Consider the following 115,343-nt stretch of genomic DNA (forward strand, 5'->3'; position numbering starts at 1 on the left):
TTGTCATATTCAGGCGCGATCTGTTGCTATGGCTGTTTCTTCCGGATCTTTTGCCGGGGCTTCGATTAATAGAGAACTGATTGATGAATCATTTTTAGGTTAAATCGGATAACGATTCCATGTGATTAAAATAGCTGCAAAACCTTGAATTGAAGTTAGATTAAAGTTTTTTGCGTCAGGAACACTATTTGTCAAATTTAATTTTTAGTTTTGTCTAAATTTAATTTTATAATAATGAAAAAACTATTTTTGATGCTGCTTTTCTTTTGTTTGCAGTTTTCATTTGCTCAGGAAACCAATTCTGTTTCCGGAATTATTTCAGGTGATGGCCATCAATTGCAGTTGGCAAACGTACATTTAGTGGGAACAAAATACAGATCGGTTACGGATAGTTTAGGATATTATAACTTCGAAAATGTACCGGTTGGAAATTATACGCTTCAGGTTTCACTAGTAGGTTTTCAGACTTCAAAAAAGAAAATCGACGTAAGGAAGGATGCTATTCAAACGTATGATTTTGAATTGGACGATACAGACAATCAATTGAATGAAGTAGTGGTTTCGGGAACTTTAAAAGCAGTTAAACGTTTGGAAAGTGCTGTTCCGGTTGAGGTTTATTCCCCTGTTTTTTTTAAGAAGAATCCAACACCGAGTATTTACGATGCGCTTCAAAACATAAATGGCGTTCGGCCACAGTTAAATTGCGGTGTTTGTAATACGGGAGACATTCATATAAACGGTCTCGAAGGACCCTATACTTTGGTTTTGATTGATGGAATGCCAATTGTCAGCAGCCTTTCAACGGTTTATGGCTTGTCCGGAATTCCGAATTCTCTGGTAGAAAGAATAGAAATTGTAAAAGGTCCGGCTTCTTCCCTTTACGGAAGTGAGGCTGTTGGGGGATTAATCAATATTATAACCAAGAATCCAACAAACGCTCCGGTTTTTTCGGCAGATTATTTTACCACAACGTATTTAGAAAATAATCTCGATCTGGGAATGAAATTTAATGCCGGAAAAAAGGCGACTTCACTTTTAGGAGTTAACTATTTCAATTACGATCAGGTTATCGATAAAGACAACGATAATTTCACCGATGTGACGCTTTCTAAAAGGATTTCGGTTTTTAATAAATGGAGTTTTCATCGAAACGACAACCGTCTTTTTACCATAGCAGCACGTGGTATGTATGAAGATCGTTGGGGAGGAGATGTTCGTTGGGAAAGAAAATATCGTGGAGGTGATGAAATTTACGGTGAAAGTATTTATACGAAAAGAGGAGAATTAATTGGAAGTTACCAACTGCCTTTTGAAGAAAAACTGATGTTATCGTTCTCGGGGAATGTACATTATCAGGACAGCCGTTACGGAACGACGTCGTATATTGCGAATCAAAAAATAGGCTTCCTGCAGTTAACCTGGGATAAAAAAATAGGAAGTAATGATTTCCTTACCGGAATAGCAAGCCGATATTCCTACTACGATGACAATACGCCGGCAACAAAAAATGCCGAAAAAACCTGGTTGCCGGGAATTTTTGTTCAGGACGAAATAACGTTTTCTCCAAAGAGTCAGGTTTTGTTAGGGGCGCGATACGATTATAATTCTATTCATGGTTCTATTTTTACACCCCGATTCGCGTATCGTTTTAAGGCAAATGAAAATACGATTTTCAGGTTAAATGCCGGAACAGGATTCAGAGTGGTGAATTTGTTTACCGAAGATCATGCAGCGCTTACGGGATCACGAGATGTTGTGCTTAAAAGTGATTTAAAACCGGAAAAATCAGTAAACGTTAATTTGAACTATATTCAGAAAATAAACTTTGACAGCGGAGTTTTTGTCGGAATAGAAACAACGGCTTTTTATACACGTTTCAGTAATAAAATCATTTCAGACTACGAAACCGATCCTAATAAGATCATTTACGACAATATCGATGGTTATGCTCTCAGTCAGGGAATCAGTACCAATATTGATGTCAATTTCACCAATGGTTTAAAGTTCATTTTAGGAGCAACCGTTTTAGATAATAAAAATGTTCAGGACAAAATTTCACAGCGACCGTTCTTAACCGAAAGATTTACCGGAACCTGGAGTGTCTCGTATAAAATAAACCCTTGGAATTTAGTGCTTGATTACACCGGAAATGTTTACAGTCCGATGAAATTGCCATTGTTGAATGAGTACGATCCGAGAAATCCAAATTCACCTTGGTACAGCATTCAGAATATTCAGTTTACGTTTACAGGCTGGAAGAATTTTGAACTTTACGGGGGAATCAAAAATTTGCTGAATTTTACTCCAAAACAGAATAATCCATTTTTGATTTCGAGAACCAATGACCCTTTTGACAAAAATGTACAGTACGATTCGGCGGGAAAAGTATTGGTTACACCGGATAATCCATACGGTTTAACTTTTGATACTACTTATGTTTACGGACAAAACCAGACCATTCGAGGATTCTTAGGATTGCGATACAATTTTAGGTAAATTTATAAGCCACAGATTGATAAAGGTTTTTTATGAGCCACAGATTCAAATGATTATTAGGATTTTTTCTGCTCTATGAGTTTTACGAATTGAATAGTTAAGTTCTATAAAAAAAAGCAAGACACTTAAAAAAATAATCCTTTTAATCTGTGAAATCTGTGGCAAAAAAAATCTTTGACTCAAAAAAGACAATGAAAAAACTATTTCTACTTATTTTCTTTTTCGGAATAACTTCAACAGGTTTCTGCCAGTTAAAAAGCAGAACTTTTGAGGAAGTAGCTGCTTTACAACAAACTCAAAAACGAAAAATCATTGTTTTCATTCATACCGATTGGTGTCAGTATTGCCAGAGAATGAAAAATGCGACGTTTAAAAATCAGGAAGTGAGTGAAAAACTCAATTCAGACTTCTACTTCATCGATTTGAATGCCGAAGAAAAGAGAGCGATTACCTTTAACAAACATACCTTTAAATACAAACCTTCAGGAAACAATGTTGGGGTTCATGAACTGGCTTTGCAGCTTGGCACCGTAAACGGACAGCTTGTGTATCCGGTTTTATGTGTTTTGAATGAAGAGTATGAAATTATTGCTCAGTATAACAGTTACTTGAAACCTGTCGATTTTAACCTGCTCTTAGAAAAGCTGCAAAAATAAAATTCCTTATTTTTGAAGATGCAATCCTCACAAATCAAACACTTCGATTACATTTTTACCGGAACGGGTTTAGCTGCTTTGATGACCGTTTACAAAATGGTACTGTCGGGAAACTTTGCCCATAAATCGGTTTTGTTGTTGGATCAGGATGTAAAAAAGACCAATGACCGAACCTGGTGCTTTTGGGAGAAAGAAGATTCGGTCTGGAGTCCAATTGTTCTTAAAAAATGGGATTCGGCCTTGTTTGCTAACGAAAATTTCAAACGTGATTTAAACCTGATACCCTATCAGTACCATCAAATTCGGGGATTGGATTTTTATGATTTTGTTTTTGAAGAGCTTTCCAAACATCCGAATATTACTTTTTTAAACGAGAAAGTAACGAATATCAACGAACTCGAAACCCATGTTTTTGTAGGTTCAGAAGAGAATAGGTACACTTGTAATTATTTACTGAATAGTATTTATACCTCATCAACCGCATTAAGTCAAATGAAATATCCCGTTCTGCAACAGCATTTTGTGGGATGGTATGTGAAAACCGAAAAGGAAGTCTTCAATCCGGAACAGGCTACTTTCATGGATTTTTCGGTAGTACAAAAAGGGAATACTAGATTTATGTATGTATTGCCGGTTTCTAAAACCGAAGCTTTGGTTGAATATACCTTATTTTCGGAGAAATTGCTTTCAACGGCGGAGTATGAAAACGAGATTCAGATCTATTTAGAAAAACGAGGTATTGAGCAGTATGAAATTGTAGAGAAGGAGCAGGGAAGCATCCCGATGACTTGTTATCCGTTCTGGAAGAAGAATACCAAAAGAGTTTTGAACATTGGAACTGCCGGAGGGTGGACCAAAGCCAGTACAGGTTATACTTTTAAAAGTGCCGATAAAAAATCAACTGATTTGGTGGAGTTTCTCTATTCTTCCTCATCAATTAAGATGACATCATTTCATAAAAGAAGCCGATTCTGGTTTTACGATTTACTGCTTTTGGACATTCTGTATCGTCATAATGAATTGGGAAGCGGTATTTTTTCGTCCTTGTTCAAAAAAGGAGATCCACAATTAATTTTTAAGTTTTTAGACGAGGAAACTAGTTTGATCGAGGATGTTAAAGTTATTTTAAAGTGTCCTAAAGTGCCATTTATAAAAGCGTTATTTAGAGTGATTTTTCTGCTAAATAAATTTAACTTAAACCAATAACCTTTGAAAAACATTATTTTAGGATTCAGTTTCTTTTTTTCGATTACCACTTTTGCACAAGTATCTGCAAACAAAGTACATGATGCAATTGTTGAAGAGTTTTTAACCAATTGTGCGGAAAAACACAATTATGTTTTTGAAATGGCTGAATGGCAGGAATGTCTTGATCAGGGACTAAAAAAAGACAGTACTGTTGCTTATCTCTGGCAGCAAAAAGCAATGCCCTATTTTAAATGCAAGAAATACGAAGTCGGAATGCCTTTTCTGGATAAAGCCGTTCGTTATAATAAACAAGAATGGCTTCCGTACCGGGCTTTTATAAAATGTATTTTTGCGAAAACGTATAAAAGTGCGATTGTTGATTTTGAAGAATGCATTAAACTTTACGGAAACAGTTATGTTATGGATCATACCTATAGTTTTTATATGGGGCTTTGTTATTTGCAATTGAATGAATATGACAAAGCCGAAAAGCTGTTTGACGATTATGTAAATGATATTTACAAAAACAGACAACAATTAGAACATCCTACTGCGTATTTTTATCAGGGAATTGCCAAATACGAGCTCAAAAAATGGGACGAAGCACTTGTTATTTTTGATAAAGCGCTCAAAGTATATCCTGAATTTTCGGATGTGAAATATTATAAAGCGGTTTGCTGGTTAAAGCAGGGTAAACCAAGAGAAGAAGTCGTCGCTTTGGTTGGCATTGCGAGAGATGATGCTGCTAAGGGGTTTTCTCTTAATGAAGACAATACGATTTATGAGACTTATCCATATCAGAAGAAATTCACCAAACAATAGATTGTTTTAAGTGTTTGTTTTTTATGACTTTACAGCTTTCGATTAAATCAATTGAACTATAACAAAACTTTATACCACAAATTAAGTAGTTGCGGGTAAACTTCGTAACTTTGCAAATCAAAAGTAAAATTTAAAAATAAGAAATATGTATCCACAAGAAATGGTAAAACCTATGGAGGCTGAATTAACAGCTGCTGGTTTTCAAGATTTACATAGTGCAGAAGCAGTTGATAATGCTATCAAAGCTGAAGGTACCACTTTAGTTGTTGTAAACTCTGTTTGTGGTTGTGCTGCAAGAAATGCACGTCCGGGAGCAAAAATGAGTTTAGAAGGAGCTAAAAAACCAGATCACTTAATTACAGTTTTCGCTGGTGTTGACAAAGAAGCTGTTGATGCTGCAAGACAACATATGTTCCCTTTCCCTCCATCATCGCCATCTATGGCTTTGTTCAAAAACGGAGAATTAGTTCACATGTTAGAGCGTCACCACATCGAAGGTCGTCCGGCTGAATTAATCGCTGAGAATTTGAAAGACGCTTTTAACGAGTTTTGTTAATTTAGGGACTAAGGTTCTGAGTTGCTGAGATTCTAAGGTTTTAGGTACAAAGCGACAGAGGTACAAAGAGTTATAACAAAAAGCACTATGAAAATAGTGCTTTTTGTTGTTTTATCCCCTTTTAAAACCTTAGTACCTTAGAATCTCAGCAGCTTAGAACCTTTACGGACTCCATCCCCCGCCAAGGGCTTTGTACAATTGAACCATTGAACTTAATTGTCTTTCAGATAATTGTGATAGACTTAATTGCGCCTGAAACAAGTTGCTTTCGACATCTAAAACTTCCAGATACGAAACATAACCGCTGTCATATCTTTCGTAGGATAGTTTATAGTTTATTAAAGCCGCCTTAACCTGTCGGTTTCGGGCGCTCCATTCTTCTTTGTAGGTTTTGATGTTCTGAATAGATTGTTCTACTTCATTAACAGCAGAAATATATGTTTTTTGATAGGTAAATTTGAGTTCTTCAGCCTGTTGTCTGTATATTTCTACCCTGCGTTTGTTTCTTCCAAAAGCAAATATGGGGCCGGTGACTCCTGCAGAGGCATTTTGTGAATAAGAACTTCCTAAAAACAAATTGCTTAAGTCGGCGCTGGCGAATCCTGCAATAGCTGCGAGATTAAAAGAAGGAAAGCGCATCGCCTGAGCGGTTCCGATTCTTTCATTGGAGGCTTTGTATTTTAATTCTGCCGCTTTCACATCAGGTCTGTTTTCTAATAGAGCAGACGGAATTGACAAGGGGATTTCGCTTACTATTCGCAATTCGGTGTTGGATTTTCCTCTGGGAATTTGCGATGGAAGCTGACCGGTAAGTAGAGAAATAATATTTTCCTGAACCGTTATCTGTCTTTTAATGTTTGGAATAGTTGCTTCGGCGATCGCAACCTGTTGTTCGATTTGTGCTTTGTCTACCTCAGAGATATAACCGCTTTTGAATCTTTGGTTTATAATTTCATAATATTTTTCGCGGGTAGAGAGGGTATGTTGTGCGATCTCTAACTGATCGTCGAAATTTCGCAGCTGAAAATAAGCCGTAGCAATATCACTCACAATATTTGAAAGTACAACTTTACGGGCTTCCTCAGTAGCCAGAAGTTCATTTTGTACTGCTTTATTTTCATGACGGTATCTTCCCCAAAAATCAATTTCCCAGGACATGTTTGCACCGACATTTGACGGCGTCAGATTCTTTTCGTTGCTGTTTATAGTTGCTCCATATTGAAAAGAGGGCAATAGATTTGTTTTAGAGTATCCTAGTTGAGCCCTAAGCTGATCGATTCTGGTAACTGCAATTTTTAAATCATAATTATTCTGAAGCCCCTTTGTAATCAGGTCTTTTAAAACATCATCATTAAATAAATCAAACCATTTTAAGTTGACGACCGAGGCGAGACTGTCTAAATTTCGCTCGTGTTGATAAGAATCAGACTTTAGCTGTTCTGGCTTTTTATACTTAGGCCCCACCATACAGCCTACAGGCAATAAGGAGAGTAGAAGGATAATGGCTATTATTTTATATTTCTTAATCATCATGGCCAGTGGTATTAGAGTCCTTATTATTTTCCGTCGTTGCGATAGTATCTTTTTTCTTTTTTCCGATGTTTTCAATCATGACAAACAAGCCGGGTACAATTAATACACCCAAAACAGTGGCGATTAACATACCGCTAAATACCGCCATTCCCATTACAATACGTGCCTGAGAGCCCGCACCCGTAGCCGTTAAGAGCGGAACAACACCAAGAATAAAAGCAAAGGCCGTCATGAGAATTGGACGGAAACGAAGTTTTGCTGCCACCATAGCCGATTCGTACAGCGGTTTTCCTTTTTCGTATTCTTCTTTGGCAAATTCCACAATAAGGATCGCATTTTTCGCGACCAATCCGATTAAGAGCACTAACCCAATTTGAGCAAAAACATTGTTAACGTAAGCATCGCTACCGATTCTGGCTAATAGCAGTCCCAAAAAGGCTCCAAAAACAGCAAAAGGCGCACCAAGTAATACACTGAAAGGCAATTTCCAGCTTTCATATTGTGCGGCAAGTATGAGGAACACAAATACGAGCGCCATGATAAACACGGAACTTCCGCCAGGTGAATGTTTTTCCTGATACGAAAGGTTGATGTAATCGTAACCCATATCTGCCGGCAGGGTTTGTTGGGCTACTTCTTCTAAAGCTTCCAAAGCTTGTGCGCTACTGTAACCGTCATTCGGACTTCCGCCAATTTCGGCAGATCGGAACAGATTGAGACGATTGGTAAAATCGGGACCCATAACTTTTGTAGCGGTTACCAACGTGGAAATAGGAAGCATATCACCATCATTATTTCTGATATAAATCAGGTTTAAATCTTCGGGTTTTACCCTATTAACGGCTTCACCTTGTATGAAAACCTTGTATTGACGTCCAAAACGATTAAAGTCATTTACATAACTTCCCCCTAAAAAGGCACCTAAAGCTTCGGTAACTTTCGAGACCGGAACACCGAGTTTCATGGCTTTGTCGTTATCAATATCCAATTTGATTTGTGGAGAACCGGCATTAAAAGTGGTATAGATTCGTTTTATTTCCGGACGTTGTTGAGCGGCGGCTATAAAAGCCTGAGTCTGTTCCGCCAGGTACTGTGGAGTATTGCCACCTTTGTCCTGCAGCATTAAACTAAAACCTGCGGAAGCACCCAGACCCTGAATGGCTGGAGGACCAAATCCGAATACGGAGGCAGTAGTGATTTGAGTCGCAAATTTTTTGTTTAAGCGGTCTACAAATTGCTTAGAAGTTTCGTCTCTTTCTTCCCAGGGTTTTAATGAGATGAAAATAAAGGCACTGTTCGGCTGGTAAGAATTGGTAAGCATACTAAACCCGTTGATGGTGGTATACGATAATATGGATTTTTCTTCTTTTAAAAAACGGTCCACTTTTCGCGATATTTCATCTGTACGCTGTAAGGAAGAGGCTGGAGGTAGTGACATATTGACCAATACATAACCCTGATCTTCTTCGGGAATAAAGCCTAACGGAATTTTTTTGCCTAATACTACAACGGCAGCCATAATAACGGCCAGTAAGACTACAATTCGCATTGATTTTTTGGCAAAGAAAGTAGCTCCTGTTAGGTATCTTCCGGTAACTTTTTCGAAAATTCGGTTAAAACCGGCGAAAAATTTGGCCAGCCATCCGGTTTGTTCTTCGATTGGTTTGGTGGGTTTTAATAACATGGCACATAAAGCAGGACTTAGAGACAATGCACTAATGGCTGAGAACGCTACCGATACCGCAATGGTGATGGCAAACTGCTGATAAAAGCGACCCGTGATTCCCGGAGTCATGGCAACCGGTACAAAAACAGCAATCAAAATTAAGGCAATGGCAATTACCGGACCTGATACTTCTTTCATTGCCTGAATGGTGGCTTCCCGCGGACTTTTGCCTTTTTCGATATGATGGATAACGGCTTCTACCACAACAATAGCATCATCGACTACAATACCAATGGCCAATACCAATCCTAAGAGTGAAAGTGTGTTTATCGAAAATCCTAATAATGGAAAAACGGCAATGGTTCCCACTAAGGAAACAGGAACCGTTATTAGAGGAATTAAGGTAGCACGCCAGTTTTGCAGAAAGATAAACACCACCAGAATTACCAGTATGACCGCTTCAAAGAGGGTGTGAACAATATCTTCGACTCCGGCAGTAATAGCAAGCGTTGTATCGAGTGATTCCTGATATTCGATATCTTTTGGGAATTTTCCAGAAAGGTCTTTCATGGCTTTTTTAGCCAGTTCAGCTACTTCAAGCGCATTACTTCCGGGCATTTGATAAACCGCCATTACCGCACTTGGTGAACTGTTTCGGCGTGCAGACGAACTGTAGTTTTCAGTTCCCAGTTCAATTCGGGAAATATCGCTGAGTAAAACCTGTGCACCGTCTTTTTTACTTCGAACAACGATTTCTCCAAATTGTTTTTCCGTTACCAGACGATCCTGAAGCGTAACACCATAAGTAAACTCAGTACCCGGAGGGGCGGGTTCTGCCCCGAATTTTCCTCCGGGACTAATCATGTTTTGGGCGTTCAGGGCATTTTTTACATCATCAACCGTAACACCCAGTTTGCTCATGACATCGGCCTTTAACCAGATACGCATTGAATAGTCACTGCCTCCAAAAAGAGCAACCTCTCCAACACCTTTTATACGAGCCAGCTGATCAACAATATTGATACTGGCATAATTGTTTAGAAATTTAGCGTCGTATTTCGGATTGTTTGAGGTAACAGTAAACAGCATCATCGGGAAGGACAAGGATTTTTTTACCACAACCCCTTGCTGTTTTACACTGGAAGGCATAAAAGGGGAAGATTGATTTTGCCTGTTTTGAGTGAGCATATTGGCATTATCCAAATTAGTACCCACATCAAAAGTTACCTCAATGGTACAGGCACCATCAGAAGTATTGGTAGATTTCATGTACAGCATATTTTCCACACCATTTACTTTTTGTTCAATAGGTGTAGCAACTGCTTGTTCAACATTCAGCGAATTGGCACCTGTAAAACTCGTATTGATTTTAACAACAGGCGGGTTAATGTCGGGATATTGCGAAATAGGTGTTTTTTGTAATGCCAGCAATCCGAGTATCACAATAATAATACTCATTACAATAGCAACAATTGGTCTTCGAACGAAAAATTCTCCCATGATACGTGGTGTATAAGTTATTTAGTTGCCGCAGCTTGTGTCTGACCCAATTGCCATTGAATTACTTTTGGTGTAATAGGACTTCCATTTTTTAATAATGAAGTACCTCCCATAGCTATTTTGTCTCCGGGTTTTAAGCCATCTTCTATTACGTAACCATCTTTTACAGCCGGACCGGGTTTTACGATTTGCATGTTGACTTTATTGTCTTTGCCTAATACATAAACCTGATAAATACCCTGTACTTCAATAACAGCACGTTGCGGAATTACGATCGCATCTTTACGAATGTCTGTAAGCAATCCGATTTTTACATATTGTCCCGGTCGTAATAATTTATCAGGATTTGAAAATGCCGCTTCAAATGTTATCGCGCCCGTAGAAGGATCAATCTGTCTGTCGGCGAAACTGACTTTACCCGTTTCAGGATAAGTCGAACCGTCGGATAATTTTAGAGAAACCACAGCGCCGGAACCTTTTAAAGAAGAATTAGGTTTGTTGAATTCTCTAAACAAACGAAGAAATTCCTGTTCGCTCATGGTAAATCGAACCCTGACATCGCCTAAATCGGAGATTGTGTTTAGAACTGATGCCGCACCAGGTCTCACATAATCGCCTACTCTTACTTTTGATATTCCGATTAAACCTGAAATTGGTGCGATAATACGGCAATAACCCAGTTCGATTTTTGAATTTTCCAGAGAAGCCTGAGACGCTTTAATTTTAGCCTGAGATGCACTGTAGGCTGATTTAGCCGAAATTAACTCTCTTTGACTAACAGCATTTATCTTTGCTAATGGCGCTATCATGTCTAAATCGGCTTTGGTTTTTGCCAAACCGGCTTGCGATTCTGCCAGTGCCCCTGCAGCTTCGTCCATTTTGGTTTTATAAGGAAGTGGGTCAATAGTGTACAATAATTGTCCTTTGGTAACAAAACCACCTTCTTTAAAATTTTGACTCATAATAATACCGTCAACACGAGGATTTATCTGAATGTCTGACTGACCATAGGTCTGGCCGGTGTATTCCGATTCTACATTTACATCCTGATTTAAAACAGTAAGAACTGAAATTTCAAGTGGTTTGGGTGGTGGCGGAGTTTCTTTTTTACAGGCTGAAAGAAAGAAAAGGAGTAGGATTGCAGAAGGATAAAATTTGTTCATTTTTAATTTATATTAAGATATATTAATATTCAACTAACTAGAAACCAAATATGTGCATCGCTAAGTTAACATTTTTTTGGCAAAAAGTAAAAAAAGAATTTCCGCAACTGTTCTGCTTAGTTACAACGGTATTTGAATTAACCTTTTGCAGAAACAGGACGGACTTTTGAATGATAAAATAACAAGCATCTATAAATTTGGGGCTTTTTTCTGAGATGAAAAAATGAGATGAAATGTTAATAGAATTTTTAATCTGAAAATAAATGGTACTTTTGCACCAGATTTTAAAAAATCAAACTTATTCTTAACTTAAAACTGTTTATAGCATGCAACTGTATAACACTTTGAGCGCAGAAGAAAGAGCCATCATGATCGATGATGCCGGTAAACAACGACTAACGTTGTCTTTCTATGCGTATGCCAAAATTGAAGATCCCAAAAAATTTCGCGACGATTTATTTATTGCCTGGAACAAGCTTGATGCTTTAGGCCGAATTTATGTGGCTAACGAAGGTATTAATGCTCAAATGAGTATTCCTGCCGAAAATTTGGAGGCTTTTAGAGAAACTCTGGAAGTATATGATTTCATGAAAGGCATTCGTTTGAATGAAGCCGTAGAACATGATGACCATTCCTTTTTAAAACTAACGATCAAAGTTCGTCACAAAATTGTTGCCGACGGTTTGAATGACGAAACTTTTGATGTAACCAATATTGGCGTTCACCTGAAAGCCAAAGAATTTAATGCCATTCTTGACGATCCTGATACAATTGTGGTTGATTTTAGAAATCACTACGAGAGTGAAGTAGGGCACTTTAAAAATGCAATTACTCCCGATGTTGAAACTTTTAGAGAAAGTTTACCAATCATCAACGAACAGCTTCAAAATCATAAAGAAGATAAAAACCTTGTGATGTATTGCACCGGAGGAATTCGTTGCGAAAAAGCAAGTGCCTATTTTAAGCACCAGGGTTTTAAAAATGTCTATCAATTAGAAGGCGGTATCATTAATTACGCCAAACAAATTGAGGAAGAAGGACTGGAAAGCAAATTCATCGGAAAAAACTTTGTGTTTGATAATCGTTTAGGGGAAAGAATTACAGAAGATATTATTTCGCAATGTCACCAATGCGGAAAACCTTGTGACAATCATACCAATTGTGAAAACGATGGCTGTCATTTATTATTTATTCAGTGTGATGAATGTAAATCGGCAATGGAAAACTGTTGTTCAACAGAATGTCTGGAAATTATCCACCTGCCTTTAGTAGATCAGGTTCGATTGAGAACCGGAAAACAAGTTGGAAACAAAGTTTTCAGAAAAGGAAAATCGGAAAATTTGAAATTCAAACATTCAGGCGATTTACCCAATACAGCTTTGGCCGCAGCAGAAAAACCTGTTGATATTCGTCAGAAAGTAAAAGTAAAAAAAGTACTTCTTGGAAAAGCAGAACATTATTATGTAAAAGCACAGGTGGCACAGTTTACCATTGAAAACCAAGAGTTAAACAGTGGTGACAAAATCTTAATTTCAGGACCAACAACCGGTAATCAGGAAATGGTTTTAGAAAGACTGATTGTGAACGGAGCCGAAACTTCAACCGCTAAAATTGGTGATAAAGTTACTTTTGAAGTTCCTTTCAGAGTTAGATTGTCTGATAAATTATATAAAATTATAAACTAGCTGTAAATAAATATCTGTAAAATTAAAGCAGATTTAAATTATCGTTTTTTAGAATAACAAAACCCTATTTTGTGTAATAAACAAAATAGGGTTTTTAAATTTTGATTAATCGGTGTCTACAAGTTTAATATAATAAGATATCAATTTAGCAAGTTTTCCAAATTCGTATATTCCTCAATAGCGTGTAGTTGTTGTGATTTTCTTTTTTTTAGGGAGAACAAAGAATGGCCAACAGCCCAATCAATGATTAAATTTAAAAATTTAATACTATAGCCAATCTCTAAATAATGATGAACAATAGTCTTGTTTTGAGAAATGCTTTCTAAGGCTATAGTAAGATAGATAGGATAGAAATACAAAGCTTTCATTTTTATCAACTTATTTTCAGTTAGTTCAATTATACGCCATTTGTAATTTACTGTTGTTTCATCAACAATTTCTTTGAAATAAAGAATACTTCCAAGTTCTTTCTCTGTTCTTTTAATCACTGCAAATTCCTTGTGTGCCGGGTGCCATTGGCAATATTTTTCCTTGTCAAGATTAAGAAGGAATTCATAAATAAGAGCCTTATTCTTTTTTACCTCTATATCTGTTAACAGGTGAATCATTAGATGCTTTTTTATGGTTTAAAAATTAAATGATTTTACTTCTATTGTAATTTTATTCATTGGAAAATGAGTTCTGATAACATCGTTTTCTTGTCCTTGTATTTATCGGTAAAGAGTAAAATGACCACGAAGTCTTCTATTGTCTTTTGGGGTATTTAGAATTATTTCGTACCAATAATCACCGGAAGGCAGTTCAGCACCATTGTATCTTCCGTCCCATTTTTGATCGTAATTATTGGTTGTAATGGTGCGCCCGTATCGGTCAAAAATAGTATAGGTTAGGTTTTTGTTGTTGCCTAAGCAGCCCGGAGCCCATTCGTCGTTTATGCCGTCACCGTTTGGGGTGAAATAATTGAGGATGCAAATGTCGTTTTTGATAGCGTATTCAAAATATTTCGAAGTGGAGGCAGTGCATCCATTTTCATCAGTAACGGTAACGGTATAGAGGCCGGATTCGGTAATGATAAATCTGTTGGATTGACCACTGAGACTTCCATTTAAAGAATATTCATATTTTGAAGTTCCTCCACTTGCTATAGCTACAATTTCATTTTGTTCGCCTTCTGTTAAGGTTAAAGTTAATGGATTTGTCAGGTTACTTATTTTTACTTCAACATTCAGAAAGTCGCTTTCTGTATTAGAAACACTATCCTTTTGCTTAAGCTTATAAGTTGTGTCAGCGGTCAGGACAGGAGTTGTGAATACAGAACCTTCATAAAGTAGATTTGTCCCGGTAGCATCGTACCAGTAAAAAGTTGCATTAGGAACTCCTGTAGCGGTAAGGGTAGCGGTTGTTTTATAACATATTGTCGTGCCAGGTGCAACTGGAATTGCAATGTCTTTTTTAGGAATGTATTCAAAATACTTTGTAACGGTCGTACTGCATCCATTTGCATCTGTAACCGTAGCCGTATACGTGCCGGATTTATCAATGGTGAATTTGTTGGAGGGTCCACTAGAGCCTCCGTTTATGGAATATTGATATGCTGGTTTTCCTCCGCTTGCGTTTGCTGTGATCTCGTTTTGGTCATTTCCTGTTAGCGTTAAAGTTAGTGGATTTGCCAGATTGTCTATTTTGACAGTAACATTTACAAAATTGCTTTCACAATTAGAAATAGTATCTTTTACTTTCAGCTTATAACTTGTATCAGTTGTCAGGATAGGAGTTGTAAATATCGGTCCTTCATAAAGCAGATTTGTTCCTGTAGTATCATACCAGGAGAAAATTGCATTAGGAATTCCAGTTGCTGTAAGTGTGGTAGCTGTTCCATTACATATTGTTTGGTCAGTTGCTGAGGGAGGAGCAATAGAGGCGGTAAAATTTACAGCATCCAGAAAATTACCAACTGTTGGGTCTCCGGTTGAGGTTGATATCGCTTCGAAAATAAAACGGATTTTGGTGAGACCTTTTGGAATCTGATAAGTGCCGGTGTATAATTTCCATGCCGTACCTGTTGAGGCTGTCATAATAGTAGTATAAGGACCTCCGGGAGGGCCTGCTTTTAGTGCCATTTTATCAACACCGCGTCTACCCATGTGAGCAAACGAGTAATTAAAATAAGTTGTGGTTGAGGTATCATAGTCTTGATACAAACCTGAAAACTGATAGGCGTTAAGTTCTACAAATTGTCTTCCACTGTATGCGTATTTCCCCTCATTGCCATTAGCCCAAAACTCTATGATGTCATCAGTAGCTGTTGTTCTCCAACCAAGCAAAGAAGCTGGAAGTTGGTTTTGGTTGATAAATTCAAGACCTTGAGCGAAAGCAGGGTATTCAAAATCTGCGTTTATGGTTTCAACCGTACATTGACCATTTGCTAAAGAAGACAGCATAATTAGAGTAAAGACTACAAACGTTTTTGTGAAATTAACCTTCTTCTTTGAATCCGTTTTTTGGTTTAGTATATGGAATCCGCTGATAGCTGTATAAAAAGACATTTTTACCATAAGAGTGAATTGGAAGGGAGTAAAATGTTCTTTTTTTGCTTATTGCTAAAGCTTTATAACAAAGCGAAAAAGGTTTACAGATTCTGGAGTACAAACGGTTACGTTTTACTATCCCTGCATTTTTAAGATTGAACGACTAGTGAAAATCTATTCAAAATTATTAAGACTCAAGCGTAGATTTGGTGTACAATCAATACTTGGTAAACTCGAAGTAATAGGTGGAAGAGTTCAATGAAACTTTGGATGTTCCGAATGCTACAGCAGTCAATTTTAGAAATGACTACGGGAGTGAAGTAGGATATTTTAAAAATCTAAATACTCTCAGGTATAATATTTTAGGGAAAGTTTTTCAGCAGGAAGGGGAGAGCTGTAATGATATCAAACAAACCTCTGAAGTTCTTCTTTGTATTCGTTTGTCTGATGAAATAAATAAAATTGTAAAAAATTAAAGAGGCTTAAAGCCAACATTAAAAAAGTTCTGTTACTTACATTGGTAATAACAGAACTTTTTAATGCGTTAAAGTGACTAATGGTATATATAATCTGAAACTTCATCGACAATTTGCCATTTTCCTTTGACTTTCTGCATGATTATAGTTTTGTTTTCATGAATTAGACCTTCTATATCACCAGTTGATCCACGCGAAAAGTGAAACAAAACATATTTTTTGTTTTTATAAAAAACAGGGTCAGATATTGAGAACACAAGTCCTGGTTTATTTTCATATTTATCCAGAAATTTTGTGTTCCACATTCCCAATCTATTTTCAAAAATAAAATCAAATCCAGGAAAATCTTTTGGTTTCCAGTATTTTTTAATTGTGTCATTGGAATAAGTTTCAAGCATAATGTCATAACTTTTTTGATCAAATAACGAACTTCTGTAGTTTTCCTGGACTTCAGCAGTTTTGTCCCCACCATAAAATATGCGTAAAGCATTGCGAAGATCTGCTTTTTCTTTTATGATAATTATGCTTTCATTATTTGTAATTTTTGTTTTAAGGAAAGTATTAATTGATTCGTACCTGTTATGGTTAATAGAGGAGCATGAAAGTAGTAATGCCTGAAATACTATTAAAATTAAGATCTTTCTTTTCATAATTGTTTTCTAATTACATGGTTTTCCTTGGGGATTTTGGTTTCCTCTGGATTTGTTTCTGGCTTCTACCGTTTTACGTTGCGCAATTCTGTCCTTATCAGCAGCTGATAGTTTAGCGTTATAAATTGGAGTGCCTTGCAAGCTACTCCATGCTAAGTCTTTGTACATTTGTTGAGCTGCACCTGAGGCAACAGGTGTTCCTGTGTTAAATTCCTGTAAGGCAGAAGCCATTATGTCAACATAGCGATTTGCAATTTCAGCATGATGTGCATCAGCCATGTCATTTGACGGAGATCCGGGATTAGTGCTTCGTACATAAGCTTCAAATAAAGTTGGAAAATCGGATAACGAAGAATTTCCGGTTGATTTTTGTTGATCGATAATACTTAAAAAATAAGCATGTATTATTTCGTGAATTAGTGTTGTTGCTACCGATAAATCTGTTGGAGGTGAGTTTGGTTCTGAATCTATAACTCCATTTAGATAATCCTGATTAATTGTAATTTGATAATTGTTGTCAGACAATTTGATGGTTTGCCCAAAAACAGATGGGCCTCCTAATACCGGTCCTTTTTGCATAGTAACATCATAAGGAGAGATTGGACCTCCAAAACGTTGTAACATCTTGGTAATGTCATTTTGTTTTAAATTTTTTAGTTTTTCAAGAGCTGATTTTCCGCAAGGATCCAGATTGTTGTCTTTAATTTGTTCCACTCTATTCCAATTTGCCGATCCGCCACTAGAACCGCCACCAATTGGTACTATTGGAGGATTCACAGGATTTGTAATAGGATTAGGCCAAGGATTACCGCCAGGACCAGTTACAACTACTTCGTTTAGTTTAATAGCACCTTCATCTCCATGGCAGTTATTGCAAACACCCGCTCCACTTGATTTCGAAAAAAGATTATTACCATTGGCTATCCCTTGTTTATAACTATCCTTTCTCGTTTCCATGGTCTCTAAGTTAGTAATTCTTACTTCACCGGTAAACGATTCCAATATTTTGTGTGTGGCTATTTTTTGCAGATCCTCTATTTCTTGAGAGTCTTTAAAATCAAAGCTCCATAATTTCCCCGTAATATTATAATCATTGATTTCCAGAATAATTTTTTGCAAAAGAAAAGAGTTGGAAGATTTTACTGGAATTATAGCAACAAAAGAAGTTTCGGTGCTTTGCTGATAAAGGGTAGCGGAGTTCCAAAGTACATCTTTTTCACTGATAATGTGTTTTGAGCTTAACCATTCTTTTGAGCGGATAAGTAATGCTGATTCCTGTTTTTCAATACTGGTGTAATCATTTTCAGGAGAACAGCTGAAGATTAGTAAGCATAATAGAACAATCGTTAACAGATCGTAAAGGTGTTTTTTCATGAGGTTATTTTTATTAAAACTGAATAAATTTAGAGCAAAAATATTTAGAAGATTTTTTATAAGAAAAAATATATGATTTGATATTTAAAGAATAAAATTGTACGGAAAAGCCTCTAAAAACGACACAGGATGAGTTAGAAAAGATGGATTTAAGAGACTAAAAAATGCGTTTTTGATTAAAAATGAGACATTTGTTCATTTAACATCCCTTTAGTTTTAATGGATAAAAAGCAAACTAAAAAAAATACTATCTTTACCGATCAAACGTTTATGAACTTAAGTCGCGTTTTTGCGACACTACATATATAATTATGGCATGTACAAGTTGTTCAACCTCAGATGGTGGCGCACCAAAAGGTTGTAAAAATAATGGGACTTGCGGCACCGATAGCTGCAATAAATTGACGGTTTTTGATTGGCTCGCAAACATGAGTCCGTCCAATGGAGAGGCGATTTTTGATTGTGTTGAGGTTCGTTTTAAAAACGGACGCAAAGAATTCTTTAGAAATTCAGAAAAATTAACATTAAGTATTGGTGATATTGTAGCAACTGTTGCTTCACCGGGACATGATATTGGAATTGTTACTCTGACAGGTGAATTGGTAAAAATTCAAATGAAGAAAAAAGGAGTAAATCCTGAAAGTAATGAAGTTCCTAAAATTTACAGAAAAGCTTCACAGAAAGATATTGATATCTGGTCTGTAGCACGTGATCGTGAAGAACCAATGAAAGTTCGTGCACGTGAATTGGCCATTCAGCATAAACTGGAAATGAAAATTTCTGACATTGAATTTCAGGGAGACGGGTCGAAAGCTACATTTTATTACACCGCAAATGACAGAGTCGATTTCAGACTTTTAATTAAAGATTTTGCTAAAGAATTCAGTACCAGAGTCGAAATGAAACAGGTTGGTTTCCGTCAGGAGGCAGCCCGTTTGGGAGGAATTGGTTCTTGCGGACGTGAACTCTGCTGTTCAACCTGGTTAACCGATTTTAGAAGTGTGAATACTTCGGCAGCACGTTACCAACAGCTTTCACTGAATCCTCAAAAGTTGGCCGGACAATGCGGAAAACTAAAATGCTGTTTGAACTATGAATTAGATACTTACATGGATGCGCTAAAAGACTTTCCGGATTACGATACCAAATTGGCAACCGAAAAAGGAGATGCTATTTGCCAGAAACAAGATATTTTTAAAGGCCTGATGTGGTTCGCCTATACCAATAATTTTGCGAACTGGCATGTTTTAAAAATCGATCAGGTAAAAGAAATTATTGCCGAAAACAAACAAAAAAACAAAGTTTCTTCACTGGAAGATTTTGCTATTGAAGTAACTTCTGAACCTGAGAAAGATTTTAACAATGCAATGGGGCAGGAGAGTTTAACCCGTTTCGATCAGCCAAAAAGAAAGAAAAAGCCAAGTCGTAAACGCAAACCAAATGCTGAGAATGCAGTTGTGGCCGCTCCCAACAAACCGCAGCAAGCCAATAATAATACAAACAAGCCGGCTGGTGGTAATCCGAATAAATCGAATAAACCACACAACAAACAGAATCAATCGAACAAGCCCAAAAATTCGAACGATAAAAAGCCAGCCGAGCCAAGAAAACCTATAATTATTACTAAAAATGAGAATAAAAAGTAGTGGAATTCTTCTTTTGTCAGCAATACTCCTTTTTTCCTGCGATAAAAAAAGAGTATTTGACGAATACAAATCTGTTGGAAGTGCCTGGAACAAAGACAGTATTGTAACCTTTGATCTGCCGGTTTTAGATTCTACCAAAAGATACAACCTGTTTGTAAATTTGAGAGACAACAACAATTATCCGTTCAATAATTTGTTTTTGATTGTAGCTATCGAAACACCAAGCGGTTTTACCAAAGTGGATACTTTAGAATATCAAATGGCAAATCCTGACGGTAGCCTGATGGGGAATGGCTTTACAGACATTAAAGAAAGTAAACTGTTTTACAAAGAAAACGTAAAGTTTAGAGGAAAATACAAAGTACATATCAAACAAGCAGTCAGAGAATCAGGTAAAATTCCGGGAGTTCAGACTTTAGAAGGTATTACAGATGTTGGTTTTAGAATAGAACAAAAAGATTAGAAAAATAGTTATGGCTGCTAAGAAAAACAATCAATCCAATAGCGTTAAAGATATTAATTACTACAAAAAGAAGTTCTGGAGAATTTTTGCCTATAGTTTATTAGGAGTTCTTGCCTTCTTTTTATTTGCCTCATGGGGATTATTCGGTTCAATGCCTTCTTTTGAAGATTTGGAGAATCCGGATTCTAATTTGGCCACCGAAATCATTTCGTCTGACGGAGTGGTAATCGGTAAATATTTCAAAACCAACAGGTCGCAGCTTAAATATTCTGACTTGCCAAAAAATCTGGTAGATGCTTTGGTGGCAACTGAAGATGCTCGTTTTTATGAGCATTCCGGAATTGACGGACGTGGGACTTTACGTGCTGCTTTTTCTTTGGGGACAAATGGAGGAGCCAGTACCATAACACAGCAATTGGCCAAACAGTTATTTCATCGTGGTGGATCTAGCTTTTTGCCCTTTAGGATAGTGCAAAAAATAAAAGAATGGATTATTGCCATTCGTCTGGAAAGACAATATACCAAAAATGAGATTTTAGCGATGTACTGCAACGTTTATGATTTCGGAAATTATGCTGTTGGGGTAAGTTCGGCAGCTCAGACCTATTTTTCCAAAGATCCTAAAGACTTAACTATTGACGAATCGGCAATTTTAGTTGGAATGTTTAACAATTCATCTCTTTATAATCCTTTGCGTAACCCTGTTGGGGTAAAAAACCGTCGTGATGTTGTACTGGGACAAATGGTAAAAGCCAAGATGATAACCAAATCTGAAAAAGAGAAATATCAGGCATTGCCAATCGCTTTAAAATTCAAATTGGAAAGTCACCGTGAAGGAACCGCTACTTATTTCAGAGAATACCTGCGTGATTATATGAAAAAATGGGTGGCAGAAAATAAAAAACCGGACGGTTCAGATTATGATATCTACAAAGATGGTTTGAAAATTTACACCACTATCGATTCAAGAATGCAATTGCATGCAGAAGAAGCGGTTTCGGAACACATGAAAAACTTGCAACAGCAATTTTTTATTGAAATGAAAACCAATAAAAATGCGCCGTTTGTAAACATTACGCAAGCAGAAACAGACCGTATCATCATGCAGGCGATGAAGAATTCGACGCGTTGGGCTCTTATGAAAGAAATGGATAAAAGTGATGAAGACATTATTGCGTCATTTAAAGTGAAGACCAAAATGCGTGTATTCACCTGGAAAGGAGAACGTGATACTGTGATGACACCACTTGATTCTATTCGTTATTTCAAGCACTTCCTGCAATCTGGTTTAATGGCGATGGAACCTCAAACCGGAAACATTAAAGCATGGGTAGGTGGAATTAATTATAAATATTTCCAATACGACCACGTAGGGCAGGGAGCAAGACAGGTAGGATCTACATTCAAACCGTTTGTGTATGCCACCGCTATTGAGCAATTAAACATGTCTCCTTGCGATTCTATCTTGGACGGACCTTTTATGATTCACAAAGGACGTCACAATGTTACTGCTGACTGGGAACCAAGAAACTCTGATAACAGATACCGCGGAATGGTAACTCTAAAACAAGGTCTTGCCAATTCGATCAATACCGTATCAGCTAAGTTAATCGACAGAACAGGTCCTGAAGCTGTAGTAGAGTTAACACACAAATTAGGTGTAAAAACTGAAATCCCTGCTCAGCCTTCTATTGCACTTGGTGCTGTAGATATTACAGTTGAAGATATGGTGGCTGCCTACAGTACATTTGCCAATCAGGGTGTATATGTAAAACCGCAGTTTTTAAGCCGTATAGAGAACAAAAGCGGAGAGGTGATCTATGAGCCTATTCCGGAATCTCATGACGTTTTAAACAAAGATATTGCCTTTGCAGTAATTAAATTATTAGAAGGAGTTACCGAAACAGGTTCAGGTGCACGTTTGCGTACAGAGGGCGGAGGAAGCGGTGACAATCGTTGGACAGGATACCCGTACATGTTCAGAAACCCGATTGCTGGTAAAACCGGAACCACTCAAAATCAATCAGACGGTTGGTTTATGGGGATGGTACCAAATCTGGTAACCGGAGTCTGGGTAGGTTGTGAAGACCGTTCAGCACGTTTTAAAAGTTTGACTTACGGACAAGGAGCTACAGCGGCTTTACCAATTTGGGGGTATTTCATGAAATTATGTTATGCCGACCCGGGATTACAGGTTTCAAAATCCGAGTTCGAGCGTCCGGCAAACCTTTCTATAAAGGTAGATTGCTACAGCAGACCGGCAGTGGTAAAAGATACGACACAGACTGACCAAAATACAGACGAATTCGAACTTTAGGTTTGATTCTCATAGAATAATAAATCCTTTTGTGATCTTCTACAGGAAGAATACAAAAGGATTTCTTTTTATAATGATGTAGTCTGTCACTCAACAGGAATGCGAGCAATTCGTTTTCAAAGAATAAAATCAGTCATTTTATTTTTTACGAAATCGTTATAATTTAATCTAAAAATCTTATTTTTATCAAAAATATACAGTAATAAAGACAGTTTGTTATGATTACAAAAAAAGTAAATAACGTTCAGGAAGCTATCGAAGGAATTGAAAGTGGAATGACTATAATGTTCGGAGGTTTCGGTTTATGCGGAATACCTGAAAATACAATTGCAGCACTGGTAAATACTTCCATTTCAGATTTAACCTGTATTTCGAATAATGCGGGAGTGGATGATTTTGGTTTGGGATTGCTTTTGCAAAAGAAGCAAATTAAAAAAATGATTTCCTCTTATGTGGGGGAGAATGCCGAGTTTGAACGTCAGATGCTTTCAGGAGAACTGGAAGTCGAATTGACTCCGCAAGGTACTTTAGCCGAACGCTGTCGTGCAGCTCAAGCCGGAATTCCCGCGTTCTTTACACCTGCAGGTTACGGAACTGAAGTTGCCGAAGGCAAAGAAGTACGCGAGTTCAATGGAAAGATGCACATCATGGAACAAGCTTTTAAAGCGGAGTTTGCTATTGTTAAAGCCTGGAAAGGTGACGAAGCAGGAAACCTGATTTTTAAAGGAACAGCCAGAAATTTCAACGCCTGTATGGCAGGTGCGGGTAAAATTACCATCGCCGAAGTGGAAGAATTAGTTCCGGTAGGAACATTAGATCCAAATCAAATACACATTCCGGGAATTATGGTGCAGCGTATCTTTCAGGGAGAAAAGTTTGAGAAAAGAATCGAGCAGAGAACGGTAAGACAACGAGCATAATTAGAGAATTAGAAAATATGATAATTAGATAATTATTTGGATTGCGTAAATTTTTTACATTATCTAATTATCTAATTTCCAAATTGACACATTAGAACTATGTTGACAAAAGAAGATATTGCAAGACGTATTGCAAAAGAAGTAAAAGACCGCTATTTTGTGAACCTTGGAATTGGTATTCCAACTCTGGTAGCAAATTATGTGAGAGAAGATATTGCTGTGGAGTTTCAAAGTGAGAACGGTGTTCTTGGCATGGGGCCTTTCCCTTTCGCCGGAGAAGAAGATGCAGATATTATCAATGCCGGAAAGCAAACCATTACAACACTTCCGGGAGCCAGTTTCTTTGATTCGGCTTTTAGTTTTGGGATGATTCGAAGCCAAAAGGTAGATTTGACTATTTTAGGTGCCATGGAGGTTTCTGAAAATGGTGATATTGCTAATTGGAAAATTCCGGGTAAGATGGTAAAAGGAATGGGCGGAGCGATGGATTTGGTAGCTTCTGCCGAAAACATTATTGTTGCCATGATGCACGTTAATAAAGCAGGTGAATCGAAAATACTGAAAAAATGCTCTTTACCCTTAACTGGCGTAGGCTGCGTTAAAAAAATAGTCACCGAGCTTGCGGTTCTGGAAGTGACTGATAAAGGTTTTAAGCTACTAGAAAGAGCACCGGGTGTTTCTGTTGAGCACATCATCGCATCAACCGAAGCTGATTTAATCATTGAAGGTGAAATTCCGGAAATGGATATAAGATAATTCTGTAATTAAGATAAATTCACATGAAGGCTAGCTTTTAAAAGGGCTAGCCTTTTTTGTAGGAAAAAATTAAAGAAAAGTCACCCTGTTTGTTTTTTTCTAAAAGCCTTGTATTTACTGACTTTTTGAGGTTAACGTATTAATTATCAATAGAATAATTATTTTTTGGCCCTGTTTTTTGTGAATTCATCACAGTTTGTTAAATAAAAGTAAATTTAAAGTAAAAAAGATTGTATTTAATCGATTAACGGCAAATTTCATCGATTATATAACATAAATAAAATACTTTTATGTTAAAATAGAGTATTTACTTACGTTTAGTATTTTATTTGTAATCCATTTAACCAAACTAAATACCACATTATTATGGACAGAAAATTACCAAAAATCATGGCATCAGCCGTTGTTATTCTTACATTTTCAGTATCAGGATTTGCCCAAAACACAGATAAACGGGTAAGTCAGAAAAATGTATCCGAAAATGGACAACCAAGCTTAATCACTTTTAGTGATAAATCTACTTACAGAGGAACAGATTACAACACTGTTTTTAAAGAACAATTGGGTTTAAAAGACAACCAGTCCTTTTCTAAAATTAAGATCGAATCTGATAGAGAAGGTTTTACACATGAAAAATTTCAATTGTACGAACAAGGTATTAAAGTAGAATTTGCCAATTATACCCTACATTCCAAAGAAGGAAAATTAGTTTCCATGAACGGAGAGTTTTATGCCCTTCAAAATGTAAAAACAACCCCAAAATTATCCAGTAAAGCGGCTTTCGACAGAGCGGTTGCTTATACAGGAGCAAAACAATATCTGTGGGAAAACCCGCAAGATGCTGCAGCAATGAACTATGAGAAGCCAAAAGGCGAATTGGTTTTATTGCCGGCAATGGAAGAACAGGGTGAAACCAGAAAGTCAGATAAGGTGAGACTGGCTTATAAATTTGACATTTATGCCACCAACCCGGTAAGCCGCGGAGATCTTTATATCGATGCAGAAACCGGAAAAGTCCTGTTTTATAACGCTACCATAAAACACCTTGGTGAATACAGCCACGGAAATAAAGTAAAAACCGCCAAAGCAATACATCAAAAAGAGGACGCAAATACTAAAAAAGCTTTTGTTGCAGCCAATGCCGCGACACGTTACAGCGGAACGCAGGTAATACAAACTACCTTAAGCGGAGCGTCCTATATACTTGCTGATGCGACAAGAGGTTTGGGAATCAACACCTACAATATGAAAAAGGGAACCAGTTATACAGCAGCCGTAAATTTTACGGATGCCGATAATAACTGGACCGCTGCTGAGTATAACAATGCGAACAAAGACAATGGAGCTTTGGATGCACATTGGGGAGCTGAAAAAACATACGATTATTGGTCAACAGTGCATGGCAGAAACAGCTTTGATAACGCAGGAGCAATTATAAAAAGCTACGTACATTACAGCAATGCCTATGATAACGCTTACTGGAACGGTAGTGTAATGACTTACGGTGACGGAAGCGGAACTTATTTCGATATCCTGACCGCTATTGATGTTGCAGGACACGAAATTGGACATGCTGTTTGTACTTATACAGCGAATCTAGCGTATCAAAAAGAATCCGGAGCGATGAACGAGGCGTTCTCTGATATTTGGGGAGCCTGTATTGAATATGCAGCAGCACCAACAAAATCGATCTGGTTAATTGGTGAAGATATCGAAAGAAGATCAGGGCACCTTTCTTTGCGCTCAATGAGTGATCCAAATTCTGAAGGTCAGCCGGACACTTATGGCGGAACCTATTGGATCAATCCAAATTGTACACCAACAAGCGGTAACGATTATTGCGGTGTGCATACCAACTCCGGTGTATTGAACCACTGGTTTTACATTTTGTCTGTGGGGAAATCAGGTACAAATGATATCGGAAATGCCTATAACGTAACAGGGATTACAATTGATAAAGCGGCAAAAATTGCGTACCGTCTGGAAAGCGTGTATTTAACAGCAAATTCTACTTTTGCCAATGCACGAACTTCAGGAATACAATCGGCTATTGATTTGTATGGTGCCGGTTCACCGGAAGTTATTGCTACCACCAATGCATTTTATGCTGTAGGTGTTGGAGCTGCGTATGTGGACTCAAATGATACAACTGCGCCAACAGCGCCAACAAATCTTGCTGCTTCCGGAACAACGGGGTCAACAACTAATTTAACATGGACTGCTTCAACAGATAATGTAGGGGTTACGGGGTATGATATTTACCAGGGAACAACTCTAAAAGGTTCGTCTACTACAACCAATTATACCGTAACAGGTTTAACAGCATTGACAGCGTATAGCTTTAGCGTAAAAGCCAAAGACGGAGCAGGAAATGTTTCAACAGCAAGTAATGTTGTAAATGTTACGACTACAGCGGCATCTTTAAACTATTGTAACTCTCAGGGGAACAGTACTGTGGACGAGAGAATTGGAAAAGTGGTATTCGGTACCATCAACAACACTTCAACAGGAACAACCGGTTATGAAAACTATACCGCTATCTCTACAAATGCTGCAAGAGGAACAGCTTATACGATAACAATTACTCCGGTTTGGACTTCTACTATTTACAGCGAAGGATATGCAGTTTTTATCGATTACAATCAAGATGGGGATTTTACAGATGCAGGTGAAACAGTTTGGACGAAAGCAACCTCTACAGCGGCTACAGCTACAGGAACTATTACAATTCCGGCTACAGCAACACTGGGTACAACAAGACTTAGAGTTTCTATGAAATACAACGGAATACCAACTTCTTGTGAGTCATTTTCTTATGGACAAGTAGAAGATTATTCGATCAATATCACAGCTTCAGGAGCTATTGTAAATCAGGAAATTGCAGCAGGATTAGTTGAAACTAATGAAACGGCAAGATTTGCATTGTATCCAAATCCGGTTGTTGATGAATTAAATGTTTCATTAGCAGATAACACAGGATATACTTTCAGAATTACAAATACATTAGGTCAACAAGTGAGTTCAGGAGCCCTTTCAGGAAATTCTATTGATGTGAGAACTTTAAAAACAGGACTTTATGTTATCGAGTTGAATAATGGTGCTAAAAGAATCGTTAAGAAATTCGCCAAAAAATAAAAATGTTAGTTTAAAAAACGAAAAGCCTCGCAATTTGCGGGGTTTTTTTATGGAGTTCCCCAATGTAATTTTTGTATGTCACGGTTAGACCGCTTTTTGTAAGTTTGTTTGTTTAGTAATCCTAAAAAAGATCATGATGAAATTGTACTTATTGCTTTTTTTGTATGCCATTAGTTTTAGTAGCTTTTCTCAGAATAATGTATTGGTTTTTCAATCTGATTTTGGGTTGAAAGATGGAGCCGTATCAGCAATGAAAGGAGTGGCAATGGGAGTTTCAACAGATTTGAAGATATTTGATCTGACGCATGAAATTCCGGCGTTTAATATTTGGGAGGCTGCTTATCGTTTGTCGCAAACCGCACAGTACTATCCCGCAGGAACTGTATTTGTATCCGTTTGTGATCCGGGAGTGGGAACCGCGAGACATTCTGTAGTTTTACTTACCAAATCAGGACATTATTTTGTGACTCCCGACAACGGAACTTTAACTTTAATTGCAGAACAATTAGGAATTCAGGAAATTCGCGAAATTGATGAAGTAAAAAACCGTCGCCAAAATTCAAATGAATCCTATACCTTTCATGGACGCGATGTATATGCTTTTACAGGAGCACGTTTAGCCTCAAAAACGATTGCATTTGAAGAAGTAGGGTCTAAGTTGCCTAATGAAGTGGTGAAAATTGATTATCAGAAACCGGTTTTAGAAAATGGAGTTATTAAAGGAGGTATTCCGGTTTTGGATATTCAGTATGGCAATGTATGGACAAATATCGATAAAAAGACCGCTGAAAAATTAGGCTTGAAAGCGGGAGATGTAGTGAAAGTTCAGGTTTTTGATGGTGCTAAAAAAGTATACCAAGGGAAACTGAAATTAGTAAATACATTTGGTGAGGCTGAAATAGGGACTGATGTTTGTTACTTCAACAGTCTTTTAAATTTCTCGCTTGCAGTCAATCAGGGGAATTTTTCAGAAAAGTATAAAGTGTATAGCGGAGCCCATTGGAGTATTTTGCTAAGCAGATAAAATAAAAAACCGCCCAGCTAGGCGGTTTTTTGACTTTATAAATTTTGCTGTCGGACAATTTCAGAGGAAATACGGTTTTAAATAAAACTTATATTTTCTTATCCGTTGCGCTTATTGTAAATTGAATGAGGCTCCTAAACTAAAAGTTGCCTGATTGTTTAAATGATCAAATACATCGTTGTTGTTTCCGTATTTTGCAATTGGAAATCCAATCTCTGTGAAAACACCAAATCCATCCGTAAAGAAATAACGTCCGCCAACATGACCTCCAAAGTTACGCAACCCTAAACTTAAACCAGGATAAACATCCAATTGTTTAACCCCAATAACACTGCTTAGGTTAGCATTAATTCTGGCTTTAGCATCAAAACGATCACTAAACTTCGGTTTTAAATCAGTGTATGGCGTTGGATTGTTATGATAGAAACCATTAAAGTTGTCTACTCCTAATAAATAATTGGCTACAAATCCAAAAGAGAAATTTTCTCCAAGACCAAAATCTACCGAACCCTGAATTCCGGAACCACCATTTTGTATGTTAGCACCAACATTCACTCTAGTGTCTCCTTTTCCTTTAAAAGCCTCTTGTGCTTGTGTGAATCCAAATGATACTAAAAACAAAAGTGTAATTACCTTTTTCATAAATATAAATTTTAATTATTTTTTTAAGTGCAAAAATAGCCATTTTAGGAGTTAATTCCTGCCTTTTTCAGAAGAATACAGTTCATTTAATGGTTCGCTCTGCCAGAATTCCTTAGTGTCGACGTTTAAAATAGTCAACGGGCCTTTAAAAGCGGCACCAGTATCAACGTTCCATATATTTGCTTTTTGTACAGGTGTTGTTTCGCCAATTCGGGTCACAGGAGTATGTCCGATATAGATTTCTTTATACAACGTAAAACGCTTAGGATAAAGTGCATCACCGATTTTTAAATTAGGATCTAGCGAAAGAGCTGTCTCCCAAAGCGTTCTGTCCCAGTAGAATAATTTTGGAAAATATTCATATTTGACGCCATTCAGATTGGTAAAACCTGCGTGAACAAATAATCGGTTTTGATCGTCAAGGTAATAATCCTCCAATGATTCGAGGAAAGCGATATGTGCCTGTTTTTCTTCCTCACTCAGTTTTTCGTAAGCCAGAACAGTCGCCTCACCACCATGTTTGAACCATAAAGTTTCGTCAACATCTTCTGTTTTGCTTTTAAACCAGGACAAAAGCAGTTCATCATGATTTCCTCTGATGCAAATGCAATTTTGCTTACTTTTTAAGTCCATTAAATATTCAATTACTTGTGGAGATTGGCTCCATCCGTCAACATAATCGCCTAAAAAAATAAGAGTATCTTGTGTAGTAACTTTGGCTTTTTTCATCACTTGTTCAAGCGCGAGTAATCCGCCGTGTATGTCGCCTATAACAAATGTTCGCATTTTAATTCTTTAATGTAGAAATACAAAAATAACGAAAAGGATTCGTTTGAGACTAGTAACTTGAGAATCTTTACAAATGGTGTGATTTGAATTGTTATATGTAAAATGTAAAAGGTGAAATTTGGAATTTGGAATTTGAGATTTGAAATTTGGAATGAACTTGGGGTGATTGGAGAGATTATTTTTATGATTATTTTCGATACTTTTTGTGCCTTTCCTCTTTAAATTTGTAGTATGTCCGAAACCCCAACATATCGAAAAATCATTCATATTGATATGGATGCTTTTTATGCTTCGGTAGAGCAGATGGATAATCCCGCTTTGCGTGGAAAACCTGTTGCTGTTGGCGGATCAGAGAATAGAGGCGTAGTCTCGGCTGCAAGTTACGAAGCGCGAAAATTTGGTGTACGAAGTGCCATAAGTGGTGTTCTGGCCAAAAAATATTGTCCGGAAATTATTTTCGTTCGTCCGCGATTTGACCGTTACAAAGAGATCTCGAATAAAATTCATAAAATATTTCATGAGTACACCGATCAGGTTGAGCCTCTTTCGCTGGACGAAGCTTATCTTGATGTGACACAAAATAAAAAAGGCAACCCAAGCGCAAGTTTGCTTGCACAGGAAATCAGACTCCGAATTCTGAATGAAGTTGGACTCACGGCTTCTGCGGGAATTTCGATTAATAAGTTTGTAGCGAAAATTGCATCGGATGTTAACAAACCAAATGGACAGAAAACGGTTAATCCGGACGAGGTTTTAAACTTTTTGGAAGAATTGCCCATTCGGAAGTTTTACGGTGTTGGAAAAGTGACCACCGAAAAAATGTACCAATTGGGAATTTTCACAGGAGCAGATCTTAAGAGCAAAGACGTAGCGTTTTTGGAGAAACATTTCGGAAAATCGGGGGCCTTTTATTACAATGTGGTTCGCGGGGTTCATAATAGTGAAGTAAAAGCGTCTCGTGTAACGAAATCAGTTGCGGCAGAGCACACCTTCGATGTCAACTTATCCTCTGAAATTTTTATGCTCGAACAGCTTGAAAAGATTGCGGTATCTTTAGAAAAAAGATTAAAAAAATATAACATCTCGGGCAAGACCGTGACACTTAAAATCAAATACAGCGATTTTACGCAACAAACGCGTAGTAAAACGTTGCCATACTTTATTTCTGATAAAAGTTTAATTTTAGAGACTGTAGAGGAGCTTCTGTATCAGGAACGGATGAAAGATTCAGTTCGATTGCTTGGCATTTCGCTGAACAATCTAAATACAGAAGAAAAAAAGGCAGTAGTAGTACAGCTTAAATTTTCCTTCTAATTGCATTAAGGAATAATTAAATTGTATAATTTATCCTTTTGTGATGAATTTTCTCTCTATCTTTGAGTGAAAGAGTCCATTAACATTGAATCATTCGCAATGAAAACGAATAAATTTGAAGAAGTTTCTCATCGTAATTCAGTCCCTATTATGGCCTGGGATTTTCATTGTGAACATTTAAAAGAATTAAAAGCGATTCTTACTGATGTAAAGAAAGTGAATAAAATTTCGAGTCAGTTTATCTGGGACGCCAAAAATCTGGAAATTGAAGAACGAATAAAAAATGAAGTGGTCCTGGTTACCGATTTGGATTTGAAGATCATTTTTGCTTCAAACGGAATCAGAAAAATGACAGGCTATAAGGAAGAAGAAGTTTTGGGTAAAACTCCGAAAATGTTTCAGGGACCGGCTACTTCAAAAGTTGTGCTTAAAGAAATAAAAGAAGCCATTCAGCAGCGAATTCCTTTTGAAAAAACAATTGAAAACTACAGAAAAGACGGCAGAACCTATAAATGTAAAATCAATGCACGTCCTGTTTTTAATTTAAAAGGACAGTTGTCTCATTTCATTGCTTTCGAAAGTGAAGAATTGGATTAAGGTTCTAAGATTCTGAGATTCTGAGGTGCTGAGACGCAAAGGTTCAAAGGATAATACTTGTAAAAAAACAAAACCGCCCTAAGGCGGTTTTTTATTGTTTAAGAAGACTTAGAATCTTAGTATCTCAGCACCTCAGAATCTTAGTCTACAAATTTTCAAAAAAATCATTTCCTTTATCATCCGTAATAATAAAAGCCGGGAAATCTTTAACGGTAATTTTACGAACCGCTTCCATTCCTAATTCTTCGAAATCTACGACTTCAACTTTTAGGATATTGTCTTGTGCTAAAATAGCAGCAGGACCTCCAATAGAACCCAGATAGAATCCGCCATATTTTTTACAGGCATCTGTTACCTGTTTGGTACGGTTTCCTTTGGCCAACATGACCATACTGCCTCCATGTTTTTGAAACTCATCTACATAAACGTCCATACGTCCTGCAGTTGTCGGTCCAAAACTTCCTGAAGCCATTCCTTCCGGAGTTTTTGCAGGCCCGGCGTAATAAACTGGATGATTTTTAAAGTATTCCGGCATCGGTTTACCTGCTTCCAATAATTCCATGATTTTGGCATGTGCAATATCACGGGCTACAATTACAGTTCCGTTAAGTTTTAAACGGGTTTTAATTGGATATTGAGATAATTTGGCCAGAATATCGGCCATTGGCTGATCTAAATCAATTTCAACAGGTGCTTCTAAGTGCGGAGCTGTTTCCGGTAAAAATTGCTTTGGATTTACTTCTAACTGCTCAACGAAGATTCCGTCTTTAGTAATCTTCCCTTTAATATTTCTGTCGGCTGAACAAGAAACTCCTAATCCAACCGGACAAGAAGCCGCGTGGCGAGGCAAACGAATTACACGAACGTCATGCGTGAAATATTTTCCACCAAACTGAGCCCCAATCTCACTCTCCTGACAGATTTTCTGAACACGTTCTTCCCATTCTAAATCACGAAACGCCTGACCGGCCATATTTCCTGAAGTTGGCAGGTGGTCATAATAACCCGCAGATGCTTTTTTTACAGCACTTAGATTCGCTTCTGCAGAAGTTCCTCCAATTACTAAAGCCAGGTGATACGGAGGACAAGCCGATGTTCCTAAATCTTTAATTTTCGTACGGATGAAAGCATCCATCGATTTATCATTTAATAAAGATTTTGTTTGTTGGTACAAGTAGGTTTTATTAGCAGATCCACCACCTTTTGCCATGAATAAAAACTCGTAAGAAGTTCCTTTTTTGGCATAGATATCAATTTGTGCCGGAAGATTTGATCCTGAATTTTTCTCTTCAAACATCGAAATCGGAACAATTTGAGAATAACGAAGGTTACGCTTTTGATACGTATTGAAAATTCCTTTGCTTAACCATTCAGCATCATCAACACCTGTAAAAATGCTTTCCCCTTTTTTTGCCATTACAATAGCCGTTCCCGTATCCTGACAGCTAGGTAACTGACCTTCGGCAGCAACAGATGCATTTTGTAATAAGTTGTAAGCAACAAAACGATCGTTATCTGTAGCTTCCGGATCGTCAAGAATGTTTCTTAGTTTTTGTAAATGGGTCGTTCGTAACATGAACGAAACATCGGTAAGGGCTTCTTCCGCCAATAATTCTAATCCTTTTGGGTCAACGGTCAAAACTTCACGTTGTCCAAATTGCTCTACTTTTACAAAATCTGAGGTGATTTTGCGGTATTGCGTATCATCCTTCAAAATAGGATAAGGGTCCTGGTATATAAAATCAATCATTGTTTTGTTTTTTACAAAGTTAGAAATTATTTACCTAAGAAAGAATTTGAATAAGGCCCGTTTTCTAACCTTTATTTTTGACTGTGGAAGTCATCAAAACTCATTTTTTTCTCAAAATAGGTTTGGTCTTCCTTGGTAAGCGGCTGCTTTTTCCACTGATTTCCAATCAAGCGAAAAACCATTGAATCCGAGTATTTAACAGTTCCCATATTCTCGTCATTGTCATCGGGTTCAAAGAAAACAGTTTTGCAGTAGAAGGAATCCGGATTGACTTTTGCAGAAGGATTTACAAATTCAACCCATCCGCCCCAGCCACTATCGGACATGCTTGACCATTCATGAACCAATTGTACGGTCTTATTTTTCAGATAGTATAAATAGTTGTTCTGATTGTAACCACAAGCAGGATATCCAAAACTAATATGAATGAACGGAGAGTTTTTAGTCGTGGCTGAAGCCAATCCAAGAGAAGCTCCCCATTCTGAACCTTTTTCGATCCCTTTAATCGAGATTTTTGAAGAAACAGTTTTGGTTTTATTTTGATAAAAATCAAGTTGGTAATTTCCGGTTACGATACTGTCTTTATCTGCCTTTTGGCTGATCAGATGTGCAAGAATATAGTTGTTTGCTGGAGTTTCGCCCTCATCGTTAAGAGTTATTGTATCCGTTTTTAAGAATTTTTCTTTAGCGGGAATTGCGTTTTCAACTTTGTTTTCAGGATTGATACTTATTATCTGCGATTCGGATTTTGGTTTTTGACAGGCGATTACAAACGATAGAAGCAAAAGGTATTGTGGTTTCATGGTTTGTTATTTTTTAGGCTTTGATTAAATGGTTCTTATTTTAATATGGTTTTTTTATTGATCAACGGATTGAAATCCGCTGCTACAAAAGAGGTCATTCTTACGGAATTTGTAATCTTTAAGAAAGAGCCTTCGGCTCGACCAATATTGTAGGGCCGGATTTTAATCCGGTTTAAAAATATGCGACAAGGGGATTTAAAGATCCATCAGATCGGTTTATATTTCTAGGTTTTGTAAAAGATCGCATTGTGATATGTTTCGTTCCTACGGAACTTTTTAAATTACGGTCGTTTTATCGATCAACGGATTGAAATCCGTTGCTACAAAAGAGGTCATTCCTATGGAATTTGTAATCTTTAAGAAAGAGCCTGTGGCTCGACCAATATTGTAGGGCCGGATTTTAATCCGGTTTAAAAAATATTCGACAATGGGATTTAAAGATCCATCGGATCGATTCATATAAGATCATTAAATAGATATTTTTCATCGTAAGAAACCTGAAATCTCTCTAAAAATGTAAAATACTCTTCTTTGAAAGATTGCTTTTTGTGGTGTTCTTCCTGATTTTGAATATATTTATACACCGCATCAACATGTGATTGGCTGTATGAGAAAACACCGTAACCTTCCTGCCATTCGAATCTGGATTTTGTCAGCTTATGGTCATTGATATATTTTGATGATTTTGCTTTTATGGTTTTCATTAGTTCAGAAATTGAAATATTTGGTTTTAAACCCAGAAAGCAATGAACGTGATTTTCGGTACCATTTACAATTATGGTTTTGCATCCCGTTTCGTTTATCAGATGACCAAGAATGCTTAGAAATTTCGATTTCCATTCGCTATTAATAAGTGCTTCTCTATATTTGACAGCAAAAACGGCCTGTATATAAACTTGATGATAGGTGTTTGCCATTTCGCGTATTTTGTATTATAGAAGCAATAATACAAAATATTTCTATGCGTCATTAATAAAAAATAAGAAAAATACTATTTTTTATTAAGCTTTAAAAAAACCAGCTGGCCACAAAAATCGCAGCGATTACACAAATAAAATCAACCAGTAACATGGTGGTAAGCGCGTATCGGGTGTTTTTGATATTTACCGATCCAAAGTAAACCGCAATTACATAGAAAGTAGTTTCGGCACTACATTGGAAAATACTGCTCAAACGTCCGGTAAGGGAGTCTGCTCCGAAAGTACTCATCGAATCGAGTAAGAATCCTCTGGAACCTCCTGAGCTAAAAGGTCTTAGTAATGCAACCGGTAATGCATTTATGATTTCGGAACTTACGCCGATACTGCTAAAGATAAATCCGATTCCATTGCTGATAATTTCAAAGAGTCCACTATTTCTAAAAAGAGAGATGGCAACCAGCATTCCTAAAACATAAGGAAATATTTTAACTCCGGTTTTTAAACCATTGTTGGCACCATCAACAAAAGTATCGAACATTGTAGTGTCTTGTGCTACAAATTTCTTCTCATGAATGAAGGAGAAAATGAGTGTAATTCCAATGATTCCAACCAACATTAATCCTGAAAGGTTAGAAGTAAAGTAGTTTTTTCCAATTAAATCTAAATGATTGACATAGAATAATAATCCTATGATCGCAGCAATAATAGCCATTAAGGCAAGTACCAATGAAGCACTTTTGAAATTTATTTTTTGTCTGATTCCCACAATCAGGAATGCTGCGACAGTTCCAATTAGCGAAGTAATGATACATGGAAGCATAACATCTGCCGGATTGGCTGCATTTGCTGCGGCGCGATATCCAATAATTGAAGTTGGAATCAGGGTCAGACCAGATGCATGAAGACACATAAACATGATTTGAGCATCACTTGCCTTGTCTTTTTCGACATTTAATTCCTGTAAGCTCTCCATTGCTTTTAGTCCAAATGGCGTGGCAGCAGAATCTAAACCAAGGAAGTTTGCTGCAAAATTTAAGGTCATATAGGATATCGACGGGTGATTTTTAGGAACCGAAGGGAACACTTTGGTAAACATCGGACTTAGGAATCTTGCTAGTTTTTCGGAAGCTCCGGAAACGATTAAAAGTTCCATTAATCCGCAGAAAAAGGCTAGGTAGGCAATTAATGGAATGATAATGTCGATCAAAGTACTTTTACAGGTAGGCAGTAAACCGTCTGATTTTTGTACACCACTATAAATTTTTACCGTTTTGTTTTTGTAAACATAAGTAGTATCAGGATTTGTTAAGTCCCTGTTTACAATCATGGTTTTATCTTCTTTTAAGTCGATACTATCTCTCACAAAAGCAGGAATCTGCTCCAGATATTTTTCAGATACCAGAATTGGGTCATCTTTTTGTCCGTTCAAAATAAAATCAAGCGTATAACTGTTGCCAGTAAACAAACTCACTACGACAAATAAAATTGAAGACACAAAAATAGCTAACCAAAATCTGCTCAATACCATAATTATATTTTTTTGTAAATGTAATTATTTAACCCTAAAACGCGCAAGGATTTTAAACAGGAAACAGGAAGTATTTCATTGAAAGCAATTCGGTTTTGTGAAAATTCAAATTATTCGATTTGAATTTTGGTTCCTAAATAGTTTTCGAAAGGCTTAATGGCTTCAAAAAGAATTGCCTTTTTATGATTTTCAGTCTCGTTAAAAAATTGGGTTTCTATTTTGGCATGATCTCTTTTGATGGTGCGTTTCCAGGTTCCGATGACTTTGCTGTTTTCCAGAATTATGGGTTTGAAAATACCGTTGTTGGTAAAAGCCTTTGGTTGATGTTCCGGTAAAATGGATGCTTCTCGGGATTTATACGAAATTAAGATTTCATCAAAAGCCGGAAGAAAATGAATGCTTTCGCGGAAGTCATCTTCGGTAGAAATATCATTTTTGAACCAATACTTCTGATCCTCAATGGTAATAGAGTTTAATTGCAATTCGATTGCATTAATGGTGTTTTTACAGCTGGTAGGGGAGAAACCTGACCACCAGGAAAAGTCAAGAAGAGTAGCAGGGCCATGACTTTCAAAGTATCGAAGGGCTAATTTTATCAAGCCTTCCTCTTGGGTTAGTCTGCCTTGTGTTTTCGGGACCCTTTCTTCAAGCAAAGCATATGTCATTTGTTTTCCGTTCATTTTTCCGTTACAAACCAAACCATCGAGCTCGGCATACATCATAATGGGGCCACTTAAATGATCAGGACTGGGAGTTTTAGTAATGCTAAGTTCCTGCATGATTTCTTCACGGGTGAGATGATTGTTTCCTGCGAGTATTTTTTGAATAGCGGCATTAGTCTGATCTAGTTTCTTAGCATCATAACCGTATTTTTTTACGTAAGAGGTTACAATGCGTTTGACTTGTGGGCCTGAAAGATCCAACATCCAGTAAATATCATCGGCAGAAACAAAATGCCAGGTAGGTCGTAATATATGAGTTCGGATAATTTGTGCCGAATTGATAGCTTCTTCAATCGCTTTTTCTGAAGTATCACAGCGGGAGCCAACCGCCCATTTTGCCATTGCATAGTCCTGAGCCTGCATTGCACCTAAATGCTGCACAATTTCTTGTGGTGTACTGTCAGTGGTTTTATGAAGTTTTTGAGAGATGAGCCTGAGCTGTGCTATTTTTGAATCCATTGTTTAAAGCGGTATTACACATGAATGATTTCATCGTCAATTAATAAATCTTCACGACGCAGGCGAAGAAAAATCTGAGCTACAGCTATGGTGTCTTTCTCACAATAGGTTACAATTCGGTCAATGTCTTTTTCGACATAAAAAACATGTGCGACCTGACTGCCGTCGATATCGCCTTTTGGAGAGGGAACTCCCAGAATTTTGGTCAATAGTTTTAAAGAGGTAAAGTGCTTGTAATCGCCAAACTTCCATAATTCTAAAGTGTCTAAATGAGCTATTTCCCAGGGTTTTTTGCCAAATAAATTAAGCTTTTCCGGAATTGCGATCTGATTGATGATCATGCGTCGGGCAATAAACGGAATATCAAATTCTTTAGCATTATGTCCGCACAGCAGGTGCTGCGGTTTATTGAAATGATTGTTGAGGAGGTTGTTGAAGTCGCGCAGGATTTTCTTTTCATTTCCAAAAAAAGAGGTTACTCTAAAATTTCTAACATCACCTTTGATGGTAAAATAGCCAACCGAAATACAGACAATCTTACCAAATTCTGCCCAGATTCCGGCACGTTCATAAAATTCTTCGGGAGTAAAATCGTCTTTGCGCTGGTATTGTGTCTTCTGATCCCAAAGAGACTGCATTTCTTCGTCAAGCGAATTGAAATTTTCCTCTTCCGGTACCGTTTCAATATCAAGGAAAAGAATGTTGTTAAGGTTAATTTTTTCAATCATTATGGAGACGTCTTATATTTTTAGGCATTTAGATTTATAAAAGTACGCAAATGATTTTAAAAATAAGAAATAGCTTATATTTTTAAGATTTCGATACTTTTTTGTCTTCAGCTTTCGTAAAGGTATGTCTTGTTCAGAAACTAAAATAAACTCTGTTGCGTACTGGGATTCTCATGTTCCAGAAGCCATTTTTTGCGGGAAAGACCACCGGCATAACCTGTTAAAGAACCATTTGTACCAATAACACGATGACAGGGAACCACAATCCACAGTGGATTTTTACCATTTGCTGATGCAACAGCGCGAATAGCTTTTATATCTCCCAGTTTCTTGGTCTGATCCATATAGCTGATGGTTTTTCCATACGGAATTTCCAACAATGATTTCCATACTTTTTGCTGGAAGTCCGTTCCTTTTGGGTTTAGTTTTAAATCAAAGTCGGTTCTTTTACCATCAAAATACTCCTGAAGCTGTGAAACGGCCTCTTCCAGAACTTTAGGAATGGTTTGCGAAATGTCATTATCGCCAACATCCGAAACAGAGACAATAGCAATGCCGTCTTCATCTCCAACGATCTTAGTGATTCCTAATGGTGAATTGACATAAACTGTTTCCATAGTTTTAAACGTAAAGTTTTTACTGCAAAGGAGTAAAGGTTTATGGCAAAGTTCGCAAAGTTTTTTTTAAATGATACAAGTTAGGGAGGTAATTTAAGTTTTTTATGTTTGGGCAAACGATTGTCGCCCTGAGCGAAGTGGCAGGCTTATAAAAAGGTTTCGGCTTCGCTCAGCCGAGTAGGAGGCTTTTTAGTAATGGTCCGGTCTAAATTGATAGTTTAAAACGGATTCTATTTTTTCACTTGAAATAACCTTTTGAATGTTTGACTTTTCAGCTTTGAATTTTGGTGGAATCAGATTGTGTTCTTTTGCTTTTTGAGTGTAGTATTCTTCTCTCGTTGGATGAAAAGGTGCTACAGCATTGAAAACCTCGTTCCATTTAGACTGATTTAGGATTGCTTCGATGATGGCGATACAATCGTTTTGATGGATCAGATTTACCGGAGCATCGGGGTTTTCAAGGTTTTCTTTTCCGGCCAGAAATTTTACCGGATGACGATCTTCTCCGATTAGGCCGCCAAAACGCAATATTGTGGTTGCAAAGTTTTGATTTTTTTGAAGTAAAGCTTCCGCTAAAAGCAATTGTTTACCGCTTTCGGTTTCCGGATTTGGGAGCGTTTCTTCTGTGATTGTTGTGTTGTCGTTTCCGTAAATTGCGGTTGAACTTACAAAAAGTACTTTTTTTACCGTTGATTTTTCTATAAACGGAATTAGATTCTCCATTTTTCGAACAAATACCATTTCAGTAGAAGTGGCAACATTGGTTTTACTTTCTCTTAATTTGGGTGGAATATCAATAATTAAGATTTCACTTTCGGTTAAAAAATCAGTTATGGTATTGGAAACACTTTCGCTTTCAAGTGTAACCAGAAAAGGATTTATGCCTGATTCTTTTAAAATAGTAAGTTTACTTTCAGAAGTTGTCGATCCGTTTACCAGATGTCCTTTTGCGGTAAGTTTTTTAGCCAGGGGTAATCCTAACCAGCCACAGCCCAGAATACTTATTTGTGTCATTTTGTGTTTAAAGCTGTAAAGCTATAAGAATTAAAATTTACCGATTTTTTTGTATCGATAAATGATCGTCTTTACGATTCGATTAAAGCTTTTAAAGCTTGTAAAATTGGGTTTTCTTCACCCTGAGGTTTTTCCTGAACTGCTCCGGGACGATTGTCCTCCTGAACAATTTCGAGTTTTGTTTTCTGATTTTCTTCTGTTAAGACATAACTCATTACGAAGTAATTTTCGGGTTTGTCCTCTAATTCCGGTCTGGGGAAGAATAAGGAATATTTGATTTTTTGATTGGGGATAATCTCCAAAACAGTTCCCCATTGCTCAAAAACCTGACCTTCCCATTCGTTCCTAAATCTGATTTCATTACCGATTTTCCAGTCCGTGATTAAGTCACTGCCGTATTGCCATTGTTTGACCAACTCAGGTTGAGTGAGTGTATTCCAGACTTTTTCGGATGAAGCATTTAAAAGAACTGTAGAGATATTTGTTGCCATAATAAGTAGTTTTTATTGTGGTTTTACAATTGGCTTTGCAATAGGTTTTAAACTGTCTTTTTTTAGGGCAGTACTGTCTTTCACTATTGCTGCAGGTGCAGGAGCAGTTGCGGGTGTTGTGTAGCGTTTTATTTTTTGCTGAATGAGTACTGCATCATTGAGTACAAAAGGTGTTGGCATCATCCAATTACTTCTTGGTTTTACTTTAAGTAGCGGATTGGTCATCAAATCGAAAGAACTTTCAATTAACTCCATATCCAGAGCCGTTAATTTGTTGGTATAAAATTCCATGACAAGAGGTTCGTTGCCTACTACATAGTAACATAAGATTTTCATGCCATCGCGTTCCAGACGATTTCCTTTCTGCCCTGAAGCTAAAACTCCATTAGCTTTGAAATTGAAAAAAGTCATTTTTGGATTGGCATAAATGTCATAACGATTTACCTTTCTGTTTGGGGTGATTTTTATTTTTAAATACCTGTTATTGCCAACCACACTGTCTTTTAAAAATGCAATGGTTGGTTTCGGTATGTCGACTACAGGAGCAATCGCACTATACGTAAAGCCCGAATTGTATTTACTGGCTATTGGTAATGTATTTAGACCAACAGCGCTCTGGTTTTTTTGCCCTAAATAAGTTTTGGTCCAATCGTCAAGGTTAACATCATAAGTTGCCCAAAGAGCAGAGTTGGTATTGGCATTGTAAACGTACAGTAAACTGTTTGATTTTGCTTTTCCCGGTTCGTAATCGGAGTGGTATCCCGCATAGACAAAAAAGCCAATTGAAACAGCAAAGAAAAAGATCGTCCAGATCCCTTTTTTTGCAAACGTGCCAAATATCGGTAATACCAATGTAAAAAGTAATACGGTTAAAATAGCACTTACAAAGAGAATTTTTAATCCTAAGCCAACCGGAAACATCACAATAAAGGGAGCGATGATAACAAATGCCGGAATACTAAAGAGTAGATTGAGTCCGAGACTATAATGTTGAGTAAGAACAAAAATTCCGAACAGGAATATGCCGAAGTATACCGGTATGATCAGAAAACCGGCACCTGCCAGACTATTAGCTACAAATGCATTTATGATGATCCAGAGCAGCAATGGCGCTACAAAATGATTCATGGTGATTTTAGCTTCTGAAAAATGATGGTAGAAGGCAAATGAAATGGCGATACTTAGTGTTACAAACGCACCGATATAAGCATGACCGTTGTATGTGAATCCATTCAATAAATCAGAGTATTGCGGATAAATCTGTAATACAATTTTCCATCCTAAAAATGTTACCAGACCAGCTATGATGAGAGATCCCAATAAAGGAACAAATCCTTTGAATATTTCTCTGAAAGTGATAACACGTTTTGCTTTTCCTATAAAGATGAAAATAATCAACAATCCCAAAGCAATAATTGTCATTGGCCATACCCATGAAAAAGGATAATTAATGAAGGAGAACGGAGCAGTAAAGTACACATCATCTTCTGTTGAAGTTGTAGTATTTAAATCTACATTGGAAAAATATTTTAATAAAGGCATTAAATAAGTTCCCTGATGTGCGAGAGTCGTTTTGTTCAGGTGCTGAACATCATCTTGTTGTGTGTGATAATTGTAGTGACCGTCTATAAAAGCAAAGTTGAATCCCTGAATGTTTCCTTGTTCTCTGAAAACCGTTAGGTCGGTATCATTTGGAAGCATTTTGTAGATGCTGTACATAAGAGAATTGGAAACCGGATAAGTAGTTTTTGCATTAGAAAATTCTTTCACCAATGCTTTGTTTCCTTGGTTGGTTTCCATTAACATATAGCTTGGACCTGAAGATCCTCTAGCCTCAAAGTTAAGAACCAAACCTACATCTTTTGCCCATGGATGGCTGTTTACAAAAAGAGCAGCACCATTTAACCCCAGTTCTTCAGCATCTGAAAAAAGAATGATAATGTCATTTTTATGCGGTTGTTTTGCATATAAAAAAGCACGAATTCCTTCGAGTATAGTAGCAACACCTGAAGCGTCATCACTTGCCCCTTTTGAAAAAGAATGTGGTGCACTGTCGTAATGGGAAAGAAGTAAAAGTGCCTTTGTATTGTTGGTACCCTTTATGCGGGCAAGAATGTTTTTTGATTTTACCAGTATTCCTCTATCATTTAACGTAAAACCTTCCTGAACACTGGTTTCCAAACCAATTTGGTTCAGTTCAAGTTTAAGATAATTGGCTACCAGTTCATGATTGAGAGAACCTACATAGTGCGGTTTCTGCGCAATAATTTTGACTTGATTTAAAGCTCTGTCCGTAGAAAACTCAGCAAGAGCCTCATCTCCTTTAGAGATTACCTGCGGCATCATTGTGGCGTATATAATGCCAAGAATGGCAAGAATGCAAACTATGGCTAGAATTGAGGTCTGGTTTTTTTTCATGGTAGATAGGTACTATATTTCTTTTTTAACAAGCATAAAATAATCATTATCCAAAGAGCGATATCCCTGGTCATACAGAAAATAGTAGGTGTTTCCTGTTTTGGTCTGCAAGATATTGGTAAAGAAATCGAAATCAAAACCTTTGTTTGTCATTTTATCCCTTGTTGCTTTAGATTTCCCGTTAGGGTTTAGTTCGCTCAAAATTCGGTAATTTTTTCGTAATTTATTGTTTACATTACGCATGAAATTTGTACTGTCTTTATTTATTTTATTATTGTAAGCATTTCGACAGCTGTCTGAGCAGAATTTCTTGTCTTCCCTGCCTACAATTTTTTCAGAGCATTCGAGGCATGTTTTCATGAATCTATCTTTTTAATTTCGTACAAATCGGTTCTTCGATCTTTTAACGTGCGTACACTTCCATGTTCGTGTAGTTGTTTCAGCAGGTTCAGATCAACATCCACTATAAGAGTCATTTCTGTATTTGGTGTTGCTTCGGCTTTTATTCCATTACTCGGAAAAGCAAAATCTGAAGGTGTAAAAACAGAGGCCTGAGCATATTGAATATCCATATTGTTTACTTTCGGGAGATTGCCCACGCAGCCGGCAATAGCGACATAACATTCATTTTCGATGGCACGTGCCTGTGAGCAGTGTTTCACTCTGGTGTAGGCGTTTTGAGTATCGGTTAAAAATGGCACGAACAAAATGTTCATTCCCTCGTTGGCCATAATTCTCGAAAGCTCCGGAAATTCAACATCATAGCAAATCAGAATACCGATTTTTCCACAATCAGTATCAAAAGTTTTAAACTGAGAGCCGCCTTTCATTCCCCAATGCTGTACTTCATTTGGAGTTACATGGATTTTAGTATAGATTTCCGAAGTTCCGTCTCTTTTGCAAAGAAAACCAACATTGTAAAGGTTTCCATTGTCCAGATAAGGCATGCTTCCAGTAATGATATTGATATTGTATGAAATAGCAAATTCCTGAAAACGCTTTCGGATAGGATCTGAATATCGGGCCAGTTCACGAATGGCTTCGGCTTCCGATAAATGATTGTAATCGGCCATCAAAGGAGCTATAAAAAGCTCGGGAAACAAAGCAAAATCACTTCCATAACCTGAAACGACATCGATAAAAAATTCGGCCTGCTCAAAAAATTCTTCAATATTGTTAAGCGGGCGCATTTGCCATTGAATCAGTCCCAAACGGATGACACTTTTCTCGAGGTTAATTAATTTTGGACTTTCGTCATAATATACATTGTTCCATTCTAAAAGTACCGCAAATTCTTTCGACTCTTCGTCGCCTTCAAGGTAATTTTTAATAATTCGCAATACATGAAAATCATTACTTAGCTGAAACGAAAGTACCGGATCGTGTAATTCTTTATGTTTTACCTTGTCGATATAATTTTTTGGAGTAAGCTTTTTAGAATGCTGAGCATAGTTTGGAATTCTGCCTGCAAAGACAATGGCTTTCAGATTTAACTGTTCGCAAAGTTCTTTTCGGGCATCGTATAAACGTCGGCCTAAACGTAAACCACGATAATTAGGGTGAATAAAAACATCGATTCCGTAGAGGATCTCTGCATTTTTATTATGGGTAGAAAAAGTATGGTTTCCTGTTGCTTGTTTGTAATTGTGTCTTTTGTCGATTAGCTTTTCATCGACAATTAAGGATAAAGCCGATCCTACGACTTTACCATCTGCCAGTATAACAAGCTGTCCTTCTGGAAAAATAGAAAGTAGTCTTTTAATATCGTCCTCTTTCCAGTACGAATCTGCCATCTCGGGATAGGATTCTACCATAGAATCTTTTAGCTGCTTATAGTCATCGAATTCCAAATTTCGCAATTCGACTTTATTGATTTTTGTCTGCATATCGTAAGGTTTCTCTCAAATATACAAAATAAATTCCATTTACAAACGGTTACAAATAGTTACAACCGAAAGTAAATAGTTGTCTACCGGATAATTGCTTGCGTTCGTCGGATCTTTGTCCTGTTGAATTTGATGAACGAATTCATTTTATACTAACATTTAAATATTATACGCCATGAATGCAATGAAAAACAGAGTACAGTTAATTGGGAACGTAGGAAACGATCCGGAAATTAAAACATTAGAAAACGGTAGGAAATTAGCGCATTTGAGTATCGCTACCAATGAAAAGTATACCAATGACAAAGGAGAAAAAGTCGAACAAACCGAATGGCACCGAATTACAGCCTGGGGCAAAACAGCCGAAATAATCGAAAAGTTTGTCGTAAAAGGGAAAGAAATTGCTGTTGAAGGCAAACTGACCCACAGAAGCTACGACGATAAAAACGGAGAGAAAAAGTTCATTACTGAGGTAGTCGTAAATGAAATTTTACTATTGAAGTAAATAGTATTGACGGTCGATAATCTAAACCGGACAGGTTTCAAAAACCTGTCCGGTTTGTATTTTATAAAATGGAAGCACCATTAATATCTGTCGTTAATATTTCACTCATATAATCAAAAAAGGGTCTCATGTTTTTAAAAGTCGTGAGAGCCTGTTCCAGAAAAAGAGGACTCAGCACCTCCTCATCAGTAAAACGTTTGATAAGCAGAAACGATTTGTAACGGAGTAAATCTATAGCTTCATGGTTTATGTCGTAGCCTTTGGGAGCCGTTTTAAGTTGCTCTCCCTGCAAAGTCCCAAAAGTGCTGATAAAAGATTCTGACTGTACTATTTTCTGCATAGCTTGAGAATCGTGACCAAATTCGGCTCGGATGCGTTTGAGATCTGCCGCGTTTGGCCCCCAAAAACCGCCGGCCAGAAAACTATTTCCTTTTTCGAGATGAAAATAATAACCGCCGCGTCTTTCTTTTGTTGCTCTGGTATAACTGCCTCCCCAAAAGGTTTTAAAAGGAGTTTTGTCTTTAGAAAAGCGAATGTCACGATAAATTCTATAAACGCTTTTTTTGCCCGAAGCTGTTTCCAGAACATCTGTTTTAGAGAGTTCCTGAAGCAAAGCACCTGCAAAGGTTTCAATATGATTTAATTCGATTAGATATTCTGGCTTATGTATCTCAAACCAGGGCTTGTTATTGTTTTCTTTAAGCAGAGATAAAAAATCAAGTGAGGATTTGGGAATCGTAATGTCGTTTTTCATAGATGAGCTGAATGAATCGTAAAAAATTGGGATTGATTTTAACCGTAAGGAACGCAGTGGAAAAAGCAAAGTTACGCAAAGATTTAAGTATTGTGCGAGTCAATTACAAAAGTAAAGAGCTTCTTCCGCATTGTAACACAGATGACGCGGATTCGTTTCACGAAGACGCGGATGGGAACGGATTTTCAAAAGGGATAAAGTAGAGTATTATCAGTTTACGGATTACATATTTTGTATAATTCAAAATATCCGTTTTCATCCGTGTTCTATTGAACTTTTGTTTGTAAAGAGTCTGTTGTTTTAAATTAAAAAACCCACCGGTTGGTGGGTTTGTATATTTCGTTAAGCAGTTTTTTTGAATAAATCAAACATAGGACAACGTGAGCAACGTTTCTTTTCGCTTTTTTTATATTTCTCACAACAAGAAGATTTACAGTTTTCCAACTTCTTAATGTTCTCAAGGATAGCAGCTTTGTTCTTCTTTTTCTTCTTATCCTTTTTTTTGTCCTTGTCTTTTTCTTTCTTGCTCAATTTTCCTCTGTATTATAAAAACAGAGACAAATATAAAAGAAAAAAGTTATTTTTAAATGTTCTAAATAAACTTTAACTTTTTTTATTTTGGGTTGATAGCGATCGAACTTGTAACCGTTAATTGTTGAATATCACGGTCGAACAAGTATAGTCCGCCTTTGTCATCTCCAATTAAGTTAATTTTATCTAAGATTGACTTAGCTGTCGCTTCTTCTTCGATTTGTTCAGAAACATACCATTGTAAGAAATTATGAGTTGCATAATCTTTTTCTTCAAAAGTAATGTGTACCAATTCGTTGATTGATTTTGAAACAAAAAGTTCGTGGTTGTAAAGTTCCTCAAACATTTCTTTGAAAGTCGAATAAGATGTTTTAGGCGCTTTTAGATCAGTAATATGAGCGTGACCTCCACGTTCGTTTACATACTTTATTAACTTTAGCATGTGCGCGCGCTCTTCGTCTGACTGTGTGTACATAAATTGCGCAATTCCTTCCAGTCCGTGTACTTCAGCCCAACAAGCCATAGAAAGGTAGGTTTGCGAAGATTCTGCCTCTATGCGGATTTGCTTGTTTAAAGCTGTTTCGATATTTTTTGATAACATAATATTTCTCTTTTATGTAAAGTTAGAGAAAATAATCCATTCCCTTTTTTTTCAAACCTGAAAACATCAGACATTTGGATTAATTCTCAATAAAATTAAGGCCTTTCAAATGAAAATGGTTTCGAAAAAACAGCCTTATCGATGATCGGGTTTTGTGTTTCATTTTCCGGAAATCCATCGGTAAATTTTCGCATCTGATATTGTTTTAAAGCAGTATCGTAATATCCTAAAATATAATAATCGTCAAATCTAAAAATGTTATCCAGAATCGCTTTTCTATTATTGTTTAAAAAGTAATACAAGTTGTCAAGCGCCATTGGTGCCGGATCTTTGGCAACAAATTCTGATTTTTGGTTTAAAGCAGTTTCAAAAAATACGGTTTCGTCATTTACAACCGGCAAATAATCCCAGGTAAAAGTATCGTTCATGACGGTGTAATAAGCTCCGCCAACACGTGGAGTTCCGCCCAGTGTCATAGAAGTACTAATTCCATTGTCATAAAGAGATAAACCTATTTCTAATGCACCTAGATGTTGTAGAAAACGTTTTGTGTTCCTCAATTCCCGTGGTTTTCTTTCACCGCCTTGCTGAACGAGGAAAGGAGAGGTTTTAAATCGAATCGTATCTTCCTTTGTAACTCTGATATTTTTTACAAGTTCGCCCGAATCATAATTTTTAATGTCAAGAACCAATTCATCTTCATTGGCATTGATTTGATAAAGTTTCTTTTCATGATAGAATGAATTGCTTATTTTGCGTGGCGTCTTAATCTCAGACTGCGTAATTTTCTTTTCAATAACATCCTGATTGTCCAGATTGAGATCAAAAAGCTGTGTTTCTTTCGGATTATGATCCAGCGTCAGGATAAGATGATTGTCCTCGAGATAAATTTTACTTTTTTTAGAAGCTTTGTCTAAAGGGGTATAATCTTTCGGATCAATTTTTATAATCGGATTCTCTTTGATGAGCTGTGAAAAGTTTACAGACTGACCTCTTTTGTTTTGAAAGGTAAAAGCAGAGAAATCAAATATCCGCTCTTCTACAATTCCGTTTTTAAAAACATAGGCTGTTAAAGTATGACTTGTGAGTTCTTTAGATAACAGGTAGAGTAGATTATTGCTTTGGAATTTAGCAACGATGTATTCACTCGAAGAAGGATATTGAAATTTTAAAATCTTATATGTTTTGGTTTCTAAATAATACTTAACAACCAAAATTTCCGAGGAATCTTCGGAAGCCCAATAAAGTGTAGGGTTTCCGTCTTCACTAAAACTATAACCCAATATCGATTTGTTTTCAAGATTGGCACGTGATACTATAAATTCGTCCTTTAAAAATAAAGCGTTATTGTATTTTAAAATGGTAAGATTCTGAGTATTTGTGGCAAAAACAAATACATCGTGCGTTGCCTTATTTTCGACATTAACGATTGTATTGTTCTGATCGTACCTTTTTAAATCTAAAGGATAAGAAGCCAACACTGTCTGACTCAACAGCGTTGACTGATAGGTTACTAACAAGAAAAGGAGTAGTTTTTTCATATGCTTTTATCGACAAAATTATTCCAAATTTAAACCTCTTGTGTGCGAATTACTGATTCATTAATTCTTGAAAATAGTCCACAAATTGTCCCATGTGTAATCCGTCCATTAAGGCATGATGCACATGAACAGACATTGCGATGGTTCTTTTTCCGGTTGGTGAAACCATCATTTTTCCGAAAGAAACCTTTGGACAGCTGTCCGGAAAGGTAAAACTACGGGCATGTGAAAGTGACGTAAAATTCAACCACGGAATTGCCGAGAAGTGAATTAAATTATCATTTTCAAAAGACCTTGTAAAAAGTCCTGTGGTATTCTGTATGCGTTCTATTTCCTGTAGAGCCGTTTTTTCGAAGGTTTTAAAATCAGGGTGGTATTCTATAAATGAAAATCCGAAAGTACCGTCTTCACGTCCGATGGTTGCAGAAGCGTCGATTTGGTCATTGATGTAAATCTGATCTCCCGAAATTCGGTATCTAAAATTTTCGATTGCATTTACGGCAACCAGTGTTTTGTGCAAATAATAAATAAAAAAGGACGATTCGAGACTTTTGGCCGTTTCGTAGGCTTGCGTACAATCAATCTCGACGGTAGCACCAAAAAAGGGTTCTTCCATTTGAATGAAGTGTGCAAAATGTTCTTTTCTATTCCAGTTTTCTAAGTCTAAAAGTGTTTTCATTACAATAAGTTCTGAAGGATTTCAGTGATTTTTTCAAACGAACTAAAATGTTCGTGTTCTATTTTGTGACTGATTTTTTCGTGCTCCCAAGTGGTGTGAAACGGAATATGTACGGCATAACCGCCAATGCCTAAAACCGGCAGTACATCTGATTTTAGGGAGTTTCCGATCATCAGGAATTCCTCTGCCTGAATGTCTAAACGTCCTAATAATTTCGTATAATCAATTTCCTGTTTGTCTGACATTACTTCGATATGGTGAAAATAATGACCAAGTCCTGAGCGATGCAATTTGCTGTGCTGGTCTTTCAGATCGCCTTTTGTGGCTACAACCAGTTTGTACTTTCCGTGTAGTGTTTTTAGGGTTTCTTCGACTCCGTCAAGCAATTCAATTGGTTTTTCGAGTAATTCTTTTCCGTATTGGATGATTTTTTCGATAACCTCAATCGGAATGGTTTTGTTCGAAATGTTTATGGCCGCTTCAATCATCGATAAAATATAGCCTTTGATTCCGTAACCGTACAGGGACAGGTTCTCAATTTCGATTTTGAATAGTTCTTGCGAAATTCCTTGATGCGAAAGATAATCTTCCATCAAAGCGCAAAATTTATGTTCGGTTTCCTGAAAGTAAGGTTCGTTTACGAATAAAGTATCATCGGCATCAAATGCGATTACTTTTAAATTGGGTATTTTGTTTTTATGTAACATAATGTTTTTGTTTCAGGTTTGAAGTTTTTCTTGTTTCAGGTTTTTTTGCCACGAATTCACGAATTTTATTGCCACAGATTAGAATGATTTCAAAGATTCTAAAAAAAAATCAGCCAGATCAGCCAAATCTGTGAGAATATTTTTTTGCCACGAATTCACGAATTTTATTGCCACAGATTAGAATGATTTCAAAGATTCTAAAAAAAATCAGCCAGATCAGCCAAATCTGCGAGAATATTTTTTCGCCACGAATTCACGAATTTTATTGTCACAGTTTAAAATGATCTCAAAGCTTCTAAAATAATCTGCTAAATCTGCGTGAAACCTTTTTATTACGAATTCACGAATTTAATGATTCAGATGAATAAATAATCTGCGAAAATCTGTAAAACCAGCGTTATCCGTGGGCCAATGACTTAGAAAAGCTTTTTTAATGAAATCGTCTTATCATAGAACGTAATCCTAATTCCGAGCAGCAGAATGATTCCGCCAAAAACCATTTGTAAAGTTATTTGTTCTTCCAAAAACAACCAAGCTAATATCGAAGTAATTACGGCCTGACTCAATAAACTTAACGAAACTCTTGTGGCGCGCATGTGCTGGGTAGCATAACTGATGGAAAGCCAGGCACACAATTGACAAATCACAGCCTGAAGTGCCAGTACAAACCAACCCGTATTCGAGAAACCTGCAAAAGGCTGATCCAGGGCATAACATAGAATTCCTAAATAAATACTCGATGCCAGTAAGCTGATGGTCATAAAAGATAAAACATCGATTTCTGAGAGTGCATTTTTGCTTACCAATAGATAAATCGAATAAAGAATACCCGATAAAACGGCAAACAGAAAGGCCTGATCAAAATTCAAATCCATGAAAAACTCAAATCCCACCAACGTGACCATTCCGAATAAGGAAACGACAGTTCCGATCCAGAAATTAGTGGCTGGTCGGATTTTTAGAAAGAAAAAAGAACCAATTCCAACCCAAAGCGGTGATAAATTAGTTAATAAAGATGCCTGAGTCGCACTTGAATCCTGAATAGCAATATTCCAAACAGCAACGTCCGAAGAGAACAGAATTCCGCAAAGCACTGCTAATAGTATGAATTTGGTTTTCGGAAGTTTAAAGCTTTTAGTAACCAGTACATAAGGTAAAAGCAAAAGTACCGCAAAAAACATTCTGTAAAAAGCCGAGATTAATCCCGGAGCCAGTTTTAGTTTGACTAATATTGGAAAAATTGAAATACAAAGTATTCCACCAATTAGGGCCAATCTTGGTTTTGTGAGTTTCATTTAATCTAAATATTGAATCGGAAAGTGGGTTTTTGCTAAGATCTCACTTTTTTCTTGAATAAGAATCAAATTATTGATTTTTGTAAAGTTTTTAAAAAAGAAACGCGTGAATCGATTACCAATTTCACGCGTTTAAGAAAGTGTTTAAGCTGTAGCAATTTCACTGCAGGCCTGTGCTATTTGTTGATCCGAGAAAGGATCAAGTGCCTGGGTCAGCATTTTAATGGTTTTCATACAGCTTATCATTTTAGTGCGCAGATGCTGGTTGTCACCAATTTCTGTTTCCAGAATTGCCTCGAAAATCTCGGACAAATATTCCGGTTGTTCTCTAAATTCTCCTTCCATCCAAAGAAAGGAAAGAAATTTTGCCACCGCTGGCAGTACATCTTGTTGTGTTGGTTTTTGATTTTCTCTTTGCATATCGAAAATATTAAACGCACGAAACCCCCGCTTTAGATGTGCAAAAATACCCCAGAAGGATAGATTTCCCGAGTTTCCATAGGGCCATCATGGCGAGGGTTCGCTTATTGTTAACTTTTAATAAAGTTCAGAATTACTTCTGAAGTATTTTTGCAAGACAAACTTACAAATAAAAAGTAATCGAAAACATTAAAACGTGTTAAAATTCGTACAATTAAATATTGGAAGAATTTTAGTTTACCGTTTTTTATAGCAAACCCGACAGGTTTTTAAAACCTGTCGGGTTTATAAATTTCTAAATTTAGAAAATTAGCACATTATCAAATTGCCACATTTTCTAATTAAAATAATTAGTTTACCGTTTCCCCATTAGGAGCATCAGCATCCGGATTGATGAAAACCAGTTTTCCTTCGGCATTTGTAGTCATTAGGATCATTCCCTGACTTTCTACACCACGTAAGGCTCTTGGTGCTAAGTTGGCTAAAACCGAAACACGTTTTCCGATAATTTCTTCCGGTGAAAAGCTTTCGGCAATTCCCGAAACAATCGTACGTACATCAATTCCGGTATCCACTTTAAGTACCAAAAGTTTGTTGGCTTTAGGCATTTTTTCGGCTTCCAGAATAGTTCCTACACGAATGTCCATTTTGGCGAAATCTTCAAACTGAATAAGATCTTTTTGTGGTTCAGGTTGTTTGCTTTCGGCAAGATTTGCGGTTTTTGTCGCTTCCAATTTGTCTATTTGTTTTTGTATTTCTTCGTCTTCTATTTTTGCGAAAAGTAATTCGGCTTCACCAATTTGATGTCCGTCAGGAATTAATTCTGAATTTTCAGTAACGTCATTCCATTGCAATTTGCCTTCATTTTTCAGGATTCGGGATAATTTAGCGGCAGTAAAAGGTAAAAACGGCTCAGCCAAAACGCTCAACGCAGCAGCAATTTGCAAAGCGACATACATTTGAGTTTTTACACGCTCCGGATTGTCTTTCATTACTTTCCAAGGCTCTTCGTCTGCTAAATATTTATTTCCTAAACGAGCCACATTCATCAACTCACCCAAAGCTTCACGGAATCTGTATCGCTCTACCGAACTTGAAATTACAGCCGGATATGCTTTTAGTTCAGCCAAAGTATTTTCGTCAACTTCAGATAATTCGTTTGGTTTCGGAATAAACCCGTCGTAATATTTATTGGTTAAAACCACCACACGGTTGATGAAGTTTCCGAAAATAGCAACTAATTCGTTGTTGTTTCTTGCCTGGAAATCTTTCCATGTAAAATCGTTGTCTTTAGTTTCCGGTGCATTCGAAGTTAAGGCATAACGTAAAACGTCTTGTTTCTCCGGAAATTCTTCTAAATATTCGTGCAGCCAAACCGCCCAGTTTTTAGAAGTCGAAAGTTTGTTTCCTTCCAGATTCAGAAACTCATTTGCAGGAACGTTGTCCGGTAAAATATAGCTTCCTTCGGCTTTAAGCATTGCCGGGAAAATGATACAGTGAAAAACAATATTGTCTTTCCCAATAAAATGAACCAGTTTGGTGTCTTCGTCTTTCCAGTAAGGTTGCCAGTCTTTTCCTTCGCGGGCTGCCCATTCTTTAGTAGACGAAATATAACCAATAGGAGCATCAAACCAAACGTATAATTTTTTTCCTTCGGCACCTTCAACCGGAACATCAATTCCCCAGTCAAGGTCACGCGTTACGGCACGAGGCTCAAGCCCGCCGTCAACCCATGATTTTACTTGTCCGTAAACATTCGGTTTCCAGTCGTTTTTATGTCCAACCAAAATCCATTCGGTTAAAAACTCAGTATATCGATCCAAAGGTAAAAACCAGTGTTTTGTTTCTTTTAAAATTGGCGTTTCTCCGGTAATTGTCGATTTTGGGTTAATCAAATCGGTAGCATTCAATGTCGATCCGCATTTTTCACACTGATCTCCATAGGCTTCCGGATTGTCACATTTAGGGCAGGTTCCTACCACAAAACGATCGGCCAGAAACTGATTGGCTTTGGCATCGTACAATTGTTCGGTTACTTCTTCAATAAAATCGCCTTTGTCGTACAAGGTTCTAAAGAATTCAGAAGCTGTGTCATGGTGAATTTTGGCGGAAGTTCTGGAATAATTGTCAAACGAAATTCCAAAATCAGCAAATGATTTTCTAATAATTCCGTCGTATTTATCGATAACTTCTTGTGGTGTAACTCCTTCTTTTTTGGCTTTCATCGAAATTGCAACACCATGTTCATCGCTTCCACAAATAAATGCAACGTCTTTTCCTTGTAAACGTAAATATCTCGAATAAATATCTGCAGGCACGTAAACCCCCGCCAAATGCCCAATATGTATAGGTCCGTTGGTGTAAGGTAAGGCTGCCGTGATAGTATATCTCTTTGGATTCTGTATCATAACTCAATTTTATTGAGTGCAAAAATAAGCAATAGAATTGAGATTTTGTTATTGCGCGGAGTTTCACAGAGAAAAAGCATAGAGATTCACCGAGTTTTTTCTCATTTCGATCGAAGGGAGACCCGAGTGATGAGGTGTTTTATTGTCCGGCTGAGCGAAGTCGAAGCCAGACAATACAATTGAACTTAGCGAATCTCTGCGAAAACTTTCGAGTAGCTCTGTGTAACACCCCATAAAATAGAACCAGTTTAAACTAGCATACCTGCTGAAATCTTCACGATTTATTTCGCAACCTTTGTGCTCAAAAAAAGAACAAAAAAGCAATTTTATGAGCAAGACAAAACTTATCATCAATAAAAACGGATCGATTAAAATAGAAGGTGACTTCGAAATCATGGATTCTGAAGGAGCTGTTTACGGACTACAAGGAAGATCGGCATTGGGTCTTTGCCGTTGCGGATTATCGGCAAACAAGCCTTTTTGCGATGGCGGACACCGTAATAATTTCGAACACGAGTCTAAAGCATTCGATTTACCACCAATGAAAACAAACTAAGAACTTCGGTTCTGGTTATTTTTTATAAGGAAGCTGCATCTTAACTGATGTGGCTTTTTTTGTTTTCATTTTTAGATGATTTACTAAATATGATCAGTTATTTCCTTAAAAAAGTGTGTTATATTTACCTAAATTTTTAAAACTATAAAGAATGAAAAAATTGGTGACCCCATTGTTGCTTTTATGTTTTGTTTTGGCAAGTGCCCAGACGCAAAAGACGGTTTCGAGTGATTGGACCTCTTTCAATCAAACGATAGAAATTCAGTCTCCTGTTAAAAAGAAGTTTAAAGTAATCGCATCGGTAAAAGTAGAAAGTACCGAACCTCAGGCCTGGGCAGGAGTTTGGGCAAGAGTTGATACGAAGAATGAAGAGGAAGGTTTTTTTGATAACATGAGAGACAGACCAATTAAATCAAACGAATGGAAATCTTATACCGTAGAAGGAACTATCGATAAAAATAGTAAATCACTTAGTTTTGGAGGTTTGTGTTTGTATAACGGTAAATTCTATTTTGATAAATTTGAATTGCTGATCGAGAATGATAAAGGTGTTTTTGAACCGTTGGCGGTTTTAAATTCAAGTTTCGAAACCCCTCTGAAAAATGGTGAAATTCCGAAATGGGGTTTAGGCATTTCAAAAGAGGCAAGTGTAAAAGTGAAAGAGTACAAAATTACGCAGGACAAATCCAGTGCTGACGGAAAAAACAGTTTGCTACTGGAAGGAAGCGGGATTAAACCGCGAGCAGAAGCAAAGATTGGAAATGTGGAAGGAGCATCACCAAAAATTGGAGATATGATCTCAATGCTTGAAGATCTTAAAGCTCGTGTAGAAAGAACAGTGAAGAACATGAATCAGTACGAAATTGATTATTTGCATGATGCAGAAGCCAACAGAATTGGAGCACTGGTGATGCATTTGGCTGCAGCCGAAAAATACTATCAGGTTTTTACCTTCGAAAACAGAGATTTTAATGAAGAGGAAAAGAAACAATGGAATGCCGCTTTAAACCTGGATCAGGGTGGACGAGATGAATTTAAAGGACATGATATTCAATATTATTTAGACATCTACAATGAAGTAAGAGCCAAAACAATTTCGGAGCTTAAAAAAAGAGACGATGCCTGGTTTGCCGAAGTTCAAACAAAGTATGATATGAGTAATCAATATTGCTGGTTTCATGTCATGGAACATCAGTCGAGTCATCTAGGGCAGATTTTGTTTTTGAAGAAACGTATTCCGCCTCAGCAAAAACCAACTTTACCAAAAGAAATCAAAAAGTAATAGTTTCGATTTATAAAAAAAGCTGCATCATGTGCAGCTTTTTTTTATAAGTAAAGTTCTCCCCGCATCGTTATGGTAGAAGAACCTCCAACCAGAATATCTTCTTCGCGATTCATTACTTCAATCATTGAGGGCTGTTTTAATCTTACACCTTGAAGAATTTTGTATTCTTTGTCGGATTTAGTGAATTTCTTTTGCGTTAAAAAGCCAATTAAAGGACCTGCTGCCGTTCCTGTAGCAGGATCTTCATTTATTCCGATAATGGGGTTGAAAAATCTTGTTTCGACGATATGCTCCTCATTTTCATCAGCGATGGTGAAACAATAAAAACCTTCAAATTTATATTCTTTCGAAATTTCGATTAAAAGCTGGTTGTCCGGAACAAAACTATTGAGTATTTGACTGCTTTTTATGGGAACCATGGCATGGGCAACTTCTGTATTGACTATGGTAGGAACAAAAGCATTTACATCTAAATCTTCAATTTTTAAACCAAGTGCAACTGCAATTTTATAAGTTGGAATTTCTTGCTTGATGACCGCCGATTTTTGATGCATTTGAACAAGGGGATAAAAAGTAACCGGATCTAAAGTAACGGTTAACGGAATGGCGGAATGTTTCATAATAACAAAAAGCTCACTTTCGTTTTGCTCATCAAAAATTGGCATACCTTTTAAGAGAGCACCGCAAACAGCCCCTAGTAAATTATGTCCCGCTCCGTCGATTTCAATTCCTGTTGGGGTAAACGAACGAACCATCAGTGCTTTTTCTCTTGTGGAATAATAAATAAAAGAGGTTTCGGAGTAGCCAAATTCTTTAGAAATATCCTGATACGTTTCCAGTTTTAAATTACCATCGGTAAAAACAACAGAAAGCGGATTTCCTTTATAACTTTCGTTTGAGAATACATCTAAAACGTAATATTCTAGTGTTTTTCTTCCCTCCATTCTTTATTTCTTTTTAGCTGAGACTTTTTTAGAGGGATTAAAGTTAATATTTATCGTTTAGCAAAGCAATAGTTGTTATAACATTCGCTTTTGTTCGGCACTTATCTGTGTAGCTTTTTCTAATCTCGAAAGTTTTGTTTTTTCCTGTTTGGCACTCATAATCCAGTGAATCATTACTTTTCTGTACGAGGGTGCCTGATGGCTAAAGTATTCCCAGGCCGTTTTGTTCGCTTTAAATTGTTTTTCAAATTCCGGATCAAGTTGGTAAGCTTCTCTTTCATGCGAGTAGATTTTAGATCTTTCTTCAGATCTTAATTCGAAAGCCTTTAAGCCTTCGGGTAGCATGAGTCCGGCCTTAGTGAGTTCTTCTACTTTTTTGATATTGATGGCACTCCAGATACTGGATTTTTTTCTGGGCGTAAACCGTATCGTATAACTTTCTTCATCTACAGCTCTTCGAACACCATCGATCCAGCCAAAACAAAGCGCCTGATCAACAGATTCTGACCAGGTCATGCACGGTTTTTTGGTACTCACTTTATAAAAACCAACTAAAAGTTCGGTTTCCTTTTGATAATTTTTTTCTAACCATGCTCTGAATTTTTCGGGTGTTGAGAAGAAGGTTGGTGTCATTTTGGATGAAGTTATCGTATGGAGTGTAAATATAAAAATCCTTTTTAATACATAGAAACATAGCTTTTAAATGTTGAAAAAGAGAACGTAATAGAGAAATACATTTCTTTTGCATAGTAAACTCTGTGTGTTCTAGCTGAGTGAAACGTCTTTTTCAAAGTAAGCAAATCTATGTTTCTATGTGTTAGAATAATTTCATTGCGGTTTACACACAAAAGCATAAGAATCAAAATTAGTAATAATCATTTTTAATTATTAGTTCTATCTTTGGAGAAGTAATTTAAAGAGTTGAAATCATGGCGAAAGGACCTGAAAAAAACGGCAAGAATAAGGCTTTGCATACCAAATTGCTAAAACGCAAAAAAGCTAAAGTTCAGGAAGAGAAAAGAGAGCGTGCTTTAAAATTAAAGGCTTTAGTAGCAAAAATAAATCAGAAAAAAAACACGGATGAATCTGATGCTATTTAGATTGAAATATGTTTCTTTTTGGTTTTAATTTCATCGAAATTTGCAGAACAATCTCAAAACAAAAATCAAAATGGAAGAATTTGGCAGAATAATAGTTTCTGAAACAGCAATGAACAGTGAGAATCCGCAGGATGTGATTCACTCGAATATTTCGGTAATCAATTTAATGCGTGAAGAAGGTGTCGATGATGAGTTCATCCACGAAGATGCTTTGATGAGTTATTATTTAGATTTCTATTGGTCACAATATACAGAAGGAAATTTTGCTCAGTTTGTCTATAAATCAGGTTGGAACAAAGAATTAAACGAACTTATTGAAGAAGGTCTGACTTTAATTGGTGCCGAAAAACACTTGGAATTGTTTCAGCAGCAAAGCAAAAAAGTGAGATTGATGAGCAGCGTAAAACTCAATAAATTTTTAAGCGGAAAATTGGAAGGCGTAAACCCAATACGTGATTTACTGAACAACGATACGTTTTATGAATTAGAAGAAAACCTGGTGACACTAAATGCCGGTTTCTTAAAAAATCATCCCGATTTCGAAGTGCTTTCTGTCGATGATATGTTTGCGACTTTGGAGGAATTTGTGGGGCATGAAATTAAGAGGGTTTAGATTTTAGAGGTTCAAAGAGGCAAAGGTTTTAGTTGGGTTTTGTCACAGAGATTCGCGGAGTTTTTCACAAAGCTTCACAAAGTTAACCGAAAAGAGCCTTTGGCTCGAGACATATTGTAGGGATGGATTTTAATCCGTCCTACAAAGTTTACAGGAAAGAGCCTTCGGCTCGGTCCATATTGTTGGGATTGATTTTAATCCATCCTGAAAGAAAACAAATAATTTTACCTGAAATTGCATTTTCCGTCTAATCAATAAAATCTTGAGAGAACAAATTTCCATTTGTAAAAAGGCGGTTTTTGCCTTGCTGTTTTTGCCGGTAGTTTTATCCGGTCAGGTGAACAATACGAATACAACTGATAATGTTACCCGATATTATTATGACGATCAGGTAGTTTCGGTACAAATATGGTACGGAGCAGATAAAAATCCGGACAGTACCAAAACGTATTATCCGAACGGAAAATTGAACGAAGTTTTTTATTTTGATGAGAAAGGGCTCAAAGATTCCGATTGTTTTCAGTACAATCAGGAAGGCGAAAAGTTAGTCACCTGGAATTTTTCGCATGGGAAATTAGTTAGCAGAACCGACCATAAACTACCTTTCAGTAAAGACAAGGAAGAATCGGTAAAAAAAGCCCTCAAACTACTTACTGAGATCAATACCAAAACAAATTACAATCCCACTAAAGTGAATGATCTGTACAATCGTGGTGTGTTAAGCGTTAGTTTGGGTAATATCACATTGGCACTTGAAGACTTAAAAAAAGTCGAATACTCGATTGATAAAGATCCTAAAAATAAAAGCATCGTTCTGGCCGATTCATTAGAACAAAAGAAAGATTTGTTTCGAAGCAAGCTTTACGACAGATTAGCCTTTGTCTATGCATCACTTGAAATGGATAGTTTTGCGATCCAGTATTACCATAAAGCCATAAAAAGTGCTCCGGACGATTTACGCATCCTTTATAATTTTGCTTCATTGCTCCAGCGAAGAAAGATATACGATTTAGCGTGTTTTTATCTGGAGAAAATTGCAGCTGTGAAACCGGATCACGCATATGCAAGATGGAGCCTCGCGAAATTGTACAGCGATACAGGCAATTATGAGAAAGCGATGGAAAATGTTGCAAAAGCTTTTGCAGCTGAAAAAACGAGTATGGGACGGAGTTCGGCTTACGGAGGCAGGGATTTAAGAACCATCCGGGGTTTAATCTATCACAAATTAGGAGAATCAAATAAAGGAATCGCCGATTTAAAAGCAGCATTAGAAACGGATAAAAACAATTCGTACGCGATGAAGAATCTGGGGATTATTTATTTTGAGCAGCATAAATACAAAAAAGCCTGTGAGTTGTTTCAAAAAGCAAAAGAACTCAATTATGCTCTGATTTATGATGAAACAGATTTATCAGCATGGTTAGAAAGTACTTGCAATAACACTCAGTATGAAAATGCAAATACGAAAAAACCATATGCTTTCCCGAATCCCGCAACAAGTGTGATTTCTATAAAAGATCTTAATGCCGAAAACTTTGATTATGAGTTTTTTAATTTCGAATTGGTTTCTGTTTTAAAAGGGAAAAGTACAGATGGAAAGATAGACGTCTCAACCCTGTCTTCCGGATTTTATGTGCTTAAAGTGACTACGGCAGATTCAACAGCAAGTTTTAGGGTGATTAAGGAGTAAAGAGTAAAGAATAAAGAGTGAAGAATAATCTCTGCATATTTCTGTGTTTTCTTTGCGTATCTCCGTAGTACAGCCCCGAAATAACTTTAGAACCAACTTTGTCACGATCTTAGGAAACATTTCCTTAAATTTGCTTCCATTATAAAAAAAAAATACAATAGTTATAAAAAACAAGCTATGTTACAAATCGCATTTATTAGAGAGAATCAGGAGAAAGTAATCAAGGCTTTAGCAAAACGAAATATCGATGCTAAAAGCGTTGTGGAAGAAGTGGTGCAATTAGACGAAAACCGTCGCGCAACACAAGTAGAATTAGACAATACTTTATCCGAATCTAATAAATTGTCCAAAGATATAGGAGAATTGATGAAAGCTGGCGAGAAATCGAAAGCTGCAATCCTGAAAGAAAAAACAGTTTCCTTAAAAGAAAAAAGCAAAGAATTGGGCGAAAAAGCAGAAGCTTTAGCAGCCGAATTAACCAATAAATTATACACTTTACCTAATCTTCCTGCTGATATTGTTCCCGAAGGAAAAACACCGGATGATAATCTGAACGTTTTTCAGGAAGGAGATATTCCGGTTTTGCACGAAGGAGCACAACCACACTGGGAGTTGGTGAAAAAGTATGATATCATCGATTTTGAATTGGGTGTAAAAATTACCGGAGCAGGATTTCCGGTTTATAAAGGAAAGGGAGCCCGTTTACAGCGTGCTTTGATCAATTACTTTTTAGACAAAAATACTGCTGCCGGATACAACGAAGTTCAGGTACCGCATTTGGTAAACGAAGCTTCAGGTTATGGAACAGGACAATTACCGGACAAAGAAGGGCAAATGTATCATTCAACTGTTGATGATTTGTATTTGATTCCAACCGCTGAGGTTCCGGTTACGAATTTGTTTCGTGATGTGATTTTAAACGAGAGCGATTTGCCGGTTTTGCATACTGCTTATACGCCATGTTTCCGTCGTGAGGCAGGTTCTTACGGAGCTCACGTACGTGGATTGAATCGTTTGCACCAGTTCGACAAAGTAGAAATTGTACGTGTGGAGCATCCGGATAAGTCTTATGAAGCATTAGACGGAATGGTTGAACACATAAAAGACATTTTGAAAGAATTAAAATTACCATACCGTGTTTTACGTTTGTGTGGTGGTGATATGGGCTTCACATCTTCTTTGACTTATGATTTTGAAGTGTTTTCAACGGCACAGGATCGTTGGTTAGAGATCAGCTCGGTTTCTAACTTTGAGACTTTTCAGGCCAATCGTTTGAAATTGCGTTTCAAAGATAAAGACGGAAAAAATCAATTGGCACATACTCTAAACGGAAGTTCATTGGCATTGCCAAGAGTTTTGGCCGGAATTTTAGAAAATTACCAAACTCCGGAAGGAATCGTAGTACCGGAAGTATTACGTCCATACTGTGGATTTGATATTATAAATTAAGATTGAGGTAAAGTTTACAGTATTCAGTCGCGGTCTCAGTTTCCAGTGAATTGCACTGAATATTGAGACTGCGACTGAATACTGTAAACTGAGACTGAATATAAAAAAAGAGGAAGATGAGAGGGATTTTAAATTGGGACGCAGATCCCGTTATTTTTTGGATTACAGATAGTTTTCCATTAAAATATTATGGTGCTTTTTTTGCCTGCGGATTACTGTTGGGCTATGCCATAGTACGTAATATTTACAAAAAAGAAAATCTTTCACTGGATAATCTTGATAGTTTATTGGTTTATGTAATCGTCGGGACCATTTTGGGAGCGAGACTGGGACATTGTTTTTTTTACGAACCGTCCTATTTTTTACAGCATCCAATAGAGATTCTGTTACCCATACAAAAAGTAGCAGGAGTCTATAAATTTGTTGGATACCAGGGGCTTGCAAGCCACGGAGGTTCAATAGGAGTTTTAACCGCTATGGTTTTATATTGTCGAAAGTATAAAGTAAAATTCCTGTGGCTTTTAGATAAAATGGCAATTGGAGTTCCGGTTACGGGAGCTTTTATCAGATTTGGGAATTTTATGAATTCTGAGATTTACGGAAAACCTACTGATGGAAACTGGGGCGTGGTTTTTCAGAGAGACGATTTAATCCCAAGACACCCGACACAGCTGTATGAAGCTTTTGCCTACCTGTTGATTTTTGTGATTTTACTGACAATGTACAAGTCAGAGAAGATACGAAAAGCAGATGGTTTGATCTTTGGCTATTTCCTGATGTTACTGTTTCTGGCGCGATTTATAATTGAGTTTTTCAAAGAAAATCAGGAAGCTTTCGAAAATAGTATGCTCATTAACATGGGACAAATATTGAGTATTCCTTTTATTTTGATAGGTCTGGGACTGATTGTCTGGAAGTCTAAGAATAATGTTTATATTTAGTTTTCAGTCGCGGTTCTCAGTCTCAGTCTATGTTGAATAATGCAAACTGTAAACTGCGACTGCAAACTGTCACTGAACACTGAAAAAAAAGCTATAATATGAAAAACAGCATCATCTATATCGTTTTGTTCTGGTCTGCTTTTGCATTTTCACAGAATGAACAGCTTGCGCAGTATTATTACGATAAAGGTGATTTTGAAAAAGCTAAAATCAGTTACGAAGAACTTTTAAACAGTTCGCCGTCCAATACACAATATTTTTTAAGAACAATTGACTGTTATCAGCAGTTGCAGCAGTTTGAGACTGCACAGAAAGTAATTCAGGATCGTTACAACAAATACAAACAAGGCGTTTTTTTAGTAGAGTTAGGGTATAATTTCCAACTGCAGAAAAACGATGCTAAAGCCAAAAGTTACTACGAACAGGCGATCGAAAAGATTAAAACCAATCCCAATGATGTTTACGGAGTTGGTAATTCTTTTGAGAAAAAAGTACTGCTTGAGTATGCATTACGAGCCTATCAGACAGCCATGTCAATTCAGCCGAATTATAATTTCAATTTTCAAATCGGAATGCTGTACGGACAGTTAGGGCAGACGGATCAGATGATTGATCTTTTACTGACAGAATCGTACAAAAATCCGCAGAATGCAAATTTAATACAGACACAGCTGTCTCGTTTCATGAACGGAGAAACGGATAATACCGCTTTTAAAGATGCAATGCGAAAAGCTTTGATTTTGAGAACACAAAAAGATCAGGATGTGTTTTGGAATCATTACCTGAGTTGGTTTTATGTACAGCAGAAAGAATTCAGTAAAGCTTTTATTCAGGAGAAAGCAATCTACAAACGGGACCCGGAATCACTCTCAAGTATTGTTAATCTGGGACAATTTGCGTTAAATGAAGAGGATACTGATACGGCAGAGGAAATTTTCAATTTTATTCTTCAGATGACTAAAGATCGTGATTTACTCATTCAGACAAATTCGTCTTTGATGCAGATAAAAATTGATAAAGCGCAGGAGAAAGATTATCCATTAATCAATTCCGAACTACAACAATTGCTCATAACCTATGAAATAACTCCTTTTACCTTATCTTTGCAAATAATTCAGGCACATTTTCTGGCTTTTAATCTTAAAAAGACAGAAGAAGGCAAGGATATTATCAAAAAAGCGCTGGAATTAAATCTGAATGCCTATCAGCAGGCAGATGCGAAAATGGAGCTGGCAGACATTCTGCTTTTAGAAGAGAAATTCAATCAGGCACTTATTTATTATTCGCAAATTCAATTGGATTTGAAGAACGATGTAATGGCGCATGAAGCGAGTTTGAAAGCCGCCAAAACAAGTTATTACAAAGGTGATTTCGAGTGGGCTTTGAAACAGTTTAAAGAATTGAAGGCGGCGAATACGCAATTAATTGCCAATGATGCGCTCGAGTATTTTTTACTGATCAACGACAATACAGTTGCCGATTCAACACAAACCGCTTTGAAGCAGTTCGCCAAAGGTGATTTTTTGATGTATCAGAATAAAAAGCAGGAAGCAATAGCTCAGTTTCAGGGGATATTGAAAACGTTTAAAGGGCAGGAAATTGAAGCTGTTACAATGTTGCGTTTAGGTAAAATTTACGAAAGCCTGAAGGATTACACCTCAGCTTTGGCGCAGTATCAGCAGATTATTGACCATCATGGCGACGGAATTTATATAGACGAAGCATTGTTTTTCTCTGCAGAAATTTACAACGATGAATTGCATAATGCAGAAAAGGCAAAGCCTTTATATGAGAAGGTAATTTTTAATCATCAGGACAGTATTTACTTTGTTGATGCCAGGAAAAAATACCGGGAGTTAAGAGGAGACAAGAATTTGTAAAAGAAATAAATTTCAAAAAGCAAATTTCAAATTCCAAAAAATAGAATTAAAAACATGAGAATTGATTTTTAAGTTTCAGAAAAAAAAACTCAGAACCTTAGAGTCTTAGCATCTCAGAACCTTTTGAAAAAAAATGATTATTTACAACGTTACTACCAATATACACGAGAGCGTTCAGGAGCAATGGTTAAAATGGATGCAGGAAAAACATATTCCTGAAATTTTAGCCACACAAAAGTTTTCTTCGGCAAGAATTGTCAGGGTGATGATTGAAGAAGAAATGGGCGGAATTACCTATTCCGTTCAATATGTTACAGACAGTAAAGAAACGTTAGAGCGTTATTATATCGAAGACGAACCGGCATTTCATAGAGAAGCTTTGGAATTATTCGCGGATAAAATGCTTTCTTTCAGAACAGAGCTGGAAGTGATTTCGGAACATTAAAAGAGATCGTTAGACTGTTGGATTATTAGATGTTTTGAATAATTCAACAGTCTAACAATCTAAGAAAAGATGGAGATTCGGTTTCAAACAAAAGAAGAAAGTAACAAACAGCAACAGGAAGATTTCATGAAGTTGTCTAAAACCGAAAGAGTTTACGCTTTTTTTCGTTTGATGGAACAGGTAAGCAGGTTTCCGATTAAGAATAAAGAGGATAAGAATAAAGATAATTTTCTCATTGTGATTAAACCAAAATAGGATGTCATAATTGTGGAATCAAAACATTGATGAATTTATCACTGGAAGACCTGATTACAAGTAAGATTAAAGCGAACAGAGCTAAAGATTTACTCGATATTCAGCAGCTTCGTGAAATAAATAAGAAGTAGATGACTTGATTTTTGGATTATTCGATAATCTAACAATTTAAGTAGTCTGACAATCTAAGAATCTAGAAAAGAGAATGGAAAAAGTAAAAGCTAAAAAACATTTAGGACAACACTTTTTAAAGGATGAAAGTATCGCTAAAGCAATTGCAGATACCTTAAGCCTGAACGGATATGATGAGGTTTTAGAAATAGGGCCGGGGATGGGTGTGTTGACTAAGTATTTGCTTGACAAACCAATTAATACACACGTGATCGAGATCGACACAGAATCGGTGGCGTATTTAGGTGAAAATTATCCAAAATTAAAAGATAACATTATTTCTCAGGATTTCCTGAAGTACAATATTAATGAGGTTTACGAGAACAAGCAATTCGCTATTATCGGAAACTTCCCTTACAATATTTCAACACAGATTGTTTTTAGAACTTTAGAATTTAAACATCAGATTCCGGAATTTTCGGGGATGTTTCAAAAGGAAGTTGCAGAACGAATCTGCGAGAAAAAAGGATCAAAGGCTTACGGAATCTTATCCGTTCTGGCTCAGGCTTTCTATACTACAGAGTACCTGTTTACAGTAGATGAAAACGTCTTTATTCCTCCGCCCAAGGTGAAGTCGGGTGTGATGAGAATGACCCGAAAGGAAGATTATAGTCTTCCGTGCGGAGAAAAATTGTTTTTCACAGTAGTGAAAACGGCTTTTCAGCAAAGACGAAAAACATTACGTAACAGTTTGAAAACATTAAATTTAACTGATAAGTTGCGAGAAGACACTATCTTTGATAAACGTCCTGAACAGCTTAGCGTAGAAGAATTTATTGAACTGACTCAAAAAATAGAAGCCGATGGAGTTCAAAGTTAGCAAAGACTTAATTCAACAATTAGAAGAGCACATTGTTAAGAAAAATGACAAGGAACTTGAAATTTTACTTAACGATTTGCACCATGCTGATATAGCCGAAATTCTGGACGAGCTGGATTTCGATGATGCAACCTATATTTTTAAGGTTTTAGATAGTGATAAAACGGCCGAGATTCTTCTGGAACTAGAAGATGATCTTCGTGAAAACATCTTAAGCCGTCTGTCGCCTAAAGAGATTGCAGAAGAGCTTGATGAGCTTGAAACCAATGATGCGGCGGATATTATCGCCGAACTTTCGCAGGACATTAAAGCAGAGGTAATCTCTGAGTTAAATGACGTTGAACACGCAAAAGACATTGTTGAATTATTGCGTTACGACGAGAATACTGCCGGAGGTTTGATGGGGAAAGAGCTGGTGAAAGTTAATGAAAACTGGAACGTTCTTACTTGTGTCAAAGAAATGCGTATTCAGGCCGAGAATGTTTCCAGAGTACATTCAATCTATGTCGTTGACGATGAGAATCGTTTGAAAGGCAGACTGTCTCTTAAAGATTTATTGACCACTTCAACCAAAACACAGATCGGAGATATTTACATCAGAAAGTTAAATTTTGTAAATGTTGATACCGAAGATGTTGAAGTGGCCCGTATCATGCAGAAATACGATTTAGAGGCAATTCCGGTGGTCGACGAGTTAGGCCGTTTGGTAGGAAGAATTACGATTGATGATATCGTAGACGTAATTAAGGACGAAGCCGATAAAGATTATCAGTTGGCAGCGGGTATTACACAAGACGTTGAATCAAACGATAGTGTTCTGGAATTGACCAAGGCACGTTTGCCATGGCTTTTAATTGGAATGGTAATCGAAATTGTTGCATCATTTGTACTAAAGGGTAACGAAGCCACTTTTCAGAAATATTCAACTCTGATTATTTTTGTACCGTTGCTTTCTGCGACAGCAGGTAACATTGGAGTTCAGGCTTCGGCAATCGTTGTGCAGGGTTTGGCAAACGGAACACTAAAAGAATTCAGCAGAGGATACTTTAGCAAGGAGATAACCGTTTCGATGATTTCGGGAACTATTATTTCGTTGCTTTTACTGGGATATCATTCCATTATGTACCAACAGTACCTGGTAGGAATGGCCATTTCAATTTCGATGATTGTAGTAATTTTGTTTGCAGCGACTCTGGGAACTTTAGTGCCGTTGTTTTTACATAAAAATAAAATCGATCCTGCTATTGCAACAGGGCCCTTTATCACCACAACCAATGACGTATTTGGTATTATGCTCTACTTTGGAGTAGCCAAACTTATTCTTGGATTTTAAGTTTTTGCAACAAATTAGTAGATAAGAGTGATTATTGATCTCTAAAATCGGCGTAATTTGTAACCGAATAATTCGCTATTAACCAGCCAAATAAAAGTAATGAAAGTACACATTATAGGAGGCGGAAACCTCGGGGTTTCTATTGCCTTGGGAATTGCTAAATTCTCTAAAAATAACCAGGTTACCGTTACAAGAAGAAACACGAGCAGTATTCAGTATTTATCAGAGCACGGAATTACGGTTTCATCAGATAATAAACATAGTATTCAGGAAGCTGATGTGGTTATTTTAACCATAAAACCCTATCAGGTAGACGTTGTTTTAGCAGAGATTTTACCTGTTATTAAAGGAAAAACAATTGCCTCGGCCGTAAGCGGATTGTCTCTGGACATGCTTCAGTCTAAAACCAATAATGAATTTGCAGTAGTTAGAATTATGCCCAATATTGCTGCGCAGTTTGGCGAATCGGCAACCTGTATTTCTTTTCCTGAACAAGACAGAGAAAAAGCATTACCAATTGTTGATTTATTTCAGGATTTGGGGACTGCTCCGGTAATTGATGAAAAATTAATGGATGCAGCAACTGTTCTTGGTGCCTGTGGAACAGCTTATGCCTTAAGATATATTCGCGCTTCTATGCAGGCCGGAATCGAAATTGGATTTGATTCTAATACCGCGTTGGCAATTGCGGCTCAAACGGTCAAAGGAGCGGCAAAAATGTTGTTGGAGGAACAAGTACATCCGGAACAATTAATCGACCGTGTAACGACGCCTCAGGGCTGTACAATTGTAGGTTTGAATGAAATGGAGCATAATGGTTTCAGTTCGTCTTTAATAAAAGGAATAAAGACCTCTTTGAAGCAAATTAAGGGTTAGGATAAGGAAATTCCAAATATTAAAAATCCCAAATTCCAATTTAGTTAAACTTGGAATTTGGGATTTCTGTTTTAGGACTACTATGGTTTTTAATTATTTCTATGACGAAGAAATGTATCGTTAGTTAATTTCTACAATATTCAATTAGATTAGCGATTTCTTCTTTGTGTAAAACTTTTGAAAATGTTGCTTTATGATAATCAATTCCAAATTCTTCAATTTTTGTATTGTTTATTTTGCCCTTTTTGTTAATTAACCATTTTACAAACACTAATGAATCTGTTTCGCTAAGTGCAGGTCCAGTTGATCTGACATGTTTTTTATGACAGGCTGCACAATTTGAATTAAAAATCTCTTTTCCCTTGGTTGCTTTTTCTGTTAAATTAGGTGTTCCGCAAAACTCAGGAACAGGTGTTCTACAATTAAAAGCTGGCGGAACGTATGTTTTTATCTGATACAATATTACTGCAACAAGAATAGTAATAAGTGTTATTGATAAAAGTAATATTTGTTTAATTTTTTTCATTTAGAAAGGCAAACAGTATAAAAACTCCAATTACAATAGTGTTGGAATTTGGGAATTTTAATATTAGAATTTAAACATGTTTTCTGCTTAAAGTATATTTCAGATAAACTAACCCAAAAAGACCCGAAAGCACAGAGGCAATCAGAATAGCGATCTTCGAGAAAACAATAATTTCAGGATCTTTAAAAGCTAGAATAGTGATGAAGATGGACATGGTAAAACCAATTCCGCCCAGCATTCCGGCACCTAGTATATGAGCCCACTTTAAGTTTTTAGGTAAGCTGCACAATCCAAGACTTACACCAATAGCCGAGAAAAGTAAAATCCCTAAAGGTTTGCCTACTACAAGCCCCAGGATAATTCCAAATGTATTAGGGTGATTCAATCCTTCGTGCCAATCTGACTGAATAGCAATACAGGTATTAGCAACAGCAAACAAAGGCAGAATAAAAAAGGCAACCGGTTTGTGTAGAAAATGCTGTAATTTATAAGAAACAGAATTTTCATCGCCATTTCCAAACGGAATTACAAAAGCCAGAATTACTCCTGTGATGGTAGCATGAACACCTGAGTTTAACATGAAATACCACATTACAACACCTCCGATAAGATACGGGATAAGGTTGTGAACTTTCAAACGATTCAAAACAAACAAGAAAACCCAGATTCCCAACGCAATTGCAAGATTTATAAATGCGATTGAGGTTGTATAGAATATGGCAATAACGATTATGGCTCCCAAGTCATCTATAACAGCCAAGGCAGTTAAAAAAACTTTTAGCGACGAAGGAACTTTTTTTCCTAAAAGAGATAAGATTCCGATGGCAAAAGCGATGTCGGTTGCCATTGGGATTCCTGCTCCGTTTTGAGTTGCTGTTCCAAAATTTAAAATCAGAAAAATACCGGCAGGAACTAACATTCCGCCCAAGGCTGCCATGATAGGTAAAGAGGCATTTTTAATATTAGACAATTCACCGTGATAAATCTCCCTTTCTAATTCTAAGCCAATTAACAAAAAGAAAATAGCCATTAAACCATCATTAATCCAGTGTGTAATTGAATGTCCGTTGAGGTCTTTTTCCCAGAAAGCAATATATTCCGTTTGATAAGACGAATTGGCAAGACAAAGCGATATGATGGTGACAAAAAGCAGGAGTAGTCCCCCTGATTTTTCATTGTTGAAGAAGGCTTTAAAAGTTTTTGTTAATTTCATTTTTATAAAAGTTCAGTGAATTTAGAAGGGATTTTTTGGAGGCATATATTTTCAAAGTTAAAAAAAAATGAACGAATAAAAAATTCAGGTGTATCGCGTTACGGGATGCGGTTGCGGTATTAAATAAAAAAAACCGCTAATAGTAAGCGGTTTGGAGTGTTTCTTAGAATGTAGCAGCTGCTTCTAAAATTAAGGCTGTCACTTCTTTGGGGTGTGATGCGAGCGAGGCATGTCCTGCGTCGAGACGAATGATCTTTTTAGGGTTTATTCGCTCTGCCATTTCTTTTTCTGTTTCCGGTGGAATCATGTTATCGAAGTTGGAAATTTGATACCAGCTTGGTTTGTTTTTCCATGCCGGTTCACCTGCGATGTCTCCAAAGCATTGTCCGTGTATTGGTTTTTGGGCCAGTGATAAGACCAGTGTTTCTTTATGGTCTAAATCCTGAGCAAATGCATCATGAAACTCATCATATTTAATCCATAGAAAACCTTTTGGGTCAGGATAAATACTGGCTCCGCCCGATCCTGGTCTGCGGCCTAAAAGAGCTCCCAGACTATCTCCTGCATCAGGAGCAAATGCTGCAATGTAAACTAAGCCCACCACTTTATCATGATGTCCGGCACCCGAAATTACTGCTCCTCCATAAGAATGTCCTACCAGAAGTACTTTTCCTTCCTGAGCATCAATTAAATCCTGAGTTTTATTTATATCATCTTGTAAAGAAGTCAAAGGGTTTTGAACGCTTCGCACTTTATATCCCTCTTTTACGAGTCCCGGAATTACATGTTGCCAATGTGAGCCATCTCCCCAAGCACCGTGAACCAAAATAATGGTTAAATCTTTTGTTGCCATAATTACTGTTGTTTAATTGATTAAAATAGAATTGTTAATTTAAAATTCAATATGTCATGTAGCAAAATGGGGCGAGTTGTCCTCTGAAGTAAAAATCTATGTATAAATGTATGAAATTAAATAATTCGTTAATGTTAAGATATAGAGAACTTTGTGTAGTAACTGTTTTAATTTCAGTGGCTAAGGTTCTTGCCTGAAAACCGGGAAGCTACTGCAGTCAAATTTTTTAAAGTCATTTTTCTTTACATCTCTGTGAACTCCGGAAGCTAATAGTCGAAACAGAAAAATTAAATAAAGAATAAGCTGTATTTTTGTTTTATAAAAATAGCATACAATGAGTATAAAAATTCTTCATATTGATAGCAATCATCCGGTTTTATGGCAACAACTGGAAGATGTAGGTTTTGAAAATTACGCAGATTTTAAATCTTCTAAAGAAGAAATTGAAGCGAAAATTGCAAATTACAACGGAATTGTGATCCGAAGCCGTTTTAAAATTGATAAGACCTTTTTAGATCAGGCGACTAACTTAAAGTTTATTGCTCGTGTAGGGGCTGGCCTGGAAAGTATTGACTGTGAGTATGCCGAAACAAAAGGAATTCATTTAATTGCCGCGCCCGAAGGAAATCGCAATGCAGTTGCAGAACATTCGCTGGGAGTGATTTTGTCTTTGTTTAATAATCTCAATCAGGCAGATGCCGAAGTGAAATCAGGACATTGGAATAGGGAAAGTAACCGCGGTCATGAATTAGATGGTAAAACAGTGGGGATCATTGGTTACGGAAATATGGGAAAAGCATTTGCGAAAAAACTTCGCGGCTTCGAGACGGAAGTGTTGTGTTACGATATTCTGGATAATGTAGGCGATCAAAATGCGAAACAGGTGTCATTAGCTGAGCTACAGCAAAAAAGTGATGTTCTGAGTCTTCATCTTCCGTGGACTCCTGAAACGGATAAAATGGTGGATCAAAGTTTTATAAATGCTTTTTCAAAACCCTTTTGGATTATAAATACCTCACGCGGTAAAAACATTGTCACAGCAGATTTAGTAGAGGCGATGAAAACTAAAAAGATTTTAGGCGCGGGTCTTGATGTTTTGGAGTATGAGAAATTATCTTTCGAAACCTTGTTTCAGGAAGAAAGTACACCAGAAGCCTTGCGATATTTAATGGAGTCTAAAAATGTTTTACTGACACCTCATATTGCCGGCTGGACATTTGAAAGTCATGAACGACTGGCTCAGGTGATAGCTGACAAGATAAAAGCGGTCTTTAACAGCTAGTTTTCTAGGATGAGATTCAAATTTAACTTCCTTTTTACAATTAAATAACGAGTTTTTTCTGAAGAGTTTTTGGGTTATAATTAGTTTTTAATATTATTTTTTAATAATATTGTTTCTAAATAAGGAGTAACCGAAAATCCCAAGAGTAGGACATAACCAATTAATTTTAACTAGTAAAAAATGGAAAACGATTTTAAAGAAACGTCAAATAATTTTAATGACCAAATTCCGGTATTCAAAGTAGATCCAATAATGGTGTTGCTTTTTAGTTTTTTAACTTGCGGATTGTACTTGATTTATTGGAATATTAAAGTATCTGAGGTTTTTAATGCCGTAGCAGGAAAAGAGGTAATCTCTCAGCCAGTTGCAATCTTTGCAGGATGCTGTATGCCGGTAAATATTTATTTTTATTATTTAGCTGGAAAAGAAGCGTTGCCAAAAGTTTATCAAAGAACTGGAGAGCTTCAAAAAGACCAGTCAACTTTATTAATTGTTTTAGGGTTCTTTTTTCCTATGGCAGCAGCAATGATTGTACAAGGTGATATCAACAGATTATACAAATAATAGTAGAATAAAACGTAAAATTTACGGAATTATCGGTGCAGCAATTACACTGATAATTCCGTTTTTTTTAATGCTCGACAACCATAACGACCATCTGGAGACAGATCAGTCGTTTTGTCCTTTTAAAATGGTAACCGGTTTCCCTTGTCCGGGTTGCGGAATTACCAAGTCATTAGTTTATTTTTATGAAGGCGACATCTATAAATCGCTTAGTTACCATATTCTGGGCCCGTTTGTAATTGTATTTTGCTGGCTCACTATAATTATACTGACTACTGAAATTATTACTAAAAAAGAATATTTTTCAGGGCTACTGTACAATAGAAAATTAGCTTACAACATGGCTTATTTTTTAGGCTTTTATCATTTGATACGATTGGTTCTATTTATTAGAGAAAGCTCTTTTGATGATATTTTGCATCAGTCTATCTGGTTTTAAGTCTAAGAATTCCATCCACATAATGTTGAATTTAGAATAACTAAAAATCACTATAAAAATGGAAAACAGTAAAACAGAACATTGGAACAATCCTCCGGTTCATCGGGAGGAGAATAAAAAAGTAGTTGCAGGAATCCTGGCAATCTTATTAGGTGCGCTGGGTATTCATAAGTTTTATTTAGGATACAATAAAGAAGGCGTTATCCAGCTTATTCTCGGATTTATTTTTGGAATAGGAGGCATAATAGGTGTGATCGAAGGAATAATTTATCTCACCAGATCAGATGAAGAATTTTATCAAACCTATCAGGTTGGACAGAAAGGCTGGTTTTAAGTGTCTGAATCCTTCAAAAAAATAAATAAAAAATTCCAAATTCCAATAGGCTGAGCTCTTTTTGGGATTTGGAATTTTTTATTTGGAATTTGAAACTATTTTTGATTAATCCTCTTTCTCTGATAATTTGCGTTCTAATTCTATCTGAAATTCTTCAATAACAGGTTTCATGGTACTTTCAGGAATATCTGCTATTCTAATGTACATTAAGCCGTCTACAGCATTGTTGAACAAAGGATCAACATTAAAGGCGACTACACGGGCATTTTGCTTGATGTATTTTTTGATCAAAACTGGCAAACGTAAATTTCCTGGTTCCAGTTCATCAATAATCTTGTCAAACTTGTTCAGGTCAGACTCGGCTTCGTCGAAGATAAAATCTTTATCAGCGTCTTTTAATTTTACCTTGTACGCTTTTTTAGGGTGAATGTATTGTGCAATATAAGGATCATAATAGTTAGACTTCATGAACTCAATCATTAACGATTTAGAGAAGTCAGAAAACTGATTGCTGATACTTACACCACCAAGCAAATATTTATGTTCCGGATAACGTAAGGTAGTATGAATAATTCCTTTCCACAACAAGAACAAAGGCATTGGTTTTTGCTGGTATTCTTTGATGATAAAAGCACGTCCCATTTCGATTGATTTGTGCATCATATCATGCAATTCCGGTTCAAACCTGAAAAGATCCGTTAAATAAAAACCTTCAATACCGTGTTTTGGATAGATTTCAGAACCTAATCCCATGCGATAAGCACCAGCTATTTTTTTGGTGTCGTCATCCCACAAAAACATATGATGATAATACTGGTCGTATTCGTCTAAGTCAATAGATTCATTGGTTCCTTCGCCCACTTCACGGAACGTAATTTCACGTAAACGACCAATTTCGTGTAAGATATTCGGAATTGATTTTGCACGCGCAAAAAATACTTCGTAGTTTTTACTCTGCAACAACCTGCAGTCACTGTTTCTTAACGCACAAACCTCGTCAATCATTTTTGACTCATTTGCCGGAGTTGCAATTTTTTTAGGTGCTTTCGGAATCTTTAAGCTTGCGGTGTCTAATAATTTGCTGTCTTTCTCAAAAGGATTAGCCAGCATATAGGTTTTCTTTCTTAAAAATTCAGAATATTCTTCAAATGATTCGATTTCATTTTGTTCGTTCACCGAGATCGGTTTTCCGATACGAACTTTAATCACACGGTCTTTTTGCGTAAGCAGCTCCGAAGGTAATTTTGCTGTACGTAAAGTATCGTCAATCTTAGAAAGCCAATAAAACAACTTACTGTTTTTGGCATGGAAATAAATAGGGATAACCGGGACTTTGGCTTTTCGGATTAACTTCAAAGCACCTTCTTCCCAAGGTTTATCCACGACTAATTTTCCATCCTTGTAAGTCGAAACTTCCCCGGCAGGGAAAATTCCCAACGGTTTCCCGTCACTTAAATGGCGTAAGGTTTCTTTAATCCCCACCACGCTTGATTTAGCATCCTTATGATTTTCAAAAGGATTAACAGGCATGATGTATTTTTTAAGCGGAACAATTCTATGTAGTAAAAAGTTGGCAATGATTTTAAAATTAGGTTCTCTTTCAAGCATTAATTTTAAAAGTAAAATACCATCAATTCCCCCCAGAGGGTGATTTGAAATGGTAATATAAGCACCATCTTTCGGTAAACGTTTTAAATCTTCTTCGGGAATTTCAAATTTGATTTCCATCTCATCCAAAATCCCGTTTAGAAATGCAACATCCTCTAAATGTTTATTGTGATCGTAAATTTTATTTAGAGTAGATATTTTAAGGACTTTCATAAGAAGCCAGCCCGAAAAAGTACCCAAAACTCCGTACTTATCAACATTTATCGCTTTTGCAACTTCTTTCGCGGTAACTAAACCCATGTACTATTTTTAATTTATTAAGAGCAGCGAACAAAGATAACAAAAAACTCTACTTTTCGCTGTTTCAAATGCAAACTTTCCACTTTTTTATTACATTTGAAATCCTAAAAAAAACACTGATGAAAATTATTTCTTATAATGTAAACGGAATACGTGCCGCAATAACCAAAGGTTTTATTGAATGGCTGCAACAAGCTAATCCAGATGTGATTTGTCTTCAGGAAATAAAAGCTACAGAAGAGCAAATTCCGGTTGAGGATATCACCGCTGCCGGTTATCCCTATCAATATTATTATCCGGCAACTAAAAAAGGATATAGTGGCGTTGCTATCCTGTCTAAAACAAAACCTAATAATGTGGTTTACGGAACGGGAATTCAGCATATGGATTTTGAAGGACGTAACCTTCGTGCCGATTTTGATGATTGTTCTGTAATGAGTTTGTACCTGCCTTCAGGAACTAATATTGAAAGACTGGATCATAAATTTATGTTTATGGACGATTTTCAAACTTATATTAACGAGTTAAAATTAATGATTCCGAATCTGATTATTTGTGGTGATTACAACATTTGCCATGAAGCGATTGATATTCACGATCCGGTTCGAAATAAAACGGTTTCAGGATTTTTACCGGCAGAACGTGCCTGGCTAGACGCATTCATGAAATCAGGCTTTATCGACAGTTTCCGTCATTTTAATAAAGAACCGCATCATTATTCCTGGTGGAGTTACCGTGCAGGAGCCCGAGGAAACAACAAAGGCTGGCGTATCGATTACAATCTGGTGAGTAATGTTATGGAGCATAGGTTAAAAAGAGCCGTAATTCTTCCGGATGCCGTTCATTCAGACCATTGTCCTGTTTTAGTCGAAATAGAGTAAAAGTGGTATTGTTATTGTTGAATGAATTACCGTTTAAATTTAAACATTGACATAGTCATTGGTATTGAGTTTTTACATGGCACGATTATTAATACCCTCCAAATAAAACAAAAAATGATTAAAAAGGCCTCTGTCGGATTACTGGTTGTAGCAATGTCTATGACCTCATGCGTGTCCAAGAAAATTTACAACGATCTTGAAACCAAATATTCGGATCTGAAAAAAGAAAATCGTTCCATTACGGATGAAAATGAGAGTTTGCAGAAATCAAAAAATCAGTTAGAACTTGATCGTGACGCTTTAACAAAAGATTTAAATGCAACTAAAACGGATCTTGAAAAACAAAAAGCAGATCTGGCTGCTCAACAGAAAAAATACAAAGTACTTCAGGATTCTTATAATGCCTTGGAGAAAAACAGCAACGATGCTTTAGAAAGTAATATGGCTAAAAACCGTGAACTTTTGGCACAGCTGGAAGCGAAATCTAAAAAATTGGCTGATGAACAGGCTCGTTTGGATAAAACAGCAAATCGTCTGAACGAATTGGAAGCAATGATCGCAGCAAAAGAAGAAGCAATGCGTAAATTGAAAGAGACCCTGTCGAAAGCTTTAAACGGTTTTGAAGGCAAAGGACTAACGGTAGAACAGAAAAACGGAAAAGTATATGTTTCGATGGAAAACAAACTGCTTTTTAATTCAGGAAGCTGGGCCGTTGGTACCGAAGGTAGAAAAGCTGTAGTGGAACTTGGAAAAGTGTTAGGGGATAATCCCGATCTTTCGGTTTTAATTGAAGGACATACTGATGATGATCCTTACGCAGGTTCAGGACCGATTGCCAACAACTGGGATTTGTCTACCAAAAGAGCCACTGCCATTGTGAACATTCTAAGTGAAAATACTAAAATCAATAAGCAAAAATTAACGGCAGCAGGCCGTAGCGAATTTTCTCCTCTGGCAAGTAATGCTACTCCGGAAGGAAAAGCAAAAAACCGTCGTATCGAGATCATTTTAACGCCAAGATTGGACGAGATTGCGGAGATGCTTAATAGTATAAATTAAGACGCTAAGGTTCTAAGGGGCTAAGTCTCTAAGATTTTAAAAAAAAAGGTTCAAAGTTTTACTTTGAGCCTTTTTTAATTGTTTACAATTTAGCTTTAATGTTTACGGTATAATCTTCGACCTGTCCATACTGAAAAGTTCCACAGCCGGTTCCAAAAGGCGGGTCGGTAACAGGTGTACCGGGCAGAGATAATATACTTCTCATCTCAATCCTCATTCTGGTAGAACCTAGCGATGCTGTGGAGGGGATGGTAATTGTTCCGCTTACAGGATCAGTACCTTGTTTACTTTTCCAGACTGTTTCTCCCGGATCAGTGAAGTCGCCATCTTGATTGTAATCGATGTAGACAAAAAATTGTACGCCAAAGCCATCTTTTCCATATTGACTGTAAAGACCAGGTGTAAGTGAAATAGTATTGCTTGAACCTAATGCGAAATTGCCAGATATGTTAGTGAAATCTTCATAACCTCCTTTGCCTGTTGAAGCATTGTTGATACTGCCAAAAACGACTTTATCTAATCGCTCTTCACTAGTTATAATCCCTGCTGATTCACAATACTTAGGTGGTACTGATACTACCGGATCTTGTTTTACTTCTTCTTTTACTTGTTCTGGAGGTGTTTTAGTGTTTTCTTCAGTTGAACATGCAAAAAATGAGAAGGTCAGAATTCCCAGAATAATTTTTTTCATTTTGTTTGGGGTTTAAGGTGTTAAAAATTTATAAGATAATTGTTGTTCAGAGCAACTGTATGTTGCTGTGAGCAAGTAAATTTATAGAGACTATTCTTATACATTCTTTTAAAAGAAATGTCTGGTTGATGACTTGTAACAATTGGGGCGTTGCAGGTGGCAAAAGGTAAAATCTAACCTTATCTTTTTTTTAACTTTTGAGAGATTTTCATTTGAAGAATCGCTTCGTATCTTTGAGTTTTAATAGTCGAATGCTGAAAGCTTAAAATTGTAGCAACTCAGCTCCTTAGTAACTTAGAGCTTTAAGAAGAAATGAAATACACCACTTTACCCCATACCGACATAAAAGTTAGTAAAATCAATCTCGGAACGATGACTTTCGGGCAACAGAATACAGAAGCCGAAGGGCATCAGCAAATGGATTACGCATTGGAGAGAGGCGTTAATTTTTTTGACACAGCCGAAATGTATTCCGTTCCCGCACGTGAAGAAACTTACGGAAGTACAGAGAAAATTATAGGAACCTGGTTTAAGAAATCGGGAAATCGTGACAAAGTGGTATTGGCTACCAAAATTGCTGGTCCGAATCCTGCGTTCACATACATGCGTGAAAAAGGTGATTTCTCACCAGCGAGCATCAAATATGCTTTAGAGAACAGTTTAAGACGTCTGCAAACCGATTATATCGATTTGTATCAGATGCATTGGCCGGAGCGAAAAACCAATTGTTTTGGACAACGTGCTTTTAACGGTCACGACGATGTTTGGGAAGACAACTTCAGAGAAGTACTAGAAACATTTGACGGCTTAATTAAAGAAGGTAAAATAAAACATATTGGAGTTTCGAATGAAAATGCCTGGGGAATGATGCGCTTTTTAGAAGAAAGCAAATACCAGAACCTTCCAAGAATTAAAACAGTTCAAAATCCGTACAGTTTGCTGAATCGTCTTTTTGAAGTAGGTTCTGCCGAAGTTTCAAAGTATGAAAATGTGGGATTGTTGGCTTATTCTCCTTTGGCCTTTGGAGTTTTGACGGGTAAATTTTTAACCGGAGAAGCACATCTAAATGCCAGAATTAATCTTTTTCCGCAATATACACGTTACAATAGTGCGCAAAGTACACAGGCCACAAAATTATATCAGGAAATCGCGATTAAACATGGCTTAACCTTAACCCAATTAGCGATGGGATTTGTGTTACAGCAGCCATTTTTAACAAGCGCTATTATTGGTGCCACAACTATGGAGCAGCTAAAAGAAAATATTGATACGATTGATGTAGTGTTGTCAGAAGAAATTATAGCCGAAATTAATGCTGTTCAGGCCATAATTCCTGATCCGGCTCCTTAATTAGTACTACTAAATTAAACACAAATTCCACAAATTAACACGGATTGAACTCGTGTTAGTTTGTGGAATTTTTATGTAGAGGATAAGTGATTTCAAACCTAAAATTAGTGCCAATCCATGAAATCCGTGTTTTACAGGTCAAATTCGTCTTCAATCGCTAAAGAATCATTCTTTACCGCTGTAGAATCCGGAGCTTTAATTCTTATCAGCGAACGCGCATTTCCCGAAATGTAAACGGGTAATTGTCCAAGCGTATCTTCAGGAACCAACAAACCTCTTCGGAACATTAAATTCTTCAGGAATTTTTGATTTTTCAATGCGTAATCCCTTAAATTGCCTTGATCATTAAATTGATACATGAATTTTCTGGGTTTCGGAATAATTGTCGCTAAGTACAGACATTCATCAACATTCAAATTAGCGGGGCTTTTCTGGAAGTAAAAATGACTTGCTTCTCCAATCCCGTACACATTAGGGCCCCATTCGATAATGTTGAAATAAACTTCCAGCATTCTTTCTTTGCTTACAACGCGATTGTTCTCTAAAATGTATACCAGTAAAATTTCTTCGAGTTTACGTGAAAGCGTTTTTTCTCTGGTCAGGAAAACATTTTTAATCAGCTGCATGCTAATGGTACTTGCGCCGCGTGAGAATTTTTTGGTTCTGATGTTCTTTAAAATGGATTGTTTAAAAGCTTCATTAATAAAACCACGATGCGAAAAGAACGACGGATCTTCAGTCGTCAGAACACATTTTCGTAAATAAGGTGAAATTTGATCTAAAGGCGTATAGTTAGGGTTTGCATTTCCAACCAAAACCGGGCGTTGCAGCACATTCTGAATAATAGCGCGATAAACAAACTCTCCATTCAGCTTGTTAAGATCTGCTTCGCCGTATTTCGTGATTTTTAAACCTTCTTTGTTAAGTTTACTATCAAAAACCAAAGCATTCGGTTTGTTTTTATTGAATTTAAAATCGAGCTTGTAGTCAAAACTTCCGGCAGCTTCCATTCCTTCAAAATGGGTAAACAAACCTTCGGGCAGAGAAACAATAAAATCTTGTGCCTGCATTTTAGGAATGTTTACTTTTAAAGTATAAACGGTATCTTTCTCAGTGTCATAAGAAACATAAGGATGCAGTTTGATTTTATTCAACTGCATGGTCGAAGTGCTGTCGATCGAAATAAAACTATCTCCCAGTAAGAAACGATAATCAAAACGGGCATTTTTAATCACAACATCTTTGCTGGCAATTTTCGGATGATTGATTTTTAAATTAGTGATAGACGTATAACCGTCAAGATGTAATTCGCTGCCGTCTTTTTCAATATTCTGAACATTCAGGCGAATCGAATCAAAGCTCGCTTTTAAGTTGTAACGTTCGTCTAAGTACGGAACACGAATGGCTCCGGTATCGAGATTAAAAAAACGAATGTCAGCTTTTTTATTTCTCGGATCGGCAAAGCCTTTGATGTTCCATCGCTGATCAAAATCTTTGCTTTGAACATGAAGGTTGGTTTCAAGCTGTTTGTTGTCTAAAACCAGTTTGTTGATGGCTACAGACGTTTTTTTTCCATTGTCATCAATTCTGAAATTTAAATTCTCAAGCTTCATATCGGTCGGAACCAGATTTAATAGTTTCGAAATGATGCGATAAGCAAAGGAAGCGTATTTGCGTTTTTCGTTTTTGTCAGAATCTGATTTGTCTTTTTTTAAGAAAGCATCAAAATTGCGAACATTTCCTTTTTTAACCAGTTGAATGTAGCCGTTGTTGACTTTTAAAGTTCCAATTTGAACATCACCAATCAATAAATTGGCAAGACTGATGCTGGTTTCTATTTTTTGAATATGACAAAGTGTGTCGGCATTTTTAGGAACCAGAATAACGTTGGTTAATTTTATGCCGGACAAACCGTCAAATGAAGCTGATTTTACGGAAAATGTACTGTTGTATTCCGTATTCATTTTGTGAGTTACTTTAGCGATAGCTTGTTTGAGAAGTGAATCGCGAAAAAAGTAAAATCCTAAAAAAAGCACTACCAATACCAGGGCAAGTATCAGAAGTGCTTTTGCTATTTTTTGTTTTGGAAATTTCATAGGTAGGTTGATAAAAATTAACCAAAAAGAATACTGGCCACATCTTCGATTTTAGCCACCAATTCAATTTTGATTCCTATATTTTTTAACGCAATTTTATTGTATTTGGATACAAAGATAGTGGTGAATCCAAGTTTTTCAGCTTCCTGAATACGCTGATCAACACGATTTACCGGGCGAATTTCACCTGAAAGTCCAACCTCTCCGGCAAAACAGAAACCTTTGGTTACCGGGATGTCTTCATTGGAGGATAAAATTGCAGCAACAACAGCTAAATCAATTGCGGGGTCATCGACAGAAATTCCACCTGTAACATTCAAAAAGACATCTTTCGCTCCTAAACGAAATCCGGCTCTTTTTTCGAGAACCGCTAAAATCATGTTTAATCTTTTGGCATTGTAACCGGTTGTACTTCGTTGCGGAGTTCCGTAAACTGCAGTACTCACTAGTGATTGTATTTCGATCATCAAAGGACGCATGCCTTCAAGTGTGGTTGCAATTGCTGTTCCTGATAATTCTTCGTCTTTATGAGAGATTAAAATTTCGGAAGGGTTGGATACTTCGCGTAAACCACTGCCTAGCATTTCGTAAATTCCTAATTCGGCAGTAGAACCAAAACGGTTTTTTAGCGAACGTAAAATTCGGTACACATGATTGCGATCGCCTTCAAACTGTAAGACTGTATCGACCATGTGTTCGAGGATTTTAGGTCCGGCAATATTTCCGTCTTTTGTGATATGTCCGATCAGGATAACCGGAATATTAGTTTCTTTGGCAAATTTGATGAGTTCCGCAGTGGTTTCTCGGATTTGAGAAATACTTCCTGCAGTAGATTCAATATAATCGGTATGTAAAGTCTGAATCGAATCGATAATTACAATTTCAGGCTGTATGGCTTCAATTTGTTTGAAGATATTCTGTGTTTTAGTTTCCGTTAAAATGTAGCAATTGTCACTGTTAGGAGTGATTCTCTCCGCGCGCATTTTGATTTGCTTCTGACTTTCCTCGCCGGAAACGTATAAGGTTTTGTAAGGTAATTTAAGTGAAATTTGGAGCAAAAGCGTACTTTTTCCAATACCCGGTTCACCTCCTAAAAGCGTTAAGGATCCCGGGACAATCCCGCCTCCCAAAACACGGTTTAATTCACCATCAGTAGTATTCATTCGAATTTCCTGTGCGGAATCAATTTCGTTAATTTTTAAAGGACGCGGCGCTTTACCGTTTGAAGTAGGTTCGCTTTTCCAGGCTACTTTTTCCTGCTTCTGGATAATTTCTTCGGCAATAGTATTCCATTCTTTACAGGCATTGCATTGCCCTTGCCATTTGGCATACTGAGTTCCGCAGTTCTGGCAAAAAAAGGAAGTTTTAACTTTTGACATTATTTGGTGGTTTTTGCTAATGCATTCATCTGGTCCATTTTCTCGTACATCAAATCTTTATTCAAATCACCTATTGGTTCCATTTGAGAAGCATTTTGGTATTTTTTAGAAGCTCTTTTAGGATCTCCCATTTTTTCGTACATCAGTCCTAATTCATATTCTCCCAACATGGCTTTCGGATAGTTTACGTTTCCAATTTCAGCCATTTTGCCTAATTCGTCGTAAGCGTTCTTTTTTAGAATAAGGTTTTCAATTACTTTAAAATCACTCATTCTTACCGGAATCTGAACTCCCAGAACTTTAGACATGGTATTGTATTTGTTTTCTAAATAATCAGCATATCCGGTTTCCAGAACGGCAATTTTATTGTTGTATTCAGCGGAATTAATAGGCTTGTAAACATCGAAAATCTGATATAAGGCACTCGGAATTGCATGTAAAACCTGAGTGTAATGAGTGGTGCCTTTAAATAAATCGTATTTGTAACTTACTAACGGATTATTGGCAATTTTTATATTGCTGTCTAATTTTTCGATAGGTTCTTTGAGTTTTTTATTGTCTCCATCGGCTGCAGAAAGATAATAGAATACAGGTTCTGTGACTTTGGCAAGTTTCTCAGGTACTCTAATTTCCATTTTATTTGCCAGTTCCGGACTAAAAGCAATATAGGCATTAAAAAGAGGCTGCTCTTTGTAAAGGTAAAAATTGATGAAGCTGGCGGTTACATCATGACCGGCAATAATCCTGAAAGGCGAGGTACGGTATTTTTTCTCAATGTAAGGAACTAATTCAGCTCCCACAAATTCAAAAAAGTTGGCTCCTTTTTCAAATGGCAGTCCGGTATTCTGATCAATTGTAGTATCGTCCTCGCGTTCGTCATTTTTATTCTGATGAACGCCAATGATGATCATCTCAGGTAAGTCTCCCCAATACGTGCCATAACTTACAGCGCCGGAAAAAGGATCGAATAAATAATCGCCATCCAGTAGGTATAAAACAGGATATTTTTTATCGGGATTGGCTTCGTAAGATTCCGGAAGTCCAATGGTTATTCTTCGTTCTTCTCCGAGCTTTTCGGATTTAATGTTGTCGAATTTTTTCTGCGAAAAGACAGAAAATGAAATTAAAGTAATAAGTAGGTAAACTTTTTTCATGAGTTGGGCATTTCAGTGAGTTAAAAAGTATTGAAATAATGTAGCAATATAACATTTTATTTGCTCTTTTATTATTGTAGGAATTTTAAAAACAGCAAGACGCTTTTGTTATTAAAGTCAATATTGAATTTAAACCAATAAAATAGTGTTTGTGTCAATTGGGAGTTGAACAAACTAAGTCGAATAAAGTGTGAAAGGAAAAACTAGGTTAACGAATTATCGTTTTCATTTGGGAAAATGATCCATGGTTTGAACGTTTTAGCTTCTTCAAACTCCAGGGTAGCATAAGAGATGATAATGATAATGTCGTCTTTTTGAACCTTTCTCGCGGCAGGTCCGTTCAGGGTAATTTCTCCTGAATTTTTCTCTCCCTTGATTGCGTAAGTTTCAAAACGTTCGCCATTATTGATGTTTACAATTGCTACTTTCTCGCCTTCAATGATGTTTGAAGCTTCCAGTAAAGTTTCATCAATAGTAATGCTGCCAATATAATTTAAATCAGCGCCAGTCACTTTTACTCGATGAATTTTAGATTTTATAACTTGAATTTGCATGGTGCAAAGGTAAATTAATTTAATGAAATGGTGTCAATCAACCTGATAGAATTAACAAATACCGCTATAAAGGCACGGTAGTTTTTGTCTTTATTTTTATCTTCTATCGGTAATAATGTGGATTCGTCAGCAATGACGAAATATTCGAGTTCAAATCTTTCGTTGTCTTTGAAAGAATTTTCGACAAACTGAATCGTTTCTTCAGGAGTGTCTTTCTGGAATATTTCTTTTGCTTCAGTAAGTACCTTAAAAATTATAGCTGCTTCTTTTCGTTCTTCTGCAGTTAATCGCTCGTTTCGGGAGCTCATGGCAAGTTGGTTGTCTTCTCTAAAAATAGGACAGCCCACAACATTTACGGGTAAATGATTTTTTTCGACCATTTTTTTAACAATCTGCAGCTGCTGAAAATCTTTTTCTCCAAAGTAAGCATTGGTAGGAGTTACGATTTCGAACAAACGTTTTACGATGGTTCCGACTCCGTTAAAATGACCAGGTCTGAATTTTCCTTCCATCTGATTTTCTAAACCGTCAAAATCAAAAGCTTCAGAAACAGTATGTCCTTCATAGATATCTTCTACGCTAGGAGCATATAGAATCATTTTGTCGCTTAAACCTCTCATTTTCTTTACATCTTCTTCTAAAGTACGTGGGTATTTTTCGAGATCTTCGGGGTTGTTGAACTGAGTTGGGTTCACAAAAATACTCACAACGGTATCGTCATTTTCTTTCAGTGATCTTTGCATTAAAGCCAGATGCCCTTGGTGTAAAGCTCCCATAGTGGGTACAAATCCAATAGTGGAATTTGCGGTTTTGATAGTTTTCAAATAGGCTATCAAAGCTACTTTACCGTAGAAAATATGCATGGCAGTATTATTAAAATTTACTGCAAACATAATATATTAGTTAATAACTGCATAAAATTTTGTAATTTTGCAACGTTTTTATTACCAAAAATTAAGTAAAATACTATTATGAAAGATAAGAGGATATTATATGTATCATCTGAAGTCGTGCCTTATCTGGCTGAAAATGAGGTTTCTTTAATGTCTTATGACGTTCCGAAAATGATTAACGATCAAGGAGGTCAGATTAGAATTTTCATGCCAAGATATGGAAATATTAATGAGAGAAGACACCAGTTACACGAAGTAATTAGACTTTCAGGAATGAACTTGGTAGTGAATGACTTAGATATGCCATTGATTATTAAGGTTGCTTCCATTCCGAAAGAAAGAATTCAGGTTTACTTTATTGATAATGATGAATATTTTAAACGTAAAGCAACTTTTGCCGATGAAGACGGGGTTTTGTATCCTGATAATGACGAAAGAGCTATCTTTTTTGCAAAAGGAGTTGTTGAAACTGTAAAAAAACTAAACTGGGTTCCGGATATTATCCATGTTCACGGTTGGTTGGCTTCGATGTTGCCTATTTACATGAAGCACTATTATAAAAATGAAGCTTTATTTTCTGAAACTAAGATCGTAACCTCGGTTTACGGACAATCTTTTGATGAGAATCTGGATTTAGAAATGATTAATAAAGTAAAATTTGACGGGGTTCCGCATGAATCAGTTGCTGATCTGGAAACCCCTAACTACGAAAATATCCTAAAAGCCAGTATATTGCATTCTGATGCTGTAATTATAGCTTCTGAGCATGTATCGCCAAGTTTAACAAAATTTATAGAATCTTCAGGAAAACCTTTTTTACCTTTCGCCACGAAAGATGCATTCGCTGAAGCGTATACAAATTTCTATAAAACAATGGGTCTCTAAATTTAAACTTTATTATTACACATGTACAATACTTCTTTTGTTAAGAAAATACTATTAGTTGCAACAGTTGTCCTTTTATATTCTTGCGATAAAGATTTTAATGCGATTGGTGATGGTTTGATCGGAGACGATCATTTTGGTCTGGAATCTGAAAAATATGAAGTTTTAGCTTATAATCAGGAAGTAACCCCAATTCAGTCAAACGGATCGGTAAATTATGGTTTAGGTATTTACGATAATGCAGTTTTTGGTAGTTCCGCTGCCAGTTTTGTGACTCAGGTTAGTTTGGATACGTATGCACCTACGATTGGTGATGCACCTGAAATAGTAAGTGTGGTGCTTAGTGTTCCTTACTTTAATCATGTAAAAACAGCAAACAGTGACGGAAGCCGAACTTTTGTACTGGATTCTATTTACGGAGCGTCTAATGGTAAAATTAAATTAGGGGTTTATGAGTCAGGGGTTCAAATGCGTAGCTCTTATTTTGACGGAGGAGCTCAATTTGCACAGTTGTATAATACAGATATGGATACAGATACAGGCGTAGCGGATTATATCAATTTTGATAAATCTAAAAAACCTTATGTCGCTACCGGGAAGCCTTTAAATGATGATCCTAACATAGCACAAAATGATGAATTTTTCTTCAATGCGAGTGAGATCACAGATGTAAGTACAGATCCTACAACAGGTAAAGAAACGAGTACTAAAGTTGCCCCTGAAATGCGCTTGAATCTGAATAAAGCTTTCTTTTTAGATAAAATTCTTAAAGCTCCGGCTGCAAAATTGGCCTCTGCCGATGTTTTTCAGGAGTATTTTAGAGGATTATATTTTAAAGTAGAACGTTCAGGTAGTAGCCCGGCTAATATGGCTTTGCTGAATTTTGCAACAAATGGTAAAATTACGATCAAGTACAAGGCTAAGACGGCTATAACAACAGATCCTGAGGATACAAAGGAGGATAAGACTTTAACGATTAAGTTAACAGGTGCTTCGGCAAGTTTGCTTAAAGAAGCAAAAGATCCTGCTTATGCCAGTGCAATAACTAATCCGAATAAGACGACCGGAGATGATAGACTTTATTTAAAAGGAGGGCAAGGATCGTTAGCAGTACTGGAACTGAATGGTTTTGGTGCTAAGCTGGATGAAATCAGAACAAAAAAGTGGTTAGTGAATGAGGCTAATTTAGTTTTCTCTATTGATTCAGATAAAATGACGGGATCTTATGAGCCTAAGCGAATTTATTTGTATAACCTGGATGATAATGTGCCTATTGTAGATTACGTTTCCGATGGAACTTCTTCTTCTAATCCGTTATTGAATAAGGCAATATATAGTGGGATTATTAATGTAGATCCTACAACCAAAAGAGGTACTACCTATAAAATTAGATTAACCAATCATATTCGTAATATGATTAAGAATGCAACTGTGAAAAACGTAAAGTTAGGTTTGGTGGTGACAGGTGATGCAAGCACAATAGCTTCTAACAAATTGAAACTAAAAAACAACGTTATCTCAGAGGCACCTAGAGCCTCCGTTATTAGTCCATTAGGGACGGTATTATTTGGAGGCACTTCAAGTGCAACTATTCCAGCAGGGAAGAAGTTACAGCTTGAAGTTTACTACACGAAACCAAATTAATAATTAATATATGTGTGGAATTGTTGGATATATCGGTCATCGAGAGGCTTATCCTATTGTAGTCAAAGGATTGAAGCGACTCGAGTACAGAGGATATGACAGTGCCGGTGTTATGTTGTATGACACTGAATCAGGGATAAAACTTTGTAAAACAAAAGGAAAGGTTTCGGATCTTGAGGTTAAAGCTAAAGAGAACTTAGACGCAACCGGAAGCATAGGAATTGGACATACACGTTGGGCAACTCATGGAGTTCCAAATGATGTAAACTCGCACCCGCATCTTTCTAACTCAGGAGAGTTGGTTATAATTCATAATGGAATTATTGAGAATTATGCGCCGCTAAAAGAAGAATTAAAAAAGAGAGGTTATACTTTTAAATCAGATACAGATACCGAAGTTTTAGTGAACTTAATTGAAGAAGTTCAGAAAAATGAAGGTTTGAAATTGGGTAAAGCAGTTCAGATTGCTTTAAATCAGGTAGTAGGAGCTTACGCAATTGCTGTTTTTGATAAAAAGAACCCAAATGAAATTGTAGCTGCCAGATTGGGTAGTCCATTGGCAATTGGTGTTGGAGAAGGAGAGTATTTTATTGCCTCTGATGCTTCGCCTTTTATTGAGTACACTTCAAATGCGATCTATCTGGAAGATGGTGAAATGGCAAACATTAGATTGCATAAGCCTCTTAAAGTTAGAAAAATTAAAGATGATTCATTAGTGGATCCTTACATTCAGCAGCTTCAAATGAACTTGGAGCAAATTGAAAAAGGAGGTTATGACCATTTCATGCTAAAAGAAATCTACGAGCAGCCAAGTGTTATAAAAGACACGTACAGGGGAAGGCTTCATGCCAATGAAGGAATTGTTCAGATGGCAGGTGTTGAAGATAATTTAGAGAAATTTTTAAATGCTAAACGAATTTTAATCGTTGCTTGTGGTACTTCATGGCATGCTGGTTTAGTTGCTGAATACATTTTTGAAGAATTTACCCGTATTCCCGTAGAAGTGGAATACGCATCAGAATTCAGATACCGTAATCCAATTATCAACAAAGACGATGTGGTAATTGCAATTTCTCAATCAGGAGAAACCGCAGATACTATGGCGGCTATTAAGTTGGCGAAAGAAAACGGGGCGTTTGTTTTTGGAGTTTGTAATGTCGTAGGTTCTTCTATTTCAAGAGAAAGTCATGCAGGTGCTTATACGCATGCAGGACCAGAAATTGGAGTAGCATCTACTAAAGCCTTTACCACTCAAATTACAGTTTTAACTATGATCGCATTGCGATTGGGTAAAGCAAAAGGAACGTTATCAAATACTGATTTCCATACCTATTTACAAGAGTTAGAGATCATCCCTGAAAAAGTAGCAGAAGCATTAGAGACGAACGACCGAGCAAAAGAAATTGCAGCAGCATTTAAAGATGCGCCAAATTGTTTGTATTTAGGACGTGGTTATAATTTCCCGGTAGCGCTTGAAGGAGCTTTGAAGCTTAAAGAGATCTCCTATATCCATGCTGAAGGTTACCCAGCGGCCGAAATGAAGCACGGGCCAATCGCTTTGATTGACGAGCACATGCCGGTTATCGTTATTGCGCCTAAGCAAGGGCATTACGATAAAATTGTAAGTAACATTCAGGAAATCAAATCCAGAAGCGGTAAAATCATTGCTGTAGTTACTAAAGGTGATACACAGGTTCGCGAATTAGCTGATTATGTAATTGAGATCCCTGAGACTTCAGATGCATTGTCTCCACTGATCACGACTATACCTTTACAATTACTTTCGTACTATATCGCAGTAATGAGAGGTTGTAATGTTGATCAGCCTCGTAATTTGGCAAAATCGGTGACGGTAGAATAGAAAAATTTATTTGAAACATATAAATGTTTAGAAATGCGAGGCTTAGGTCTCGCATTTTTTTTGTTGTTTTTTGTCGGAAATTTTAGATGTTGAGATTTTAATAATAAGTTTGCGTGATATATTTTAAATCATTTTTGAAAGTAATAATAATTGTTGTTTTGCCTTTAATTTTTATGCTTTTCGATGTTTTCTAGGAAGAGAATGATTTATATCGTAAAGAGAATTAATTAAAATAAAATGAATTTATATGAAGGATTTATCAGATTTAAAAAAGGTTTTTATGCTGGCATTATTGCTGCAGGGGATGATATCCTATGGTCAGGGTTTGCCTATAGTGGGGTTTGGGGATCCTGCAAATTATACTATTAATACTTTTAGTGTTCCGGGATCATCCGGTTTAGATTTGCATTGGCACGGAGGGATTCGTTTTGGAGATAAAACAGGTAGTGATGTTATGAGGATAGAGAATGGAAATGTTGGTATTGGAACATCAACTCCTGCAACTAAACTTAGTGTATTAGGGGTAATATCTAAATTGACAGAAACGGGAATTGACGGTACTTTTGATAACCTAATAAAGTATGGGCATAAATCAGATTTAGAAAGTGGTACAAGTTATGCAAATCGTTGGCATGGTATTGATGCTACAATTACTGCAGGAACAGCAGAGCAGAATAAATTAAAGTTTAGACTCTATAGTGGTGGAACAGGTAATTTAATACCGGTTGATGTGATGACTCTAGTTGGTAATGGAAATGTCGGGATTGGAACTTCTACCCCTTCTAACGTACAAGGCTGGGGCAGAGTATTTGATGTTGCTGGAGTTGATAATTCTAAAATTCTGGCAACTTCGAGAAATGGATTGTCTAGGGTGGGTATTTTTTCGCATAATGATTGGTATGGTGGTGGTGGATTTGTTGGTACAGAAAGTAATCATCCTTTACATTTAATAACAAACTATAATGTAAAAATGTCAATTCTTGCGAATGGTAATGTGGGAGTTGGAACATTAGTGCCAGATTCAAAACTTACCGTTGCCGGAAATATTCATGCACAAGAAGTAAAAGTGACGGTTAATGCAGGTGCAGTTCCGGATTATGTTTTTGCGAATGATTACAAATTAAAATCATTGGAAGAAGTGGAAAGTTATATTAAGAAAAACAGTCATTTGCCGGAAATACCATCGGCTAAAGAAATAGAGAAGAATGGTTTAATGCTGGCAGAAATGAATCTAAATCTATTGAAGAAGATGGAAGAAATGACCCTTTATATGATAGAACAGAATAAGAGAATAGAAAAACAAAATGAAAAAATTAGGGTTCTTGAAGAGAAGGTATTTGTTAAATAGGAAAGAAATGGAGATAAGATTTATTAGAATTGCCGCTGTGTTTTTAATTACTGCAGTTTCATCAGCACAGCAATTAGGTAGTGGATTTGCTGATAATGTTCCGGATTTAACACAACCTATAAAATCTGGGATTTATGAATTGAATACGACGAATTATGTAAATGGGGATGGAAGTGCGAGTTGGTATCATTTGTTTGTAATGAGACATTCCAATCAGAGTAATAATCATCAATTGCAGCTTTCTTCTTCTTATACCGAAAATGATAGATTGTTTTTTAGAAAAATAGCTAACACTCAAGGGGCTGTTTGGAATGAATTAGCGACTCGTGGGACGAATAATTTTATTGGTAACCAAAGTGTTTCCGGGAATCTTGGTGTTGGAACATTAAACCCCGTAACTAAATTGAGTGTGGTAGGAGGTATATCGAAGTTGACAGAAACAGGTGTTGATGGTATATTTGATAACCTGATAAAGTATGGGTATAAATCAGATTTAGAAAGTGGTACAAGTTATACTAATCGTTGGCATGGTATTGATGCTACAATTACTGCAGGTACAGCAGAGCAGAATAAATTAAAGTTTAAGCTATATAGTGGTGGGACTGGGAATTTAGTACCTGTTGATGTGATGACTTTGCTTGGTAATGGCAGAGTTGGAATAGGGACAGTCAACCCAGATTCAAAATTAACCGTTGCCGGAAATATTCATGCGCAAGAAGTAAAAGTAACGGCTAGGGCGGGCGAAGTTCCCGATTATGTTTTTGCGAATGATTACAAATTAAAATCATTAGAAGAAGTGGAGAGTTATATCAAACAAAATAGCCATTTACCGGAAATACCATCAGCGAAAGAAATAGAGAAGAATGGTTTGATGCTGGCAGAAATGAATTTGAGTTTGTTAAAGAAGATGGAAGAAATGACGCTTTATATGATTGAAATGAAGAAAGAAAATTTAGTAATGAAAGAAAAACAAAAACAGTTAGAGAATACTGTTCAGGAACTAAAAAAGATAGTAAAACAATGAAAGTAATAGCTCCCATTCTATGTTGGATGCTCTTTTGCATGAATATTAATGCACAAGTTTCAACCTCTTTATCCATTCTTGATACTAGAGATAGTAATGATCTGCCAAATTTTTCATCAAGGGATTTTAGAGTTGATTTTAAAACAAGAAGCACTATAGGAGTACCTGGTTCAGGTTTTTACTCTACAAATTTAACAATATCGCCTTGGGCAAATAATGAAAATAGTGGAGATAAAAATCATCAGCTAAATTTTAATAATGGTGGTATTTTTTATCGAAATGCATATCCTTTAGATGTCCAATGGAGTGAGTGGGGAAAGATTTTAATGTCAGATCAAGATGGGAATGTAGATTTAACAGGAAGGTTAGCTGTTTTAAGAACCGCTAATCGGCCTGGTAAAGCACATATTCTTTTTGGAAATGGTTCAGCTTTGTCCGGTCAGCCTTCCGCTATGCTTAGCTTTGCTGGATATGGAATTCAACATTCAGGATTTACATGGGTTCCCAACACTTCTATGGATGAAGGTAAGCTATTTCTTTCGTTTGGAGGCGCTGAGGATGGAATTGCTAATCCAATAAAAGTGACTTTTCAATCTAATGGGAATGTAGGTATTGGTACAAAAAATCCAGATTCAAAACTTACCGTTGCCGGAAATATTCATGCTCAGGAAGTAAAAGTGACGGCTAGGGCGGGCGAAGTTCCCGATTATGTTTTTGCTAATGATTACAAATTAAAATCATTAGAAGAAGTGGAGAGGTATATCAAACAAAATAGCCATTTACCGGAAATACCATCAGCAAAAGAAATAGAGAAGAATGGTTTAATGCTGGGAGAAATGAACATGAATCTGTTGAAGAAGATGGAGGAAATGACGCTTTATATGATAGAACAAAATAAGAGAATTAAAGATTTAGAAAAACAAATCGAAGAAATAAAAAGAAAGTAGGAATAATTGTAAAATTACATTACTGTTAAAAAGCGAGATTTTAGGTCTCGCTTTTTTTGTATTGCCAGATTTTTTTTCTGCATATGGTATTTTTAGTAAATCCTCAAAATTTCCCTATAAAATAATATGTATGCATAGTAATTGAATTGTTGAAGGTTTAATATTTGATTTTAATTTAATAAAACAGATTGATGAATAGTTAAAATATTGTGTAAAAATATGGTAAATACTGATTTTTTTTAACATTTTTTTATACATATTAAAATTATTTGTATTTTGGTAGTATAAACTAAACAAAAACTAACCAAAAACTAACCAAATGAGAGTCTATTTATTAATTATGTTGTTTTTCAGCGGAATATCTTTTGCGCAGAATTCAATTACCGGTTCTGTTACAGACAGCAGCACTAAACAAGCTATTCCCGGAGCCAATGTTGTCGTAGTTGGAAGTTCAAACGGTACTTCTACGGATTTTGATGGTACATTTAAGTTAAGTACTTCGGCTAAGCTGCCTTTTTCAATTAAGGTTTCAGCTGTAGGTTTCGAGTCTAAGACGATTAATGTTACTGCTGCAAATCAAAAAATTAATGTAATTTTAAAAGATGAGGAAACTAAATTGAATGAAATTGTGGTTTCTGCTTCCAGAACTCCTGAGAGAGTGCTTGAATCTCCGGTAACTATTGAAAGAATGGGAATCGTTGATATTAAGAGAACCGCTTCTCCTTCTTTTTACGATGGTCTGGAAAATTTAAAAGAGGTACAGATGAATACCAGTAGTATGTCTTTTAAATCAATCAATACCAGAGGTTTTGCAACGGTAGCCAATACTCGTTTTATGCAGTTGGTTGACGGTATGGATAACTCTTCTCCGCTTTTGAACTTTGTACTGGGTAACATGATTGGTATTTCGGAAATAGATGTTCAGAGTGTGGAGCTTTTGCCGGGTGCATCTTCTGCTTTGTACGGAGCAAATGCTTTTAACGGAATTATGTTCATGAACAGCAAAAGTCCATTTACATATCAGGGGGCATCGGCTTATTTTAAATATGGAATGACTTCGCAGGAAGCTGCCGGTACGAATAATTACTACGATTTTGGAATGCGATTTGCGCATGCGTTTAATAAATATTTTGCGGCCAAAGCAAACTTTACTTATATGGAGGCTACCGATTGGTATGCTACAAATTATAACGACAAAACAATTCCCGGAATTGACAGAAGCAATATCAACTATGACGGGATTAACGTTTATGGTGATGAAGTTTCTACTAATTTAAAAGGTGTAGGACAATCACTGGCTGCTTTAGGGATTATTCCTGCTTCGGCAGTAAATTTATTGCCTAGTAAAAATGTCAGCAGAACGGGTTATAATGAAGTCGATCTTACTAATAATAAAGCTGGAAATACTAAAATAGACTTCTCTTTTCACGGAAGACCTTTTGGTGATGAGCGTTTGGAAATTATCTGGCAAAGTAAATTTGGTTTTGGAAATGCCGTTTATCAGGGTGCCAACAGATATTACCTGAATGACTTTTTTATGCAACAGCACAAAATTGAATTTAAAGGGAAGAATTTCTTTGTGAGAGGATATACTACAACAGAGGATGGAGGTAATTCTTATGATATGGGCTTTACGGGTATTAATATCAACAGAAAGTGGAAAGACGATAAAACCTGGTTTGGTCAGTATGCAGGAGCTTATGTTCAGGCTACTTTAGGTGGAGCAACCCCTGAACAGGCACATGCAGCGGGTAGAACTACGGCAGATACAGGTCGTTTCTTACCAGGCACAGCAGCGTTTAAGAACGCATTTACTCAGGTAATTGCTGATGAAAGCGTACTTACAGGTTCAAAATTGGTAGATAATTCAAAGATTTATCATTCAGATGCCAACTACAACTTTAAAGACTTGATAAAATTTGCCGAAATCCAGGTAGGTGGATCATTCAGATTGTACGAGTTGAATTCTCATGGAAGAATTTATACTGACGGAAATAGTGGTATCAATTATACAGAATATGGTGCTTATACACAATTGGTAAAGAAATTCATGGAAGACAGATTGAAATTTACAGGATCTATTCGTTATGATAAATCAAAAAATTTCGATGGTAATTTTTCGCCAAGAGTATCTTTTGTGTATTCCGGAGGGGAGAAAAAGAATCATAATTTCAGAGCCTCGTTCCAAACCGGTTTTAGAAATCCGTCTACACAGGATCAATATATAGGTTTTAATATAGGGAATGCGGTGTTAATCGGTTCTGCTCCGGATAACTTATTGCGTTATACAGAGACATTGCCTGTTTCTACAACGGCAGGTCAGGCTTTTGCCGGAGGTCCGACTGTTGTAATGACGGGAGTGAATGCTTATAATAATTCTTATACAGCAAGTTCTGTAGGTGCTTTTAGTGCTTTGGCAGGAACTAATCCTGTAGCTGCAGCTGCTCTTTTAAGAAAAACAAATATAAATTATGTAAGACCGGAAGAAGTTAAGGCATTTGAGTTGGGATATCGTTCTTTTATTAATGATGTTTCGGTAGATCTTAATGCTTATTACAATATTTACAATCATTTTATTGGAAATTTAAATGTTGTGGCTCCTTTTTATGGTACGGCACAAGATGCTCCAAACCCTTTATTAGGACCTACAGATCCTGGATTCCAGACGCTTCATGCGCTTCAGAATGGAAACATCAGAGCGTACCAGTTGTATACCAATACAGATGTTGAAATTAAATCGTTCGGATTTGGAGTTGGTCTTTCTAAAAAAGTGATTGCTAATTTTGAATTGGGAGTAAATTATAATTATGCTCAGTTTGATTTTGATCAGGCAAAAGACCCAAGTTTTGAAGCCGGGTTCAATACACCAAAACACAGAGTTAAAGTGTCACTTGGAAATGACAAGTTATTTGAGAACTTCGGATTCAATGTAAGCGGAAGATGGAATAGTGAATACAAATGGGAATCGACTTTTGCAGATGGTATAATTAAGGCGGCAACTGTAATTGATGCGCAGATTAATTACGGACTTCCGAAATTAAAATCACTTTTCAAATTAGGAGCTTCAAATATTGGAGGAAAAGAATATGCTCAGGTGCTTGGTGCAGGATATATCGGTCAGCAATATTTCATTTCCTGGACGATCAATCCGTAATTTGGGATAATAGACAAAACAAAACTTTTATTCGCTTTTCCGGATACAACGTTCAGAAAAGGATAATTATAAAATATAGTAGATCATGGTAAAAAATTTAAAATGGCTGTTTTTGGTTTCAGTAACCTTTATGGCTTGTAATAGTGATGATGCGGTAACGGTGTCAGATTCGTCTGATGGACAGCCGTTAACTTCGGGACAGGCGAATTTTTCAAAATATGTTGCGTTGGGAGATTCTTTCGCGGCAGGTTTTTCAGATAATGCTTTGTTTAAGGCCGGTCAGACCAATGCATACCCTAATATTTTGGCACAGCAATTTGCATTGGTAGGTGGCGGTACTTTTACAACTCCTTTTATGACCGATAACATTGGAGGATTTTCCTCTGGTGGTGTTCAGGTGCCTAGTTTGGGAGTTAGATTGTATTTAGATGTAGCAACAAGTACTCCGGTTCCGGTAAGCGGTGTTTCGGGTACCGATATTAGTGCACGTTTAACGGGAGCTTTCAATAATATGGGGATTCCGGGAGCAAAAGCAACACATTTGGCACTGGCTGGTTATGCGAGTGCTAATCCTTACTTTGGCAGGATTGCTTCTTCACCTTCGGCAACAGTTTTAGGTGATGCTTTGGCGCAGAATCCTACTTTTTTCTCTTTGTGGATTGGGGGTAACGACGTTTTAGGTTACGCTACATCGGGAGGTGACGGATCAAACCCGATTACAGATCCGGCTACTTTTGATGCTGTTTATAAAAACCTGGCAACAGAATTGTCTAAGAATGGAAGAAAGGGTGTTGTGGCTAATTTGCCGGACATCAGTACCTTGCCACACTTTACAACAGTTCCTTACAATCCGTTAACAGTTTCGCTTTTAGGTAATGGAAGTACAGCTGTTGGAACAGCAACGATCAATGCACTTAATGCACAATTATACGGTCCGTTGAAAAGCGCCTTAAATTATCTTGGAGTTACGGACAGAATTGATTTACTATCGCTAACAGCAGCAAATCCTTTGTTGATAAAAGACGAAACGCTTACCAACTTATCTACTCAGCTTACTGCAGTGCTTACGCCATCGGTAGGAGCGCAGACTGCGGCGTTTTATGGTACTGTTTTTGGTCAGGCGCGTCAGGCTAAAGCTGCCGATTTGGTGCTTTTGAGCACAAGAGCAGCTATTGGAACGGCACCTACAGCTGCAAACTCAGGAATCGGAATGGCACCTCCTGCACCGTTGGATAAATTCGGGATTACGTATCCGTTACAAGATAAATATGTATTAATTCCGTCAGAGATAACAGAGATTAAAAATGCTACTGCAGCTTATAATTTAACCATTAAAGCAGCTCAGGAAGCAAACGGTCTGGCATTAGTAGATGCAGACGGATTGATGAAACAGTTGTCTACTGCGAACGGGATCTCTGTAAATGGCTATACTTTGACAAGCGCATTTGTTTTCGGAGGAGTGTTTTCTCTGGATGGTGTTCATCCTTCAGCCAGAGGTTATGCATTTATTGCTAATAAATTTATAGAATCGATTAATGCGAAATACGGTTCAAATCTAAAAGGAGTAGATGTGGGGAATTATCAGACACTTTATCCTAAAGTTATAAATTAAATTTAATTTTTTCATAAAAACAGCCACTTGCTTTCAGAACGCAGTGGCTTTTTTTATGCCCTTAAAAAATGCTATTTTCGGTATTTGAAGGCTGACTTTTAAGAATCAAACAAAATCGTAGTATTTTTTATAAAAAAAATATTGATTTTATATTTTAAAAATTTATCTTTGCGCTCTGAAAAAAGAGGTATTTTCGATAAACCTAAATAGCTATTTAATAAATACATAAGTAATGTCAAAAGTAATAGGAAAAGTTGCTCAAATCATTGGACCAGTAGTTGACGTAGTTTTCAACGGTAAGGATGTTGAACTTCCAAAAATTTATGATTCACTAGAAGTCACAAAAAAAGACGGAACATTGTTAGTTCTGGAAGTACAATCTCACATTGGTGAAAATACGGTTCGTACCATTTCTATGGACTCTACAGACGGTTTGAGTAGAGGATATGAAGTAGTTGGAACTGGAAATCCAATCCAAATGCCAATCGGTCCGGATGTATACGGAAGATTATTTAATGTTGTTGGAGATGCGATTGATGGTTTAGGTGAATTGCCTAAAACAGGTGAAAACGGTTTGCCGATTCACAGACAAGCACCAAAATTTGAAGATTTGTCAACTTCATCAGAAGTTTTATTCACAGGTATCAAAGTAATCGATTTGATTGAGCCTTATGCAAAAGGAGGTAAAATTGGATTGTTCGGTGGAGCAGGTGTTGGTAAAACAGTATTGATCCAGGAGTTGATTAACAATATCGCAAAAGGTCACGGTGGACTTTCAGTATTCGCAGGAGTAGGAGAAAGAACACGTGAAGGAAATGACTTACTTCGTGAGATGTTAGAGTCAGGAATTATTAAATACGGTGATGATTTCATGCACTCTATGGAAAATGGAGGATGGGATTTATCTAAAGTAGATATGCCAGGAATGAGAGAGTCTAAAGCTACTTTCGTTTTCGGACAAATGAATGAGCCACCTGGAGCTCGTGCACGTGTAGCACTTTCAGGATTATCTATCGCTGAGTATTTCCGTGATGGAGCAGGAACTGATCAAGGAAAAGACGTATTGTTCTTCGTTGATAACATCTTCCGTTTTACACAAGCAGGTTCTGAGGTATCAGCACTTTTAGGACGTATGCCTTCTGCAGTAGGATACCAACCAACTTTGGCAACAGAGATGGGGGCTATGCAAGAGCGTATTACTTCTACAAACAAAGGATCTATTACATCTGTACAGGCGGTTTACGTTCCTGCGGATGACTTAACTGACCCGGCACCGGCAACAACGTTTGCTCACTTAGATGCAACAACGGTATTGTCTCGTAAAATTGCTGAGTTAGGTATTTATCCTGCGGTTGACCCGTTAGATTCTACTTCAAGAATTTTGACTCCTCAAATCTTAGGAAATGAGCATTATGATTGTGCACAAAGAGTAAAAGAAATTCTTCAGAAATACAAACAATTGCAAGATATTATCGCGATCTTAGGTATGGAAGAATTATCTGAAGAAGATAAATTATCAGTATCTAGAGCACGTCGTGTTCAACGTTTCTTATCTCAGCCATTCCACGTAGCGGAGCAATTTACAGGTATTCCTGGAGTATTGGTTGATATTAAAGATACTATCAAAGGATTCAACATGATTATCGACGGTGAGTTAGATCATCTTCCGGAAGCAGCTTTCAACTTGAAAGGTTCTATTCAGGATGCTATCGAAGCTGGAGAAAAAATGTTAGCTGAAGCATAATCAAGCATAGCTTGATAAACATCAAAAAATAAAAATTCCAAATTCCAAGATTGGGATTTGGAATTTTATAATTTGGAATTTAAAAAAAAGTTATGATTTTAGATATAGTATCACCAGAAGCAAAATTATTTTCAGGAGAAGTAACATCAGTAACATTGCCTGGAGTTGACGGAAGCTTCCAAATATTGAATAATCACGCTCCTATTGTCTCTATTTTAGAAAAAGGAACTGTTAAAATTGCTTCTGCAAAGTTTAATTTTTCTAAAGATGTAGCGAGTAAATTCACGAAAGTAAACGAGCAAACTTATACATTAGAGATTGCATCAGGTACTGTTGAAATGAAAGATAATAAAGTAATTGTTTTAGTTGACTAAAGCAATTTCGGAATAAATACAAAAAGACTTCAAGTAATTGGAGTCTTTTTTTTATGCTCTAATTTTTGCTTTTGATTGCCGGAAGATATTGTATTCAGGGAGTATAATTTAAATGATTATCTCTGATCGGGCTTATGAAAGCAAAGCAATAGTTTATTTTAGAATCAATTTTATAACTTTGCTTTTATGAAATTACCGGAGAACCTGAATCAGAAATTAGAGATACGAAAGCAAAATAATTCGCTTAGAAAATTACCGGTTTTTAGTAACCGAATAGATTTTTCGTCAAATGATTATATCGGTTTTTCAAAATCAGAATCTATTTTTAAGCATACTCATGCTTATTTGCTGGAAAACGAAATTTTTCAAAACGGCGCAACCGGATCACGATTGATTTCAGGGAATCATTCTTTATATCAAATTACAGAAACGTTTATTGCGGAATTTCATGATGCTGAATCAGCATTAATCTTTAATTCGGGTTACGATGCCAATGTTGGTTTTTTTAGTGCTGTACCGCAACGAAATGATGTTATTTTGTATGATGAATTAAGTCATGCTTCTATTCGGGACGGAATTACAATGTCTAATGCAAAATCATATAAATTCAATCACAATGATTTTGAAGATCTGGAACGTCTTATCCAAAAATTTCCGGATACCACGGTTTATATTGTTACCGAAACGGTTTTTTCTATGGATGGGGATAGTCCGAATTTAGAAGAATTAGTAGTCTTGTCCGAGAAGTACAATTGTTATCTGGTAGTCGACGAAGCGCATACTTTAGGCGTATTTGGAGAAAAAGGAGAAGGTTTGATGCAGTACCTGAATCTGCACCATAGAATTTTTGCCCGAATTATGACTTTCGGAAAGGGTTTAGGATGTCATGGTGCTGTGGTTTTGGGAAGTACAGCTCTTAAAGAATATCTGGTAAACTTTGCCAGAAGCTTCATTTATACGACAGGTTTATCACCTCATTCTGTTGCGACAATTCTTATAGCGTACAAACAATTGGAAGCAGAGAAAGTAACCATTGAAAAGTTACGCAGTAATATCGTGTTTTTCAATCAGCATAAAAATTTATTTGGGCTAAAACCAATGTTTGTTCGAAGTAAATCGGCAATACAGTCGGCTATTGTTCCGGGAAACGAAAATGTAAAACGCCTCGCAGAACAACTTCAGGGTAAAGGATTCGATGTAAAACCGATACTTTCTCCAACCGTTCCGGAAGGTCAGGAACGTTTGCGTTTTTGTATTCATAGTTACAATTCAGAAAAAGAGATTAACGAAGTTTTAGAATTACTGGGGAACTTCGTGTTTTAAGATACTATATTTCACAGAGATTCACCAAGTTATCGCAGAGCTTCGCAAAGTTATTTTGTGAGGCTCTTTTTTCTTTGTGAATCTCTGCGTGAAAAAAAAATATTTCCTTCAGCCCTTTGTCTATGGGCTTCTATAAAAAAAATTTAAAAATTTTTGTAACGTTTTGAATGTTTGATTACTTACGAGTCGTAATCAAATAAACCAAAACAATTATGAAAACAAACTCAACATCAGTTACAGAAAAAGTATTTCATTTCGTATTTGTCTTTGCCGCTTCTGCAGGACTTGGATATGCTTTAGTAAATCAATTTATTTTAGACAAACCAAATATGGGATTGCTTTCAGTTATGATTTGTCTCTTTGTAGCTTCAATGGCTTCCTGGCAAAGAAAAAAATATATTAAATCATAGTACTCATTCAATCATCAGTCAAAACAATCAGTCAAAACAATCAATCAAATCATCATCAATCAAATCATCATCAATCATTAAATCAATCAACAAAATGAAAAAATTAGTTACATCAGCAATTGCAGTAATCGCATTAGTTTTTTGTGGAACAACACAGGCACAGAAAAAAACTCCAAAACTTGAAAATTCGCTTTTATGGGAAGTTACAGGAAACGGATTATCGAAACCGTCTTATTTGTACGGTACAATTCATGCAATTTGTTCAGGAGATTATTTTCTGTCTGATAAGACAAAAAAAGCATTTGAAGCCTCAAACGAATTAGTGTTGGAAATTGATTTAGCAGACCCGAAAGAAATGGCAGATATGCAGCAATTGGTATTGGGGAAAGAACCTTTAAGTAAGAGACTGAGTCCGGAACAATTGTCAAAATTGGATTTGATTCTGCAAAAAACAACTGGAATGACGGTTAAACAGGTAGATGCTTATAGCCTGACCGCAGTAATGAGCATGGTTTCGATTAAAAGTTTTGGCTGTAAAGATCTTAAGTTTTATGAAATGGAATTTATTGAGAACGCAAAGAAAAGAAATATTGAAATTGGTGGTCTGGAAACGGTAAAATCTCAAGAAAAGATGTTGGAAAAGGCTTATAACAATGATGAAATGTTAATGATGTTGGAGGAGCTAAATGACTCCGTAATGTCTCAATCAGTATCCTTTTATAAAAATGAAAATATCAATGGATTGTATGATGTTATAACAGATGAAAAAATGGGGAGTGAAAAGACAAATAAAGTTATCTTAGACCAGCGAAATATGAATTGGGTAAAAACGATGCCGGAAATGATGAAAAAGCAGAGCGTGTTTTTTGCTGTAGGATCGGGACATTTGGGGGGAGAGTATGGAGTGATTAGTTTATTAAAGAAAGCAGGTTATAAGGTCAAACCAGTAATGCAATAAAGTATTTTGAAAGAGAAAGAACAGGAATTTTTAAATCGGATCGAAAGTCACAAGGGAATATTGTATAAGGTTTCTAAAATGTACATGGATAATTCTGACGATCAACAGGATTTGTTTCAGGAAATCGTTTGTCAGCTTTGGAAATCGTATGATTCCTTTAGAAATGAAAGTCAGTTTTCGACCTGGATGTATCGTGTAGCGGTGAATACAGCCATTGTTTTTCTGAAAAAGGAAAAGCGAAAGGTAGACAAGTACGAAATCGCTTCGGAGAATATTAAGGATGATGAAGGAGATTCACACATCAAAGAAAGTCAGATCGACCATTTTTATAAGGCTGTTCAAAAACTCGAAAAAATAGATAAAGCGATCATTTTTTATCAGCTGGAAGGTTTCTCTCATAAGGAAATTGGAGAGAACTTAGGAATTTCAGAAGGAAATGCCAGAGTGAAATTAAACAGAGCAAAAGAAAAATTAAAAGAAATAATTAAAAATCAGGGATATGGATTTTAACGATATACAAAACGCATGGAACAATGATAAATCGGATAACATTGTTCTTCCGGATAATCTGGAAAAAATACAATCGGCCAATACGCCGTTAGACAGAATCAAAAAGAATTTAAAAAGTGAGCTGGTTGTACAGGTAATTTCCGTTGTGCTAATAGGGCTTACTCCTTATATTTTTCATTTTGAAGAGAAATATATCATGCCTTTTTTCCTGCTTTTCAGTATGTTTACGGCTGTTTCAATTTATTATCTGACAAAGCTTTATTTTTTCTACAAACGACTAAATAATACAGCTTTAAAAACAAAGGACAATTTGTATGAAACTTATTTCGATATCCGTTTGAACATGGAATTGTATAAGACTTTCGGATTTGCTCTGACACCTTTTCTGGTAGTATTTCTAATCGTTTTTATCTACGATCAGACTTCTAAAGCGGTTGATTTTACAATGCTTGAATTTAGTAACACAGAAATGTTCAGTATTTTTTCAGTCATTCTCTTTTCAATTCTTTTTATGGGACTGAGTCTAGAATGGTGGGTTCGGTTTTATTACGGAAAATATGCTAAAGAAATAAAGAAAGTGATAGACGAATTAAAAGAAGAGTAAGTTAAATAGAACCCATCATACGTGATGGGTTTGTTTTTATTGGTATTTTTGCATCGATTATTAAGCAGGTATTCACCGAGAAAAGATTATTTGATACCAGAAGGTCTAATTGTTTTTTGTGAATATTTGCGAAACAAAAGAAGCATGAAAATATTTATAACCGGAATTTCAACAGATGTTGGTAAAACCGTTACTTCGGCAATCGTTGTTGAAGCTTTAGAGGCCGATTACTGGAAACCTGTTCAGGCCGGAGATTTGGATTTTAGTGATACGCACAAGGTAAAATCTCAAATTTCAAATTCGAAATCTCAATTTTTCCCGAATGCATACGAGTTAAATACACCCGCAAGTCCGCATCTGGCTGCAGAAATTGATGGGCTTACAATCGATTTGAAGAAGATTGTGGAACCTCGAACCAATAATCATTTGGTTGTAGAAGGGGCAGGAGGAATTTTTGTTCCGCTGAATGAAACAGATTCTATTATTGATCTAATTCAAACCGATTATAAAGTAATTGTGGTTTCAAGACATTATCTGGGGAGTATCAATCACACCTTGTTAACTGTAGAAGCGATTCAGAATCGTGGTTTTAAAGTTGCAGGAATTATTTTCAGCGGAAGCGAAAACAAATCGACTGAAAGTTTAATTCTCAATAAAACCGGAATAAAATGTATCGGAAGAATTGATGAAGAACCTTATTTTGATCAGAATGTAATCCGGGAATACGCCGATTTGTTTAGAGAGAACTTACTTAATTTATAGAGAAAAGAAGACAGAATAAAGAAAATAGACTTTCTTATCTTTGTCAAAATTGTAGAGTTTAGTCTATTTTCTATATTCTAATATCCATATTCTAAACAAGATGACATTAACAGAAAAAGACAGCCAATATCTTTGGCATCCTTATACACAGCATAAAACAGCACAGGCCCCAATTGCAATTTCCAAAGGTGAAGGAGCACTGCTTTGGGATGAGAACGGCAAGGAATATATTGACGCTATTGCTTCATGGTGGGTAAATCCGTTCGGACACAGTAATCGATTTATAGCCGATGCGATTTACAAACAATTAACCACTTTAGAGCATGTATTGTTTGGGGGTTTTACACACGAACCGGCAGTTAAAGTGGCGGAGAAACTAATTGAGATTCTGCCTAAAAATCAGCAGAAGATTTTCTTTTCTGATAATGGTTCAACAGCGGTTGAAGTAGCTATAAAAGTGGCTTTGCAGTTTTTTTTCAATAAAAATGAAAAGCGAACCACTATAATTGCTTTTGAAAATGCTTTTCACGGGGATACTTTTGCGGCAATGGCAGCAAGTGGGATCTCTTTTTACACACAGGCTTTTCAGGGAATGTTTATTGATGTAGTCCGAATTCCGGTTCCGGTAAAAGGACAGGAACAAGAGAGTTTTGATGCGTTGAGAAATGTGATTCAAAATCATAGTTGTGCCGGTTTTATTTTTGAACCTTTGGTACAGGGTGCAGCCGGAATGGTAATGTATGAACCGGAGGCTTTGGCTAAACTGATTCAAATTTGCAATGAGAACAATGTTCTTACCATTGCCGATGAAGTAATGACAGGTTTCGGTAAGACGGGAAAAACCTTTGCAATGGATTATGTGACAGAAGTTCCGGATATGATGTGTTTGTCTAAAGCATTAACCGGAGGCACAATTCCAATGGCAATTACCACTTTTACACAAAAGGTTTTCGATGCTTTTTATGATGACGATATTAATAAGGCTTTGTTTCATGGACATACGTTTACTGCAAATCCAACCGGCTGTGCTGCGGCTTTGGCTAGTATTGATTTGTTGCATACAGATGAAATGCAGGCTAATATTGAAAGAATTCATAAGAGTCATTTGGATTTTCAGAAGAAAATTGAAAAGCATTCAAAAGTAATTACTGCCAGAACATTGGGGGTTATTTTTGCAGTTGAAATCAAATCAGATTCGGAAGAGAGTTATTACGGTTCAATGCGAACGAAACTCTATAATTTCTTTATTGATAAAGGTGTTGTTTTGCGCCCTGTTGGAAATATCGTTTACATTTTACCTCCGTATATCATGAGTGATGAGCAGCTTCAAAAAGTATATAAAACCATTGAAGAAGCCATTGAAATGGTGTAATTTTGCGATTAAATAAAATATTTTGAATACACAAAAAATCTCTATAACAGCTTTTTCTTCTATTTCACCTTTAGGAAATACTACGGAATCAGTGTGGGAAAAGTATCTTGATCGTCAACATTGTTTTTCGAAACAGTTTTTAGACCAACAGGAGACTTCTGTTGCTGCTCTGGATGCTGAATCTAAACAAATTGTCTCGGAAATAAGAGAGTCCGATCCTAAGTACAAATTTCTGGATGATTCGGTTTTGTTTGCTTTAGCGGCTTCTCGACAAGCGGTTAAGCAGGCAGGATGGAGTTTGGATGATATCTTCGGAATTAATATTGGTTCGTCCCGAGGGGCAACCGATTTATTCGAAAAACATTATAAAGAATACGTCGATACAGGAAAAGCCCAAACTTTAGCTTCTCCAACAACAACTCTAGGAAATATATCTTCCTGGATTGCTCATGATCTGCAGAGTGTTGGACCGGAAATATCGCATTCTATAACGTGTTCAACTGCACTTCATGCCCTGTTGAATGGTGTAGCGTGGTTGAAATCAGATATGGCTGATAAATTTTTGGTAGGAGGAAGCGAAGCCCCATTGACGGATTTTACGATTGCTCAAATGAGAGCACTTAAAATATATTCGAGAATCGATCAGGAAACGGAATCATGGCCCAATTTGGCTTTCGATTTTGAGAAAACCCAAAATACTATGATTTTAGGGGAAGGTGCGGCAGTTTGTTGTTTGGAAACCGGCGAGAAAGAGAATGCAATAGCATACATAACAGGCGTGGGTTATGCAACCGAGATTTTAGAACACAATATTTCTATTTCTGCGGAAGCAACCTGTTTTCAAAAATCAATGAAAATGGCTTTAAAGAATATAGCTCCTGAATCGGTTGATGCAATTGTGATGCACGCTCCCGGAACGATCAAAGGCGACTTAACCGAGTTGAGGGCTATTGAAAAAGTTTTTGGATCTCAGCTGCCTTTGCTTACTACCAACAAATGGAAGATCGGACATACTTTTGGAGCGTCGGGTATATTGAGTTTAGAGTTGGCACTTTTGATGTTTCAGCACGATACTTTTATTGGCGTACCTTTCGGAGAAGAACAAAAACAGACAAAATCGATTAAACGAATATTGATTAATGCGGTAGGTTTCGGAGGAAATGCTGTTAGCGTTTTAATCGAAAAGCCTTAGTTTAATTTTTCGAATACCAAGGGAGATATAAAAAAAATCCATTCTGAGAAACAGAATGGATTTTTTTATAGAACGAATAAACGAATAAACGAATAAACGAATAAACGAATAAACGAATAAACGAATAAACGAATAAACGAATAAACGATTACTGAAGCAATACTTTTCGGGTAACAGTAAAATCATTTGCTAAAGTTACCTTCACCAATAAAACCTGATTGGCAGACGGTAAATTTTCAATTTGAAAGCTCGCACTGTTTAATTTGTTTTTACTGTATAATTGTTTACCGGTAATATCAAAAACAACAACTTGTTTAATGTTTTCTTTTGATGAAGATATTTGAATGGTTTTATTTCCAGTCGAAATATGAATGCCATTTTCGATGTTTTCAAAATCGCCTGTACCTAAAGTTTTGCCTGGTTTATAACGCAGTGTCAAACGTTCGGTAAAGGTACCGGCTTCGGTTTTAAAAGTATAATTGCTTTGTGTTAAATCATGAACAGTTCCTGTAGTTTTGTCTTCAATGTAAATGGCCTGATTGCTCATGTTTCCGTCTACTTCGTCAATTGCAACAGTAAAATCACCTGCAACTGTTGTGCGGTATCCTAATGGAACTAGATCGGTATCTGTAAATGGCAGAGCACGTCCCTGAATTACATATTTGTTTTTTTGATCCGTAGTGTAAAAATCCAAATATTGATTGCCGTCAAAAGTTAACCCATCGTAATTAGTTTCAAAGTCATTGGTTGCCCCTTCAATGTAGCTTACTAGCAATTGTTTAAAAGCTCCCGTTGCATTGGTCATGTTTAGCCAAATGCGGTGTTTTTCTAAAGCTGCTACTTTTGACGTGTTTCCGGGTCTGAAAAACTGACCGTTATTTGATCCGCCCAATCGCATTGAATTATTAAACTTGACTTTTCCTGCAGCATTCGTTGTTACAAAGAAGGCTTGTCCGGCTGCTATGTTACCCGTCGGTTTAGTGCCTTTGTCTTTTGCAGGATCATTATTGTGCTGTTTATCTGATTTTGCAGAAACTCCTCCACTAAGGTTGTAGGAAGCATAATCATCAGCACTGTACTGATTACTTGCTACAGGTTTTGCCGGAGTGTTGTGCGTCCAGAAATAGAGCGTTCCGTTTAACATTGGATTCTCTTTTAAAAGCATATCAGCACTTAAGGCAGACGGATACGGATTTCCAATCAGGTGACTTTTCATTGCGGTTAGGGGTTCTCCCTCAATATCTCCATTGTTTGGAATTCCTTTGAAAGTTGCGGTAAATTCTTGTTTATTGGTATTGGTGTAATTCGATGGTCCTCGAATAATGTAGCCTTTTCCAACAATCATATTACTTTCTCTATTGGTCCGTACCCATTGTGTGCCATCATTGCCATAATAAAAATTGGCAGGCGTAGAAGGCGAAACGTCTACTAATTTTTGTGGAGTTACCGGAGTAGACCAATACAAGTAATCTTTTTGGAATATAGGCGGACTGGTACGGATGTAGGAAATACTTCCCGTATTCTTAGCATTGCTTTTTTGTATCAAACTGGAACTGTTTTCAAAAACTAAAGACCCGGAGTTTACGTCTATGTTGTTAGCAATAGTTAAGGTGGCTCCTGATTTTATAGTTACCGTTGCTCCATTATCGATTGTACAGGAACATCCGTTAAGATCTGTTTCTGCAGTATAATTTCCTGTAAATTGAATTGGATCGTTTAGTGATGGCGTTCCACCTGACCATTTAGTGCCATTCCAGACATTTCCGGGTAGGATTACAATGTCCGACGAATATACTCTTGTGCAATTATCATCGATGGCAAATTTATAAGTTCCGGGAGCTAATCCTGAAATTTCGTATGTGGATCCGGAAGTTGTATAATTGTATACAGTTCCTCGTGACTCCACCAGTTTTCCTGATGAAGGTATATTTTGTAAAACAACACTTCCGCTTGGGGTAGTACAAGTAGGCTGTGTGATAGTTCCTACTGTTGGGGCAATATTTGCCTGTTTGGTGATCATAGCTTCTGAAATTGCAGTGGTTGCTGTTCCGCAGCTTGATGTTACTACCGCATAGTAATATAATGTTCCTGATGTTGTAGATTGTGGAGTGTAACTACTGGTTCTGGCTCCATTTGAAGCTCCTAATGCTGTTCCGTTTGTGGTAGTTGCAGCAGTATTACTGAACCATTGATAGGTTAAGGTTCCTGATGCTGTAGCGGTAACCGTTAAAGGTGTAAAGGCGTCGTTGAGGCATTTGGTTTGAGTAGCGGTCGACTGTGAGGTGATTTTTAGTGATGGGTTAACCGTTAGTTTAGCAGTAGTTGAGTTTGTGTTAGTATTGGCAGGACAAGTGGTTGAGCTTCTTGCGACACAACGAACATAGTAGTCACTATAGGACAAAGGAAGGTTGGTCAAATTTAAGGTTGCCGTATTATGACCTGATACACCCTGAACCCCATTGGTATTGGTCCAGTTCGTTGAGCCATTGGCGGAATATTGCCATTGGTAGGTCGCATTCGAGGCAGATGCGGTTACACTAAAGGTTCCGGACTGACCTTCGCAGGCAATTAAATCCTGTGGTTGACTGGTGAATGTTAATCCTGCTTGTACATTGACTGCTATACTGTTTGAGGCATTGCTTGGGCATACATAATCATTCTTTTTTGTAATTACCGAGTAGTTTCCCGAAGTTGTAACCGTTATGCTTCTGGTAGTTTCTCCGTTTGACCAAAGGTAATTGTCTTCAATGCTTGAAGTCAATACCACACTGCCTCCCTGGCAAAAAGTCGTTGGTCCGCTTGCGGTAATAGTAGGTTTTGCTGATTTTCCGTTAGTGATATTAACATATAGGTATTTGGCTTCATTTGTTCTGCAATCATTAGATACTTCGACTTTAAGATTTCCTGCAGTTGAGCTTGTGGTTACTGTAATGGAGTTGGTATTAGCTCCCGCGGTAATAACCCAACCAGATGGTAGTTTCCAGTCGTATTTGGTTGCATTTGCTACAGGAGGTATGGAATAAACTTGTCCTGTGTTTCCAGGGCACTGTGGTGTAAATCCTGTAATTTCTCCAGTAGTTCCTAAAGCTTCATAAACAGTGATTTGCTTTTGGGAAGTTTTAACGGTAGAGCAATTTGGTTGCGTTAAGGTGTAGATTACATTTGCAACTCCGGGGGCTAACGCTTTGACAGTAGCGTTTCCTTTGCTTGTGCTTATAACTTCTAAAACTGAAGGGTTTGATGAAGACCAGGTACCAGAGTCCCATCCTCCAGCCGACCAGAATCCCTCTGTAACTCCTACACATAATTTGTTATTATTACTGCTTACTGTGCCTGCTGTTGCACCAGAGTTACATTGCGCATTTAAATTATTAATGCTGATCAGGAAAATGAAAGTAAAAAATGCTTTAAAGTAAAGCTTTGAAGATCCGAAAACGTTTTTTATTTCTAATAGAAAATTAAAGGGGAAAAATAGGATTTTGGAAAGTAGAGTTCTCTTCATATTGAAATGTTTCTATACAATTTAGTGGTGCTGGTACAGGATAAATTTTGCCCGAGCAAAGATAGATACACATACGTGATTGGAAATATGAAGGTTTTTGGAACGGTCATTTAATCGACAAAATGTCAAAATAGTCGACAAAATGCATCTTTAGAAATGAGATTTTATGTTATTTCTTATAAATAACATTCTCGAAGTATAAGAAAAATCGCAGAATAACGCTCAAAACGATCCTATTTTTAGAACTATAAGTAGTAAAAACGTCTTTTAAGTGAAAAATTTGCAAGAAAATTGAATGTGCGAGTATGGTGATTTTGACGAGAAAAATCAAGAAGTAGTGAGGTTAAGCCCGTGTTTTTTTTGGACTAGAATTCTTTTTCAAGTAAAGTAACTTTATCGTAAACAAGAAAACTCTCGTAGCCACGACGAAGCATATAGTCGCAAAACTTTTTTCGTTTTTTTAGGGTGTTTTTTTCGTGTATGCTGTTCCAGCATCGCTCAGAAAGCTGGTCGAAAGTGGCTTCGTATTCCTCGACAGTGATTTCTTTTAAAGCAAGCGTAATATTAGCCGACGAAATTTGTTTTGCTTTCAGTTCATTGGTAATTCGAATTCTGCCCCAATATTTCATGCGATGTTTACCTCTGGCAAAGCTGCAGGCAAATCGGGTTTCATTTAGAAAGTTAGTTTCAATCAATTGAACCACAATAGTATCGATTTCATCGGCAGTCATTTTTAGGCTGTACAGTTTGGATACCACTTCGGCATGACAACGTTCCTGATAAGCACAGTAGTGTTCTAACTTCAGTAAAGCCTCTTTGGGAGTGCAGATTGAATTCATGGCTTTTTTCTTTCTTTTTAACGATTACGGCTAAAAATAGTCATTTAAATGTTAAAAACACAACTATTTTTTTTGTTTTTCTCAGAAAAGTCTTTTGTTAAAATGTTGTATATGTGGGGAATTATAATATTTTTGTACACAAAATTAACAGTTTTTTATGACCTTGTAAAACAGGGTTTTAGCTTTTAGTTTTAAAACAAAGTATAAAAACAACTCCTGAATTTAATAGGGAATATTTTTTGTGTTTTGTTGCCCCAAAAACAAATTTAATCATAAATACCACTTTCATATGATTCAAAAATTACTTTTGAGCGTCTGCTCTGTATTTTTAAAATTTTCTGATCCCCAGACCAGAAAAACTTCTAATCCCGTTATCAAATTAGCCTGTTTGGGAGTGTTCTTGGTCATGAATTTGGGTTATGGGCAAACAGTAACCTGGGATGGCTGGAGTGGAGATGGAAACTGGAATACAGCAACAAACTGGAGTACTAGTACTGTTCCTACAATTTCGGATAATGTGGTTATACCTAATGGTTCTACTGCAAATCTTAGAACCGTTAATATTAATACGGCGGCGGTTTGTAAATCATTAACAATTAATGCAGGAGCAAACTTAAATACAATAACAATTACGGGGTCGAATTCATTAACGGTTTCAGGAGCCGTGAGTATTGGTGCTGGTACAGGATCTGGAGATACTAAATATATCAATGTTAATGCTGGTTCGTTGTCTTGTGGAAGTGTTGCGATTGCAGATCCGGCAAATAATAATAGAAGAAATGGTTTAAGATTGTCATCGGGAACAATAGAAGTGTCCGGTAACATAACAATGAATAGTGGTTTTAATGATATACTTTTTAGTGGATCAGGATTATTGAAAGTAGGAGGTTCGATGACTTCGGGAACTTTAACTCCTTCAACAGGTACTGTAGAGTATAATAACTCAGGTGCGCAAAATATAGGGAATTATCCTTATTACAATTTGACGTTATCCGGAAATAGTGGTGCCATTAAAGCATTTTCTTCATCTGGAATTACTACTTCAAATACTCTGACTATTGGAAATGATATAGTTGCTAATTTGAGTACGGTTACACATAGCGCAAAAAACCTAATTCTCGGAGGAATAAACAGGCCGTCAGGAACTTGGGGGAGCTCTTCTTCAAATGCAACAAATATAAATGATTTATACTTTTCTGCAGTAACAGGGATTATCAGCGTAACTGCTTGTACGGTACCAACGTCTTATAATGTGACAGGTGCGGGAGGAGCATTTTGTAGTTCAAATGCCGGTTCTTCAATTAGTTTGTCTAACTCGCAGACTACTTGTCGTTATCAATTAGTAAGAGGTAACGTTGCAGTTGGTTCACCAATAACGGGTACAGGAGCAGCAATCAATTTTGGAACATTTAATAATACAGGATTATATACCGTTATAGCAACAAATATATCAACATTGTGTTCTGCCGTAATGACCGGATCCGTAAATATTTACCGTTACAGCTCACCGCCAGTTCCTACTGCAACGGTTGTAAATGTTTCTTGCCCGGGAGAAGCCACAGGAAGCATCACAATTACTAATGCTGTTGCTCCGGCTTCTGCTAATTTTGTTAGTGCAAACAATCAGGGAATAAATTTAAACGCTTCTTTGTTATCTAACAGGACAGCCTTTACTTTAGAAGGATGGATTAAATTTGATAAGAACAACTATATCGCAAGGATGGCACTTTTTGGTCAGAATGATATTATTGAAGTTGGTTTTGAGGGTAATAACCTTAGATTCTGGACAACTCGCGGAACGGTGGATTTGCCCTTATCTTCATTTCCTGCAGGATATACATGGAACCATATAGCTGTGACGGCAGATGCTAGTTCGATGAAAATTTATTTAAATGGAGGAACTCCTATTTCAACTACGGTAAGTGCTACTAATTATGGGAGTAACAGCAATACAACAAAAATGGGATATGGGGTGATGGATGATGCCGGAGTGGGTTTAACCGGTGAGATCTTTAAATTGGGAGTTTGGAACAAGGCACTAACTCCAGCAGAAATTGGTGTTTTAGCGTCAGGATTTGTAGATTATGATGCATCACAAAATGGGTTACTTTCCGGTTATAGTTTTAATGAAGGCACCGGTTCTACATTATATGGTGTTGGTAGTGCCGCAACGAATGGAACTTTGATGGGGAGTCCTTCTCCGGTATGGACAGATCCTTATACGTATTCATGGACTTCTACTCCTCCCGGATTTACTTCCAGTTCAAAGAATTTAACAGGATTAACCAATAGAACTTATAATTTAGTAACTTCTCTGACAACTTGTACGAATTCAGGTTCATGGACAGTAAACGCGACTAATTTAACAACAGCGATTACAACTCAGCCATCGGCTGCAACTACCTGCGTGGGTAATAATGCAGCATTTAGTGTTGCTGGTACGGGAACCAGTTTAACTTACAAATGGCAGGTTAGTACTAATAGTGGATCGACTTTCAGCGATTTATCAAATGGAGGTGTTTATTCGAATGTTACTTCAGCAACCATGAATATCACTTCAGCAATCGCTACAATGAACAATTATCAGTATCGTTGTATTGTTGGAGGTGCCTGTCCATCAGTTACATCAAATGCAGTCGCTCTCACGGTGAATTCGGCTATGCCTGCACCAGTTGTAGGTACTGTCACGCAGCCAACCTGTACCGTTACTTTCGGTAGCATTGCTTTAAGCGGATTACCTTCCGGTGGAACTTTAACAAGATCACCGGGAGCAGTAGCTATACCTTATACAGGAACGGCAGTAACAGATACTAATCTTGCGGCAGGTACCTATTCGTACGCCGTTGCAAATGGTCCTTGTTCCTCAATTTCGACTACAGGAATTGTAATTAATCCAATTCCGACAGCGACCTATAATGGTACCTGGAGTAGTCCTGCAACTATAGATAAGAAACTTATTTTTAACTCCAATTTTATCTCTACAGGAGATGTGACCGGATGTACCTGTGAAGTTAATTCAGGGGCAAATGTTACAATAGGAGCTGGACATACCTTGAAGATTGCAAATGATG

102 protein-coding genes (2 of these 102 only partly in view) are annotated in these 115,343 nt (G+C 36.8%); 57 read left to right on the plus strand and 45 right to left on the minus strand.

Annotated features, from left to right (window positions below):
• The 6 genes from BHE19_RS05705 to BHE19_RS05730 all read left to right on the plus strand — a co-directional run.
• A protein-coding gene (locus BHE19_RS05705) for an NAD(P)/FAD-dependent oxidoreductase (RefSeq protein ID WP_394332169.1) crosses the window boundary here: on the plus strand, positions 1-103 show its 3' portion. The gene continues 809 nt to the left of window position 1, outside the view; 103 of the gene's 912 nt are visible here — the last part of the coding sequence; its start codon lies beyond the left edge, outside the window; its stop codon occupies positions 101-103.
• A gap of 131 nt (positions 104-234) precedes the next feature.
• Positions 235-2,496, plus strand: coding sequence for a TonB-dependent receptor (locus BHE19_RS05710; RefSeq protein WP_070906293.1), 2,262 nt, complete (start codon positions 235-237; stop codon positions 2,494-2,496).
• Between the two features lie 191 nt (positions 2,497-2,687).
• Positions 2,688-3,152, plus strand: a complete 465-nt coding sequence (locus BHE19_RS05715) for a thioredoxin family protein (RefSeq protein ID WP_070906582.1) — start codon at positions 2,688-2,690, stop codon at positions 3,150-3,152.
• Between the two features lie 18 nt (positions 3,153-3,170).
• The gene (locus BHE19_RS05720) at positions 3,171-4,358 is read left to right on the plus strand and encodes a lycopene cyclase family protein (protein WP_070906294.1); all 1,188 of its coding nucleotides are present in this window, start codon (positions 3,171-3,173) and stop codon (positions 4,356-4,358) included.
• A gap of 3 nt (positions 4,359-4,361) precedes the next feature.
• Positions 4,362-5,162: a tetratricopeptide repeat protein gene (locus tag BHE19_RS05725; RefSeq protein ID WP_070906295.1), complete on the plus strand. Its 801-nt coding sequence runs from the start codon at positions 4,362-4,364 to the stop codon at positions 5,160-5,162.
• Positions 5,163-5,307: 145 nt separating this feature from the next.
• Positions 5,308-5,718 carry a BrxA/BrxB family bacilliredoxin gene (locus tag BHE19_RS05730; protein ID WP_017495842.1) on the plus strand — a complete coding sequence of 137 codons (411 nt, stop codon included), beginning with the start codon at positions 5,308-5,310 and terminating at the stop codon, positions 5,716-5,718.
• A gap of 162 nt (positions 5,719-5,880) precedes the next feature.
• On the opposite strand, the gene BHE19_RS05735 is transcribed toward BHE19_RS05730, so the two are convergent.
• The 3 genes from BHE19_RS05735 to BHE19_RS05745 are packed head-to-tail and all read right to left on the minus strand — an operon-like array spanning position 5,881 to position 11,580.
• Positions 5,881-7,251 carry a TolC family protein gene (locus BHE19_RS05735; protein ID WP_233431358.1) on the minus strand — a complete coding sequence of 457 codons (1,371 nt, stop codon included), beginning with the start codon at positions 7,249-7,251 and terminating at the stop codon, positions 5,881-5,883.
• On the minus strand, positions 7,241-10,417 hold the full coding sequence (locus tag BHE19_RS05740; protein ID WP_070906297.1) for an efflux RND transporter permease subunit: 3,177 nt from the start codon (positions 10,415-10,417) through the stop codon (positions 7,241-7,243). Before BHE19_RS05740 ends, BHE19_RS05735 begins: the two co-directional genes overlap by 11 nt.
• Before the next feature lie 17 nt (positions 10,418-10,434).
• Positions 10,435-11,580, minus strand: a complete 1,146-nt coding sequence (locus BHE19_RS05745) for an efflux RND transporter periplasmic adaptor subunit (RefSeq protein WP_070906298.1) — start codon at positions 11,578-11,580, stop codon at positions 10,435-10,437.
• Between the two features lie 326 nt (positions 11,581-11,906).
• Here BHE19_RS05745 and trhO point away from each other — a divergent pair, with 326 nt between their 5' ends.
• On the plus strand, positions 11,907-13,265 hold the full coding sequence (gene trhO / locus BHE19_RS05750; RefSeq protein WP_070906299.1) for an oxygen-dependent tRNA uridine(34) hydroxylase TrhO: 1,359 nt from the start codon (positions 11,907-11,909) through the stop codon (positions 13,263-13,265).
• A gap of 140 nt (positions 13,266-13,405) precedes the next feature.
• Here trhO and BHE19_RS05755 read toward each other — a convergent pair whose 3' ends face one another.
• Positions 13,406-13,873 (minus strand): hypothetical protein, encoded by a 468-nt coding sequence (locus BHE19_RS05755; RefSeq protein WP_070906300.1) that lies wholly within the window; start codon positions 13,871-13,873, stop codon positions 13,406-13,408.
• A 102-nt stretch (positions 13,874-13,975) separates the two neighbouring features.
• The gene (locus BHE19_RS05760) at positions 13,976-15,811 is read right to left on the minus strand and encodes a T9SS type B sorting domain-containing protein (RefSeq protein ID WP_165607904.1); all 1,836 of its coding nucleotides are present in this window, start codon (positions 15,809-15,811) and stop codon (positions 13,976-13,978) included.
• A gap of 227 nt (positions 15,812-16,038) precedes the next feature.
• Here BHE19_RS05760 and BHE19_RS05765 point away from each other — a divergent pair, with 227 nt between their 5' ends.
• Positions 16,039-16,269, plus strand: a complete 231-nt coding sequence (locus tag BHE19_RS05765) for a hypothetical protein (RefSeq protein ID WP_070906302.1) — start codon at positions 16,039-16,041, stop codon at positions 16,267-16,269.
• 77 nt (positions 16,270-16,346) lie between these two features.
• On the opposite strand, the gene BHE19_RS05770 is transcribed toward BHE19_RS05765, so the two are convergent.
• Together BHE19_RS05770 and BHE19_RS05775 are read right to left on the minus strand one after the other, a co-directional pair.
• The gene (locus BHE19_RS05770; RefSeq protein ID WP_070906303.1) at positions 16,347-16,919 is read right to left on the minus strand and encodes a hypothetical protein; all 573 of its coding nucleotides are present in this window, start codon (positions 16,917-16,919) and stop codon (positions 16,347-16,349) included.
• Between the two features lie 9 nt (positions 16,920-16,928).
• Positions 16,929-18,293: a hypothetical protein gene (locus tag BHE19_RS05775; RefSeq protein WP_070906304.1), complete on the minus strand. Its 1,365-nt coding sequence runs from the start codon at positions 18,291-18,293 to the stop codon at positions 16,929-16,931.
• 311 nt (positions 18,294-18,604) lie between these two features.
• Here BHE19_RS05775 and BHE19_RS05780 point away from each other — a divergent pair, with 311 nt between their 5' ends.
• From BHE19_RS05780 to BHE19_RS05810, 7 genes are all read left to right on the plus strand, one after another.
• A complete protein-coding gene (locus BHE19_RS05780) occupies positions 18,605-19,939 on the plus strand; it encodes a PSP1 domain-containing protein (RefSeq protein WP_070906305.1) in 1,335 nt (444 codons plus the stop codon).
• Complete coding sequence (locus tag BHE19_RS05785) at positions 19,923-20,402, plus strand: gliding motility lipoprotein GldH (RefSeq protein ID WP_017495853.1); 480 nt, start codon at positions 19,923-19,925, stop codon at positions 20,400-20,402. The genes BHE19_RS05780 and BHE19_RS05785 overlap by 17 nt, the downstream gene beginning before the upstream one ends.
• Before the next feature lie 10 nt (positions 20,403-20,412).
• Positions 20,413-22,719 (plus strand): penicillin-binding protein 1A, encoded by a 2,307-nt coding sequence (locus tag BHE19_RS05790; RefSeq protein WP_017495854.1) that lies wholly within the window; start codon positions 20,413-20,415, stop codon positions 22,717-22,719.
• Positions 22,720-22,937: 218 nt separating this feature from the next.
• A complete protein-coding gene (locus tag BHE19_RS05795; RefSeq protein WP_017495855.1) occupies positions 22,938-23,639 on the plus strand; it encodes a CoA transferase subunit A in 702 nt (233 codons plus the stop codon).
• Positions 23,640-23,738: 99 nt separating this feature from the next.
• Entirely contained in the window at positions 23,739-24,395 is a 657-nt protein-coding gene (locus BHE19_RS05800) for a CoA transferase subunit B (RefSeq protein WP_070906306.1), read from the plus strand.
• A 366-nt stretch (positions 24,396-24,761) separates the two neighbouring features.
• On the plus strand, positions 24,762-27,530 hold the full coding sequence (locus BHE19_RS05805; RefSeq protein WP_070906307.1) for a M4 family metallopeptidase: 2,769 nt from the start codon (positions 24,762-24,764) through the stop codon (positions 27,528-27,530).
• Between the two features lie 133 nt (positions 27,531-27,663).
• The gene (locus BHE19_RS05810; protein ID WP_070906308.1) at positions 27,664-28,554 is read left to right on the plus strand and encodes an SAM hydrolase/SAM-dependent halogenase family protein; all 891 of its coding nucleotides are present in this window, start codon (positions 27,664-27,666) and stop codon (positions 28,552-28,554) included.
• Positions 28,555-28,665: 111 nt separating this feature from the next.
• On the opposite strand, the gene BHE19_RS05815 is transcribed toward BHE19_RS05810, so the two are convergent.
• Both BHE19_RS05815 and BHE19_RS05820 read right to left on the minus strand, forming a co-directional pair.
• Entirely contained in the window at positions 28,666-29,196 is a 531-nt protein-coding gene (locus BHE19_RS05815) for a DUF6646 family protein (RefSeq protein ID WP_070906309.1), read from the minus strand.
• A gap of 51 nt (positions 29,197-29,247) precedes the next feature.
• Positions 29,248-29,982: a metallophosphoesterase family protein gene (locus tag BHE19_RS05820; RefSeq protein WP_070906310.1), complete on the minus strand. Its 735-nt coding sequence runs from the start codon at positions 29,980-29,982 to the stop codon at positions 29,248-29,250.
• A 234-nt stretch (positions 29,983-30,216) separates the two neighbouring features.
• Between BHE19_RS05820 and dinB the strand changes: the two genes are divergently transcribed.
• Together dinB and BHE19_RS05830 are read left to right on the plus strand one after the other, a co-directional pair.
• On the plus strand, positions 30,217-31,299 hold the full coding sequence (gene dinB / locus BHE19_RS05825; RefSeq protein ID WP_070906311.1) for a DNA polymerase IV: 1,083 nt from the start codon (positions 30,217-30,219) through the stop codon (positions 31,297-31,299).
• A gap of 99 nt (positions 31,300-31,398) precedes the next feature.
• The gene (locus tag BHE19_RS05830) at positions 31,399-31,896 is read left to right on the plus strand and encodes a PAS domain-containing protein (protein WP_070906312.1); all 498 of its coding nucleotides are present in this window, start codon (positions 31,399-31,401) and stop codon (positions 31,894-31,896) included.
• Positions 31,897-32,041: 145 nt separating this feature from the next.
• Here BHE19_RS05830 and BHE19_RS05835 read toward each other — a convergent pair whose 3' ends face one another.
• The 13 genes from BHE19_RS05835 to BHE19_RS05895 all read right to left on the minus strand — a co-directional run bounded on the left by BHE19_RS05835 (position 32,042) and on the right by BHE19_RS05895 (position 45,232).
• Positions 32,042-33,646, minus strand: a complete 1,605-nt coding sequence (locus BHE19_RS05835) for a fumarate hydratase (protein WP_070906313.1) — start codon at positions 33,644-33,646, stop codon at positions 32,042-32,044.
• Positions 33,647-33,717: 71 nt separating this feature from the next.
• Positions 33,718-34,449: a hypothetical protein gene (locus BHE19_RS05840; protein WP_070906314.1), complete on the minus strand. Its 732-nt coding sequence runs from the start codon at positions 34,447-34,449 to the stop codon at positions 33,718-33,720.
• 276 nt (positions 34,450-34,725) lie between these two features.
• Entirely contained in the window at positions 34,726-34,908 is a 183-nt protein-coding gene (locus tag BHE19_RS22575) for a hypothetical protein (RefSeq protein ID WP_070906315.1), read from the minus strand.
• Positions 34,905-35,366 carry an IS200/IS605 family transposase gene (tnpA, locus tag BHE19_RS05850; protein ID WP_070906316.1) on the minus strand — a complete coding sequence of 154 codons (462 nt, stop codon included), beginning with the start codon at positions 35,364-35,366 and terminating at the stop codon, positions 34,905-34,907. The genes BHE19_RS22575 and tnpA overlap by 4 nt, the downstream gene beginning before the upstream one ends.
• 91 nt (positions 35,367-35,457) lie before the next feature.
• Positions 35,458-36,897: a nucleoside recognition domain-containing protein gene (locus BHE19_RS05855; RefSeq protein WP_070906317.1), complete on the minus strand. Its 1,440-nt coding sequence runs from the start codon at positions 36,895-36,897 to the stop codon at positions 35,458-35,460.
• Positions 36,898-37,007: 110 nt separating this feature from the next.
• The gene (locus BHE19_RS05860) at positions 37,008-38,078 is read right to left on the minus strand and encodes a winged helix DNA-binding domain-containing protein (RefSeq protein ID WP_070906318.1); all 1,071 of its coding nucleotides are present in this window, start codon (positions 38,076-38,078) and stop codon (positions 37,008-37,010) included.
• A gap of 14 nt (positions 38,079-38,092) precedes the next feature.
• On the minus strand, positions 38,093-38,806 hold the full coding sequence (locus BHE19_RS05865) for a 3'-5' exonuclease (RefSeq protein ID WP_070906319.1): 714 nt from the start codon (positions 38,804-38,806) through the stop codon (positions 38,093-38,095).
• 140 nt (positions 38,807-38,946) lie between these two features.
• Positions 38,947-39,423, minus strand: coding sequence for a methylated-DNA--[protein]-cysteine S-methyltransferase (locus BHE19_RS05870; RefSeq protein ID WP_070906320.1), 477 nt, complete (start codon positions 39,421-39,423; stop codon positions 38,947-38,949).
• Between the two features lie 189 nt (positions 39,424-39,612).
• Complete coding sequence (locus BHE19_RS05875; RefSeq protein ID WP_070906321.1) at positions 39,613-40,437, minus strand: NAD-dependent epimerase/dehydratase family protein; 825 nt, start codon at positions 40,435-40,437, stop codon at positions 39,613-39,615.
• A 71-nt stretch (positions 40,438-40,508) separates the two neighbouring features.
• Positions 40,509-40,928, minus strand: a complete 420-nt coding sequence (locus BHE19_RS05880) for an SRPBCC family protein (RefSeq protein ID WP_070906322.1) — start codon at positions 40,926-40,928, stop codon at positions 40,509-40,511.
• A gap of 12 nt (positions 40,929-40,940) precedes the next feature.
• Positions 40,941-43,346 (minus strand): M28 family peptidase, encoded by a 2,406-nt coding sequence (locus tag BHE19_RS05885; RefSeq protein WP_165607905.1) that lies wholly within the window; start codon positions 43,344-43,346, stop codon positions 40,941-40,943.
• 12 nt (positions 43,347-43,358) lie between these two features.
• A complete protein-coding gene (locus BHE19_RS05890; protein ID WP_017495877.1) occupies positions 43,359-43,706 on the minus strand; it encodes a hypothetical protein in 348 nt (115 codons plus the stop codon).
• Positions 43,703-45,232, minus strand: a complete 1,530-nt coding sequence (locus tag BHE19_RS05895; RefSeq protein ID WP_070906324.1) for a bifunctional GNAT family N-acetyltransferase/carbon-nitrogen hydrolase family protein — start codon at positions 45,230-45,232, stop codon at positions 43,703-43,705. The genes BHE19_RS05890 and BHE19_RS05895 overlap by 4 nt, the downstream gene beginning before the upstream one ends.
• 175 nt (positions 45,233-45,407) lie before the next feature.
• Between BHE19_RS05895 and BHE19_RS05900 the strand changes: the two genes are divergently transcribed.
• On the plus strand, positions 45,408-45,737 hold the full coding sequence (locus BHE19_RS05900; RefSeq protein WP_017495879.1) for a single-stranded DNA-binding protein: 330 nt from the start codon (positions 45,408-45,410) through the stop codon (positions 45,735-45,737).
• 61 nt (positions 45,738-45,798) lie between these two features.
• Here BHE19_RS05900 and BHE19_RS05905 read toward each other — a convergent pair whose 3' ends face one another.
• The 9 genes from BHE19_RS05905 to metG all read right to left on the minus strand — a co-directional run bounded on the left by BHE19_RS05905 (position 45,799) and on the right by metG (position 54,673).
• Positions 45,799-46,491 carry a DUF2461 domain-containing protein gene (locus BHE19_RS05905; RefSeq protein WP_070906325.1) on the minus strand — a complete coding sequence of 231 codons (693 nt, stop codon included), beginning with the start codon at positions 46,489-46,491 and terminating at the stop codon, positions 45,799-45,801.
• Positions 46,492-46,833: 342 nt separating this feature from the next.
• The gene (locus tag BHE19_RS05915; protein ID WP_017495881.1) at positions 46,834-47,022 is read right to left on the minus strand and encodes a hypothetical protein; all 189 of its coding nucleotides are present in this window, start codon (positions 47,020-47,022) and stop codon (positions 46,834-46,836) included.
• 82 nt (positions 47,023-47,104) lie between these two features.
• Complete coding sequence (locus BHE19_RS05920) at positions 47,105-47,623, minus strand: ferritin (RefSeq protein ID WP_017495882.1); 519 nt, start codon at positions 47,621-47,623, stop codon at positions 47,105-47,107.
• A 95-nt stretch (positions 47,624-47,718) separates the two neighbouring features.
• Positions 47,719-49,164, minus strand: coding sequence for a hypothetical protein (locus tag BHE19_RS05925; RefSeq protein WP_070906327.1), 1,446 nt, complete (start codon positions 49,162-49,164; stop codon positions 47,719-47,721).
• 49 nt (positions 49,165-49,213) lie between these two features.
• Positions 49,214-49,843 carry a chloramphenicol acetyltransferase gene (locus BHE19_RS05930; protein ID WP_070906328.1) on the minus strand — a complete coding sequence of 210 codons (630 nt, stop codon included), beginning with the start codon at positions 49,841-49,843 and terminating at the stop codon, positions 49,214-49,216.
• On the minus strand, positions 49,843-50,550 hold the full coding sequence (locus BHE19_RS05935) for an HAD family hydrolase (protein ID WP_070906329.1): 708 nt from the start codon (positions 50,548-50,550) through the stop codon (positions 49,843-49,845). The genes BHE19_RS05930 and BHE19_RS05935 overlap by 1 nt, the downstream gene beginning before the upstream one ends.
• A gap of 416 nt (positions 50,551-50,966) precedes the next feature.
• Positions 50,967-51,845, minus strand: coding sequence for a DMT family transporter (locus tag BHE19_RS05940; RefSeq protein WP_070906330.1), 879 nt, complete (start codon positions 51,843-51,845; stop codon positions 50,967-50,969).
• A 144-nt stretch (positions 51,846-51,989) separates the two neighbouring features.
• The gene (locus BHE19_RS05945) at positions 51,990-52,265 is read right to left on the minus strand and encodes a hypothetical protein (RefSeq protein WP_070906331.1); all 276 of its coding nucleotides are present in this window, start codon (positions 52,263-52,265) and stop codon (positions 51,990-51,992) included.
• A 350-nt stretch (positions 52,266-52,615) separates the two neighbouring features.
• On the minus strand, positions 52,616-54,673 hold the full coding sequence (metG, locus tag BHE19_RS05950) for a methionine--tRNA ligase (protein WP_070906332.1): 2,058 nt from the start codon (positions 54,671-54,673) through the stop codon (positions 52,616-52,618).
• A 328-nt stretch (positions 54,674-55,001) separates the two neighbouring features.
• Between metG and BHE19_RS05955 the strand changes: the two genes are divergently transcribed.
• Positions 55,002-55,229, plus strand: coding sequence for a CDGSH iron-sulfur domain-containing protein (locus tag BHE19_RS05955; protein ID WP_070906333.1), 228 nt, complete (start codon positions 55,002-55,004; stop codon positions 55,227-55,229).
• 151 nt (positions 55,230-55,380) lie between these two features.
• A complete protein-coding gene (locus BHE19_RS05960) occupies positions 55,381-56,511 on the plus strand; it encodes a DinB family protein (RefSeq protein ID WP_070906334.1) in 1,131 nt (376 codons plus the stop codon).
• A gap of 44 nt (positions 56,512-56,555) precedes the next feature.
• On the opposite strand, the gene BHE19_RS05965 is transcribed toward BHE19_RS05960, so the two are convergent.
• Positions 56,556-57,458, minus strand: a complete 903-nt coding sequence (locus tag BHE19_RS05965; RefSeq protein ID WP_070906335.1) for a PhzF family phenazine biosynthesis protein — start codon at positions 57,456-57,458, stop codon at positions 56,556-56,558.
• A 75-nt stretch (positions 57,459-57,533) separates the two neighbouring features.
• The gene (locus tag BHE19_RS05970) at positions 57,534-58,091 is read right to left on the minus strand and encodes a YdeI/OmpD-associated family protein (RefSeq protein ID WP_070906336.1); all 558 of its coding nucleotides are present in this window, start codon (positions 58,089-58,091) and stop codon (positions 57,534-57,536) included.
• Positions 58,092-58,387: 296 nt separating this feature from the next.
• On the opposite strand from BHE19_RS05970, the gene BHE19_RS22730 reads away from it, so the two are divergent.
• From BHE19_RS22730 to proC, 11 genes are all read left to right on the plus strand, one after another.
• Complete coding sequence (locus BHE19_RS22730; RefSeq protein WP_017495896.1) at positions 58,388-58,558, plus strand: hypothetical protein; 171 nt, start codon at positions 58,388-58,390, stop codon at positions 58,556-58,558.
• 70 nt (positions 58,559-58,628) lie between these two features.
• Positions 58,629-59,171, plus strand: a complete 543-nt coding sequence (locus tag BHE19_RS05975) for a DMP19 family protein (RefSeq protein ID WP_070906337.1) — start codon at positions 58,629-58,631, stop codon at positions 59,169-59,171.
• Between the two features lie 262 nt (positions 59,172-59,433).
• Positions 59,434-60,861 carry a T9SS type A sorting domain-containing protein gene (locus BHE19_RS05980; RefSeq protein ID WP_070906338.1) on the plus strand — a complete coding sequence of 476 codons (1,428 nt, stop codon included), beginning with the start codon at positions 59,434-59,436 and terminating at the stop codon, positions 60,859-60,861.
• 177 nt (positions 60,862-61,038) lie between these two features.
• A complete protein-coding gene (gene serS / locus BHE19_RS05985; protein ID WP_017495899.1) occupies positions 61,039-62,310 on the plus strand; it encodes a serine--tRNA ligase in 1,272 nt (423 codons plus the stop codon).
• Between the two features lie 116 nt (positions 62,311-62,426).
• The gene (gene lgt, locus BHE19_RS05990; RefSeq protein WP_070906339.1) at positions 62,427-63,251 is read left to right on the plus strand and encodes a prolipoprotein diacylglyceryl transferase; all 825 of its coding nucleotides are present in this window, start codon (positions 62,427-62,429) and stop codon (positions 63,249-63,251) included.
• Positions 63,252-63,349: 98 nt separating this feature from the next.
• A complete protein-coding gene (locus tag BHE19_RS05995; RefSeq protein WP_070906340.1) occupies positions 63,350-65,131 on the plus strand; it encodes a tetratricopeptide repeat protein in 1,782 nt (593 codons plus the stop codon).
• 133 nt (positions 65,132-65,264) lie between these two features.
• Positions 65,265-65,576, plus strand: coding sequence for a DUF4286 family protein (locus BHE19_RS06000; protein ID WP_070906341.1), 312 nt, complete (start codon positions 65,265-65,267; stop codon positions 65,574-65,576).
• Between the two features lie 69 nt (positions 65,577-65,645).
• Positions 65,646-65,831 carry a hypothetical protein gene (locus tag BHE19_RS06005; RefSeq protein WP_070906342.1) on the plus strand — a complete coding sequence of 62 codons (186 nt, stop codon included), beginning with the start codon at positions 65,646-65,648 and terminating at the stop codon, positions 65,829-65,831.
• Between the two features lie 205 nt (positions 65,832-66,036).
• Complete coding sequence (gene rsmA / locus BHE19_RS06010; RefSeq protein WP_017495904.1) at positions 66,037-66,822, plus strand: 16S rRNA (adenine(1518)-N(6)/adenine(1519)-N(6))-dimethyltransferase RsmA; 786 nt, start codon at positions 66,037-66,039, stop codon at positions 66,820-66,822.
• Positions 66,806-68,155, plus strand: coding sequence for a magnesium transporter (mgtE, locus tag BHE19_RS06015; protein ID WP_070906343.1), 1,350 nt, complete (start codon positions 66,806-66,808; stop codon positions 68,153-68,155). The genes rsmA and mgtE overlap by 17 nt, the downstream gene beginning before the upstream one ends.
• A gap of 99 nt (positions 68,156-68,254) precedes the next feature.
• Entirely contained in the window at positions 68,255-69,031 is a 777-nt protein-coding gene (gene proC / locus BHE19_RS06020) for a pyrroline-5-carboxylate reductase (RefSeq protein WP_070906344.1), read from the plus strand.
• A 124-nt stretch (positions 69,032-69,155) separates the two neighbouring features.
• On the opposite strand, the gene BHE19_RS06025 is transcribed toward proC, so the two are convergent.
• The 3 genes from BHE19_RS06025 to BHE19_RS06035 form a co-directional block, all read right to left on the minus strand.
• Positions 69,156-69,557 (minus strand): cytochrome c, encoded by a 402-nt coding sequence (locus BHE19_RS06025; protein WP_070906345.1) that lies wholly within the window; start codon positions 69,555-69,557, stop codon positions 69,156-69,158.
• A 70-nt stretch (positions 69,558-69,627) separates the two neighbouring features.
• Positions 69,628-70,770 (minus strand): Na+/H+ antiporter NhaA, encoded by a 1,143-nt coding sequence (gene nhaA, locus BHE19_RS06030; protein ID WP_070906346.1) that lies wholly within the window; start codon positions 70,768-70,770, stop codon positions 69,628-69,630.
• A 163-nt stretch (positions 70,771-70,933) separates the two neighbouring features.
• The gene (locus BHE19_RS06035; protein ID WP_017495908.1) at positions 70,934-71,623 is read right to left on the minus strand and encodes an alpha/beta hydrolase; all 690 of its coding nucleotides are present in this window, start codon (positions 71,621-71,623) and stop codon (positions 70,934-70,936) included.
• 334 nt (positions 71,624-71,957) lie between these two features.
• Between BHE19_RS06035 and BHE19_RS06040 the strand changes: the two genes are divergently transcribed.
• The 4 genes from BHE19_RS06040 (at position 71,958) to BHE19_RS06055 (ending at position 74,242) form a co-directional block, all read left to right on the plus strand.
• The gene (locus BHE19_RS06040; protein ID WP_070906347.1) at positions 71,958-72,905 is read left to right on the plus strand and encodes a 2-hydroxyacid dehydrogenase; all 948 of its coding nucleotides are present in this window, start codon (positions 71,958-71,960) and stop codon (positions 72,903-72,905) included.
• Positions 72,906-73,085: 180 nt separating this feature from the next.
• Positions 73,086-73,469 (plus strand): DUF4234 domain-containing protein, encoded by a 384-nt coding sequence (locus BHE19_RS06045; RefSeq protein WP_017495910.1) that lies wholly within the window; start codon positions 73,086-73,088, stop codon positions 73,467-73,469.
• Positions 73,444-73,908: a DUF2752 domain-containing protein gene (locus tag BHE19_RS06050; RefSeq protein ID WP_017495911.1), complete on the plus strand. Its 465-nt coding sequence runs from the start codon at positions 73,444-73,446 to the stop codon at positions 73,906-73,908. Before BHE19_RS06045 ends, BHE19_RS06050 begins: the two co-directional genes overlap by 26 nt.
• 58 nt (positions 73,909-73,966) lie before the next feature.
• A complete protein-coding gene (locus BHE19_RS06055) occupies positions 73,967-74,242 on the plus strand; it encodes a TM2 domain-containing protein (protein ID WP_017495912.1) in 276 nt (91 codons plus the stop codon).
• Positions 74,243-74,347: 105 nt separating this feature from the next.
• On the opposite strand, the gene BHE19_RS06060 is transcribed toward BHE19_RS06055, so the two are convergent.
• On the minus strand, positions 74,348-76,150 hold the full coding sequence (locus BHE19_RS06060; RefSeq protein ID WP_070906348.1) for a GNAT family N-acyltransferase: 1,803 nt from the start codon (positions 76,148-76,150) through the stop codon (positions 74,348-74,350).
• A gap of 119 nt (positions 76,151-76,269) precedes the next feature.
• Between BHE19_RS06060 and BHE19_RS06065 the strand changes: the two genes are divergently transcribed.
• Together BHE19_RS06065 and BHE19_RS06070 are read left to right on the plus strand one after the other, a co-directional pair.
• Entirely contained in the window at positions 76,270-77,031 is a 762-nt protein-coding gene (locus BHE19_RS06065) for an exodeoxyribonuclease III (RefSeq protein WP_026109926.1), read from the plus strand.
• A 114-nt stretch (positions 77,032-77,145) separates the two neighbouring features.
• Positions 77,146-78,090, plus strand: coding sequence for an OmpA/MotB family protein (locus tag BHE19_RS06070; RefSeq protein WP_026109927.1), 945 nt, complete (start codon positions 77,146-77,148; stop codon positions 78,088-78,090).
• An 82-nt stretch (positions 78,091-78,172) separates the two neighbouring features.
• Here BHE19_RS06070 and BHE19_RS06075 read toward each other — a convergent pair whose 3' ends face one another.
• Entirely contained in the window at positions 78,173-78,781 is a 609-nt protein-coding gene (locus BHE19_RS06075; RefSeq protein WP_070906349.1) for a GEVED domain-containing protein, read from the minus strand.
• Positions 78,782-79,093: 312 nt separating this feature from the next.
• On the opposite strand from BHE19_RS06075, the gene BHE19_RS06080 reads away from it, so the two are divergent.
• Positions 79,094-80,131 carry an NADP(H)-dependent aldo-keto reductase gene (locus BHE19_RS06080; protein ID WP_070906350.1) on the plus strand — a complete coding sequence of 346 codons (1,038 nt, stop codon included), beginning with the start codon at positions 79,094-79,096 and terminating at the stop codon, positions 80,129-80,131.
• 131 nt (positions 80,132-80,262) lie between these two features.
• On the opposite strand, the gene BHE19_RS06085 is transcribed toward BHE19_RS06080, so the two are convergent.
• From BHE19_RS06085 to panC, 5 genes are all read right to left on the minus strand, one after another.
• Complete coding sequence (locus BHE19_RS06085; RefSeq protein WP_070906351.1) at positions 80,263-82,227, minus strand: transglycosylase domain-containing protein; 1,965 nt, start codon at positions 82,225-82,227, stop codon at positions 80,263-80,265.
• Between the two features lie 17 nt (positions 82,228-82,244).
• Positions 82,245-83,606, minus strand: coding sequence for a DNA repair protein RadA (gene radA / locus BHE19_RS06090; protein ID WP_017495918.1), 1,362 nt, complete (start codon positions 83,604-83,606; stop codon positions 82,245-82,247).
• Complete coding sequence (locus tag BHE19_RS06095; protein WP_070906352.1) at positions 83,606-84,760, minus strand: alpha/beta hydrolase; 1,155 nt, start codon at positions 84,758-84,760, stop codon at positions 83,606-83,608. Before BHE19_RS06095 ends, radA begins: the two co-directional genes overlap by 1 nt.
• 203 nt (positions 84,761-84,963) lie before the next feature.
• Positions 84,964-85,314: an aspartate 1-decarboxylase gene (gene panD / locus BHE19_RS06100; protein ID WP_017495920.1), complete on the minus strand. Its 351-nt coding sequence runs from the start codon at positions 85,312-85,314 to the stop codon at positions 84,964-84,966.
• A gap of 14 nt (positions 85,315-85,328) precedes the next feature.
• Positions 85,329-86,207 (minus strand): pantoate--beta-alanine ligase, encoded by an 879-nt coding sequence (gene panC / locus BHE19_RS06105; protein ID WP_070906353.1) that lies wholly within the window; start codon positions 86,205-86,207, stop codon positions 85,329-85,331.
• Between the two features lie 78 nt (positions 86,208-86,285).
• On the opposite strand from panC, the gene BHE19_RS06110 reads away from it, so the two are divergent.
• The 18 genes from BHE19_RS06110 (at position 86,286) to BHE19_RS06195 (ending at position 107,931) form a co-directional block, all read left to right on the plus strand.
• Entirely contained in the window at positions 86,286-87,092 is an 807-nt protein-coding gene (locus BHE19_RS06110; protein ID WP_017495922.1) for a glycogen/starch synthase, read from the plus strand.
• A gap of 21 nt (positions 87,093-87,113) precedes the next feature.
• Positions 87,114-88,736, plus strand: coding sequence for a DUF4270 domain-containing protein (locus tag BHE19_RS06115; RefSeq protein WP_070906354.1), 1,623 nt, complete (start codon positions 87,114-87,116; stop codon positions 88,734-88,736).
• 10 nt (positions 88,737-88,746) lie between these two features.
• Positions 88,747-90,597 (plus strand): glutamine--fructose-6-phosphate transaminase (isomerizing), encoded by a 1,851-nt coding sequence (glmS, locus tag BHE19_RS06120; RefSeq protein ID WP_070906355.1) that lies wholly within the window; start codon positions 88,747-88,749, stop codon positions 90,595-90,597.
• A gap of 247 nt (positions 90,598-90,844) precedes the next feature.
• Entirely contained in the window at positions 90,845-91,945 is a 1,101-nt protein-coding gene (locus BHE19_RS06125; RefSeq protein WP_070906356.1) for a tail fiber protein, read from the plus strand.
• A gap of 7 nt (positions 91,946-91,952) precedes the next feature.
• Positions 91,953-92,969: a DUF4200 domain-containing protein gene (locus tag BHE19_RS06130; protein WP_123923400.1), complete on the plus strand. Its 1,017-nt coding sequence runs from the start codon at positions 91,953-91,955 to the stop codon at positions 92,967-92,969.
• Entirely contained in the window at positions 92,966-93,916 is a 951-nt protein-coding gene (locus BHE19_RS06135; protein WP_083342472.1) for a tail fiber protein, read from the plus strand. The genes BHE19_RS06130 and BHE19_RS06135 overlap by 4 nt, the downstream gene beginning before the upstream one ends.
• Positions 93,917-94,235: 319 nt before the next feature.
• Entirely contained in the window at positions 94,236-97,070 is a 2,835-nt protein-coding gene (locus BHE19_RS06140) for a TonB-dependent receptor domain-containing protein (protein WP_070906358.1), read from the plus strand.
• A gap of 85 nt (positions 97,071-97,155) precedes the next feature.
• Positions 97,156-98,682, plus strand: a complete 1,527-nt coding sequence (locus tag BHE19_RS06145) for an SGNH/GDSL hydrolase family protein (protein WP_070906359.1) — start codon at positions 97,156-97,158, stop codon at positions 98,680-98,682.
• Positions 98,683-98,914: 232 nt separating this feature from the next.
• Positions 98,915-100,426 carry a F0F1 ATP synthase subunit beta gene (gene atpD / locus BHE19_RS06150; protein ID WP_017495935.1) on the plus strand — a complete coding sequence of 504 codons (1,512 nt, stop codon included), beginning with the start codon at positions 98,915-98,917 and terminating at the stop codon, positions 100,424-100,426.
• A gap of 92 nt (positions 100,427-100,518) precedes the next feature.
• Entirely contained in the window at positions 100,519-100,800 is a 282-nt protein-coding gene (locus BHE19_RS06155; protein WP_017495936.1) for a F0F1 ATP synthase subunit epsilon, read from the plus strand.
• Between the two features lie 186 nt (positions 100,801-100,986).
• Complete coding sequence (locus tag BHE19_RS06160) at positions 100,987-102,123, plus strand: aminotransferase class I/II-fold pyridoxal phosphate-dependent enzyme (RefSeq protein ID WP_070906360.1); 1,137 nt, start codon at positions 100,987-100,989, stop codon at positions 102,121-102,123.
• A gap of 212 nt (positions 102,124-102,335) precedes the next feature.
• Positions 102,336-102,533 carry a hypothetical protein gene (locus BHE19_RS06165; protein ID WP_070906361.1) on the plus strand — a complete coding sequence of 66 codons (198 nt, stop codon included), beginning with the start codon at positions 102,336-102,338 and terminating at the stop codon, positions 102,531-102,533.
• Positions 102,534-102,627: 94 nt separating this feature from the next.
• Positions 102,628-103,491, plus strand: a complete 864-nt coding sequence (locus tag BHE19_RS06170) for a TraB/GumN family protein (RefSeq protein WP_070906362.1) — start codon at positions 102,628-102,630, stop codon at positions 103,489-103,491.
• A gap of 78 nt (positions 103,492-103,569) precedes the next feature.
• On the plus strand, positions 103,570-104,001 hold the full coding sequence (locus BHE19_RS06175) for an RNA polymerase sigma factor (RefSeq protein ID WP_394332166.1): 432 nt from the start codon (positions 103,570-103,572) through the stop codon (positions 103,999-104,001).
• Complete coding sequence (locus tag BHE19_RS06180) at positions 103,991-104,605, plus strand: hypothetical protein (protein WP_070906364.1); 615 nt, start codon at positions 103,991-103,993, stop codon at positions 104,603-104,605. Before BHE19_RS06175 ends, BHE19_RS06180 begins: the two co-directional genes overlap by 11 nt.
• Positions 104,606-104,749: 144 nt before the next feature.
• Positions 104,750-105,367 (plus strand): dethiobiotin synthase, encoded by a 618-nt coding sequence (bioD, locus tag BHE19_RS06185; RefSeq protein WP_070906365.1) that lies wholly within the window; start codon positions 104,750-104,752, stop codon positions 105,365-105,367.
• Positions 105,368-105,467: 100 nt separating this feature from the next.
• Positions 105,468-106,739 carry an adenosylmethionine--8-amino-7-oxononanoate transaminase gene (bioA, locus tag BHE19_RS06190; RefSeq protein WP_070906366.1) on the plus strand — a complete coding sequence of 424 codons (1,272 nt, stop codon included), beginning with the start codon at positions 105,468-105,470 and terminating at the stop codon, positions 106,737-106,739.
• A gap of 22 nt (positions 106,740-106,761) precedes the next feature.
• Positions 106,762-107,931: a beta-ketoacyl synthase N-terminal-like domain-containing protein gene (locus BHE19_RS06195; protein WP_070906367.1), complete on the plus strand. Its 1,170-nt coding sequence runs from the start codon at positions 106,762-106,764 to the stop codon at positions 107,929-107,931.
• A 148-nt stretch (positions 107,932-108,079) separates the two neighbouring features.
• Here BHE19_RS06195 and BHE19_RS06200 read toward each other — a convergent pair whose 3' ends face one another.
• Together BHE19_RS06200 and BHE19_RS06205 are read right to left on the minus strand one after the other, a co-directional pair.
• Complete coding sequence (locus BHE19_RS06200; RefSeq protein WP_070906368.1) at positions 108,080-111,433, minus strand: T9SS sorting signal type C domain-containing protein; 3,354 nt, start codon at positions 111,431-111,433, stop codon at positions 108,080-108,082.
• A gap of 365 nt (positions 111,434-111,798) precedes the next feature.
• On the minus strand, positions 111,799-112,272 hold the full coding sequence (locus BHE19_RS06205; RefSeq protein WP_070906369.1) for a regulatory protein RecX: 474 nt from the start codon (positions 112,270-112,272) through the stop codon (positions 111,799-111,801).
• 289 nt (positions 112,273-112,561) lie between these two features.
• On the opposite strand from BHE19_RS06205, the gene BHE19_RS22245 reads away from it, so the two are divergent.
• Positions 112,562-115,343, plus strand: the 5' portion of a protein-coding gene (locus BHE19_RS22245; protein ID WP_083342473.1) for a T9SS sorting signal type C domain-containing protein. 1,436 nt of this gene lie beyond the right edge of the window; 2,782 of the gene's 4,218 nt are visible here — the first part of the coding sequence; the start codon lies at positions 112,562-112,564; its stop codon lies beyond the right edge, outside the window.

It is taken from the genome of Flavobacterium tructae (assembly GCF_001853485.1).
GTDB lineage: Bacteria > Bacteroidota > Bacteroidia > Flavobacteriales > Flavobacteriaceae > Flavobacterium > Flavobacterium tructae.

Coding starts and splice junctions, on each gene's coding strand:
- lgt (WP_070906339.1), top strand. CDS start 62,427: ATGAGAGGGATTTTAAATTGGGACGCAGATCCCGTTATTTTTTGGATT.
- panC (WP_070906353.1), bottom strand. CDS start 86,207: ATGTTTGCAGTAAATTTTAATAATACTGCCATGCATATTTTCTACGGT.
- BHE19_RS05875 (WP_070906321.1), bottom strand. CDS start 40,437: ATGACACAAATAAGTATTCTGGGCTGTGGCTGGTTAGGATTACCCCTG.
- BHE19_RS05810 (WP_070906308.1), top strand. CDS start 27,664: ATGATGAAATTGTACTTATTGCTTTTTTTGTATGCCATTAGTTTTAGT.
- BHE19_RS05730 (WP_017495842.1), top strand. CDS start 5,308: ATGTATCCACAAGAAATGGTAAAACCTATGGAGGCTGAATTAACAGCT.
- BHE19_RS05775 (WP_070906304.1), bottom strand. CDS start 18,293: ATGAAAAAACACCTTTACGATCTGTTAACGATTGTTCTATTATGCTTA.
- BHE19_RS06080 (WP_070906350.1), top strand. CDS start 79,094: ATGAAATACACCACTTTACCCCATACCGACATAAAAGTTAGTAAAATC.
- BHE19_RS06155 (WP_017495936.1), top strand. CDS start 100,519: ATGATTTTAGATATAGTATCACCAGAAGCAAAATTATTTTCAGGAGAA.
- BHE19_RS06055 (WP_017495912.1), top strand. CDS start 73,967: ATGGAAAACAGTAAAACAGAACATTGGAACAATCCTCCGGTTCATCGG.
- BHE19_RS06060 (WP_070906348.1), bottom strand. CDS start 76,150: ATGGGTTTAGTTACCGCGAAAGAAGTTGCAAAAGCGATAAATGTTGAT.
- BHE19_RS05995 (WP_070906340.1), top strand. CDS start 63,350: ATGAAAAACAGCATCATCTATATCGTTTTGTTCTGGTCTGCTTTTGCA.
- BHE19_RS05715 (WP_070906582.1), top strand. CDS start 2,688: ATGAAAAAACTATTTCTACTTATTTTCTTTTTCGGAATAACTTCAACA.
- BHE19_RS05895 (WP_070906324.1), bottom strand. CDS start 45,232: ATGCAGACAAAAATCAATAAAGTCGAATTGCGAAATTTGGAATTCGAT.
- BHE19_RS06040 (WP_070906347.1), top strand. CDS start 71,958: ATGAGTATAAAAATTCTTCATATTGATAGCAATCATCCGGTTTTATGG.
- BHE19_RS06125 (WP_070906356.1), top strand. CDS start 90,845: ATGAAGGATTTATCAGATTTAAAAAAGGTTTTTATGCTGGCATTATTG.
- metG (WP_070906332.1), bottom strand. CDS start 54,673: ATGATACAGAATCCAAAGAGATATACTATCACGGCAGCCTTACCTTAC.
- BHE19_RS05795 (WP_017495855.1), top strand. CDS start 22,938: ATGATTACAAAAAAAGTAAATAACGTTCAGGAAGCTATCGAAGGAATT.
- BHE19_RS05740 (WP_070906297.1), bottom strand. CDS start 10,417: ATGGGAGAATTTTTCGTTCGAAGACCAATTGTTGCTATTGTAATGAGT.
- BHE19_RS05865 (WP_070906319.1), bottom strand. CDS start 38,806: ATGATTGAAAAAATTAACCTTAACAACATTCTTTTCCTTGATATTGAA.
- BHE19_RS05835 (WP_070906313.1), bottom strand. CDS start 33,646: ATGATTGATTTTATATACCAGGACCCTTATCCTATTTTGAAGGATGAT.
- BHE19_RS05975 (WP_070906337.1), top strand. CDS start 58,629: ATGGAAGAATTTGGCAGAATAATAGTTTCTGAAACAGCAATGAACAGT.
- BHE19_RS06075 (WP_070906349.1), bottom strand. CDS start 78,781: ATGAAAAAAATTATTCTGGGAATTCTGACCTTCTCATTTTTTGCATGT.
- serS (WP_017495899.1), top strand. CDS start 61,039: ATGTTACAAATCGCATTTATTAGAGAGAATCAGGAGAAAGTAATCAAG.
- BHE19_RS05960 (WP_070906334.1), top strand. CDS start 55,381: ATGAAAAAATTGGTGACCCCATTGTTGCTTTTATGTTTTGTTTTGGCA.
- BHE19_RS06005 (WP_070906342.1), top strand. CDS start 65,646: ATGGAGATTCGGTTTCAAACAAAAGAAGAAAGTAACAAACAGCAACAG.
- BHE19_RS05855 (WP_070906317.1), bottom strand. CDS start 36,897: ATGGTATTGAGCAGATTTTGGTTAGCTATTTTTGTGTCTTCAATTTTA.
- BHE19_RS05760 (WP_165607904.1), bottom strand. CDS start 15,811: ATGTCTTTTTATACAGCTATCAGCGGATTCCATATACTAAACCAAAAA.
- BHE19_RS05720 (WP_070906294.1), top strand. CDS start 3,171: ATGCAATCCTCACAAATCAAACACTTCGATTACATTTTTACCGGAACG.
- BHE19_RS06085 (WP_070906351.1), bottom strand. CDS start 82,227: ATGAAATTTCCAAAACAAAAAATAGCAAAAGCACTTCTGATACTTGCC.
- BHE19_RS05945 (WP_070906331.1), bottom strand. CDS start 52,265: ATGCAAAGAGAAAATCAAAAACCAACACAACAAGATGTACTGCCAGCG.
- BHE19_RS06110 (WP_017495922.1), top strand. CDS start 86,286: ATGAAAGATAAGAGGATATTATATGTATCATCTGAAGTCGTGCCTTAT.
- BHE19_RS05735 (WP_233431358.1), bottom strand. CDS start 7,251: ATGATGATTAAGAAATATAAAATAATAGCCATTATCCTTCTACTCTCC.
- BHE19_RS05785 (WP_017495853.1), top strand. CDS start 19,923: ATGAGAATAAAAAGTAGTGGAATTCTTCTTTTGTCAGCAATACTCCTT.
- BHE19_RS06140 (WP_070906358.1), top strand. CDS start 94,236: ATGAGAGTCTATTTATTAATTATGTTGTTTTTCAGCGGAATATCTTTT.
- BHE19_RS22575 (WP_070906315.1), bottom strand. CDS start 34,908: ATGAATCGATCCGATGGATCTTTAAATCCCATTGTCGAATATTTTTTA.
- BHE19_RS06025 (WP_070906345.1), bottom strand. CDS start 69,557: ATGAAAAAAATTAAACAAATATTACTTTTATCAATAACACTTATTACT.
- BHE19_RS05860 (WP_070906318.1), bottom strand. CDS start 38,078: ATGGATTCAAAAATAGCACAGCTCAGGCTCATCTCTCAAAAACTTCAT.
- BHE19_RS06145 (WP_070906359.1), top strand. CDS start 97,156: ATGGTAAAAAATTTAAAATGGCTGTTTTTGGTTTCAGTAACCTTTATG.
- BHE19_RS05920 (WP_017495882.1), bottom strand. CDS start 47,623: ATGTTATCAAAAAATATCGAAACAGCTTTAAACAAGCAAATCCGCATA.
- BHE19_RS05820 (WP_070906310.1), bottom strand. CDS start 29,982: ATGCGAACATTTGTTATAGGCGACATACACGGCGGATTACTCGCGCTT.
- BHE19_RS05965 (WP_070906335.1), bottom strand. CDS start 57,458: ATGGAGGGAAGAAAAACACTAGAATATTACGTTTTAGATGTATTCTCA.
- bioD (WP_070906365.1), top strand. CDS start 104,750: ATGAAAATATTTATAACCGGAATTTCAACAGATGTTGGTAAAACCGTT.
- BHE19_RS05830 (WP_070906312.1), top strand. CDS start 31,399: ATGAAAACGAATAAATTTGAAGAAGTTTCTCATCGTAATTCAGTCCCT.
- BHE19_RS05780 (WP_070906305.1), top strand. CDS start 18,605: ATGGCATGTACAAGTTGTTCAACCTCAGATGGTGGCGCACCAAAAGGT.
- trhO (WP_070906299.1), top strand. CDS start 11,907: ATGCAACTGTATAACACTTTGAGCGCAGAAGAAAGAGCCATCATGATC.
- BHE19_RS05790 (WP_017495854.1), top strand. CDS start 20,413: ATGGCTGCTAAGAAAAACAATCAATCCAATAGCGTTAAAGATATTAAT.
- mgtE (WP_070906343.1), top strand. CDS start 66,806: ATGGAGTTCAAAGTTAGCAAAGACTTAATTCAACAATTAGAAGAGCAC.
- BHE19_RS05935 (WP_070906329.1), bottom strand. CDS start 50,550: ATGTTACATAAAAACAAAATACCCAATTTAAAAGTAATCGCATTTGAT.
- proC (WP_070906344.1), top strand. CDS start 68,255: ATGAAAGTACACATTATAGGAGGCGGAAACCTCGGGGTTTCTATTGCC.
- panD (WP_017495920.1), bottom strand. CDS start 85,314: ATGCAAATTCAAGTTATAAAATCTAAAATTCATCGAGTAAAAGTGACT.
- BHE19_RS06200 (WP_070906368.1), bottom strand. CDS start 111,433: ATGAAGAGAACTCTACTTTCCAAAATCCTATTTTTCCCCTTTAATTTT.
- BHE19_RS06160 (WP_070906360.1), top strand. CDS start 100,987: ATGAAATTACCGGAGAACCTGAATCAGAAATTAGAGATACGAAAGCAA.
- nhaA (WP_070906346.1), bottom strand. CDS start 70,770: ATGAAATTAACAAAAACTTTTAAAGCCTTCTTCAACAATGAAAAATCA.
- BHE19_RS05885 (WP_165607905.1), bottom strand. CDS start 43,346: ATGAAAAAAAACCAGACCTCAATTCTAGCCATAGTTTGCATTCTTGCC.
- radA (WP_017495918.1), bottom strand. CDS start 83,606: ATGTCAAAAGTTAAAACTTCCTTTTTTTGCCAGAACTGCGGAACTCAG.
- BHE19_RS05955 (WP_070906333.1), top strand. CDS start 55,002: ATGAGCAAGACAAAACTTATCATCAATAAAAACGGATCGATTAAAATA.
- BHE19_RS05745 (WP_070906298.1), bottom strand. CDS start 11,580: ATGAACAAATTTTATCCTTCTGCAATCCTACTCCTTTTCTTTCTTTCA.
- BHE19_RS05870 (WP_070906320.1), bottom strand. CDS start 39,423: ATGGAAACAGTTTATGTCAATTCACCATTAGGAATCACTAAGATCGTT.
- BHE19_RS06035 (WP_017495908.1), bottom strand. CDS start 71,623: ATGGCAACAAAAGATTTAACCATTATTTTGGTTCACGGTGCTTGGGGA.
- tnpA (WP_070906316.1), bottom strand. CDS start 35,366: ATGGCAAACACCTATCATCAAGTTTATATACAGGCCGTTTTTGCTGTC.
- BHE19_RS05805 (WP_070906307.1), top strand. CDS start 24,762: ATGGACAGAAAATTACCAAAAATCATGGCATCAGCCGTTGTTATTCTT.
- BHE19_RS05710 (WP_070906293.1), top strand. CDS start 235: ATGAAAAAACTATTTTTGATGCTGCTTTTCTTTTGTTTGCAGTTTTCA.
- BHE19_RS05800 (WP_070906306.1), top strand. CDS start 23,739: ATGTTGACAAAAGAAGATATTGCAAGACGTATTGCAAAAGAAGTAAAA.
- glmS (WP_070906355.1), top strand. CDS start 88,747: ATGTGTGGAATTGTTGGATATATCGGTCATCGAGAGGCTTATCCTATT.
- BHE19_RS05840 (WP_070906314.1), bottom strand. CDS start 34,449: ATGAAACCACAATACCTTTTGCTTCTATCGTTTGTAATCGCCTGTCAA.
- dinB (WP_070906311.1), top strand. CDS start 30,217: ATGTCCGAAACCCCAACATATCGAAAAATCATTCATATTGATATGGAT.
- BHE19_RS06095 (WP_070906352.1), bottom strand. CDS start 84,760: ATGAAAAAAGTTTACCTACTTATTACTTTAATTTCATTTTCTGTCTTT.
- BHE19_RS06175 (WP_394332166.1), top strand. CDS start 103,570: ATGTACATGGATAATTCTGACGATCAACAGGATTTGTTTCAGGAAATC.
- BHE19_RS06070 (WP_026109927.1), top strand. CDS start 77,146: ATGATTAAAAAGGCCTCTGTCGGATTACTGGTTGTAGCAATGTCTATG.
- BHE19_RS05770 (WP_070906303.1), bottom strand. CDS start 16,919: ATGAAAAGAAAGATCTTAATTTTAATAGTATTTCAGGCATTACTACTT.
- BHE19_RS05940 (WP_070906330.1), bottom strand. CDS start 51,845: ATGAAACTCACAAAACCAAGATTGGCCCTAATTGGTGGAATACTTTGT.
- BHE19_RS05815 (WP_070906309.1), bottom strand. CDS start 29,196: ATGAAAAAGGTAATTACACTTTTGTTTTTAGTATCATTTGGATTCACA.
- BHE19_RS06065 (WP_026109926.1), top strand. CDS start 76,270: ATGAAAATTATTTCTTATAATGTAAACGGAATACGTGCCGCAATAACC.
- BHE19_RS05900 (WP_017495879.1), top strand. CDS start 45,408: ATGAATGCAATGAAAAACAGAGTACAGTTAATTGGGAACGTAGGAAAC.
- bioA (WP_070906366.1), top strand. CDS start 105,468: ATGACATTAACAGAAAAAGACAGCCAATATCTTTGGCATCCTTATACA.
- BHE19_RS05930 (WP_070906328.1), bottom strand. CDS start 49,843: ATGAAAACACTTTTAGACTTAGAAAACTGGAATAGAAAAGAACATTTT.
- atpD (WP_017495935.1), top strand. CDS start 98,915: ATGTCAAAAGTAATAGGAAAAGTTGCTCAAATCATTGGACCAGTAGTT.
- BHE19_RS05905 (WP_070906325.1), bottom strand. CDS start 46,491: ATGAAAAACGACATTACGATTCCCAAATCCTCACTTGATTTTTTATCT.
- BHE19_RS06170 (WP_070906362.1), top strand. CDS start 102,628: ATGAAAAAATTAGTTACATCAGCAATTGCAGTAATCGCATTAGTTTTT.
- BHE19_RS06180 (WP_070906364.1), top strand. CDS start 103,991: ATGGATTTTAACGATATACAAAACGCATGGAACAATGATAAATCGGAT.
- BHE19_RS05970 (WP_070906336.1), bottom strand. CDS start 58,091: ATGACACCAACCTTCTTCTCAACACCCGAAAAATTCAGAGCATGGTTA.
- BHE19_RS06045 (WP_017495910.1), top strand. CDS start 73,086: ATGGAAAACGATTTTAAAGAAACGTCAAATAATTTTAATGACCAAATT.
- BHE19_RS06115 (WP_070906354.1), top strand. CDS start 87,114: ATGTACAATACTTCTTTTGTTAAGAAAATACTATTAGTTGCAACAGTT.
- BHE19_RS06165 (WP_070906361.1), top strand. CDS start 102,336: ATGAAAACAAACTCAACATCAGTTACAGAAAAAGTATTTCATTTCGTA.
- BHE19_RS22730 (WP_017495896.1), top strand. CDS start 58,388: ATGGCGAAAGGACCTGAAAAAAACGGCAAGAATAAGGCTTTGCATACC.
- BHE19_RS05755 (WP_070906300.1), bottom strand. CDS start 13,873: ATGATTCACCTGTTAACAGATATAGAGGTAAAAAAGAATAAGGCTCTT.
- BHE19_RS06135 (WP_083342472.1), top strand. CDS start 92,966: ATGAAAGTAATAGCTCCCATTCTATGTTGGATGCTCTTTTGCATGAAT.
- BHE19_RS06130 (WP_123923400.1), top strand. CDS start 91,953: ATGGAGATAAGATTTATTAGAATTGCCGCTGTGTTTTTAATTACTGCA.
- BHE19_RS05925 (WP_070906327.1), bottom strand. CDS start 49,164: ATGAAAAAACTACTCCTTTTCTTGTTAGTAACCTATCAGTCAACGCTG.
- BHE19_RS06205 (WP_070906369.1), bottom strand. CDS start 112,272: ATGAATTCAATCTGCACTCCCAAAGAGGCTTTACTGAAGTTAGAACAC.
- BHE19_RS05890 (WP_017495877.1), bottom strand. CDS start 43,706: ATGAAAACATGCCTCGAATGCTCTGAAAAAATTGTAGGCAGGGAAGAC.
- rsmA (WP_017495904.1), top strand. CDS start 66,037: ATGGAAAAAGTAAAAGCTAAAAAACATTTAGGACAACACTTTTTAAAG.
- BHE19_RS05880 (WP_070906322.1), bottom strand. CDS start 40,928: ATGGCAACAAATATCTCTACAGTTCTTTTAAATGCTTCATCCGAAAAA.
- BHE19_RS06000 (WP_070906341.1), top strand. CDS start 65,265: ATGATTATTTACAACGTTACTACCAATATACACGAGAGCGTTCAGGAG.